This is a genomic window from Geodermatophilus sp. SYSU D00758, assembly GCF_054049955.1.
In genome coordinates this window covers 1-112,606 of sequence record NZ_JBJGYK010000010.1, presented here as the reverse complement: position 1 = coordinate 112,606, position 112,606 = coordinate 1, and the positions used below count along the sequence as shown (strand labels likewise).

Annotated in this window: 108 protein-coding genes, 1 pseudogene and 1 riboswitch (1 of these 110 cut by a window edge); of the genes and pseudogenes, 65 read left to right on the top strand and 44 right to left on the bottom strand. The window is 75.7% G+C overall.

Annotated features, from left to right (window positions below; translation table 11 throughout):
- Positions 1-2,106 carry the 5' portion of a transketolase gene (gene tkt, locus ACI8AC_RS09670; RefSeq protein WP_456897521.1) on the bottom strand. It extends 108 nt beyond the left edge of the window, so 2,106 of the gene's 2,214 nt are visible here — the first part of the coding sequence; its start codon is at positions 2,104-2,106; its stop codon lies beyond the left edge, outside the window.
- Positions 2,107-2,463: 357 nt separating this feature from the next.
- On the opposite strand from tkt, the gene ACI8AC_RS09665 reads away from it, so the two are divergent.
- On the top strand, positions 2,464-3,384 hold the full coding sequence (locus ACI8AC_RS09665) for a heme o synthase (RefSeq protein ID WP_456897519.1): 921 nt from the start codon (positions 2,464-2,466) through the stop codon (positions 3,382-3,384).
- 336 nt (positions 3,385-3,720) lie between these two features.
- Here ACI8AC_RS09665 and ACI8AC_RS09660 read toward each other — a convergent pair whose 3' ends face one another.
- Entirely contained in the window at positions 3,721-4,632 is a 912-nt protein-coding gene (locus tag ACI8AC_RS09660) for a COX15/CtaA family protein (protein ID WP_456897517.1), read from the bottom strand.
- A 209-nt stretch (positions 4,633-4,841) separates the two neighbouring features.
- Between ACI8AC_RS09660 and ACI8AC_RS09655 the strand changes: the two genes are divergently transcribed.
- The 9 genes from ACI8AC_RS09655 to ACI8AC_RS09615 all read left to right on the top strand — a co-directional run bounded on the left by ACI8AC_RS09655 (position 4,842) and on the right by ACI8AC_RS09615 (position 14,474).
- Positions 4,842-7,370: an ATP-dependent Clp protease ATP-binding subunit gene (locus ACI8AC_RS09655; protein WP_456897515.1), complete on the top strand. Its 2,529-nt coding sequence runs from the start codon at positions 4,842-4,844 to the stop codon at positions 7,368-7,370.
- A 153-nt stretch (positions 7,371-7,523) separates the two neighbouring features.
- Positions 7,524-8,366 carry a helix-turn-helix transcriptional regulator gene (locus ACI8AC_RS09650; RefSeq protein WP_456897513.1) on the top strand — a complete coding sequence of 281 codons (843 nt, stop codon included), beginning with the start codon at positions 7,524-7,526 and terminating at the stop codon, positions 8,364-8,366.
- Complete coding sequence (gene sufB / locus ACI8AC_RS09645; protein ID WP_456897511.1) at positions 8,363-9,805, top strand: Fe-S cluster assembly protein SufB; 1,443 nt, start codon at positions 8,363-8,365, stop codon at positions 9,803-9,805. The genes ACI8AC_RS09650 and sufB overlap by 4 nt, the downstream gene beginning before the upstream one ends.
- A complete protein-coding gene (gene sufD, locus ACI8AC_RS09640) occupies positions 9,805-11,124 on the top strand; it encodes a Fe-S cluster assembly protein SufD (protein WP_456897509.1) in 1,320 nt (439 codons plus the stop codon). The genes sufB and sufD overlap by 1 nt, the downstream gene beginning before the upstream one ends.
- 3 nt (positions 11,125-11,127) lie before the next feature.
- Positions 11,128-11,472, top strand: coding sequence for a non-heme iron oxygenase ferredoxin subunit (locus ACI8AC_RS09635; RefSeq protein ID WP_456897507.1), 345 nt, complete (start codon positions 11,128-11,130; stop codon positions 11,470-11,472).
- A gap of 14 nt (positions 11,473-11,486) precedes the next feature.
- Positions 11,487-12,290: a Fe-S cluster assembly ATPase SufC gene (sufC, locus tag ACI8AC_RS09630; RefSeq protein WP_456897505.1), complete on the top strand. Its 804-nt coding sequence runs from the start codon at positions 11,487-11,489 to the stop codon at positions 12,288-12,290.
- Positions 12,287-13,618: a cysteine desulfurase gene (locus ACI8AC_RS09625; protein WP_456897503.1), complete on the top strand. Its 1,332-nt coding sequence runs from the start codon at positions 12,287-12,289 to the stop codon at positions 13,616-13,618. Before sufC ends, ACI8AC_RS09625 begins: the two co-directional genes overlap by 4 nt.
- Positions 13,618-14,088 carry a Fe-S cluster assembly sulfur transfer protein SufU gene (gene sufU, locus ACI8AC_RS09620; RefSeq protein WP_456897502.1) on the top strand — a complete coding sequence of 157 codons (471 nt, stop codon included), beginning with the start codon at positions 13,618-13,620 and terminating at the stop codon, positions 14,086-14,088. Before ACI8AC_RS09625 ends, sufU begins: the two co-directional genes overlap by 1 nt.
- Positions 14,085-14,474 (top strand): metal-sulfur cluster assembly factor, encoded by a 390-nt coding sequence (locus ACI8AC_RS09615; RefSeq protein WP_456897500.1) that lies wholly within the window; start codon positions 14,085-14,087, stop codon positions 14,472-14,474. Before sufU ends, ACI8AC_RS09615 begins: the two co-directional genes overlap by 4 nt.
- 137 nt (positions 14,475-14,611) lie before the next feature.
- On the opposite strand, the gene ACI8AC_RS09610 is transcribed toward ACI8AC_RS09615, so the two are convergent.
- On the bottom strand, positions 14,612-16,402 hold the full coding sequence (locus ACI8AC_RS09610) for an SCO7613 C-terminal domain-containing membrane protein (protein WP_456897498.1): 1,791 nt from the start codon (positions 16,400-16,402) through the stop codon (positions 14,612-14,614).
- Between the two features lie 191 nt (positions 16,403-16,593).
- Between ACI8AC_RS09610 and ACI8AC_RS09605 the strand changes: the two genes are divergently transcribed.
- Positions 16,594-17,787 carry a site-2 protease family protein gene (locus ACI8AC_RS09605; RefSeq protein ID WP_456897496.1) on the top strand — a complete coding sequence of 398 codons (1,194 nt, stop codon included), beginning with the start codon at positions 16,594-16,596 and terminating at the stop codon, positions 17,785-17,787.
- A gap of 19 nt (positions 17,788-17,806) precedes the next feature.
- Here the strand turns inward: ACI8AC_RS09605 and ACI8AC_RS09600 are convergent, their stop codons facing one another.
- Together ACI8AC_RS09600 and ACI8AC_RS09595 are read right to left on the bottom strand one after the other, a co-directional pair.
- Positions 17,807-18,361, bottom strand: coding sequence for an SCO7613 C-terminal domain-containing membrane protein (locus ACI8AC_RS09600; protein WP_456897494.1), 555 nt, complete (start codon positions 18,359-18,361; stop codon positions 17,807-17,809).
- Complete coding sequence (locus tag ACI8AC_RS09595; RefSeq protein ID WP_456897492.1) at positions 18,307-20,100, bottom strand: SCO7613 C-terminal domain-containing membrane protein; 1,794 nt, start codon at positions 20,098-20,100, stop codon at positions 18,307-18,309. The genes ACI8AC_RS09600 and ACI8AC_RS09595 overlap by 55 nt, the downstream gene beginning before the upstream one ends.
- 145 nt (positions 20,101-20,245) lie before the next feature.
- On the opposite strand from ACI8AC_RS09595, the gene ACI8AC_RS09590 reads away from it, so the two are divergent.
- The 7 genes from ACI8AC_RS09590 (at position 20,246) to ACI8AC_RS09560 (ending at position 26,806) form a co-directional block, all read left to right on the top strand.
- A complete protein-coding gene (locus ACI8AC_RS09590) occupies positions 20,246-21,847 on the top strand; it encodes an ABC-F family ATP-binding cassette domain-containing protein (protein WP_456897490.1) in 1,602 nt (533 codons plus the stop codon).
- Positions 21,848-22,109: 262 nt separating this feature from the next.
- On the top strand, positions 22,110-22,292 hold the full coding sequence (locus ACI8AC_RS09585; protein ID WP_456897488.1) for a hypothetical protein: 183 nt from the start codon (positions 22,110-22,112) through the stop codon (positions 22,290-22,292).
- A 164-nt stretch (positions 22,293-22,456) separates the two neighbouring features.
- Positions 22,457-22,684 (top strand): helix-turn-helix domain-containing protein, encoded by a 228-nt coding sequence (locus ACI8AC_RS09580; RefSeq protein ID WP_456897486.1) that lies wholly within the window; start codon positions 22,457-22,459, stop codon positions 22,682-22,684.
- A complete protein-coding gene (locus ACI8AC_RS09575) occupies positions 22,681-23,454 on the top strand; it encodes an enoyl-CoA hydratase/isomerase family protein (protein WP_456897484.1) in 774 nt (257 codons plus the stop codon). Before ACI8AC_RS09580 ends, ACI8AC_RS09575 begins: the two co-directional genes overlap by 4 nt.
- A gap of 81 nt (positions 23,455-23,535) precedes the next feature.
- The gene (locus ACI8AC_RS09570; protein ID WP_456897482.1) at positions 23,536-25,428 is read left to right on the top strand and encodes an ABC transporter ATP-binding protein; all 1,893 of its coding nucleotides are present in this window, start codon (positions 23,536-23,538) and stop codon (positions 25,426-25,428) included.
- 43 nt (positions 25,429-25,471) lie between these two features.
- Positions 25,472-25,936, top strand: coding sequence for an SgcJ/EcaC family oxidoreductase (locus ACI8AC_RS09565; RefSeq protein WP_456897480.1), 465 nt, complete (start codon positions 25,472-25,474; stop codon positions 25,934-25,936).
- A gap of 18 nt (positions 25,937-25,954) precedes the next feature.
- Positions 25,955-26,806, top strand: a complete 852-nt coding sequence (locus ACI8AC_RS09560) for a sulfurtransferase (RefSeq protein WP_456897478.1) — start codon at positions 25,955-25,957, stop codon at positions 26,804-26,806.
- Here ACI8AC_RS09560 and ACI8AC_RS09555 read toward each other — a convergent pair.
- Complete coding sequence (locus ACI8AC_RS09555; protein ID WP_456897476.1) at positions 26,790-27,104, bottom strand: DMT family transporter; 315 nt, start codon at positions 27,102-27,104, stop codon at positions 26,790-26,792. The two genes, ACI8AC_RS09560 and ACI8AC_RS09555, sit on opposite strands and share 17 nt — an antisense overlap.
- 11 nt (positions 27,105-27,115) lie before the next feature.
- Positions 27,116-27,180: riboswitch (guanidine-III (ykkC-III) riboswitch) on the bottom strand.
- A 216-nt stretch (positions 27,181-27,396) separates the two neighbouring features.
- Positions 27,397-28,386, bottom strand: a complete 990-nt coding sequence (locus ACI8AC_RS09550; RefSeq protein WP_456897474.1) for a hypothetical protein — start codon at positions 28,384-28,386, stop codon at positions 27,397-27,399.
- A gap of 101 nt (positions 28,387-28,487) precedes the next feature.
- Between ACI8AC_RS09550 and ACI8AC_RS09545 the strand changes: the two genes are divergently transcribed.
- The gene (locus ACI8AC_RS09545) at positions 28,488-29,090 is read left to right on the top strand and encodes a TetR/AcrR family transcriptional regulator (protein WP_456897472.1); all 603 of its coding nucleotides are present in this window, start codon (positions 28,488-28,490) and stop codon (positions 29,088-29,090) included.
- Between the two features lie 602 nt (positions 29,091-29,692).
- Here ACI8AC_RS09545 and ACI8AC_RS09540 read toward each other — a convergent pair.
- Positions 29,693-31,135 carry a purine-cytosine permease family protein gene (locus ACI8AC_RS09540; RefSeq protein WP_456897470.1) on the bottom strand — a complete coding sequence of 481 codons (1,443 nt, stop codon included), beginning with the start codon at positions 31,133-31,135 and terminating at the stop codon, positions 29,693-29,695.
- A gap of 78 nt (positions 31,136-31,213) precedes the next feature.
- Positions 31,214-32,008 (bottom strand): helix-turn-helix domain-containing protein, encoded by a 795-nt coding sequence (locus ACI8AC_RS09535; protein WP_456897468.1) that lies wholly within the window; start codon positions 32,006-32,008, stop codon positions 31,214-31,216.
- Positions 32,009-32,139: 131 nt separating this feature from the next.
- On the opposite strand from ACI8AC_RS09535, the gene ACI8AC_RS09530 reads away from it, so the two are divergent.
- The gene (locus ACI8AC_RS09530) at positions 32,140-33,033 is read left to right on the top strand and encodes an MBL fold metallo-hydrolase (protein ID WP_456897466.1); all 894 of its coding nucleotides are present in this window, start codon (positions 32,140-32,142) and stop codon (positions 33,031-33,033) included.
- A gap of 6 nt (positions 33,034-33,039) precedes the next feature.
- Here the strand turns inward: ACI8AC_RS09530 and ACI8AC_RS09525 are convergent, their stop codons facing one another.
- Genes ACI8AC_RS09525 through ACI8AC_RS09515 form a run of 3 tightly spaced genes read right to left on the bottom strand, consistent with a single transcriptional unit; the run spans position 33,040 to position 37,471 of the window.
- On the bottom strand, positions 33,040-33,843 hold the full coding sequence (locus tag ACI8AC_RS09525) for a sirohydrochlorin chelatase (protein ID WP_456897464.1): 804 nt from the start codon (positions 33,841-33,843) through the stop codon (positions 33,040-33,042).
- Entirely contained in the window at positions 33,840-34,595 is a 756-nt protein-coding gene (locus ACI8AC_RS09520) for an SDR family oxidoreductase (protein WP_456897462.1), read from the bottom strand. Before ACI8AC_RS09520 ends, ACI8AC_RS09525 begins: the two co-directional genes overlap by 4 nt.
- A 5-nt stretch (positions 34,596-34,600) precedes the next feature.
- Positions 34,601-37,471 (bottom strand): aconitate hydratase, encoded by a 2,871-nt coding sequence (locus tag ACI8AC_RS09515; protein ID WP_456897461.1) that lies wholly within the window; start codon positions 37,469-37,471, stop codon positions 34,601-34,603.
- A 137-nt stretch (positions 37,472-37,608) separates the two neighbouring features.
- Between ACI8AC_RS09515 and ACI8AC_RS09510 the strand changes: the two genes are divergently transcribed.
- The 8 genes from ACI8AC_RS09510 to ACI8AC_RS09475 all read left to right on the top strand — a co-directional run bounded on the left by ACI8AC_RS09510 (position 37,609) and on the right by ACI8AC_RS09475 (position 46,088).
- Entirely contained in the window at positions 37,609-38,358 is a 750-nt protein-coding gene (locus ACI8AC_RS09510) for an SIR2 family NAD-dependent protein deacylase (protein ID WP_456897459.1), read from the top strand.
- Complete coding sequence (locus ACI8AC_RS09505; protein WP_456897457.1) at positions 38,355-38,681, top strand: hypothetical protein; 327 nt, start codon at positions 38,355-38,357, stop codon at positions 38,679-38,681. The genes ACI8AC_RS09510 and ACI8AC_RS09505 overlap by 4 nt, the downstream gene beginning before the upstream one ends.
- Positions 38,678-39,103 (top strand): DUF1772 domain-containing protein, encoded by a 426-nt coding sequence (locus ACI8AC_RS09500; RefSeq protein ID WP_456897455.1) that lies wholly within the window; start codon positions 38,678-38,680, stop codon positions 39,101-39,103. The genes ACI8AC_RS09505 and ACI8AC_RS09500 overlap by 4 nt, the downstream gene beginning before the upstream one ends.
- A 63-nt stretch (positions 39,104-39,166) precedes the next feature.
- Positions 39,167-40,702, top strand: a complete 1,536-nt coding sequence (locus ACI8AC_RS09495; RefSeq protein ID WP_456897453.1) for an AMP-binding protein — start codon at positions 39,167-39,169, stop codon at positions 40,700-40,702.
- Positions 40,703-41,019: 317 nt separating this feature from the next.
- On the top strand, positions 41,020-42,486 hold the full coding sequence (locus ACI8AC_RS09490; protein WP_456897451.1) for a C40 family peptidase: 1,467 nt from the start codon (positions 41,020-41,022) through the stop codon (positions 42,484-42,486).
- Between the two features lie 290 nt (positions 42,487-42,776).
- On the top strand, positions 42,777-44,063 hold the full coding sequence (locus ACI8AC_RS09485) for an AAA family ATPase (protein WP_456897449.1): 1,287 nt from the start codon (positions 42,777-42,779) through the stop codon (positions 44,061-44,063).
- Positions 44,060-45,070: a DUF58 domain-containing protein gene (locus ACI8AC_RS09480; protein ID WP_456897447.1), complete on the top strand. Its 1,011-nt coding sequence runs from the start codon at positions 44,060-44,062 to the stop codon at positions 45,068-45,070. Before ACI8AC_RS09485 ends, ACI8AC_RS09480 begins: the two co-directional genes overlap by 4 nt.
- Before the next feature lie 61 nt (positions 45,071-45,131).
- The gene (locus ACI8AC_RS09475; RefSeq protein WP_456897446.1) at positions 45,132-46,088 is read left to right on the top strand and encodes a VWA domain-containing protein; all 957 of its coding nucleotides are present in this window, start codon (positions 45,132-45,134) and stop codon (positions 46,086-46,088) included.
- Positions 46,089-46,092: 4 nt separating this feature from the next.
- On the opposite strand, the gene ACI8AC_RS09470 is transcribed toward ACI8AC_RS09475, so the two are convergent.
- The 3 genes from ACI8AC_RS09470 to ACI8AC_RS09460 all read right to left on the bottom strand — a co-directional run bounded on the left by ACI8AC_RS09470 (position 46,093) and on the right by ACI8AC_RS09460 (position 49,363).
- Complete coding sequence (locus ACI8AC_RS09470) at positions 46,093-47,574, bottom strand: glycosyltransferase family 2 protein (RefSeq protein ID WP_456897444.1); 1,482 nt, start codon at positions 47,572-47,574, stop codon at positions 46,093-46,095.
- Positions 47,571-48,209, bottom strand: a complete 639-nt coding sequence (locus ACI8AC_RS09465) for a hypothetical protein (RefSeq protein ID WP_456897442.1) — start codon at positions 48,207-48,209, stop codon at positions 47,571-47,573. Before ACI8AC_RS09465 ends, ACI8AC_RS09470 begins: the two co-directional genes overlap by 4 nt.
- Before the next feature lie 182 nt (positions 48,210-48,391).
- Entirely contained in the window at positions 48,392-49,363 is a 972-nt protein-coding gene (locus ACI8AC_RS09460; protein ID WP_456897440.1) for a quinone oxidoreductase family protein, read from the bottom strand.
- Positions 49,364-49,390: 27 nt separating this feature from the next.
- On the opposite strand from ACI8AC_RS09460, the gene ACI8AC_RS09455 reads away from it, so the two are divergent.
- A complete protein-coding gene (locus ACI8AC_RS09455) occupies positions 49,391-50,596 on the top strand; it encodes a DpnI domain-containing protein (RefSeq protein ID WP_456897573.1) in 1,206 nt (401 codons plus the stop codon).
- Between the two features lie 380 nt (positions 50,597-50,976).
- Here ACI8AC_RS09455 and ACI8AC_RS09450 read toward each other — a convergent pair whose 3' ends face one another.
- Complete coding sequence (locus ACI8AC_RS09450; RefSeq protein WP_456897439.1) at positions 50,977-51,132, bottom strand: Zn-dependent oxidoreductase; 156 nt, start codon at positions 51,130-51,132, stop codon at positions 50,977-50,979.
- Positions 51,133-51,245: 113 nt separating this feature from the next.
- On the opposite strand from ACI8AC_RS09450, the gene ACI8AC_RS09445 reads away from it, so the two are divergent.
- Positions 51,246-51,764 (top strand): hemerythrin domain-containing protein, encoded by a 519-nt coding sequence (locus ACI8AC_RS09445; protein ID WP_456897437.1) that lies wholly within the window; start codon positions 51,246-51,248, stop codon positions 51,762-51,764.
- Between the two features lie 346 nt (positions 51,765-52,110).
- On the opposite strand, the gene ACI8AC_RS09440 is transcribed toward ACI8AC_RS09445, so the two are convergent.
- Positions 52,111-52,977: an alpha/beta fold hydrolase gene (locus ACI8AC_RS09440; protein ID WP_456897435.1), complete on the bottom strand. Its 867-nt coding sequence runs from the start codon at positions 52,975-52,977 to the stop codon at positions 52,111-52,113.
- 136 nt (positions 52,978-53,113) lie between these two features.
- Between ACI8AC_RS09440 and ACI8AC_RS09435 the strand changes: the two genes are divergently transcribed.
- Positions 53,114-54,361: a DUF4032 domain-containing protein gene (locus ACI8AC_RS09435; RefSeq protein ID WP_456897433.1), complete on the top strand. Its 1,248-nt coding sequence runs from the start codon at positions 53,114-53,116 to the stop codon at positions 54,359-54,361.
- 27 nt (positions 54,362-54,388) lie between these two features.
- Here ACI8AC_RS09435 and ACI8AC_RS09430 read toward each other — a convergent pair whose 3' ends face one another.
- Together ACI8AC_RS09430 and ACI8AC_RS09425 are read right to left on the bottom strand one after the other, a co-directional pair.
- Complete coding sequence (locus ACI8AC_RS09430; RefSeq protein ID WP_456897431.1) at positions 54,389-54,691, bottom strand: hypothetical protein; 303 nt, start codon at positions 54,689-54,691, stop codon at positions 54,389-54,391.
- 19 nt (positions 54,692-54,710) lie between these two features.
- A complete protein-coding gene (locus ACI8AC_RS09425) occupies positions 54,711-55,493 on the bottom strand; it encodes a thioesterase family protein (protein ID WP_456897429.1) in 783 nt (260 codons plus the stop codon).
- A 135-nt stretch (positions 55,494-55,628) separates the two neighbouring features.
- On the opposite strand from ACI8AC_RS09425, the gene fabG (ACI8AC_RS09420) reads away from it, so the two are divergent.
- From fabG (ACI8AC_RS09420) to ACI8AC_RS09410, 3 genes are read left to right on the top strand one after another with little or no spacing between them, the layout of a single operon-like run.
- Positions 55,629-56,345 (top strand): 3-oxoacyl-ACP reductase FabG, encoded by a 717-nt coding sequence (gene fabG / locus ACI8AC_RS09420; protein ID WP_456897427.1) that lies wholly within the window; start codon positions 55,629-55,631, stop codon positions 56,343-56,345.
- Positions 56,345-57,121 carry an enoyl-ACP reductase FabI gene (gene fabI, locus ACI8AC_RS09415; protein ID WP_456897425.1) on the top strand — a complete coding sequence of 259 codons (777 nt, stop codon included), beginning with the start codon at positions 56,345-56,347 and terminating at the stop codon, positions 57,119-57,121. The genes fabG (ACI8AC_RS09420) and fabI overlap by 1 nt, the downstream gene beginning before the upstream one ends.
- 53 nt (positions 57,122-57,174) lie before the next feature.
- Positions 57,175-58,296 (top strand): ferrochelatase, encoded by a 1,122-nt coding sequence (locus tag ACI8AC_RS09410; protein ID WP_456897423.1) that lies wholly within the window; start codon positions 57,175-57,177, stop codon positions 58,294-58,296.
- An 11-nt stretch (positions 58,297-58,307) separates the two neighbouring features.
- Here ACI8AC_RS09410 and ACI8AC_RS09405 read toward each other — a convergent pair whose 3' ends face one another.
- On the bottom strand, positions 58,308-58,928 hold the full coding sequence (locus ACI8AC_RS09405; RefSeq protein WP_456897421.1) for a PadR family transcriptional regulator: 621 nt from the start codon (positions 58,926-58,928) through the stop codon (positions 58,308-58,310).
- A 60-nt stretch (positions 58,929-58,988) separates the two neighbouring features.
- Here ACI8AC_RS09405 and ACI8AC_RS09400 point away from each other — a divergent pair, with 60 nt between their 5' ends.
- A complete protein-coding gene (locus tag ACI8AC_RS09400; RefSeq protein ID WP_456897419.1) occupies positions 58,989-59,852 on the top strand; it encodes a class I SAM-dependent methyltransferase in 864 nt (287 codons plus the stop codon).
- A gap of 61 nt (positions 59,853-59,913) precedes the next feature.
- Here ACI8AC_RS09400 and ACI8AC_RS09395 read toward each other — a convergent pair whose 3' ends face one another.
- Positions 59,914-60,648 (bottom strand): hypothetical protein, encoded by a 735-nt coding sequence (locus ACI8AC_RS09395; protein ID WP_456897417.1) that lies wholly within the window; start codon positions 60,646-60,648, stop codon positions 59,914-59,916.
- Between the two features lie 109 nt (positions 60,649-60,757).
- Between ACI8AC_RS09395 and ACI8AC_RS09390 the strand changes: the two genes are divergently transcribed.
- Both ACI8AC_RS09390 and ACI8AC_RS09385 read left to right on the top strand, forming a co-directional pair.
- On the top strand, positions 60,758-61,201 hold the full coding sequence (locus ACI8AC_RS09390; RefSeq protein ID WP_456897415.1) for an NfeD family protein: 444 nt from the start codon (positions 60,758-60,760) through the stop codon (positions 61,199-61,201).
- Positions 61,202-61,250: 49 nt separating this feature from the next.
- A complete protein-coding gene (locus ACI8AC_RS09385) occupies positions 61,251-62,489 on the top strand; it encodes an SPFH domain-containing protein (protein ID WP_456897413.1) in 1,239 nt (412 codons plus the stop codon).
- Between the two features lie 142 nt (positions 62,490-62,631).
- On the opposite strand, the gene ACI8AC_RS09380 is transcribed toward ACI8AC_RS09385, so the two are convergent.
- Together ACI8AC_RS09380 and ACI8AC_RS09375 are read right to left on the bottom strand one after the other, a co-directional pair.
- A complete protein-coding gene (locus tag ACI8AC_RS09380; protein ID WP_456897411.1) occupies positions 62,632-63,621 on the bottom strand; it encodes an RNA polymerase sigma factor SigF in 990 nt (329 codons plus the stop codon).
- On the bottom strand, positions 63,618-64,115 hold the full coding sequence (locus ACI8AC_RS09375; protein WP_456897409.1) for an ATP-binding protein: 498 nt from the start codon (positions 64,113-64,115) through the stop codon (positions 63,618-63,620). The genes ACI8AC_RS09380 and ACI8AC_RS09375 overlap by 4 nt, the downstream gene beginning before the upstream one ends.
- A gap of 211 nt (positions 64,116-64,326) precedes the next feature.
- Here ACI8AC_RS09375 and ACI8AC_RS09370 point away from each other — a divergent pair, with 211 nt between their 5' ends.
- Positions 64,327-66,153, top strand: coding sequence for a SpoIIE family protein phosphatase (locus ACI8AC_RS09370; protein ID WP_456897407.1), 1,827 nt, complete (start codon positions 64,327-64,329; stop codon positions 66,151-66,153).
- Between the two features lie 59 nt (positions 66,154-66,212).
- Positions 66,213-67,217 carry a DNA topoisomerase IB gene (locus tag ACI8AC_RS09365; RefSeq protein ID WP_456897405.1) on the top strand — a complete coding sequence of 335 codons (1,005 nt, stop codon included), beginning with the start codon at positions 66,213-66,215 and terminating at the stop codon, positions 67,215-67,217.
- A gap of 102 nt (positions 67,218-67,319) precedes the next feature.
- Here the strand turns inward: ACI8AC_RS09365 and ACI8AC_RS09360 are convergent, their stop codons facing one another.
- Positions 67,320-67,718 (bottom strand): STAS domain-containing protein, encoded by a 399-nt coding sequence (locus tag ACI8AC_RS09360; RefSeq protein ID WP_456897403.1) that lies wholly within the window; start codon positions 67,716-67,718, stop codon positions 67,320-67,322.
- Positions 67,719-68,023: 305 nt separating this feature from the next.
- Complete coding sequence (locus ACI8AC_RS09355; RefSeq protein ID WP_456897401.1) at positions 68,024-68,437, bottom strand: hypothetical protein; 414 nt, start codon at positions 68,435-68,437, stop codon at positions 68,024-68,026.
- Between the two features lie 142 nt (positions 68,438-68,579).
- Between ACI8AC_RS09355 and ACI8AC_RS09350 the strand changes: the two genes are divergently transcribed.
- The 5 genes from ACI8AC_RS09350 (at position 68,580) to purU (ending at position 73,641) form a co-directional block, all read left to right on the top strand.
- Positions 68,580-69,146 carry a DUF1360 domain-containing protein gene (locus tag ACI8AC_RS09350; protein WP_456897399.1) on the top strand — a complete coding sequence of 189 codons (567 nt, stop codon included), beginning with the start codon at positions 68,580-68,582 and terminating at the stop codon, positions 69,144-69,146.
- A 123-nt stretch (positions 69,147-69,269) separates the two neighbouring features.
- On the top strand, positions 69,270-70,322 hold the full coding sequence (gene ku / locus ACI8AC_RS09345) for a non-homologous end joining protein Ku (protein WP_456897397.1): 1,053 nt from the start codon (positions 69,270-69,272) through the stop codon (positions 70,320-70,322).
- 1 nt (position 70,323) lies between these two features.
- A complete protein-coding gene (ligD, locus tag ACI8AC_RS09340; protein WP_456897395.1) occupies positions 70,324-71,364 on the top strand; it encodes a non-homologous end-joining DNA ligase in 1,041 nt (346 codons plus the stop codon).
- A 19-nt stretch (positions 71,365-71,383) separates the two neighbouring features.
- Positions 71,384-72,304: a non-homologous end-joining DNA ligase gene (gene ligD, locus ACI8AC_RS09335; protein ID WP_456897393.1), complete on the top strand. Its 921-nt coding sequence runs from the start codon at positions 71,384-71,386 to the stop codon at positions 72,302-72,304.
- A gap of 440 nt (positions 72,305-72,744) precedes the next feature.
- On the top strand, positions 72,745-73,641 hold the full coding sequence (gene purU, locus ACI8AC_RS09330) for a formyltetrahydrofolate deformylase (protein ID WP_456897391.1): 897 nt from the start codon (positions 72,745-72,747) through the stop codon (positions 73,639-73,641).
- A 95-nt stretch (positions 73,642-73,736) separates the two neighbouring features.
- Here the strand turns inward: purU and ACI8AC_RS09325 are convergent, their stop codons facing one another.
- Positions 73,737-73,886: a hypothetical protein gene (locus ACI8AC_RS09325; protein WP_456897389.1), complete on the bottom strand. Its 150-nt coding sequence runs from the start codon at positions 73,884-73,886 to the stop codon at positions 73,737-73,739.
- On the opposite strand from ACI8AC_RS09325, the gene ACI8AC_RS09320 reads away from it, so the two are divergent.
- Positions 73,885-75,552: a catalase gene (locus tag ACI8AC_RS09320; RefSeq protein ID WP_456897387.1), complete on the top strand. Its 1,668-nt coding sequence runs from the start codon at positions 73,885-73,887 to the stop codon at positions 75,550-75,552. The two genes, ACI8AC_RS09325 and ACI8AC_RS09320, sit on opposite strands and share 2 nt — an antisense overlap.
- 82 nt (positions 75,553-75,634) lie before the next feature.
- Here ACI8AC_RS09320 and ACI8AC_RS09315 read toward each other — a convergent pair whose 3' ends face one another.
- Positions 75,635-76,582 (bottom strand): proteasome assembly chaperone family protein, encoded by a 948-nt coding sequence (locus ACI8AC_RS09315; protein WP_456897386.1) that lies wholly within the window; start codon positions 76,580-76,582, stop codon positions 75,635-75,637.
- Between the two features lie 67 nt (positions 76,583-76,649).
- Positions 76,650-77,963, bottom strand: a complete 1,314-nt coding sequence (locus ACI8AC_RS09310) for an AI-2E family transporter (RefSeq protein ID WP_456897384.1) — start codon at positions 77,961-77,963, stop codon at positions 76,650-76,652.
- A 91-nt stretch (positions 77,964-78,054) separates the two neighbouring features.
- Here ACI8AC_RS09310 and ACI8AC_RS09305 point away from each other — a divergent pair, with 91 nt between their 5' ends.
- The 8 genes from ACI8AC_RS09305 (at position 78,055) to fabG (ACI8AC_RS09270) (ending at position 83,544) form a co-directional block, all read left to right on the top strand.
- Positions 78,055-78,522: a PPOX class F420-dependent oxidoreductase gene (locus ACI8AC_RS09305; RefSeq protein ID WP_456897382.1), complete on the top strand. Its 468-nt coding sequence runs from the start codon at positions 78,055-78,057 to the stop codon at positions 78,520-78,522.
- A 66-nt stretch (positions 78,523-78,588) separates the two neighbouring features.
- Entirely contained in the window at positions 78,589-79,074 is a 486-nt protein-coding gene (locus ACI8AC_RS09300) for a hypothetical protein (RefSeq protein ID WP_456897380.1), read from the top strand.
- 80 nt (positions 79,075-79,154) lie between these two features.
- Positions 79,155-79,694: a hypothetical protein gene (locus ACI8AC_RS09295; protein WP_456897378.1), complete on the top strand. Its 540-nt coding sequence runs from the start codon at positions 79,155-79,157 to the stop codon at positions 79,692-79,694.
- Between the two features lie 37 nt (positions 79,695-79,731).
- Positions 79,732-80,496: a dienelactone hydrolase family protein gene (locus tag ACI8AC_RS09290; RefSeq protein ID WP_456897376.1), complete on the top strand. Its 765-nt coding sequence runs from the start codon at positions 79,732-79,734 to the stop codon at positions 80,494-80,496.
- A 98-nt stretch (positions 80,497-80,594) separates the two neighbouring features.
- Positions 80,595-81,890 (top strand): AI-2E family transporter, encoded by a 1,296-nt coding sequence (locus ACI8AC_RS09285; RefSeq protein ID WP_456897374.1) that lies wholly within the window; start codon positions 80,595-80,597, stop codon positions 81,888-81,890.
- An 88-nt stretch (positions 81,891-81,978) separates the two neighbouring features.
- A complete protein-coding gene (locus tag ACI8AC_RS09280; RefSeq protein WP_117379486.1) occupies positions 81,979-82,242 on the top strand; it encodes a hypothetical protein in 264 nt (87 codons plus the stop codon).
- A 26-nt stretch (positions 82,243-82,268) separates the two neighbouring features.
- Complete coding sequence (locus ACI8AC_RS09275) at positions 82,269-82,712, top strand: AAA family ATPase (protein WP_456897372.1); 444 nt, start codon at positions 82,269-82,271, stop codon at positions 82,710-82,712.
- Between the two features lie 67 nt (positions 82,713-82,779).
- On the top strand, positions 82,780-83,544 hold the full coding sequence (gene fabG, locus ACI8AC_RS09270) for a 3-oxoacyl-ACP reductase FabG (RefSeq protein WP_456897370.1): 765 nt from the start codon (positions 82,780-82,782) through the stop codon (positions 83,542-83,544).
- 182 nt (positions 83,545-83,726) lie between these two features.
- On the opposite strand, the gene ACI8AC_RS09265 is transcribed toward fabG (ACI8AC_RS09270), so the two are convergent.
- Genes ACI8AC_RS09265 through serS form a run of 3 tightly spaced genes read right to left on the bottom strand, consistent with a single transcriptional unit; the run spans position 83,727 to position 86,747 of the window.
- Positions 83,727-84,530: an HAD family hydrolase gene (locus ACI8AC_RS09265; RefSeq protein ID WP_456897368.1), complete on the bottom strand. Its 804-nt coding sequence runs from the start codon at positions 84,528-84,530 to the stop codon at positions 83,727-83,729.
- On the bottom strand, positions 84,523-85,452 hold the full coding sequence (locus ACI8AC_RS09260) for an HAD family hydrolase (RefSeq protein WP_456897366.1): 930 nt from the start codon (positions 85,450-85,452) through the stop codon (positions 84,523-84,525). Before ACI8AC_RS09260 ends, ACI8AC_RS09265 begins: the two co-directional genes overlap by 8 nt.
- A complete protein-coding gene (gene serS, locus ACI8AC_RS09255) occupies positions 85,449-86,747 on the bottom strand; it encodes a serine--tRNA ligase (RefSeq protein WP_456897364.1) in 1,299 nt (432 codons plus the stop codon). The genes ACI8AC_RS09260 and serS overlap by 4 nt, the downstream gene beginning before the upstream one ends.
- Before the next feature lie 179 nt (positions 86,748-86,926).
- Here serS and ACI8AC_RS09250 point away from each other — a divergent pair, with 179 nt between their 5' ends.
- The 5 genes from ACI8AC_RS09250 (at position 86,927) to ACI8AC_RS09230 (ending at position 90,248) form a co-directional block, all read left to right on the top strand.
- Entirely contained in the window at positions 86,927-87,637 is a 711-nt protein-coding gene (locus ACI8AC_RS09250; protein WP_456897362.1) for a hypothetical protein, read from the top strand.
- 82 nt (positions 87,638-87,719) lie between these two features.
- Entirely contained in the window at positions 87,720-88,010 is a 291-nt protein-coding gene (locus ACI8AC_RS09245; RefSeq protein WP_456897360.1) for a hypothetical protein, read from the top strand.
- Between the two features lie 67 nt (positions 88,011-88,077).
- A complete protein-coding gene (locus ACI8AC_RS09240; protein WP_456897358.1) occupies positions 88,078-89,511 on the top strand; it encodes a GuaB1 family IMP dehydrogenase-related protein in 1,434 nt (477 codons plus the stop codon).
- A 34-nt stretch (positions 89,512-89,545) separates the two neighbouring features.
- Entirely contained in the window at positions 89,546-89,893 is a 348-nt protein-coding gene (locus ACI8AC_RS09235) for a metallopeptidase family protein (RefSeq protein WP_456897356.1), read from the top strand.
- Positions 89,894-89,918: 25 nt separating this feature from the next.
- Positions 89,919-90,248 (top strand): GroES family chaperonin, encoded by a 330-nt coding sequence (locus ACI8AC_RS09230; protein ID WP_456897355.1) that lies wholly within the window; start codon positions 89,919-89,921, stop codon positions 90,246-90,248.
- 176 nt (positions 90,249-90,424) lie between these two features.
- Here ACI8AC_RS09230 and ACI8AC_RS09225 read toward each other — a convergent pair whose 3' ends face one another.
- Entirely contained in the window at positions 90,425-90,898 is a 474-nt protein-coding gene (locus ACI8AC_RS09225) for a MarR family winged helix-turn-helix transcriptional regulator (protein WP_456897353.1), read from the bottom strand.
- Positions 90,899-90,962: 64 nt separating this feature from the next.
- Between ACI8AC_RS09225 and ACI8AC_RS09220 the strand changes: the two genes are divergently transcribed.
- A complete protein-coding gene (locus ACI8AC_RS09220) occupies positions 90,963-93,098 on the top strand; it encodes an MMPL family transporter (RefSeq protein WP_456897351.1) in 2,136 nt (711 codons plus the stop codon).
- A 182-nt stretch (positions 93,099-93,280) separates the two neighbouring features.
- On the opposite strand, the gene pheA is transcribed toward ACI8AC_RS09220, so the two are convergent.
- Positions 93,281-94,219: a prephenate dehydratase gene (gene pheA, locus ACI8AC_RS09215; protein WP_456897572.1), complete on the bottom strand. Its 939-nt coding sequence runs from the start codon at positions 94,217-94,219 to the stop codon at positions 93,281-93,283.
- A 118-nt stretch (positions 94,220-94,337) separates the two neighbouring features.
- On the opposite strand from pheA, the gene ACI8AC_RS09210 reads away from it, so the two are divergent.
- The 3 genes from ACI8AC_RS09210 to larC all read left to right on the top strand — a co-directional run bounded on the left by ACI8AC_RS09210 (position 94,338) and on the right by larC (position 100,048).
- Positions 94,338-95,990, top strand: coding sequence for a diguanylate cyclase (locus ACI8AC_RS09210; protein WP_456897349.1), 1,653 nt, complete (start codon positions 94,338-94,340; stop codon positions 95,988-95,990).
- A 107-nt stretch (positions 95,991-96,097) separates the two neighbouring features.
- Positions 96,098-98,803, top strand: a complete 2,706-nt coding sequence (locus ACI8AC_RS09205) for a diguanylate cyclase domain-containing protein (protein WP_456897347.1) — start codon at positions 96,098-96,100, stop codon at positions 98,801-98,803.
- A gap of 72 nt (positions 98,804-98,875) precedes the next feature.
- Positions 98,876-100,048 (top strand): nickel pincer cofactor biosynthesis protein LarC, encoded by a 1,173-nt coding sequence (larC, locus tag ACI8AC_RS09200; RefSeq protein WP_456897345.1) that lies wholly within the window; start codon positions 98,876-98,878, stop codon positions 100,046-100,048.
- Here the strand turns inward: larC and ACI8AC_RS09195 are convergent.
- Positions 100,041-101,117, bottom strand: a complete 1,077-nt coding sequence (locus tag ACI8AC_RS09195; RefSeq protein WP_456897343.1) for an MFS transporter — start codon at positions 101,115-101,117, stop codon at positions 100,041-100,043. The genes larC and ACI8AC_RS09195 overlap by 8 nt on opposite strands.
- 354 nt (positions 101,118-101,471) lie before the next feature.
- On the opposite strand from ACI8AC_RS09195, the gene ACI8AC_RS09190 reads away from it, so the two are divergent.
- A complete protein-coding gene (locus ACI8AC_RS09190; RefSeq protein WP_456897341.1) occupies positions 101,472-102,071 on the top strand; it encodes a TMEM165/GDT1 family protein in 600 nt (199 codons plus the stop codon).
- Between the two features lie 138 nt (positions 102,072-102,209).
- Positions 102,210-103,655, top strand: coding sequence for a diguanylate cyclase domain-containing protein (locus ACI8AC_RS09185; RefSeq protein ID WP_456897339.1), 1,446 nt, complete (start codon positions 102,210-102,212; stop codon positions 103,653-103,655).
- A gap of 524 nt (positions 103,656-104,179) precedes the next feature.
- Here ACI8AC_RS09185 and ACI8AC_RS09180 read toward each other — a convergent pair.
- The 9 genes and pseudogenes from ACI8AC_RS09180 to ACI8AC_RS09140 form a co-directional block, all read right to left on the bottom strand.
- Entirely contained in the window at positions 104,180-105,091 is a 912-nt protein-coding gene (locus ACI8AC_RS09180) for an SGNH/GDSL hydrolase family protein (protein ID WP_456897338.1), read from the bottom strand.
- Complete coding sequence (locus ACI8AC_RS09175) at positions 105,088-106,209, bottom strand: glycosyltransferase (RefSeq protein WP_456897336.1); 1,122 nt, start codon at positions 106,207-106,209, stop codon at positions 105,088-105,090. Before ACI8AC_RS09175 ends, ACI8AC_RS09180 begins: the two co-directional genes overlap by 4 nt.
- Positions 106,206-107,333: a glycosyltransferase family 4 protein gene (locus ACI8AC_RS09170; protein ID WP_456897335.1), complete on the bottom strand. Its 1,128-nt coding sequence runs from the start codon at positions 107,331-107,333 to the stop codon at positions 106,206-106,208. Before ACI8AC_RS09170 ends, ACI8AC_RS09175 begins: the two co-directional genes overlap by 4 nt.
- A gap of 98 nt (positions 107,334-107,431) precedes the next feature.
- Positions 107,432-108,349: a haloalkane dehalogenase gene (locus ACI8AC_RS09165; RefSeq protein ID WP_456897333.1), complete on the bottom strand. Its 918-nt coding sequence runs from the start codon at positions 108,347-108,349 to the stop codon at positions 107,432-107,434.
- A gap of 11 nt (positions 108,350-108,360) precedes the next feature.
- Positions 108,361-109,269, bottom strand: coding sequence for a mycothiol transferase (locus ACI8AC_RS09160; RefSeq protein ID WP_456897331.1), 909 nt, complete (start codon positions 109,267-109,269; stop codon positions 108,361-108,363).
- A 68-nt stretch (positions 109,270-109,337) separates the two neighbouring features.
- Positions 109,338-109,568 (bottom strand): annotated as a pseudogene (locus ACI8AC_RS09155) (glycine betaine ABC transporter substrate-binding protein); the annotation flags it as partial.
- Between the two features lie 268 nt (positions 109,569-109,836).
- A complete protein-coding gene (locus ACI8AC_RS09150) occupies positions 109,837-110,526 on the bottom strand; it encodes an ABC transporter permease (RefSeq protein ID WP_456897329.1) in 690 nt (229 codons plus the stop codon).
- A 136-nt stretch (positions 110,527-110,662) separates the two neighbouring features.
- Positions 110,663-111,001 (bottom strand): hypothetical protein, encoded by a 339-nt coding sequence (locus tag ACI8AC_RS09145; RefSeq protein WP_456897327.1) that lies wholly within the window; start codon positions 110,999-111,001, stop codon positions 110,663-110,665.
- Complete coding sequence (locus tag ACI8AC_RS09140) at positions 110,979-111,218, bottom strand: hypothetical protein (protein ID WP_456897325.1); 240 nt, start codon at positions 111,216-111,218, stop codon at positions 110,979-110,981. The genes ACI8AC_RS09145 and ACI8AC_RS09140 overlap by 23 nt, the downstream gene beginning before the upstream one ends.
- A gap of 297 nt (positions 111,219-111,515) precedes the next feature.
- Between ACI8AC_RS09140 and ACI8AC_RS09135 the strand changes: the two genes are divergently transcribed.
- The gene (locus ACI8AC_RS09135) at positions 111,516-112,271 is read left to right on the top strand and encodes a MerR family transcriptional regulator (protein ID WP_456897323.1); all 756 of its coding nucleotides are present in this window, start codon (positions 111,516-111,518) and stop codon (positions 112,269-112,271) included.
- Between the two features lie 107 nt (positions 112,272-112,378).
- On the opposite strand, the gene ACI8AC_RS09130 is transcribed toward ACI8AC_RS09135, so the two are convergent.
- Positions 112,379-112,510: a hypothetical protein gene (locus ACI8AC_RS09130; RefSeq protein WP_456897321.1), complete on the bottom strand. Its 132-nt coding sequence runs from the start codon at positions 112,508-112,510 to the stop codon at positions 112,379-112,381.
- Positions 112,511-112,606 lie beyond the last annotated feature (96 nt).

Genomic DNA, 112,606 nt, shown 5'->3' with positions numbered 1-112,606 from the left:
GACCGCCTCGTCGGTCAGGCCGAACTGCTCGTAGAGCACGCTGTAGGCGGCGCTGGCCCCGTAGTGGGTGAGGCCGACGATCCGGCCGGCGTCGCCGACGAACTCCCGCCAGCCCATGGGCACGCCGGCCTCGACGCTCACCCTGGCGCGCACCGAGGGCGGCAGCACCGCGTCCTTGTAGGACTGGTCCTGGTCGGCGAACCACTCGACGCAGGGCACCGACACCACGCGGGTGGGGACGCCGTCGGCCTCCAGCCGCTCGCGGGCGGCGACGGCGATCTGCACCTCCGAGCCGGTGCCGAGCAGGATGACCTGCGGCTCCCCGCCCGTGGCGTCGGCGAGCACGTAGGCGCCCCGCGCCACGCCGTCGGCCGACGCCATCGCGCTGCGGTCGAACACCGGCAGGTTCTGCCGGGAGAGCAGCAGCCCGGCCGGGCGGTCGTTGTTCTGCAGGATGGTCCGCCAGGCGACGGCGACCTCGTTGGCGTCCGCCGGGCGGACGACGTCCAGGCCGGGGATGGCCCGCAGGGCGGCGAGGTGCTCGATCGGCTGGTGGGTCGGGCCGTCCTCCCCGAGGCCGATCGAGTCGTGCGTCCACACGTAGGTGACCGGCAGCTGCATGAGCGCGGCCAGCCGCACCGCCCCCCGCATGTAGTCGGAGAAGGTGAGGAACGTGCCGCCGTAGACCCGGGTGCCGCCGTGCAGCGCGATCCCGTTCATGATCGCGCCCATGGCGTGCTCGCGGACGCCGAAGTGGAGGGTGCGGCCGTAGGGCCCGCCGGACCACATCTTGGTCTGCCGGTCGGCCGGCAGGAACGACGGCTCCCCCTCGACGGCGGTGTTGTTGCTCTCCGCCAGGTCCGCCGAGCCGCCCCACAGCTCCGGCAGTGCCGGGTACAGGGCGCCCAGCACCTTGCCGGAGGCCTTGCGGGTGGCCACGCCCTTCTCGTCGGCGTCGAAGGTGGGCAGCGCGTCGGCGAAGCCCTCGGGCAGCCGTCGCTCGCGCATCCGGGCCAGCAGCGCGGCGCGCTCCGGCTGCGCCTTCTCCCAGGCGTCGAACCGCTGCTGCCAGGCGGCGTGCTCCTCGCGGCCGCGGTCGACCACCGACCGGGCGTGGGCGAGCACCTCGTCGTCGACCTCGAAGGTCCGCTCGGGGTCGAAGCCGAGGACCTCCTTGGTGGCCCGGACCTCGTCGTCCCCGAGCGCGGAGCCGTGCGCCGCGCCGGTGTTCTGCTTGTTGGGCGCGGGCCAGGCGATGATCGTCCGCAGCACGATGATCGACGGCCGCCCGGTCTCGGCCTTGGCCGCGGCGAAGGCGGCGTCCACCGCGGCGAGGTCCTCGCCGTCGTCGACGTGCTGGACGTGCCAGCCGTAGGCCTCGTAGCGCTTGCCGACGTCCTCGGTGAAGGCGACGTTGGTGTCGTCCTCGATGGAGATCCGGTTGTCGTCGTAGACGAGCACGAGGTTGCCCAGCCGCTGGGTGCCGGCGAGCGAGGAGGCCTCGCCGCTGACGCCCTCCTCCATGTCGCCGTCGGAGGCGAAGCACCAGATGGTGTGGTCGAAGAGGCTCTCGCCCTCGGGGGCGTCCGGGTCGAGCAGCCCGCGCTCGCGGCGGGCGGCCATGGCCATGCCGACGGCGTTGCCCACGCCCTGGCCCAGGGGGCCGGTGGTGGTCTCCACGCCGGGGGTGTGGTTGACCTCGGGGTGACCGGGGGTCTTCGAGCCCCAGGTGCGCAGGGCCTGCAGGTCCTCGACCTCCAGGCCGTAGCCGGAGAGGTACAGCTGCACGTACAGCGTCAGGCTGGAGTGCCCCATGGACAGCACGAAGCGGTCCCGGGCGACCCAGTTCGGGTCGGCGGGGTCGTGGCGCAGCCACTTGTGGAAGAGCAGGTAGGCCGTCGGCGCCATGCTCATCGCCGTCCCGGGGTGGCCGTTGCCCACCTTCTGCACGGCGTCCATGGCCAGGACGCGGGCGGTGTCGATCACCCGGCGGTCGAGCTCCCCGAAGCCCTCGGGGAGGGTCGGCTGCGGCTGCGCCGGGCTGCCGGTGGGGCTGTCGGTCGCGGCCTCGGCCGGAGCCTCGGACTCGGTGCTTCTCGTTGCCATCTGGCGGTAGCTCCCTCGGGGTCGGCCGGTGCGGGACCACCCGGGGCCGGTGGAGCGGTGCGCGGGCCCCGGGCGGGCGGCGGTGCGCGGTTCCAGCGACCCGGGGTGGGGACGCGGAGCGGCGCCCCGACCTCGGGGCGCCGGGCGCACCGTCGCCATCGACGTCGCCCCTACCCGCTGCACCCGCAGCACCAACGTGACGAGACCCTAGTCATCCCGGCCATCGCCGGGGACCGCCCCGGGCTACAGTTGGCCCGTTCTCCTGTCCCCGCTCGGAAGGGACCCCGTGCTGTCCAGGTGCCCGGTGGTGCCCTGCCCGCGCGTCCGGTCGACCCCGGTGCCGCCCGAGGCCGTCCGGTGACGGCTCTCTCGGAGCGCCCGGCCGTCCAGGCCCGCCGGCTGTCGTCCACGGTCCGCGCCTACGTGGCGCTGACCAAGCCCCGGATCATCGAGCTGCTGCTGGTGACCACCGTCCCGGCCATGCTGCTCGCCGCCGGTGGCTGGCCGTCGTGGCGGCTGCTGCTGGCGACCCTCGCCGGCGGGACCCTCGCCGCCGCCGCGGCCAACGTCTTCAACTGCTGGTACGACCGCGACATCGACCGGCTCATGCACCGGACGGAGCGGCGCCCGCTGCCCATGGGGGAGGTCGGACCCCGGGCGGCGCTGGTCTTCGGGCTGGTCCTGACCGTGGTGTCGGTCGCGCTGCTCGCGGCGACCACGACCCCGCTGGCCGCGGTGCTCGCCCTCGGCGCGATCGTCTACTACGCGGTCGTCTACACGATGGTGCTCAAGCGGCACACCCGGCACTCGACGCTGTTCGGCGGGGTCCCCGGCGCGGCCCCGGTGCTCATCGGGTGGGCCGCGGTGACCGGGTCGCTGGCCTGGCCGGCGGTGGTCTTCTTCGGCGTCGTCTTCTGCTGGCAGCTGCCGCACTTCTGGGCGCTGGCCATGCGGTTCCGCGCCGACTACGCGCGCGCCGACGTCCCGATGCTCCCGGTGGTGGCGACCCCGCTGTCGGTGGGCCGGCAGACCGTCGTCTGGACGTGGCTGACCGTCGCGGTGTCGCTGCTGCTGTGGCCGGTGGCCTCGGGCTACGGCATCGGGTGGGTGTACACCGCCGCGGCTGCGGGGCTGGGCGGCTGGTTCGTCGTCGAGGCGCACCGGCTGCTGGCCCGCATCCGCGCGGGCGCCGAGACCCGGCCGATGCAGCTGTTCCACATCTCGATCACCTACATGGCCCTGCTGTCGATCGCGATCATCGTCGACGTCCTGGTCTGAGGTCGCGCGCGCGGGTGCGCGCACGCCCGGTTCCCGCCCCCGGGAACCGGGCGTTCACAGCGGTTGTCGGGCAGCTCGTCGGGTGAGGTGGCCGGCGTGGGCGAACCGGCCCGCGGCGTCGGCAGCGGTGACTGCGTGCAGAGCGGCGGCGATCGCGGCGTCCAGGGCCGCGCGGGTGCGCGCGGCCGCCGCCCTGACCAGCGTCTCGCTCCCGCTCGAGGCCTCCTCGATCGGAACACCAGCCGGCAGCCGGCGGTTCCGGCCAGCCGGCGGCTCCGGTCGGGCGGGTGGGCGCCGACCGTTCGGTCAGCGCACCCGACCGGCGGGTGGGACGGGTCAGCGGGAGGCGGCGGGCACCTGCGTCGCGGCGGTCACGGGGACGTCGGAGGCCGGGCCGCGGACCGACCAGACCAGCCGCGCCGTGAAGGCGGTGACCAGCACCGCGCCCAGCATGTGCAGCAGCACCAGCACGACCGGCAGCCCGGTGAAGTACTGCACGTACCCGACGACGCCCTGCAGCAGCTGGACGACGATCAGGTCGCGCGCGGCCCGCCGCACCCGTCCGGGGGAGTCGGTCGCGTGCAGCGCCACCAGCAGCGCGACGGTCAGGCCGAGCAGCAGGAAGACCGAGTCGGCGTGCAGCTGGCTGACCAGCTCGGGGTCGAAGCCGGTGCGCCCGGCCCCGGGGTCGCCGCTGTGCGGCCCGCTGCCGGTCACCACGGTGCCCAGCACCAGGACGGCGGCGGTCGCGGCCGCGATGCCGGTGACCAGGAGGGCGAACGGACGGCGGACCAGCAGGGAGCCGACCCCGGGTTCCCGGGACCGCAGCCACAGCACCGTCGTCAGCGCGACGAGCACCGAGGAGAGCAGGAAGTGCGCCGCCACCGTCCACGGGTTCAGGCCGGTGAGGACGGTGACCCCGCCGAGCAGCGCCTGGGCCGGGATGCCCAGGAAGGCCAGCACCGCCAGGGTCCGGAGGTCGCGCCGGGAGGAGCGGAACACGGCGAGGACGGTGGCGATGGCGACCGCCGCGAGGACGAAGGTCAGCAGCCGGTTGCCGAACTCGATGACGCCGTGGCCGGCCAGCTCGGGCGTCGCGACGAAGCTGTCGTCGGTGCACCGCGGCCAGGTCGGGCAGCCGAGACCCGACCCGGTCAGCCGGACGGCCCCGCCGGTGACGACGATGGCGCTGTTGGCCACCAGGTTGGCCAGGGCGATGCGGGAGACGACGGCAGGGGAGACCGGCACGTCCCGATGCTAGCCGCGCGCAGCGGCGCGGCCGGTTCGCTCAGGGCGGATCACAGCGGGGAAGCAGCCCGGCCCGCTCCGCGCTGGACCGGGTACGGGCGGCCGAGGCGCCGCTCCCGGTGACGGTGCGCCGTCCCGGGTACGGGCACCCCAGCGGTAGCCCTCCGGGAACCCCACCGACCGACCCGACTCCCCTCTGGACGTGAGGTATGACCAACCCCTTCTTCCCGGGCCCCTACGGGAGCCCGTTCGACGACTTCTTCGGCCGCTACCTCGGCGGCGAGCAGCGCTCGCCGCGGCAGCGCGTCGACATCACCCAGTTCCTGAGCCAGCAGGCGCGGGAGCTGGTCAACGCCGCGGCCCACCACGCGGTCGAGGGCGGCAGCGCCGACCTCGACACCGAGCACCTGGTGTGGGCCATGACTGGCGACGAGTCCACCCGCGCGTTCCTGGCCCGCAGCGGGGTCGACCCCGACCACCTGCGCGCCGAGCTCGAGGGGCTGACGCGGCGGGGCGAGGCGCGCGACGGCGCGCCGTCCCTGACGCCGGCGGCCAAGCGCGCGCTGCTCGACGCCCACCGGGTGTCCCGCGCCCTGGGCTCCACCTACATCGGCCCGGAGCACCTGCTGTTCGCCCTCGCGGTCAACCCGGACTCGCCCGGTGGCCGGGTGCTGCGGGAGCGGGGCGTCACCCCCGAGGCCCTGCAGGAGGCGGCCACCGGCGGCACCCCCGGTGGCGGGCACCCCGGCGGCCCCGGCCAGGCCCGGTCGAGCACCCCGACGCTCGACGAGTACGGCCGCGACCTGACCGAGATGGCCCGCAACGGCCAGATCGACCCGGTCATCGGCCGCCAGGAGGAGATCGAGCAGACCGTCGAGGTCCTCTCCCGCCGCCGGAAGAACAACCCGGTGCTCATCGGCGAGGCCGGCGTCGGCAAGACCGCGATCGTCGAGGGCATCGCCGCGCAGATCGTCGACGGCGACGTCCCGGAGACGCTGCGCGGCCGGCGGCTGGTCGAGCTCGACCTCACCGGGCTGGTGGCGGGCACCCGCTACCGCGGTGACTTCGAGGAACGGCTCAAGAAGGTCATGGACGAGATCCGCGAGCACTCCGACGAGGTCATCGTCTTCGTCGACGAGCTGCACACCGTCGTCGGCGCAGGGGCCTCCGAGGGATCCGGCGGCGCCGGCAACATGCTCAAGCCCGCCCTGGCCCGCGGCGAGCTGCACATCATCGGCGCCACGACGCTGGACGAGTACCGCCGCAACATCGAGAAGGACGCGGCCCTGGAGCGCCGCTTCCAGCCGATCCTGGTGACCGAGCCGGGCGTCGAGGACACCGTGCAGATCCTCTGCGGCCTGCGCGACCGCTACGAGGCCCACCACGAGGTGCGCTTCACCGACGACGCCGTCCGGGCCGCGGTCGAGCTGTCCGACCGCTACATCCCCGACCGGCACCTGCCGGACAAGGCGATCGACCTCATCGACCAGGCCGGGGCCCGGGTGCGCCGCCGGGTCAAGACCCCGCCGACGGACCTGCGCGGGCTCGAGCAGGAGGTCGACCGGCTGCAGCGGGAGAAGGACCAGGCGGTCGCCGCCGAGCAGTACGAGCGCGCCTCCGAGCTGCGCGACCAGCTGGCCGAGGCCCAGCGCCGGCTGGAGGAGTCCCGCAGCGGCGGTGGCCGGCCGGGTGTGCCGGAGGTCGGCGTCGAGGACATCGCCGAGGTGGTCTCCCGCAGCACGGGCATCCCGGTCAGCCAGCTCACGCAGGAGGAGATGCAGCGGCTGCTCGGGCTCGAGGAGCACCTGCACCGGCGGGTCGTCGGCCAGGACGACGCCGTCCGCGTGGTGGCCGAGGCCGTCCGCCGGTCCCGCGTGGGGCTGGGCGACCCCGACCGGCCGATCGGCAGCTTCCTGTTCCTGGGCCCGACGGGCGTCGGCAAGACCGAGCTGGCGCGGACGCTCGCCGAGGCGCTGTTCGGCGACGAGGACCGGATGGTCCGGCTGGACATGAGCGAGTTCCAGGAGCGGCACACGGTCAGCCGGCTGGTGGGCTCCCCGCCCGGCTACGTGGGCTACGAGGACGCCGGTCAGCTGACCGAGGCGGTGCGCCGCCGTCCGTACTCGGTGGTGCTGCTCGACGAGATCGAGAAGGCGCACCACGACGTCTTCAACACCCTGCTGCAGGTGCTCGACGACGGCCGGCTCACCGACTCCCAGGGCCGCACGGTCGACTTCAAGAACACCGTGCTGATCATGACCAGCAACCTGGGCTCCGAGCTCATCCAGGGCCGCAGCACCCCGCTGGGCTTCGGCTCCGGTGACGCGGCGGCCGCGGACGCCGGGCTGCGGGACCGGCTGATGCGGCGGCTGCGCGAGCAGTTCCGCCCGGAGTTCCTCAACCGGATCGACGAGGTCGTGGTCTTCCAGCAGCTGGAGACCGAGCAGCTGGCGCAGATCACCCGGCTGCTGCTCGACGAGACCCACCGGCGGCTGGCGGCCCAGGACATCGAGGTCGTCTTCACCGACGAGGCGGTCACCTGGATCGCCGAGCACGGCTTCGAGCCGCAGTTCGGCGCCCGGCCGCTGCGCCGGGCCATCCAGCGGGAGGTCGACAACCCGCTGGCGCGGCTGCTGCTCGACGGTCGGCTCGCGGCCGGCCGCCGGGTCGTCGTCGGGGTCCGCGACGGCGTCCTGGACCCGGCCGTCGACGAGAACGCACCCGCCGGCGTGGGGTGAGGTCTCTCACACCGCGCGGGCCGGGACCTGCGGGGCGCCATCGCCGCAGGTCCCGGGCCCGCCGGGACTTAGGTCCCCCTTGCTTGCGAGCCGCCGGAAATAGGTAAGACTCGTGTTGTGGAAAGCGGTCGGGTCGTCGCGGACGGGGGCGTCGTGCCCCCCGCCCGCGCTGCCGCGACGGCGGAGGACGGGCGCACCCGCCACCGGGTGACCGCGCTGCTGCTCGAGCACGGCCCGCAGACCGCCAGCGAGCTGGCCGGCCGGCTGGGCGTGTCGCCCACCGCCGTCCGCCGGCACCTGGACGCGCTGGTGGCCACCGGCCGCGTCGAGGAGCGGCACGCGCCGGGCACGCCCCGGGGCCGGGGTCGCCCGGCCCGGCTGTTCCACCTCACCGACGCCGGCCGTTCGGCCTTCCCGCACGCCTACGACGACCTGGCGCTGACGGCGCTGCGGTACGTCGCGGCGCACGGCGGGCCCGACGCGGTGCGCACGGTGGCCGAGCAGCAGCTCTCCGGTCTGGAGCAGCGGTGCTCGGCGGCGGTGGAGCGGGCCGACGACGCGCCGGTGGACCGGGCCCAGGTGCTCGCCGCGGCGCTCACCGCCGAGGGCTACGCCGCCTCGGCCTCGGCCATCTCCGGCGGCGGGCAGCTGTGCCAGCACCACTGCCCGGTCGCGCACGTCGCCGCGGAGTTCCCGCAGCTGTGCGAGGCCGAGACCGCGGTCATCGGCCGGCTGGTCGGCACGCACGTGCAACGGCTGGCCACGATCGCCCACGGTGACGGCGTCTGCACGACGCACATCCCGGGCCCCGTCCGCCGCTCCGGCTCCCCGCCGGGCGCCGCGGGCGGCCGGGACCACATCGGCGCGGGGAACAGACCGGGCCCCGCGCGCCCTGTACCTGGTGAGCGGTCGGCGCGGCGCAGCCCGCCCCGCACCGGCGCCGACCACCCCAGCAGCAACCCCCCTGCGAACGACCGGGAGAGGACGTCCGTATGACCAGCACCCAGCAGCCGGTGACCAGCACGCCGCTGACGCAGGACGAGCAGATCGAGGCGCTCGGCCGCTACCAGTACGGCTGGGCTGACGCCGACGTCGCCGGGGCCTCGGCCCGGCGGGGCCTGGACGAGGACGTCGTCCGGGACATCTCCCGCCGCAAGGACGAGCCCGGGTGGATGCTCGAGCGCCGGCTCAAGGCGCTCAAGCTGTTCGGCCGCAAGCCGATGCCCGACTGGGGCTCGGACCTGTCCGGCATCGACTTCCAGAACATCAAGTACTTCGTGCGCTCCACCGAGCAGCAGGCCGCCTCGTGGGACGAGCTGCCCGAGGACATCAAGAACACCTACGACAAGCTGGGCATCCCCGAGGCCGAGAAGCAGCGGCTGATCGCCGGCGTGGCCGCCCAGTACGAGTCCGAGGTCGTCTACCACAAGATCCGCGAGGACCTCGAGGAGCAGGGCGTCGTCTTCCTCGACACCGACACCGCCCTCAAGGAGCACGAGGACCTCTTCAAGGAGTACTTCGGCTCGGTCATCCCCTCCGGGGACAACAAGTTCGCCGCGCTGAACACCGCGGTCTGGTCCGGCGGCTCGTTCATCTACGTGCCGAAGGGCGTGCACGTCGAGATCCCGCTGCAGGCCTACTTCCGGATCAACACCGAGAACATGGGCCAGTTCGAGCGGACGCTGATCATCGTCGACGAGGGCGCCTACGTGCACTACGTCGAGGGCTGCACCGCGCCGATCTACAAGTCGGACTCGCTGCACTCCGCGGTCGTCGAGATCATCGTCAAGAAGAACGCCCGCTGCCGGTACACGACCATCCAGAACTGGTCGAACAACGTCTACAACCTGGTGACCAAGCGGGCGATCGCCCACGAGGGCGCCACCATGGAGTGGGTCGACGGCAACCTCGGCTCCAAGGTCACCATGAAGTACCCGGCGGTCTGGATGACCGGCGAGCACGCCAAGGGCGAGGTGCTCTCCATCGCCTTCGCCGGCGAGGGCCAGCACCAGGACGCCGGCGCCAAGATGGTGCACGCCGCGCCCAACACCTCCTCGACCATCGTGTCGAAGTCGGTGGCCCGCGGCGGCGGCCGGACCTCCTACCGCGGCCTGGTCCAGATCGACGAGGGCGCCTCCGGCTCCAAGTCGACGGTGAAGTGCGACGCCCTGCTGGTCGACACCATCAGCCGGTCGGACACCTACCCCTACGTCGACGTCCGCGAGGACGACGTCGCGATGGGCCACGAGGCGACGGTCTCGCGGGTCAGCGAGGACCAGCTCTTCTACCTGATGAGCCGGGGCCTGTCCGAGGACGAGGCGATGGCGATGGTCGTGCGCGGCTTCGTCGAGCCGATCGCCCGGGAGCTGCCCATGGAGTACGCCCTCGAGCTCAACCGCCTGATCGAGCTGCAGATGGAAGGTGCCGTCGGCTGATGCCGCCCACTGACAACACCGGCAACACGACCGGACTCACCACCGAGTCGGCCACCCTCGCCGGCGAGCTGTTCGCCGAGGGCGTCGGCGCCCAGGCCGGGCCGCCGACGACCCCGGCGGCCGGCACCGGCACCGCCGGGCAGGCGCCGGCCGGCGCCCACTCGCACGGCGGGCCGGCACCGACCGGCTCGCCGGCCGAGCGGTTCACCTCGACCGACCCAGAGGCGTTCGGCGAGGTCACCGGCCGCGAGGAGGACTGGCGCTTCACCCCCATGCGCCGGGTCCGCCCGCTGCTGCAGGGCGCCCCGTCGGACGCCCACCTCGAGTGGTCGACCGACCTGCCCGAGGGCGTCGAGCTCACCAGCGTCGAGGCCGACGACCCGCTGCTCAAGGGCCTGCCCGAGCCGGTCGACCGGCTGGCCGCGCTCACCCGGCAGCGCAGCGGCGGCGCCGCCGTCGTCCGCGTGCCCGCCGAGGCCCGGCCGGACCGACCGGTCACCCTGGGGCTGTCGGGCACCGGCTCGGACGAGGTGGTCTGGGGCCAGCTCGTCGTCGAGGTGGGCGCGTTCGCGCAGGTCACCGTCGTCCTCGACCACGCCGGCCTGGCCCGCTACTCCGGCGGTGTGGCCGTGCTCGTCGGCGACGGTGCGCAGGTCACCGTCGTCTCGGTGCAGGAGTGGGCGCCCGGCTCGGTGCACGGCGGCCAGTTCGACACCGTCGTCGGCCGGGACGCGACCGCGAAGCAGGTCGTGGTCACCCTCGGCGGCGACCTGGTCCGCCTGGTGAGCAACGTCCAGTACGCCGGCCCCGGCGGGACGGCGGAGCTCTACGGCGTGTACTTCGCCGACGAGACCCAGCACCAGGAGCACCGGCTGTGGGTCGACCACGCCGTGCCCAACTGCTCCAGCAACGTGCTCTACAAGGGCGCCCTGCAGGGGGAGAAGGCGCACACCGTGTGGGTCGGCGACGTCCGGATCCGCCCGGCGGCCACCGGCACCGACACCTACGAGCTCAACCGCAACCTGGTGCTCACCGACGGCGCCCGCGCCGACTCGGTGCCCAACCTCGAGATCGAGACCGGCGAGATCGTCGGTGCCGGCCACGCCAGCGCCACCGGCCGGTTCGACGACGAGCAGCTGTTCTACCTCTGCTCGCGGGGCATCGACGCCGAGACCGCCCGCCGCCTGGTCGTGCGCGGATTCTTCGCCGACGTCGTGCAGCACATCGGGGTCCCCGAGCTGCAGGACCGCCTCATGGGCTCGATCGAGCAGCGCCTCGGCGCCCTCCCGGGCCTCGACGAGCAGCCCGTGGAGGTCTGAGGGATGGCCTTCGAGCGGGTCTGCGCGCTGTCCGACGTCCCCGAGGACGGCGCGCTGCGCGTGGAGCTCGTCGAGACCGACGTCGCGATCGTCCGGTTCGAGGGCGAGGTCTTCGCCGTGGAGGACCTCTGCTCGCACGCGGAGGTCCCGCTGTCCGACGGCGACGTCGAGGAGTTCGACGGCGCCCCCACCATCGAGTGCGCGCTGCACGGGTCGTGCTTCGACCTGCGCACCGGTGAGCCCACCAACCTGCCGGCGACCGAGCCGGTGCCCGTCTACCCGGTGCGGGTGGAGGGCGACGACGTCCTGGTGGACGTGGCCGCCCCCCTCGCCGCGACCGGCACCTGAGGAGCGAGAGACAAGTGTCCGTGCTGGAGATCCGCGACCTGCACGTCAGCGTGGGGGAGGGGGACGACGCCAAGGAGATCCTCCGCGGCGTCGACCTGACCGTCCGTTCGGGTGAGACCCACGCGATCATGGGCCCCAACGGGTCGGGCAAGTCGACCCTGGCCTACTCGATCGCCGGCCACCCCAAGTACACGATCACCGGGGGCAGCGTGACCCTCGACGGCGAGGACGTCCTCGCCATGAGCGTCGACGAGCGGGCCCGCGCGGGCCTGTTCCTGGCGATGCAGTACCCGGTCGAGGTCCCGGGTGTCTCGGTGTCGAACTTCCTGCGCACCGCGGCCACCGCGGTCCAGGGCGAGGCGCCGAAGCTGCGCACCTGGGTCAAGGACGTCAAGACCGAGATGAGCGCCCTGGAGATGGACCAGGCGTTCGCCGAGCGGAACGTCAACGAGGGCTTCTCCGGTGGTGAGAAGAAGCGCCACGAGATCCTGCAGATGCGGCTGCTCAAGCCGCGCATCGCCGTCCTCGACGAGACCGACTCCGGCCTCGACGTCGACGCGCTGCGGGTCGTCTCCGAGGGCGTCAACCGGACCCGCGAGGAGGGTGACGTCGGCGTCCTGCTGATCACCCACTACACGCGGATCCTCCGCTACATCAAGCCGGACTTCGTGCACGTCTTCGTCGCCGGCCGGATCGCCGAGGAGGGCGGCCCGGAGCTGGCGGAGAAGCTGGAGAACGAGGGCTACGCCGCCTACGTCAAGGACTCCGCCGAGCAGGCGAGCGCGGAGAAGGCGGCTCTGGAGGCCGTGCAGCGATGACCCAGACCGTCTCGCGTCCCGCTGCCGGGGCGCCCCTGCCGCCCCTGCCGCTGGACGTCGAGGCGATCCGGGCGGACTTCCCGATCCTGTCGCGCACCGTCCGCGACGGGAAGCGGCTGGTCTACCTCGACTCGGGGGCCACCTCGCAGAAGCCCCGCAGCGTGCTCGACGCCGAGCGGGACTTCTACGAGACCTGCAACGCCGCCCCGCACCGCGGCGCGCACCAGCTCGCCGAGGAGGCCACCGGCCGGTACGAGGCCGCGCGGGCCGCGATCGCCGCGTTCATCGGGGCGCCGGCCGAGGAGGTCGTCTTCACCCGCAACAGCACCGAGGCGATCAACCTGGTCGCCTACGCGCTGTCCAACGCGGCCACCGCCAAGGAGCCGGAGTTCCGGCGGTACGCCGTCGGCCAGGGCGACGAGATCGTCGTGACCGAGATGGAGCACCACGCCAACCTGGTGCCCTGGCAGCAGCTGTGCGAGCGGACCGGCGCCACGCTGCGCTGGCTGGGGCTGACCGACGACGGCCGGCTCGACCTCTCCGACCTCGGCACCGTGGTCAACGAGCGGACGAAGCTGGTCGCGGTCACCCAGCAGTCGAACATCCTCGGCACCATCAACCCGCTCGAGCCGATCGTGGCGCGGGCGCGGGAGGTCGGTGCCCTGGTCCTGGTCGACGGGGCGCAGTCGGTGCCGCACCAGCCGGTCGACGTGGCCGCCCTGGGCGCGGACTTCCTGGTGTTCTCCGGGCACAAGATGCTCGGGCCCACCGGTGTCGGCGTGCTGTGGGGCCGCTACGAGGTGCTCGACGCGCTGCCGCCGTTCCTCACCGGCGGGTCGATGATCGAGGTCGTGCGGATGGAGGGCAGCACCTTCATGCCCCCGCCGCAGCGCTTCGAGGCCGGCGTCCCGATGACCGCCCAGGTGATCGGGCTGGCCGCCGCCGTCGAGTACCTGCAGCGGCTCGGCATGGACAAGGTGCAGGCCCACGAGGAGGCGCTGACCGCCTACGCCCTCGAGCGGCTGGCCGCGATCCCCGGCGTCACCGTCATCGGCCCGCCCGACACCGTGGCCCGCGGTGGCGCGGTCTCCTTCACCGTCGAGGGCATCCACCCCCACGACGTCGGCCAGGTCCTCGACGACCTCGGCGTCGAGGTGCGGGTCGGGCACCACTGCGCCTGGCCGGTCGTGCGCCGGTACCGGGTGCCGGCCACCACCCGGGCGACGTTCTACGTGCACACGGGGTACGACGACGTCGACGCGCTGGTGGACGCCGTCCGGAAGGCGCAGGAGTTCTTCGGCGTTGCCCCGTCGGAGGTGCGTGCCTGATGCAGCTGGAGTCGATGTACCAGGAGATCATCCTGGACCACTACCGCAACCCGCACGGCCGCGGGCTGCGCGAGCCGTTCGAGGCCGAGGTGCACCACGTCAACCCGACCTGCGGGGACGAGGTGACCCTGCGGGTCCACCTGGACGGCGACACCCTCGCCGACGTCTCCTACGAGGGGATGGGCTGCTCGATCAGCCAGGCGTCGGTGTCGGCCATGTACGACCTGATCATCGGCAAGAGCGTCCCCGAGGCGCTCGAGACCGGTGAGCACTTCATGACCCTGATGCAGAGCAAGGGCGACGCCGCGGTGGCCGAGAAGCTCGAGGACGAGCTCGAGGACGCCGTCGCCTTCGCCGGGGTCTCCAAGTACCCGGCCCGGATCAAGTGCGCCCTGATGAGCTGGATGGCCCTCAAGGACGCCAGCGCCCGGGCCCTGTCGGCCGCCGACACGGAAGGACGGACCGCATGAGCGAGACGACCGAGAACGCCACCCCCGCCACCGACGCCCCCGCGGAGCTGCCGGCCTACAAGTCGGCCCTCCTCGAGGACGTGGAGGAGGCCATGCGCGACGTCGTCGACCCCGAGCTCGGCGTGAACGTGGTCGACCTCGGGCTGGTGTACGGCATCGACGTCGACGAGTCGAACGTCGCGGTCATCGACATGACGCTCACCAGCGCGGCATGCCCGCTGACCGACGTCATCGAGGACCAGGCGCGCCAGGCCCTCACCGGCGGCCCCGGCCCCGGCCTGGTCGACGACATCCGGATCAACTGGGTCTGGATGCCGCCGTGGGGCCCTGACAAGATCACCGACGACGGCCGCGAGCAGCTGCGCGCCCTCGGCTTCCGCGTGTAGGAGAAGGACCCCTCTGCCTCGCAGGCCCGGCGCGGGCCCCTGCGGAGGGTCGCTCCGGCACCACCGGCGATCATGGCGCCGTGACCAGGTCCCGCCCCGGGGCGGTGGTCACGGCGCCGTGATCGTCTCCGGGGTGGTCAACGCAGATCGGCCAGGCGGCGGGCCCAGCCGTCGACGGGACGGCGCTCCCGCCCGGCCCCGAGCGCCAGGAGCGCCACCCCGACGACCAGGGCGCCCGCCACGGGCAGCGGCAGCTCCACCACGGCGACACCGGCCGCCACCGCCAGGGCGGTGCCCGCAGCGGTGACCAGCAGCGCCCGCACCCGGAGCCGCGCCCCGAGCCACATGCCGGCGGCCGCCACCGTCACCAGCAGCACGGACCGGGTGCTCCCCGGCGCGACGACCGCCCACACCGCCGACGGCACGGCGGCCACCAGCAGCCCCGGCCCCCACGTCGGCCAGGACGGCCCGCCGGCCAGCCGCGGCCCCTGGGCGAGCAGCAGCCCGGCAGCGAGCGGCAGCGTCCAGGCCTCGAGCACCGTCCCGCCGGCGAGGGGGACGACGACCCAGGTCGCCACCACGAGCTGCGCGGACCCGACCCGCCAGGCCGGCGGCGCCGCCGGCAGCTGGTCGCTCGGCCCGCTCCACCACACGTACGCCGCCCACCCGCAGGTGAGCAGCCCCTGGGCGAACAGCTGCCCGGCCAGGGGACCGCGGTCCCCGGCCGCGACGAGCAGGACCACTGCCGCCGCCGCGCACAGCGCCCCGCTGACCAGCGTCGGGCGGCGGCTGTCCGGCCGGATGGTGACGCCCGCCCCGAGCGTGGCCGCGTAGAGCGCGCCGAGGACCACCGCCGCCCCCGCCGGCGCCAGCCACCCGGCCGGGATCGCGACGAGCGCGGCCGCCCCCACGCACCCCACCGCGGTCGGGACGGCGGAGGCGCGCTCGTCGCTGCGCACCCCGGCCACCAGCCCGCTCGGCACCGCCGTCAGCAGCAGGAGCAGCGTCAGCTCCGCCCACCGCGCTCCGGCGGCGAGCTGGACCACGCCGAGCAGCACCAGCGTGCCGCCCGCGCCCAGGGCGAGCGGCAGCAACAGCCCGGCCCACCAGCCGGTGAGCAGCGCCGCGGCGGCCGAGGCCAGCAGCACCCCCACGTACCCGGTGAGCATCACCGCGTCCGGGCCCAGCCAGGACATCACGCCGAACAGCGCCGCGCCGGGGAGGACCCCGGCCAGCGCGGGGGCCAGCCGCGGCGGGCCCAGCAGCCGGTCGACGTCCGGCTCCAGCCGGGCCGGCAGCAGGGCGAGGGCTGCCACGGTGGTCAGCGCGGCCGCGGCCCAGCGGTCCGACGCGGGGCCGTCCCACGCGGTCGCGATGCCACCGGTCACCGCGGCCACCCACCACGGCGCGCTCGTGACGAGCGCGACCCGGGCGAGGAGCCGCCGCCCGGCCAGGCAGGTGCCCAGGCCGGCCAGCACCACCACGACCGCGGCGGCGGTGCGATCCGGGCCCGCGTCGAGCCCGTCGAGGGCCCGCAGGACGGTCAGCTGCAGGGTCGCCCACGCGGCCAGCGGCCAGGCCACCGGCCGCCGGAGCGGTCCGGCGAGGAGCAGGAACACGGCGGTGAGCACCGCGGGAGGGGCGACCGGCCCCTCGAGCAGGCTGCCGCCGGGGTCGGTGGCGAGCACCGCCAGGCAGACGGCGGCGGCTGCCAGCACCTCCTCGGTGCCGCGCAGGCGGGCGCTCGAGCCCCAGGCCGACACCCCGGCCGCCGCGGCCGCGAGCGCCACCAGCAGCACCCGGGCCGAGCTCCCGGTCAGCGCCGTGGCCGCCCCGCCCCCGCTGACCACGAGCACCGCACCGACGACGAGGAGCAGCTGCGGCGGCCGGGCGCGGTAGGGCAGGGGCGGCGGTGGGGCTGCACCCACGACGGCTCCCTCCCGCTCCGAGCGACCGGTCCACCGTAGAGCCGCCCCCCGCGGCCCGCCGGGCGTCGTCGGTCCCCGGCGGCCGCCCGGGCCGGCCGCCCCTCCGGCGTCCTCGGTGGCCCGCCGGGCCGCTGCGGTGGGACCCCCGGTGCCCGGGTACCGGGGGAGACGTCCCACCCGAGAGGAGCCCCGTGAGCGAGACCTTCAGCCTCGGCCGGATCGCCGGCATCCGGATCGGCGTCAACGCCAGCGTGCTGGTGATCGTGCTGATCATCGCCGGCGGCCTGGCGTTCGGCCGCTTCCCGCTGGTCCTCCCGGGCCGCGGGGCGGTGGCCTACGTGCTGGCCGGGCTGGCCGCCGCGGCGGCGTTCCTGGCCTCGCTGCTGGCCCACGAGATGGCCCACGCCCTGGTGGCCCGCCGCAACGGCGTCGAGGTCGAGGGCATCACGCTGTGGCTGCTCGGCGGGGTGGCCCGGCTGCGCGGGAGCTCGCCGTCGCCGGGGGCGGAGTTCCGCATCGCGGGCGTCGGGCCCCTGACCAGCCTGGTCCTCGGCGTCGTCCTCGGGGTCGCCGCCGTGCTCACCCGCGCGGCCGGCGCCGACGGGCTGCCGGTGGTGGTGCTGGAGTACCTGGCCGGCATCAACGTGCTGCTGGCGCTGTTCAACCTGGTCCCGGCGGCGCCGCTGGACGGCGGGCGGCTGCTGCGCGCCCTCCTGTGGTGGCGCCGGGGCGACGCCTGGTCCTCGGCGGTGACGGCCGCCCGGGCCGGCCGGGTGCTCGGGTTCGCGCTGATCGCCCTGGGCTTCCTCCAGGTCGTCACCGGGCGTGGCCTGGGCGGGTTCTGGCTGGCCCTCGTCGGGCTCTTCGTCGTCAACGCGGCCGGCGCCGAGGAGCAGCACGCGCAGGTGTCCGGCCGGCTGGGGGGCCTGCAGGTGGGCCGGGTGATGAGCAGCCCGGTGCTGGTCGCGGACCCCGACCAGCCGGTCGAGCGGTTCCTGCACGAGGTCGCGCTGGTGCACCGGTTCAGCACCTACCCGCTCGTGGACCGCGCGGGTGCGCTCGCCGGGCTGGTGACCCTCAACCGTCTGCGCGGGGTGCCGGCCGCGGCCCGGGCCACCACCCGGCTCGGGGACGTCGCCTGCCCGGTCGCCGAGATCCCGGTCGCCCGCCCCGGGGAGCCGCTGCTCGAGCTGCTGGGCCGGATGGAGGGCTGCAGCGACGGGCGCGCCGTCGTGCTCGACGACGGCGGCCGCGTGGTGGGGGTGGTGTCCCCGAGCGACGTGACCCGGCTCCTGCAGCTGGCCGACCTGGCCGCCTTCGACCGCTACCCGTCCGCCGGCGGTGGGGCCGACGTGGTCCGCCGGCCCCACCCGGACCGGGGGTGAGCACCCGGGCCGACGCGCGTCAGCGCATCTGCGCCACCCACGCCACCGCCTCGCGCGCCTGCTGCCGGCGTCGCTCGTAGGTGGCCCCGACGACGAGCAGCAGCAGGCCGACGACCGCGAGGATCACCCACCGCGGCACGAGCGGCGCGTACGGGCCGAGCCGGCCCAGCACCACCCAGGCCAGGGCGCCGGCCCCGACGAGGAAGGGCGCCTGCCGGTGGGTCAGGGTGCCGGCGACCGTCAGCGCCCCGGCGGCGGCGACCACGAGGACCAGGCGGACGGCCGAGGGGTCGGCCACCACGAGCAGCGCCGAGGGGACCAGCGCCGCCGCGACGGCGGGCCCCTCCGCGGCCCACGACCGGGCGCCGGAGCGGATGCCCGGCCGCGCGATGGCCAGCAGGCCGGCGGCCGCGGGGAGCGTGTACGCCTCGGGGGTGCCGACGCCGGCCCCGGCCAGGGCCACCCAGGCGGCCAGGACGAGGTCGGCGACCGCGGCCACCGCGGCGAGGCGGCGGCCGGTCACCACGGCGTAGCAGGCCGCCGCCCCGCCGGCCAGCGCGAGCTGCAGCCCCACCTGCCCCCAGGCGCCCGCGGAGGCGCTGGTGAGCCCGGCGGCGGCGCCCAGGGCCGCGCCGGGCGCGGCCGCGGCCAGCGCCTCGCGCGGGGCGGGCGGCGGCCGGGGGCGCGCCCCCCCGCCCCCCCCCCCCCCCCCCCGCCCCCGCCCCCCCCCCCCCCCCCCCCCCCCCCCCCCCCCCCCCCGCCCCCGCCCCCCCCCGGGCTGCCCCCCGCGAGCCCGGCGACGGCCACCAGCGCCACCAGCAGCCCCGCCTGCGGCGGGTCGAGCAGCCCGGCCGCCGGCGTGAGCAGCGCGGCCAGCGCGGGGGCGGCCAGCGCCGCGGCGGTGGCCGGTCGGCGCGACCCGGGCAGCAGCCGGGCCGCCAGCCCGGCCGGGGCCGTGCAGAGGAGGAGCACCAGCGCCAGGCCGCCCGACGCGCCGGTGCCCAGGAGCGCCAGCGACCCGACGGCGGCGAGCACCCCGCCGCCGGCCACGAGCCCGGCCCGGGCCACCGGCAGGGCGGCCGCGGGCACGGCCACGGCGAGCAGCCCGGCGCCCAGTGCTCCGGCCGCCGTCGTGCCGGCGACCCCGAGCTGGCCCAGCGAGCCGGTCAGCGCGAAGGCCGCGACCGACGCCCCTCCGGCGGCGACCGTCAGGACCGGCGGCAGGGCGGCGGCCAGCCGCGGCTCCCGGCCGGCGAGCAGGGCGAGGACCCCGGCGGCGGCGAGCAGGCCGGTGGCCGTCCACGAGTCGGCGGGACGGCCCTCCCAGGCGAGCACGACCCCGCCCAGCGCGGCCAGACCGGCCCAGACCGCCGTCAGCACGGCCGCCACCCGCGCGACCGCCCGGCGGACGGCCAGGCCCGCCACGAGGTCGAGCAGCGCCAGCCCCAGGGCGGCACCCACTCCCGCCGGCCCCGCGAGCGCGCCCACGGGGACGAGGAGCAGCGGGACCGGCTGCAGGGCCAGCAGCGCCACCAGGGGCCAGGTGACCGTCGTCCGGGTGAGCCGGCCCAGCGCCAGCGCGGCCCCGGCGACCACACCGCAGGCGACGGCGGCCCAGGCCCGCGGTGGTACGGCGTCCAGGCCGAGCAGGCCCAGGGCGTGCGCGGAGGCGAGGTCGACGGCGAGCAGCGCCGCACCGGCCGCGGCCAGCGCCTCCTCGGTGGCGCGCAGCCCGCGCCGGGCCGTCCACGCCGACACCCCGCAGGCCGCGCCGGCGGCGGTGACCATCACGGTCGCCTGGAAGGCGATCCCCAGCCGGGTCCAGGCGACCGCGACGAAGGCGATCGCCGCGGCGACGACCAGCAGGGCGCCGAGCCCGAGCAGCACCTGCTGGGGGCTCACCCGGCGCGTCGGGGGGAGCGGCCCGGGAACCGGTGCGGGCGCGGGCACCGGCACCGGCGGGACGGCGGCGATCGGCGGCCCGGTCACCGGCCCGGGCGGGAACCCGGACGGGGGCGCCGGTGGCCGGGGTGCCGGCGCGTACGCCGGGCCGGGGGCGGCGGCGGACGCGGGGGTGCCCGCGGGCGCGGCTGCGTACGCCGGACCGCCCGAGGGTGCGGGCGCGGCGGCGCGCAGGGTGCGCAGCAGGCGCTCCCGGTCGCGGGCCAGCTCGTCGATGGTCGCGCCGATGCGGGCGACGACGAGCGCGGCCTCACCGGCGGCGGGCAGGCCGCAGGAGGGGCACGGCACCGGCCCCGGGCCGGGGGCGGGGCGGCCGCAGACGGGACAGGGGAGGGCCCAGGGCGCGGTCACGCCGGGAGTGTGGACCGGTGCCGGTCACGGGGGGAGGGGGTGCCACCCCATGTGTGGAGGACCGGACCGGCTGTGGACGGTGTGCCGCGCACGTCACCCCGGTGTGCGGTCGGTCCCCGGCCCGGGACCGCCTACCCTGGGATCAGTGATCACGACCACCGGTCTCGAGCTGCGCGCCGGCGCCCGCGTCCTCATCAGCGAGGCCGACCTGCGCGTCCAGCCGGGCGACCGCATCGGCCTGGTCGGGCGCAACGGCGCCGGGAAGACCACCACGCTCACCACGCTCGCCGGTGAGCGGCTGCCGCACGCCGGCAAGGTCGAGGTGAGCGGCGAGGTCGGCTACCTCCCGCAGGACCCGCGCAGCGGGGACCTCGACATCTCCGCCAGCGATCGCGTGCTCTCCGGCCGCGGGCTCGACGTCCTGCGCGCGCAGATGACCAAGGCGCAGGTCGCCATGGCCGAGCCGGCCGACGACGCCGAGCGCGACCGCGCGGTGCGCCGCTACGGGCGGCTGGAGGACCAGTTCGCCGCTCTCGGCGGCTACGCCGCCGAGAGCGAGGCGGCCCGCATCTGCACCGCCCTGGGCCTGCCCGACCGCGTGCTCGCCCAGCCGCTGCGCACCCTCTCCGGCGGTCAGCGGCGGCGCGTCGAGCTCGCCCGCATCCTCTTCTCCGACGCCGACACGCTGCTCCTCGACGAGCCGACCAACCACCTCGACGCCGACTCGATCACCTGGCTCAAGGGCTTCCTGGCGTCGCACCGGAGCGGGCTGGTCGTCATCAGCCACGACGTCGAGCTGCTGGACGCGGTCGTCAACAAGGTGTGGCACCTCGACGCCAACCGGGCGGCCGTCGACGTCTACAACCTGGGCTGGAAGCCCTACCTCGCCCAGCGGGAGACCGACGAGCGCCGACGCCGGCAGGAGCGGGCGAACACCGAGCGCAAGATCGACGCCCTCTCCGCGCAGGCCGACAAGATGCGGGCCAAGGCGACCAAGGCGCGGGCCGCCAAGAGCATGGACAAGCGGGTGGAGCGGCTGGCCGCCGGGCTCGAGGACGTCCGCGTGGCCGACCGCGTGGCCCGGCTGCGGTTCCCGACGCCGACCCCCTGCGGGCGGACGCCGCTCACCGCGGAGGGCCTGTCGAAGAACTACGGCTCGCTGGAGGTCTTCACCGACGTCGACCTGGCCGTCGACCGGGGCACGCGGGTCGTCGTCCTCGGCCTCAACGGCGCCGGGAAGACGACGCTGCTGCGGCTGCTGGCCGGCACCGAGGCCCCCGACACCGGCGAGGTCAGGCCCGGGCACGGTCTGCGCATCGGCTACTACGCCCAGGAGCACGAGACCCTCGACCACGACCGCACCCTGCTGGAGAACATGCGCTCGGCGGCGCCGCAGAGCACCGACACCGAGCTGCGCCGCATCCTCGGCGCGTTCCTGTTCTCCGGCGACGCGGTCGACCAGCGGGCCGGCACCCTGTCGGGCGGGGAGAAGACCAGGCTGGCGATGGCCACGCTCGTCGTCTCCGGCGCCAACGTGCTGCTGCTCGACGAGCCGACCAACAACCTCGACCCGGCCAGCCGCGAGCAGGTGCTCGACGCGCTGCGCACCTACGCCGGTGCGATCGTGCTGGTCACCCACGACCAGGGCGCCGTGCGGGCCCTGGACCCCGACAAGGTGATCCTCCTGCCCGACGGCACCGAGGACGCCTGGAGCGAGGACCTCGTCGACCTGGTGGAGCTGGCGTAGGCCCGGCTGCGGGGCCACCATGCGTCCGGCGCGGACGAGGGCGGCCGCGTGCGGAGGTGCGGCATGGCGAGCTGGGACGACGTGCGGGCCATCGCGCTGGACCTGCCGGGCGCCGTCGAGGAGGACAACGGGCGCACGCGGTCCTGGCGGGTCGGCGCCCGGGCCTTCGCGTGGGAGCGCCTGCTGCGCCGCGGGGAGCGGGAGCGGCTCGGCGACCGCGCCGCAGGGCCCGGCGCTGGGGCTGCGCACGGCCGACCCGGGCGTGGTCGACGCCCTCGTCGCAGCGCGCCCCGGGGTCTACTTCACCGTCGCGGGGTACGGCCTGCACCCGATGGTGCTCGCGCACGTCGAGCGGGCCTCCGTCGAGGACCTCGGGGAGGCGCTCACCGAGGCCTGGTGGTGCCGCGCCCCGCGCCGGCTGCGCGAGGAGCTGCGCGGCCGGTGACGGCCCCCGCTCCCCGGGTCTCCCGCGGTCGCCCCTTCGCCTGGCCGAGGTCGCCCGGCTGGGTGATCATGGCCTGGGACGCCCCGGGCCAGTCGGGCCCGGTGCCAAGGGAACGAGCAGCCGACGCGGGACACCGTGGTCCGCGGCTGCCACGGAGGGGAGTCATGGCCGACTCGAACACTGCCGACCTGGGCAAGGGCAAGCGGATCACCGGGGGCGACCGCACGTCGCTGGCCGACGAGCTGCGCAAGCGGTACGACGAGGGGGAGAGCATCCGCTCCCTGGCCACCTCGACCAACCGCTCCTACGGCTTCGTGCACCGCCTGCTGTCGGAGTCCGGGGCCACCCTCCGCAGCCGCGGGGGCGCCAACCGGAACAGCAAGAAGGCATGACGGGAGCGGACGACGGCCGGGTGCGGACGGCGCGGGACGGCGCCGTCCTCACCGTCACCCTCGACCGGCCCGACCGGCACAACGCCCAGACGCCGGCGACCTGGCGGGCGCTGACCGCGGTCGGGGACTCCCTGGACGACGACGTCCGCGTGGTCGTCGTCCGCGGCGCCGGCCCGTCCTTCTCGGCCGGGCTGGACCGCAGCCTCTTCAGCACCGACCCCTCGACACCGGGCGGCCTGGGCGAGCTGGCCGCCCTCCCGGCCGAGGAGACGCAGGAGCGGATCCGCGGGTACCAGTCGGCGTTCCGCTGGCTGCGCGCACCCGGCATCGTCTCGGTGGCGGCGGTGCAGGGGCACGCCATCGGCGCCGGCGCGCAGCTGGCGCTGGCCTGCGACCTGCGCGTGATGGCCGGGGACGCCGCCCTGCGGCTGCCGGAGGCCACCCTCGGCCTGGTGCCCGACCTCACCGGCACGAGCACCCTCGTCGAGCTGGTCGGCTACGCGCGCGCCCTGGAGCTGTGCGTGACCGGCCGGGCGGTCGGCGGGGAGGAGGCCCTGCGGATCGGGCTGGCCACCCGCCTCGTGCCGGCCGACGGGCTGGACGCCGCCGTCGCCGAGCTCGTCGCCGCTCTCACCGCACCGCCGGTGGGCGCGGCCCGGGAGACGGTGGCGCTGGTGCGGTCCGCGGTCCGCAACGACCCGGCGGCCCAGGACGCCGCCGAGCGGGCCGCGCAGACCCGCCGGCTGCGGGACCTCGCCGGCAGCCGCTGAGACCGTCGGGGGGCCCCGCCACACTGCCGGAACAGGTCGGGCACCGGCGCTGTTGGCGGTCGGCAGGAAGGAGGTCGTGCCATGAGCTCTCCCATGACCTCCATGGCGGCGATGCGGTCGTTCCGCCGCGACCCGTCGGTCACCGCCCGGGAACTGCCGAAGGGCACGGTGCGGCGGGTGCTCGGCGTGGCCCGCCCCTACCGGCGGGAGCTCGTCTGGTTCCTGCTGCTCGTGGTGGGGTCGTCGGTCATCGGCGTCATCACCCCGCTGCTGGCCGGCCGGATCGTGAACCTGATCGCCGGCCTCGACGGCACGGCGGGGGATGTCGTCCGCATCGCGCTGGTCATCGCCGGCCTGGCGGTGCTCGACGCCGCCATCTCGCTGGCCACCCGGTGGTTCTCGGCCCGGATCGGCGAGGGCGTCATCTACGACCTGCGCAGCCGCGTGTTCGAGCACGTGCAGCGGATGCCGGTCGCGTTCTTCACCCGGACGCAGACCGGGGCGCTCGTCAGCCGGCTGAACAACGACGTCATCGGCGCGCAGCAGGCCTTCACCTCGACGCTGTCCGGGGTGCTGTCCAACGCCATCGGCCTGGTGCTCACCGCGGCGGTCATGTTCACCCTGTCCTGGCAGATCACCGCGCTGTCGCTGGTGCTGGTGCCGCTGTTCGTCGTCCCCGCCCGGCGGATCGGCCGGCGGCTGCAGGAGATCACCCGGGAGTCCTACGGGCTCAACGCCTCGATGAACGCCACGATGACCGAGCGGTTCAACGTGGCCGGCGCCCTGCTGGTCAAGCTGTTCGGCCGCCCGGCGGTGGAGGCCGACGGGTTCCGCGGCCGGGCCGCCCGCGTCCGCGACATCGGCGTGCTCTCGGCCATGTACGGCCGCACGTTCTTCACCGCGCTGACGCTCGTGGCGGCCCTGGCCACCGCGCTGGTCTACGGCCTGGGCGGCTGGCTGGCGTTCACCGGGTCGCTGAGCCCGGGGGACGTCGTCGCCCTGGCGCTGCTGCTGTCCCGGCTGTACGGGCCCCTGACGGCGCTGGCCAACGTCCGGGTCGACGTCATGAGCGCCATGGTGAGCTTCGACCGGGTCTTCGAGGTGCTCGACCTCGAGCCGATGATCCGCGAGGCGTCCGACGCCGTGCCCGTGCCGGCCGGCGACCGCTCGATCGCCTTCGAGCACGTGTCGTTCAGCTACCCGTCGGCCGCCGACGTCTCGCTGCCGTCCCTGGAGGACGTCTCGCTGCCCGAGCACGGCGGCCCGACCGCGGTGCTGCACGACGTCTCGTTCCGCGTCGAGCCCGGTCAGCTCGTGGCGCTGGTCGGCCACTCCGGGGCGGGCAAGTCGACGATCGCCAACCTGGTGCCGCGGCTCTACGACGCGACCAGCGGCACCGTGCGGGTCGGCGGGGTCGACGTCCGGCGGGCGACGGCGGACTCGCTGCGCGACGCCATCGGCGTGGTCAGCCAGGACGCGCACCTGTTCCACGACACCATCCGCGCCAACCTGCTCTACGCCCGGCCCGAGGCCTCCGACGACGACCTCTGGGCGGCCCTGTCGGGGGCGCGCATCGCCGCGCTGGTGCGTGCCCTGCCCGACGGGTTGGACACGGTCGTCGGCGACCGCGGGCACCGCCTCTCCGGCGGGGAGAAGCAGCGGCTGGCCATCGCCCGCGTGCTGCTCAAGGCGCCGGGCATCGTGATCCTCGACGAGGCGACCGCGCACCTGGACAGCGAGTCGGAGGTCGCCGTCCAGCACGCGCTCGACACCGCCCTCACCGGCCGCACGTCGCTGGTCATCGCCCACCGGCTGTCGACGATCCGCAGCGCCGACCAGATCCTCGTCGTCGAGGACGGTCGCATCGTGGAGTCGGGCACTCACGAGCAGTTGCTGGCGCTCCAGGGTCGCTACGCCGACCTGTACCGCACCCAGTTCGCCGTCGGCGAGGGGCGCACGGTCGGTGCGGCGTGACGACTAGCGTCACAGGCGTCCCAGCAGTCGACAAGGAGACAGCGTGACGTCAGCGCACCCCCACGACGCACAGATCCGTGCGCTCTACGCCTCGTTCCTCGACGGGTGGAACCGGCGCAGCGGTGCGGCCGTGGCCGCCGGGTTCGCCGACGACGGGGACATCGTCGGCTTCGACGGCACCCACCACCGCGGCCGGCTGGCCATCGCCGCCGACCTCCGGCAGGTCTTCGCCAGCCACCCGACCCAGACCTACGTCGGCATCGTCCGGTCGGTCCGCCCCATCGCCCCGGGCGTCGCGGTCCTCATGGCCCACGCCGGGATGATCCCGCCGGGCGGCAACGACCTCGACGAGCGGCTGCACGTGGTGCACACGCTGGTCGCCGTGGACGAGGGCAACGGCCGCTGGCGCATCTCGCTGCTGCAGGCCACGCCGGCCCGCTTCCTCCAGCACCCGGAGGCGCGCGAGGCCCTCACCCAGGAGCTGCGCGGGCTGCTCGCGCCCTCGTGAGCGCCCGGTGAGCGTCCCGTGAGCCTCCTGGTCGGCGTCGACGCGCTCCTGGCCGCCGCTCGGCGCCCGGTCCTCCTCGACGTCCGCTGGGCGCTCGGCGACGGCCGCGGGCGGGAGCGCTACCGCGAGGGGCACCTGCCCGGCGCCGTCTTCGTCGACCTCGACACGGAGCTGGCCGACCCGCCGTCGCCGGAGGCGGGCCGGCACCCGCTGCCGTCGCTGCCGCGGCTGCAGTCCGCCGCCCGCCGGTGGGGGGTCCGGTCCGGTGACGCCGTGGTGGCCTACGACGACAGCGGCGGGCTGGCGGCAGCGCGGGCCTGGTGGCTGCTGCGCTGGGGCGGCCTCACCGACGTCCGGCTGCTCGACGGCGGCCTGGCGGCCTGGGTGCGCGCCGGCGGGGAGCTGGAGACGGGGGACGTCGTCCCGGCGCCGGGGGACGTCGTCCTGGCCGGCGGCGGCATGCCCGTGGTGACCGCCGAGGAGGCCGCGGCCCTGCCCGCGTCCGGAGGGCTGCTGCTCGACGTGCGGGCCGCCGAGCGCTACCGCGGCGAGGTCGAGCCGGTGGACCCACGGGCCGGGCACGTCCCCGGCGCGGTCAGCGCCCCGGCTCCCGGGGCGCTGACCGGCGACGGGACGTTCCGGCCGGCGGCCGACCTGGCCGCCCGCTTCGCCGCCCTGGGCGCCACCCCCGGCCGCCCGGTCGCCGCCTACTGCGGGTCCGGCGTCAACGCCGCGCACGCCGTCGCGGCGCTGGAGCTGGCCGGGGTGCCGGCCGCGCTGTGGCCGGGCTCCTGGTCGCAGTGGTCGGCCGACCCCGCCCGGCCGGTCGCCACCGGGCCGGACCCCGGGGGCGTCAGCCCAGCGCCTTGAGCCCGGCGACGCAGCCGATGATGCCGGCGAGCAGCAGCAGCCGGACGGCGGAGACGGGCTCCTCCCCGGTGACCATCGCGACGGCCACCGTGAGCACGGCGCCGATGCCCACCCACACCGCGTAGGACGTGCCGACCGGCAGTTCCCGCATGGCGTATGCCAGGCCCACCATGCTGGCCACCACGGCGACGCCGAAGACGACGGTGGGCCCGAGCCGGGTGAAGCCCTCGGACCGGCCGAGGGCGGTCGCCCAGACCGCCTCCAGGACACCGGACAGGATCAGCACGAACCAGGACACGACGACCTCCGTGGCCGCCGTCTTGTCGCTGTCCGGGTACGGCGCCGCTCGTCCGGGGGCCGGTCGGGCCCGCACCCATGCTCCCAGACCGGGGAGCATGGCTGATCCGTCCCGGCTCGGTCGGAGTCCGCGCCGAAGCGGGAGGGGGCACGGGTGGTGCAGCGGCGAGCGGCACGGCGGCCGGCTCGTCGTGGACCTGGGGCAGCACCAGAGCGGTGACGGCCTCTCGGGGGGTCCCCGCGGGGCCCGAGAGGCCGTCACCGGTCGGCTCCGGGGGCGGCGGAGCCGCGGGTCAGGCGGCGGCCGGCTGCGGCTGCGTGCGGTGCCGGTGACGGGCGGTGCGGGTCGCGCCCGAGGCGCAGAGGAGCAGGCCGGCCACCGCCCACGTGCCGAGCACCAGCAGCGGCCCGCCGGCCCCGGCCCCGTCGAACCAGGAGACCGACCGGAGCAGCGAGCCCGTCGCCCCGGGCGGCAGCAGCTGGCCGAGCGTCCCCCAGCCCCCGGGCAGCAGCTCCGGCGCCGAGGACAGGCCGGACAGCGGGTTGCCGAGCAGGACGACCGTCGCCGCGCCGAGACCGAACGCCGGCATGCCGCCGACGGCGCGCAGGCCGGTGAGGGCCAGCCCGGTCGCGGCGATGCCGAGCCCGGCGGCGCCGGCGAGCGCCCACCAGCTGCCCTCCAGGACGCCCAGCCAGGTGGCGAGCACCGTGGCGGCGGCCATCCCGCCGAGGACGGCGGCGGCCAGCACCACCGCCACCCGCCGGCGCACCGGGCCGACGAGCAGCCCGGCGAGGGCCGCGGTCGCGATGCCGCCGATGGCCAGCGGCAGCGCGCCGGCGGCCAGCCCCGCGCCGCGGGGATCGCTCGCGGGCGCCGGGACGACGTCCTCGACGGGCACCCGCGTGCCGGTGGCCGCACCGAGCCCGGCGGCCACCTGGCCGAGCGCCTGGGCGACCGCGGGCGAGGCCGCCGAGGCCACGAGCACCCGCGGCGGGCCGGCCGGGTCGAGGACCACGGCGCCGTACACCGCCCGGTCCCCGATGGCCGCGCGGGCCGCGGACTCGTCCGGGACCGGTTCGAGCGCGAAGGCCCCGGGCTGCTGCCCGTCGAGGGCGTCGCCGAGCTGCGCGGTGGCCGCCGGTGGCCCGGCGACCGCGACGGGAACGTCCCGCGGCGCCGACCGGACGGCCGGCCAGGCGAAGGCCGTCAGCAGGAGGGCCACCAGGGCGGCGAGCAGGACGGGGAGGGCGGGGGTGAGGCGGGCGTTCCGGTCGCTGTGCACGGCTGCTCCTCGGTAAAACGAACGACCGTTCTAGGTAGGTGACCAGCGTGGCGCAGGGAGTCGCTCTCGTCAAGAACGGTCGTTCGTTTTACGGTGGTGCCGTGCCCCGGGTCCCCGACGAACACCTCACCGCCCGCCGCGACCAGATCCTCGACGCGGCCATCACCCGTTTCGCCGCCAACGGCTTCCAGGCCACCGGCATGGCCGAGATCATCGCCGAGTCCGGGCTCTCGGCGGGGGCGGTCTACCGCTACTTCGCCGGCAAGGACGACCTGATCCGGGCCATCGTCGACCGCATCCTCGGCCGGGCGGTCACCGGCTTCGAGGGCTGGCTGGCCGGCCGGGAGGACCCGGACCCGGCCGAGGCCGTGGCCGCGGCGGTGGAGCTGGTCGCGGGCATCGCCGAGCGGGGGCCGGTGGACGTCAGCCGGGTCGCCGTCCAGGCCTGGGCGGAGGCACTGCGCAACCCGTCGGTGCACGACGTCGCGCGCGGCGCCTACGGCACCATCCGCGGGTACTTCCGGGAGGTCGCCGTCCGGGCGCAGGCGGCCGGGCGGCTGCCGGCCGACGCCGACGCCGACCAGCTCTCAGCGGCGATGTTCTCGCTGGTGGTCGGCTTCCTGCTGCAGCGGCTGCTGCTCGGCGACGTGCCGGCGCCCGACTACGGGGCGGCGGTGCGGGCGCTGCTGACGGCCGCGTCGTAGCGGTCGAGCAGGACGGCGGCCACCCGCTGGTCGGGCAGGAGCGGAGCGGTCACCGCGTCGGCGCCCAGAGACCCGCTGGCACTGGCCGCCCTCGTGTTGCGCCGTCCACCGGCTCGGTGGAACTCCACCAGCCAGGCCCCTGTCGGTCAGGGCCGGTGCTCATCCCGTTTCGACCGCACCGGGCCGGCCGGGCCCTGGGGTCTGGTGTCCCCGGCGACGTTGTGATGTGCGCGAGTCATGCCGATGACGGCCACCGCGGCCTCGGGCCCGCAGCCGTGCTCGGCGGTGTGCCCTTCGTGGAGACGGCCTGCGCGTCGCCCCGCGCCGACGGCCTGGGGGTCGTCGGGTCCGCCTCCGCTCCGATCCCGGAGGGCTGTGGTCGGTCCGGGTGCCTGCACGAAGCTCCGGGTGCCCGCGGCACGAGGATCTCCGGTCCTACCCGGTTGTCGCGTCGACCGTGAGGACGCCGACCCCGACCGTCTCGGCCATGAGGCAGCAGTCCGCCGACGTGGGGTGCAGGCGCCGGCGCGGGACCGGGCTGGCCGGTATGAGGGCACAGGATGAGGTCGTGACCCTGCACCTCCCGCCGGGGCTCATCGCCGTCACCTCGTCGAGGCGGGCGTCGGGGCCGGCGCGCGGCCGCGCGCACCCGTCGGCGTCACCAGGCCGCGAGCACGGGCGTGCAGGTAGTAGCCGAGGCCGGCCACCAGCAGCCCGGCCGGAATCGAGAGGTCCCCACCGTCGACCCACCGGGTGAGAGAGCCTGTCCAGATGGAGCTCGTGGCGAACAGGGCTGAGGCGAGGGCGCCGATCAGGAACCAGGCGATGGCCGGGATGTTCCAGCCGCCGCGGTACCAGTACGGACCGCCCGAGGTCCGTTGCAGCCCGTCGACGTCGTATCGGCTGCGGCGCAGCGTCATGTCGGCGAGGAACACGCCGCACCACGCCGAGCTCCAGACGATCATGAGCGTCAGGAAGGCGATGAGAAACTCGGAGAAGTCCCTGAAGAAGACGACATAGCAGGTGACGGCCAGTGCGAGCGAGATGTTGAGCATCGTCGCGCGGGTCCGCGTGGTGGACACGCCGACCGCGAGCAGGCTCATGCCCGACGAGTAGGTGTTGAGGAAGTTGTTGGTGATGGTCCCGCCAACGACGACGCCGAGGTAGACCACGAGCAGAACCTCCGGGACGATTCCCTGCAGGCCCGCGATGGGGTCGGTCATGTCGGTGACCGACGCGGCCACGACGCCGACGGCGCCGATGAGCGTGGCCGGGATGAAGGAGCCCAGCGCCGTGACCAGCGTGATGGTCCGTGCGGGGGTGCCGGCCGGCAGGTAGCGCGAATAGTCGGCGCCGGTGTTGACGTAGGACATGGGGGCGGCGGCGACGACCGCGAAGGCGATGAGCCAGGTGCCGAGAGTGGCCTCGCCTCCGGCGTTCGCACCGCTGCGGATGGCCTCGCCCACCACGAGGACGCCCAGCACCGCCGTGCCGATGCCCAGCGCGAAGGACAGCACCGTGTTCACCACGAGGATCGTGGCGTGGCCAAGGACGGTGATCGCCACGGTGACTCCCGTGACGAGCACGAGGGCGAGCACCTTGACGGCCGTGCCGGAACCGAGGCCGGCGAGGTCGGCGAGGGTGACCAGCGACAGCGTGCCGATGACCATGTTCACCGTCGTCCAGCCGATCGTGGTCAGCCAGCTCATCACCGACGGCAGCCGGTTCCCGACGATGCCGAACGGACCGCGCGACACGGTCAACATCGCGGTGCCGGCACGCGGCCCGGCGATCGAGGTCAGCCCGACCAGCACGTAGAGCAGGTTGCCGAGGACGACGACACCCAGGCTCTGCCATAGCGGCAGGCCCAGTGAACCGACGATCGCGCCGATGACGATGTACGTGAAGATGACGTTGGCGCCGAACCAGGTGAAGAAGATCTCCCGAGGGGTGGCGTTCCGGCTGGTCTCGGGGATGTGATCGATGCCGTGCTGTTCGACCGCGAACGCGCGGTTGTCGCCCACCGGGTGATCGGACGTCGCCATGTCGGGCTCCTTCGTCGCTGGAGCACACGCGCTGCTGCGCGGTTGGCGGCGAAAGCTACAACCCGACTGTGACCTTCGTCAACGCTCCCAGGTTCGGCCGCGTGCCCGAGGAACTTCTTCGACCCATAGGCAACGCGCTGCCGACCGTCCCGGATTGCTCCAGGCGTAGGCCGTCGCGGCCTCGACGAGGAGGGCGTCGCCGGCCGACAAGGTGATCGGCTCGGCCGTGCCCTCGACCTCGAGCCGGAGCGACCCGTCGAGGACGAACACGAAGGTCTCGCCGGGGCGCGTCACCCGACCCCCGCTGGACTGCCCGCCCGGCACGTGCAGCAGCGCGGGCTCCATGGCCCGACCCGGGGTGACCAGCTCTTCCCACGTCACTCCACCGGCCAGCACCGTCCGCGGACGTTCGTCCGGGTGCAGTACGGCGGTGGCTGCCGGCTGAGGGCTGAACTCGCCCATGGGGATCCCGAAGACGTCGGCCATAGCGGCCAGGACGTGCACGCTGACGCCCGACTGCCCGCGCTCCACGGTCGACAGGAACGACCGGGAGACCCCGATGCGGGCGGCCGCCTCGCTCTGGCTCAGTCCGGCCTTGAGGCGCGCGGCCCGGATCCGGGCGCCGGTGCGGGCCAGTTCGACCGCGTCGTCCGGGGGCGTCGCGGCGGCGGCCGTGTGCCCCGAGCGCCGGCGGGCGGCGGCCAGCCTCCGAGCCTCGCTCCGAGCCGTCTCGTCGAAGCGGCGCTGCCCCCCGGCTGTCCGCCCGGCGACGAGGTGGCCGCGGCGCTCCCACTCGCGGATCGTCTGTGCGCTGACGCCCGCGGCCTCCGCCAGGTCGCCGACGGTGTACGCGCCTGAGGCTCCTGTCGTCACCGCCTGCCCCGTCTCCCACTCGCCTGGCCCATCGATCCCTACCGTCCGACTGTACGAAAGCGTAGGTTATCGAACCGTCGCCGTCCGGACCCATGGGCGTGCGTCCGACACCCAGGAGGGAGGCGCCCGCGATGGCGTCCTGGCACGAGGCTCGGGAGATCAGCCGAGGGGTGTGGAGCATCGCCGAACCCTCCCACGTGAACATGTGGCTCATCGAGGGGCGAGACCGTGCTGTCCTCCTGGACACCGGACTGGGGATCGCGCGCGTCCGCCCGGTCGTCGAGGAGCTCACGACCAAGCCGGTCTCCGTCGTCAACACCCACTACCACTTCGACCATGTCGGCGGGAACCACGAGTTCGACGACACCGCCATCCACGAGGCGGGCGCTGCGCTCCTGGTGGAGCCCGTACCCCGCGAGATTCTCGACCAGTACCTCGTCTACGCGCTGGAGCTGGTCCGGGCCGCCGAGCACGTCCGCGAGGCCGACAGCCGCTACTTCCACCTGCTCGACGCCGACAGCCTGCCCCGGCCGCTGCCCGACGGATTCGACCCCGCCGCCTGGACGATCGCCCCTCCGACGCCGTCCCGGACGCTGACCGAGGGGGACGTCGTGGATCTCGGCGGGCGTGGTCTGCGCGTGCTGCACACCCCCGGGCATTCCGGTGACAGCATCTGCCTGCTCGACGACGCGTCGGGGATCCTGTTCGGCGGCGACACGATCAACACGGGGCCCCTCTACGCGCAGTTCCACGACTCCGAGGTGGAGACCTTCGCCAAGTCCGCTGCGCGACTGGCCGAGCTCAAGGACGAGGTCACCATGGTGGCCGTCAACCACTTCGGCCGGACGACGGCTGCTCCCTACCTGCTGCAGGAGATCAGCGACGGCTTCGACCGGGTGCTGTCCGGCCAGACGCCGTTCCGGCAGGCGCGCGACTGCATCGGGGAGAGCGTCACCGAGGCCGTCTTCGACCGGTTCTCCATCCTGCTGGCCCCTGCGGTGGCACAGCGCCTCAACCACGCATGAGACGGATCACATCGCCGCGTCGTAGCGGTCGAGCAGGACGGCGGCCACCCGCTCGTCGGGCAGCAGGGGAGCGGTCACCGCGTCGGCGCCCGCGCCGCCCAGCTTGTCGTGGAAGTGGCCGGGGGCCAGCAGGTACGCCGCGACGACGACCCGCTCGGCGCCGGCCCGCCGGGCCGCGGCGACCGCCTCGGGCACCGGCGGCCGCGCGGCCGACCCGTAGCCGGTGGTGACCGGCCCGGCCCACGTGCGCTGGAGCAGGTCGGCGGTGTCCTCGACATCGGCCACCGACCGGGGGTCGCTGGACCCGGCGGCGGCCAGGACGACGGCGGTGAGCGGGTCCCGCGGGTCGGCCCCGGCCTGCTCCAGGCGGTCGTGCAGCACCTCGGCCAGCCGCGGGTCCGGCCCCAGCGCGCGGGCGGCCACGGCGCCGGCGACCCCGTCCACGGCGCGGGCGATGTCCACGTGCACGTGGTACCCGCCGGACAGCAGCACGGGGACGACGACCGCCGACCGGCCGGCACCGGACAGCCCGGCCACGACGTCGGCGACCGTCGGCGGCTGGACGTCGACGAAGGCCGCGGTCGTCTGCAGGCCGGGGCGCAGCGCACGGGCGGCCAGGGCCAGCTCGGCGACCAGCCGCCGGCCGGTGGGGTTGCGGGTGCCGTGCGCGCAGGCGACCAGGACCGGCCCATGGCCCTCTCGCAGGGGCCCGCCGCGAGCCTCGGTCGGCCCCTTCGCAGGGTCCCGTCGTGAGCTTGCGAGTGACGGGGGGCGAGGGGGTCCTTCTCGGGGGGCGAGAGGGTCGTTCATGGGGTGCGCAGGACGCCGCCGTCGACGGCCACCGTGGTGCCGGTGACGTAGGAGGCGGCGGGGGAGAGCAGGAAGGCGGCGACCCGGCCGAACTCCTCGGGGGTGCCGACCCGGCGCAGCGGGATGCCGGCCTCGGTGCGGGCGCGCATGGCCGCGGGGTCCCCGGAGGCGGCCTCGATGTCGGTGATCCGGTCGGTGGCGATGGTGCCGGGCATCAGCCCGACCACCCGGATGCCCCGCGGGCCGAGCTCGTCGGCGAGGGCCTTGGCGGTCATGGCGAGGCCGGGGCGCAGCCCGTTGGAGATGGCCAGGTGGCCGATGGGCTGGCGCACCGAGGTCGACAGCACGAACCCGACGGCGGCGCCGTCCCCGAGGTGCGGGACCAGCGCGCGGACCAGCCGCAGGGGCCCGAGCAGCACGCTGTCGACGGCGTCGCGCCAGTGCTCCTCGGCGGTGTCGAGCACACCCCCCGGGTGCGGGCCGCCGACGCTGAGCAGCGCGCCGTCGACCCGGCCCAGCCGTTCCCGGGCGGCGGCGACGAGCGCCTCCGCCGCCCCGGGGTCGGCGAGGTCGGCGGCCAGCCCCGAGGCGCGCTCGCCGAGGTCGGCGACCGCGGCGTCCACCGAGCCCTGCGCCCGGGAGCTGACCAGCACCCGGGCGCCGTCGGCGACCAGGGCCCGGGCGGTCGCGAAACCCAGCCCCCGGCTCGCGCCGGTGAGCAGGTAGCCGCGACCGCCCAGGCCCAGGTCCACGCCGGTCAGCCCTGCTGGCGCAGCGAGCGCAGGACGTACTGCATGATCCCGCCGTTGCGGTAGTAGCTCGCCTCGCCGGGGGTGTCGATGCGGACCGTGGCGTCGAACTCCACGGCCTCGCCGCTCGACGGCTGGGCCTTCACCTTGACGGTGCGCGGCGTCTCGCCGTCGTCGAGCGCCGTGATCCCGGTGATGGTGAACTCCTCGTCGCCGGTCAGGCCCAGCGACTCCCGGTCCTGGCCGGCCGGGAACTGCAGCGGCAGCACGCCCATGCCGATGAGGTTGGAGCGGTGGATCCGCTCGTAGCTCTCGGCGATGACCGCCTTGACGCCCAGCAGCGCCGTCCCCTTGGCCGCCCAGTCGCGCGACGAGCCCGAGCCGTACTCCTTGCCGGCCAGGACGACCAGCGGGATGCCGGCCTCGGCGTAGGCGACCGACGCGTCGTAGATCGTCGTCGTCTCGCCGGTCAGGTGGTTCTTGGTGACGCCGCCCTCGGTGCCGGGCACCAGTTGGTTGCGCAGCCGGATGTTGGCGAAGGTGCCGCGGATCATCACCTCGTGGTTCCCGCGCCGGGAGCCGTAGGAGTTGAAGTCGCGGCGCTCGACGCCGTGCTCCTGCAGGTACTTCCCGGCCGGGCTGTCGGCCTTGATCGAGCCGGCCGGCGAGATGTGGTCGGTGGTCACCGAGTCACCGAGCACCGCCAGCGTGCGCGCCCCGGTGATGTCCTGCACCGGCGCCGGCTCCGCCGGCATGCCCTCGAAGTACGGGGGCCGGCGGACGTAGGTGCTCTGCTCGTCCCAGTCGAAGGTGTCGCCGGTCGGGGTGGGCAGCGCCTGCCACTGCTCGGTGCCGGCGAAGACGTCCTCGTAGCTGCGGCCGAACATCTCCGCCGACACCGTCTGGTCGATGACCCGCTGGACCTCCTGCGGGGAGGGCCAGATGTCGCGCAGGAACACGTCGTTGCCGTCGGTGTCCTTGCCCAGCGGGTCGTTGTTCAGGTCGACGTCCATCGACCCGGCGATCGCGTAGGCGATGACCAGCGGCGGGCTGGCCAGGTAGTTCATCTTGACGTCGGGGTTGATCCGGCCCTCGAAGTTGCGGTTGCCCGACAGCACCGAGACCACCGCGAGGTCGGCCTCGTTGACCGCCTGGCTGACCGGCTCGGGCAGCGGGCCCGAGTTGCCGATGCAGGTGGTGCAGCCGTAGCCGACCAGGTAGAAGCCCAGCTTCTCGAGGTACGGGGTGAGCTCGGCCTTCTCGTAGTAGTCCATGACGACCGCGGACCCGGGGGCCAGCGTCGTCTTCACCCACGGCTTGCTGGTCAGGCCGCGCTCGACGGCGTTCTTGGCCAGCAGCGCCGCGCCGATCATCACCTGCGGGTTGGAGGTGTTCGTGCAGGAGGTGATCGCGGCGATCACCACGTGCCCGTGGTCGACGAAGGTCTCCGTGCCGTCCTCCATGACCACCTTGGTGGGCTTGGTCGGGCGGTCGGGAAGCTGCTCACCGGGCAGGTAGGGGTGCGGCCGGCCGTCCTCGCCGTTGCCGTGGGCGAACGGGCTCACCGGGTCCGAGGCCGGGAAGGACTCCGCGGAGGCCTCGTCGGCCTCCGAGACGACCCCGTAGGGCCGCTCGTTGGCGGGGACGCCGGGCTTGCGGTCCTCGCCGCCGGTCTCGTCGTCGGAGACGTAGTCGACGAGGGCGGCCCGGAACGAGGCCTTGGCGTCGGTGATCGCCACCCGGTCCTGCGGCCGCTTCGGCCCGGCGATGCTCGGCACGACCGTGGACAGGTCCAGCTCGAGGTACTCGGAGAAGGCCGGCTCGCGGGACGGGTCGTGCCAGAGGCCCTGCTCCTTGGCGTAGGCCTCGACCAGCGCCACCTGCTCGGCCGAGCGCCCGGTGAGCTGGAGGTAGCTGATCGTCTCCTGGTCGATGGGGAACATCGCCGCGGTGGAGCCGAACTCCGGGCTCATGTTGCCGATCGTGGCGCGGTTGGCCAGCGGGACGGCGGAGACGCCGGCGCCGTAGAACTCGACGAACTTCCCGACCACGCCGTGCCGGCGCAGCATCTCGGTGATGGTGAGCACCAGGTCGGTGGCGGTCGCGCCGTCGGGCAGCTCGCCGGTGAGCTTGAAGCCCACGACCCGGGGGATGAGCATGGAGACCGGCTGGCCGAGCATCGCCGCCTCGGCCTCGATGCCGCCGACGCCCCAGCCGAGCACGCCGAGGCCGTTGACCATCGTGGTGTGCGAGTCGGTGCCCACGCAGGTGTCGGGGTAGGCGACGACGCGGTCGCCCTCCGGCCGCGGGAAGACCACGCGGGCCAGGTGCTCGATGTTGACCTGGTGGACGATGCCGGTGCCGGGCGGGACGACCTTGAAGTCGGTGAAGGCGCCCTGGCCCCAGCGCAGGAACTGGTAGCGCTCGCCGTTGCGCTGGTACTCGATCTCGACGTTGCGCTCGAAGGACTCCGGGGTGCCGAAGACGTCGGCGATGACGGAGTGGTCGATGACCAGCTCGGCCGGCGCCAGGGGGTTGATCTTCTGCGGGTCGCCGCCGATCTCGGCCATGGCCTCGCGCATGGTGGCCAGGTCGACGATGCACGGGACGCCGGTGAAGTCCTGCATGACCACGCGGGCCGGGGTGAACTGGATCTCCTGGTCCGGCTCGGCCGACGGGTCCCAGTTCGCCAGGGCGCGGATGTGGCCGGCGGTGATGTCGGCGCCGTCCTCGGTGCGGAGCAGGTTCTCCAGGAGGACCTTCAGGCTGAAGGGCAGCTTCTCGGAGCCCTCGACCGCATCGAGCCGGTAGATGTCGTAGTCGGTGCCGTCGACGGTGAGCGTCGACCGCGCCCCGAAGCTGTCCTTGCTGGCTGCCACTGCTCTGCGCCTACCCCTCGCTGGTCCGTCGCGCTGATTGCCACTCCCGATCATCCCAGCCGGGGCGGGTGACCCGCAGGTGAGGCGACCCTTGCCTGCCCCGGCGGGGTGGCCGGGCGGCCCCTACCGTGGGCGGCATGACCGTGCCCGACCCGCTGCCCGGCTGGCTGACCGCGGCCGGGCGGGTCACCGTCCTCACCGGTGCGGGCATCTCCACCGACAGCGGGATCCCCGACTTCCGGGGCCCCCAGGGCGTGTGGACCCGCGACCCCGAGGCCGAGAAGCTCTCCACCCTGCGCTACTACGTGACCGAGCCCGGCGTGCGGCGCCGGGCCTGGCAGGAGCGCCGCCGGCACGCCGCGTGGACGGCCGAGCCCAACGCCGGCCACGCGGCGCTGGTCGACCTCGAGCGGCAGGGCCGGCTGCGCGCGCTGCTCACCCAGAACATCGACGGCCTGCACCAGCGCGCCGGTTCCGACCCCGGGCGGGTGCTCGAGCTGCACGGCACCGTGCACGAGGTCGAGTGCCTGGGCTGCGCCGACCGGACGACGATGGCGCAGGCGCTGACCCGCGTCGACGCCGGCGAGGCCGACCCGCCGTGCCTGCGGTGCGGCGGCATCCTCAAGTCCGCCACGATCAGCTTCGGCCAGGCCCTGGACACCGCCGTCCTGGAGGCCGCCGCGACCGCCGCGGCCGACTGCGACGTCTTCCTCGCCGTCGGCACCTCGCTCACCGTGCACCCCGCCGCCGGCCTCACCGACGTGGCCGCGCACAGCGGCGCCCGGGTGGTCGTGGTCAACGCCGAGCCCACGCCCTACGACGCGATCGCCGACCTGGTCGTGCGCGAGCCGATCAGCACGGCGCTGCCCCGCCTGCTGGGCCGGTGACCCCGGCCGGGTCCCCGCGCGAGGAGCTGCTCGCCCGCTACCGCGCGCTGGTGCTCGACGAGCTGCCCCGCCGGGCCCGGGCCGGGCGCTGGGTGGTCACCGCCGACCACTGCTTCGGCCGGATCGTGCTCGACCACGCCGTGGGCGGCCGCTGGTACGACGTCCTGGACCGGCGCCGGTCCCCGGCCTTCGCGCAGCTGGACGACGCCCGGCTGGCCGCCGCCGTCGCGCCGGCCGAGCGCATCGCCGCCGAGGGCGACCCGCTGCTGCGCGCGCTGGACGCACGGAGCCTGGCCTGGCGCGCGAAGCCGGCGAAGGCGTGACGCTGCTCGCCGTCCACCTGGCGCTGACCGCGGCCTACGCCGGGTTCCAGTGGACGGTCCGGGCGCTGGTGTACCCGCAGTTCGACCGGGTCCCGGCCGGCGCGTTCGCCGCCTACGAGCGCCGGCACCAGCAGCGGGTCACCCGCGTGGTGGGCCCGCTGTTCGCCGCGCAGGGCGTCACCACCCTGTGGTTGCTGGTCGCCCGCCCGGCGGGGACCCCGCTGGCCCCGGTGCTGGTGGGCGCCGGCTGCCTCGCCGTCGTCCTGGCCGTGACCGCGCTGCTCGCCGTCCCGCTGCACCGGCGGCTGGACGCCGGCTGGGACGCCGCGGCGCACCGCCGGCTGCTCGCCGTGGACACCGTGCGCGCGGTCGCGGCCACCGCCGGTACGGCAGCCGCCCTCTGGCTGGTGGTCTCCGGCTAGCGTGACGGCGACCACGTCGAGCGGCTGCCCGGCCCGGGGCAGCCCTGGCCACCGGGAGCCGGCATGCGCGTGCCCCTGACCACCCGCGACTTCCTCGACCGCGCCGAGCTCGTCTACGGCGACCGGATCGGCATCGTCGACGAGCCGGACCAGCCGGCCCCGCCGACCGGGGAGCTCACCTACCGCGAGATCGCCCGCCGCGGCCGCGCGCTGCAGGCCGGTCTCGACGCCCTCGGCGTGGGGGAGGGGGAACGCGTCGCCGTCGTCAGCCACAACGCCGGGCGGCTGCTGGAGTGCCTGCTCGCGCTCCCGTCGTCCGGCCGGATCGTGGTGCCGGTCAACTTCCGGCTCTCGCCGGACGAGGTGAGCTACATCGTCGGCCACAGCGGTGCCCGGGTCCTGCTCGTCGACCCCGAGCTGGAGGCATCCCTCAAGGGCGTGGAGGCCGAGCACCGGTTCAGCACCGGCGAGGAGTACGAGCAGCTCCTGCGCTTCGACACCGAGCCGGTGCCGTGGTCGGAGCCGGACGAGGACGCCACCGCCACGATCAACTACACCAGCGGCACCACGGCCCGCCCCAAGGGCGTGCAGATGACCCACCGCAACGAGTGGGTCAACGCCGTCACCTTCGGCATGCACATGCAGGTCGGCGACCGCGACGTCTACATGCACACCCTGCCGATGTTCCACTGCAACGGCTGGGGGCTGCCCTACTCGATGACCGGGGTCGGCGCCCGGCACGTGGTGCTGCGCAAGGTCGACGGCGCGGAGATCCTGCGCCGGGTCGAGCGGCACGGGGTCACGGTCATGGCCGGGGCGCCCGCGGTCTGGAACGCCGTCCTCGACGCGGCGGCCGCGTGGGACGGCGAGATCCCCGGCCGCGACCGGGTGCGGATCATCGTCGCCGGTGCGCCGCCGCCGTCGAAGACCATCGCCCGCGTCGAGGCCGAGCTGGGCTGGGAGTTCAACCAGATCTACGGCCTCACCGAGACCGCGCCGCTGCTCACCATCAACCGGCCGCAGGCCGAGTACGACGACCTGGACCCCGAGGAGCGCGCCCGGCTGCTGTCCCGGGCCGGTGTCCCGGCGCTGGGCACCCGGCTGCGCACCAGCGAGTCCGGGGAGGTGCTGGCCCGCGGCAACACCGTCCTGGCCGGCTACTGGCAGAACCCCGACGCCTCGGGCGAGGCGCTCGAGGGCGGCTGGTTCCACACCGGGGACGGCGGCTCGATCGACGAGGGCGGTTACCTCACCATCTCCGACCGCAAGAAGGACGTGATCATCACCGGCGGGGAGAACGTCTCCTCGATCGAGGTCGAGGACGCCGTCTTCAGCCACCCGGCGGTGGCCGAGGTGGCCGTCATCGGCATCCCCGACGACAAGTGGGGCGAGATGGTCACCGCCCTCGTGGTCGTCGCCGAGGGGCAGTCGGTGACGGCCGAGGAGATCATCGCGCACTGCCGGGGCCGGATCGCCGGGTACAAGATCCCCAAGCGGGTCGAGTTCCGCGACGCCCTGGCCCGCACGGCCACCGGGAAGATCCAGAAGTTCAAGCTGCGGGAGGCCTTCTGGTCGGCCTCCGACCGCCAGGTCCACTGAAACAGGTCCGCTGAAGCAGGTCCGCTGAAACGGGTCCGCTGAAACGGGTCCGCTGGAAGAGGGCCTCCCTGCCCCCACGGTGGAAGGACCCCGTCCTCCCCACCCCCCCCCCGCAGGCTCGGGGCGGGACCCGGGACGGGGCCGCGGCGGGCCCCTGCAGGGAGGCCGCCTCCTCACCCCTCGGGGGGAGTGGCCTCTCCACCCGGTCCCCCGATCGGTCGATCCCCCTCCCGAGGCGCGCCGTGAGGCGCGCGCGGTGTCGCGGCACGGCGGCGTCCTCCCGGGCGCCGCCGTCTGCCGGGGGAGGGGTGGGATCGGTGGACAGCGGGACGCACGGCCGGGTGCCGGGGTGGGTGCTGCGCGGCGTCGGGACGGCGCTGGCCGCGCTGGTCGTCGTCGGCGCGGTGCCCGGGACGGCGGCGGCCGCACCCGGCGACGCCGAGATCGCCGACGCCCAGGCCGAGCGGGACGCCGCCGCGGCGCAGGTCGGTGCCGTCGGCGCCCGGCTGGCCGCGGCCGAGGACGCCGCCGCGCGGGCGCACCAGGCCGCGCAGATCGCGCTGCAGGACTACGAGGAGCGGCTGGGCACCGCCGAGGAGGCGCAGGCCGCCGCCGACCGGGCCGCCGCGCTGGCCCGGCAGGCGACCGCGGAGGTCGAGGCCGGGCGGGTCGAGGTCGCCTCGTTCGCGCGCGACAGCTACATGCAGGGCAGCACGGCCCCCGGGCTGTCGGCGCTGATGAGCGCCCAGGGTCCCGGCGAGCTGCTCGAGCGGGCATCGCTGCTGGAGGCCGCCGGCACCCACCGGGTCGACGTCGTCGACCGGCTCACCGTCCTCGAGCAGCAGGCCGCCGCGGCCTCCGGCACCGCCACCGCGGCCGCCGCCGAGGCCGAGACCCTGCGCGCGGAGGCGGCCACCGCGCTGTCCGCCGCGCAGGCGCAGGAGCGGTCGGCCCGTACCCAGGCCGCCCAGCTGGCCGAGCAGCGCACCGTCTGGGAGGCCGAGCTGGCCGAGGCCCAGGAGACCCTCTACGGGCTGGAGGGGGCGCGGGCGGCGGCCGAGGCCGCGGCCGCGGCGGCGGCCGCCGCCGCCGCTCGCCCGCCGGCGCCGGCCCCCGCGCCCGCCCCCTCGTCGGGCGGGTCGCCGTCCGCGGGCGCCCCGGCCCCGTCCTCCGGGGGGTCGGCGTCCGCCGGGTCCCCGCCGGGCGGCTCGTCGTCCTCGGGTCCGTCGTCCTCGGGTCCGTCGTCCTCGGGTCCGTCGTCCTCGGGTCCGTCGTCCTCGGGTCCGTCGTCCTCGGGCTCGTCGTCCTCGGGCTCGTCGTCCTCCGGCGGCTCCGCGTCAGGCGGGACCACGGCCGGCGCGCCGTCCGGGTCCGCCGTGGACACCGCGATCGCGGCGGCGCGGTCGCAGCGCGGCCTGCCCTACAGCTGGGGCGGCGGCGGCAGCACCGGCCCGTCGTACGGCATCCCCCCGGACACCCGGATCTACGGCTTCGACTGCTCGGGGCTGACCCAGTACGCCTACGCGCAGGCCGGCATCGCCATCGGCGGCACCAGCCGCGAGCAGTGGTACCGCTTCCGCGACCGGCAGGTGGCCGCCCGCGACCTGCGCCCGGGGGACCTGGTGTTCTGGGGCAGCGGGTCGGGCTACACCTCGATCTACCACGTGGCGCTCTACCTGGGGAACGGGCAGGTGATCCACGCGCCGCAGAGCGGGGACGTCGTCCGCGTCGGCTCGATGTGGTACGGGGCGGACTTCTTCGGCGCGGTGCGCCCGACCGGCTGAACCGGGAAGATGGGGCGTCGGGCAGCCACGGGGGGAGCTGCCCGACGCAGCGCAGAGGCTAGCAGCCGGACCTGTGAGCGGGGGCCGCTGTCCACACGCGAGGCGAGCGGACTGAACCGTCGCGCGTGCCCCGACCCTACGTGCTGGCAGGGGAGCCCTCCGTGCACCGCGCGGCCCGGCGTGCGCTCCCGGCTGCCGCCCAGCAACGTGTAGGACACTGGCCGGGGGACGCCGAGGCGCCCCGTCGCCGGCTCCCCGCGGGGCCGCGGCCCGACCGACCAGGGAGCCCCGTGAGCAGCGCTGCCAGCACCCCCCTCGAGAAGGCCGGGTCCCCGGCCGGCCAGCCCGTGCCGCCGTCGGCCGACGCGGCGCGCCTGGAGCGGGTGCTCTTCGAGATCAAGCGCGTCATCGTGGGCCAGGACCGGCTGGTGGAGCGGATGCTGGTGTCGCTGCTGGCCCGCGGGCACGTGCTGCTCGAGGGCGTCCCGGGCGTGGCCAAGACGCTGGCGGTGGAGACCCTCGCCCGGGTCGTGGGCGGGCGCTTCGCCCGGCTGCAGTTCACCCCGGACCTCGTCCCCGCCGACATCATCGGCACCCGCATCTACAAGGCCGGGCAGGACGCGTTCGACACCGAGCTGGGCCCGGTGTTCGCCAACTTCGTCCTCACCGACGAGATCAACCGCGCCCCGGCCAAGGTGCAGTCGGCGCTGCTGGAGGTCATGGCCGAGCGGCAGGTCTCGATCGGCGGGGTCACCCACCGCCTGCCCGACCCGTTCCTCGTGCTGGCCACGCAGAACCCGATCGAGTCCGAGGGCGTCTACCCGCTGCCCGAGGCCCAGCGCGACCGGTTCCTCATGAAGGTGCTCGTCGACTACCCGAGCCCGGAGGAGGAGCGGGAGATCATCTACCGGATGGGGTCCACCCCGCCGGTGCCCGAGACCGTGCTGGACCCCGAGGACCTGGTCCGCATGCAGTGGACGGCGTCCCAGGTGTTCGTGCACCACGCCCTCGTCGACTACGTCGTCCGGCTGGTGGTGGCCACCCGCGCCCCGCGCGAGCACGGCATGGACGACGTCGCCGCCTGGGTCTCCTACGGCGCCAGCCCGCGCGCCTCGCTGGGGCTCATCGCGGCCAGCCGGGCGCTGGCCCTGGTGCGCGGCCGCGACTACGTGCTGCCGCAGGACGTCCTCGACGTGACCACCGACGTGCTGCGCCACCGGCTGGTGCTCTCCTACGACGCGCTGGCCGACGGCGTGCCGGCCGACCACGTGGTCAAGCGCATCCTGCAGACGGTGCCGCTGCCGCAGGTGGCCCCCCGCCAGCGCGCCGCGGGCGGGGGACCGTCGGTCCAGGGCGGTCCTGCGGTGCCGCCCTACGGCGGCGCGCAGCCGGCGTTCGGCCCGTACGGCCCGACCGGCCCGTCGTACGGCCCGCCGCAGGGGGGTCCGCACCCCGGCGGGCCGCAGTTCGGCGCCCCCCAGCCCGGCCCGGGGCCGCAGCCCGGTGGCGCCTCCGCCGCGGGAGGGGTCCAGCAGCCCGGCGCCAACGGCTACGACCGCGGGTCCGCGCCCGCGTGATCCCCCGCCGCGCCACCGGTGCCGCACCCGGGGAGGCCGGCCGGCCGGCTCCCACACCGGGCTCGGGCATCGACCCGGGGGCCGGGGACGGCGCCCCGCCGTCGTTCACGGAGGGCCCGGCCGACGTCCTGCTGCAGCGGCTCGAGCTCACCGTCCGCCGGCGGCTCGACGGCCTGCTGCAGGGGGACCACCTCGGGCTGGTGCCGGGATCGGGCACCGAGGGGGGCGACTCGCGCACCTACCACCCCGGCGACGACGTGCGCCGGATGGACTGGCCGGTGACCGCGCGGACCCAGGTGCCGCACGTCCGGGAGACCATCGCCGACCGCGAGCTGGAGACCTGGGCGGTCGTGGACCTCTCCGCGAGCCTGGACTTCGGCACCGCGCTGTGCCAGAAGCGCGACCTCGCCATCGCCGGGCTGGCCGCGGTCAGCCACCTCACCGTCCGCGGCGGCAACCGGCTGGGCGCGGTGGTCACCACCGGCGAGCGGGTGGACCGCTACCCGGCCGCGGCGGGGCGGCTGGCCGCCGACCGGCTGCTGCGCGCCGTCGTGGGCACGCCGCGCGCCGAGCGGGGCCGGCGCGGGGATCTCGCCGCGGCCATCGAGAGCCTGCGCCGCCCGCCCCGGCGACGGGGGCTGGTGGTCGTCGTCTCCGACTTCCTCGGCGACAGCGACTGGGAGCGGCCGCTGCGCGGGCTCGCGGCCCGGCACGAGCTGCTGGCCATCGAGGTGGTGGACCCGCGGGAGCTGGAGCTGCCCGACGTCGGCCTGCTCACCGTCGTCGACCCGGAGAGCGGCCGGACCCTCGAGGTGCCCACCGGCGACGCGGAGTTCCGGGCCCGCTTCGCCGCCGGGGCCGCGGCCCAGCGGCAGGCGATCGCCGCGGCGCTGCGGCGGGCCGGCGCCGGGCACCTGCAGCTGCGCACCGACCGGGACTGGCTGATGGACGTCGTCCGCTTCGTGGCGGACCGGCGACGGGCCGGGTCGGGAGGCGCGTCGCGATGACGTCCCCGACCCCCACCACCTGCAGGAACCGCCGGCGCGCCGGCAGCGGAGGAACCCCCCGATGACCTTCCAGGCACCGCTGTGGCTGCTCGGCCTGCCGGTCGTGGCCGCGCTGGTCGCGTTCTACGTGGTCCTGCAGCTGCGCCGGCGCGCCTACGCGGCGCGGTTCACCAACGTCGACCTGCTCAGCTCGCTGGTGCCCCGGCGCCCGGGGTGGCGCCGGCACCTGGCGTTCGGGCTGGTCGCCCTCGCGCTGGCGGCGCTGGTCGTCTCCCTGGCCGTGCCGAGCACCGAGGTCCGGGTGCCCCGGGAGCGGGCCACGGTGATCATGGCCGTCGACGTGTCGCTGTCCATGCAGGCGACCGACGTCGAACCCAGCCGGTTCGAGGCCATGCAGACCGCGGCGAAGGAGTTCGTCGACGTCCTGCCGGCCCGGATCAACCTGGGCCTGGTCTCCTTCGCCGGGACGGCCACCACCGTGGTGACCCCGACGACCGACCGCGGCCAGGTGCGCAGCGCCATCGACAACCTGGAGCTGGCCGAGTCCACCGCCATCGGCGAGGCGGTGTTCACCTCGCTGACCGCCATCGCGAACTACCAGGCCGCGCTCAACGCCAGCGACGAGGAGGTGCCGCCGGCCCGCATCGTGCTGCTGTCCGACGGCTACAACACCGTGGGTCGCGACGACACCCAGGCCATCGACGCCGCCGCCGACGCGGGGGTCCCGGTCTCGACCATCGCCTTCGGCACCGACTACGGCACGCTGGACATCGACGGGGAGCGGGTGCCCGTGCCGGTCGACCGCGACACCCTCGAGCGGATCGCGGAGGAGACCGGGGGGAGCTACAGCGAGGCGGCCAGCGCCGCGGAGCTCGAGGCGGTCTACGAGGACCTCGGCAGCCAGATCGGCTACACCGTCGAGCCCCGCGACGTCAGCTACTGGTTCGTCCGCGGCGGGGTCCTGCTCGCCCTGCTCGGCGTCGTGCTCAGCCTGGTCTGGACCAACCGCCTGCTCTAGCCGCCTACACGGTGAAGCCGCGCTGGCGGCGCACCAGCTTCTTCACCATGAACAGGGTCTGCAGCACGGTGATGAGGTAGAGCACCGGCCAGCCGATGGACAGGATCGCCGACTGGATGGCGACGCTCTGCTGGCCCCAGGCGATGATGAGGACGACGAACGTCGCCACCGCGCACACCGCCGGCATCACGTAGGCCGACCCGCGGCCCCGCTCGGCCGCCGCCTGCGCCGCCCAGTTGTCCTTCTCCACCCGCGCGAAGAACTGCACCCACGCGGTGACGAAGTGCCCCATCCGGATCCACATGTACAGCTCGGCCGGGGCGATCAGCAGCGCGTAGAAGATGTCCGACGCGCTCTTGTCGTGCATGGAGGCGGCGATGCGCAGGTTGAGCAGCGTGGCCACCGCCGGCGGGATGAGCCACACCGGGTTGAAGACGAAGGCGTCGATGGACAGCGCCGCGGCCAGCAGCAGCAGGAACGCCATGCGGGTGGTGATGTTGAAGAACATCGAGACGTTCTCGTACCAGCGCAGCCGCAGGTTGGGGTGCAGCGGCTGGCCCTTGGTGTCGCCGCGCTGACCGGGCCACAGCAGGTCGATGCCGCCGAAGTTCCACTTCACCTGCTGGCCGTGCAGCGCCCGCAGGGTCTCCATCGGGCCGACGAAGGCCCGCGCCCGGGCGCTGATCTTCGTGCTGAACCCGGCGTCCTTGATCTGCAGGGAGAGCTTGGAGTCCTCCACCTCCGAGTCGCGCACCCACGGGGCGGACTGGTGGTTGCGGTACATCACCGTCTCCAGCGCGCGGACGCTGAAGATGCTGCACTGCCCGCCCAGCACGGCCATGTTCCGGCCGCGGACCAGGTTGTCCATGTTGAACCCGGCGAACTGGGCCCGCTGGCCGGCGACGAGGAACTTCGCCATGGCGCCGTGCACCCGGGACTTGTCGAAGGTGTAGATGGCCGACAGCCCGCCGATGCGCGGGTCGGTGACCATCTCCTTCTCCAGCCACTCGACGCAGCGCCGGTCGAGGGTGGTGTCGCCGTCGACGCCGAGGACGTAGTCGTAGCCGCGGCTGACGTAGTAGCCGAAGTTGAGCGCGCCGACCTTCTTGTCGGGGTTCTCGCCGATGTCGTGGACGTGGACGACGGTGGTGAACAGCTCGCCCTTCACCACCCGCTGGTGCTCGCCCTCGAACCGCCGGGCGATCTCCGGGGTGTCGTCGTCGGTGTTGTTGATGATGACGTGGATGGCGTCGGGCAGCCGGGTCTGGCCCAGCAGGGAGGTGAGGACGTCGGCGATCGTCGACTCCTCGTTGTACGCCGGGATGATGCAGCTGATGGTGGCGTGCCGGCGCGCCTCGTCGGTGGCCGGCCCGCCGAACTCGGCCGGCACGAGCGAGCTGATGTCGGGGACCTGGCCGGTCCCCCGGGCGAGCAGCTGGACGCGGTCGGTCGCCCGACGCATGCCGTGCAGGACGACCTGGCTCACGGGGTCTCCTCCTGGAGGAAGGGCAGCACGATGCTGTCGAGGACTGTCTGGCGGAAGTAGCGCTCGGACCCGGGCTCGGTCTCGACGAGCAGGTCGAACTGGACGGAGAGGGTCACCTGGTCGGCGTCGGCCGCCGACGGGGTGAGGACGACCGCGGTGCCGTAGCTGTAGGGCGGCTGGAGGGCGAACTCGCCGCGGTCCTCGGCCACGACGGTGCGCGTGCTGCCGTCGTCGGCGGTCGCGGCGAACCGGGTGACCAGCACCTCGAGGTCGTCGTCCCCGCCCTCGAGGTGGGCCGAGAGCTGCAGGCTCTTGGTGTCGGCGGCCCGCCACTCCACGGCCGGATCCGCGGTCCACCAGTCGACGACCAGCGTGCGGTCGCCGGCCGGCACGGTGTGCGTGGTGGCGCCGGTGTCGAGCTCGCCGGTGGGCCGGGTGGGGGCGGGGTCGGCCACGGCGACCGCCGCCGCGGCGGCCGGGCGCGCGGGCGCGGCCGTGGCCGCCGCCGTGTCGCCCCGGAGGTCGGGGCTCATGCTGACGTCGGGCAGGGTGCAGCCCGACAGGAGGACGCCGGCGGCGGCGAGCAGCGCCGCGCCGGCGGGTCGCCGGGCACGCCGGCGGACGGGTGTGGTCACGAGGTCTCTCCCTGGGTGCGGCCGAGGCCGCGGCCGACAGACACCCGCAGGGAGGGTGGGCGGCATCGGCCCCCTCAGCTGCGGCCATGTCCGACCGTAGGGAGTCCGCTACCGAAGGTCAGCCCCTTCTCACCCGTCCGGGGCGGGGTACCGCCCGGGCAGGCGGGCGGCACCCCGGAGGGTCACCGAGCGGGGTCGAGGGCGAGCTTGCCGGTGGTGCGCCGGGCCAGCAGGTCCTGGTGGGCCTCCCGGACGGCCGACAGCGGGTAGCGACCGCCGGCGACCGGGCGCAGCGCCCCCTCGGCCACCATGGGCAGCAGCTCGCCCATGGCCTCGTCGAGCATCGCCGGGCGGCTGAAGCAGTGCGCGAGCCAGAACCCGATCACCGCACGGCTGGTGCCCATGAGGGACGGCGCCTGCACCGGCTTGGGCGGCCGGCGGCCGGCCATCCCGTAGGCGACCAGCCGGCCGAAGGGCGCCAGCGCGGAGAGCGAGCCGTCGAAGACGTTGCCGCCGGTCATCTCCAGCACGACGTCGACCCGCGCACCCCCGTTGGCCTCGCGCAGGGCCGCGGTGAAGGCCTTCGGGTCGTCCTCGGCCAGGGCCGGGTCGACGGTGGCGTCGGCGCCGAGCTCCTCGGCCAGCGCCCGCTTCTCCGGGCTGGAGGCGGTGGCGATGACCCGCCCGGCGCCCCACCGCGCGGCCAGCTGGACGGCCAGCGACCCCACCCCGCCGGCGCCGGCGATCACCACCACCGACTCGCCGGGGGCCAGGTGGGCGCTGGTGCGCAGCAGGTGCCAGGCGGTCGACCCCTGCAGGACGACGGCGAGGGCCTGCTCGTCGGTGACGCCGCCGGGCACCGGCCAGGTCAACCGCGCGTTCGCGGCCACCTTCTCGGCGTAGCCGCCGCCCTCGACCAGGCCCACGACGCGCTCGCCGCCGCCGGCCGGGGTGCCGACGAACTCCGCGCCCGGCACCAGCGGCAGCTGCTGCGGCGCCAGGTAGCTGTCCTCGGTCTGGTGCGTGTCGGCGTAGTTCACGCCCGCCGAGGAGACGTCGTAGAGCTGCTGGCCGTCGCCGGGGACGGGGTCGGGGAGGTCGACGATCTCGAGGACCTCGGGGCCGCCGAAGCGGGTGATCTGCACAGCACGCATGTCTCGCAGGCTAGGGCGTTGTGCGAAGTGGGCCGCTGGGCGGTCAGCGTTCCAGCCCCGAGGCGCTCAGCCCCTGGGTGCGCCGCTTCCGATTGCTCAAGGGTGCCTGGGAGAGGTCCTGCACCTGCGTGCTGCGCAGCTGGAACCCCAGCGCCCGCCGCTCGAGCGCGGGGCCAGATCATCGTCGGCCGGCGCTCACCCGTGTGCCCGCAGCTGGGTCAGCTCGGCGGCCAGCTGCTCGTCGGTGCGGCCGCCCCCGGAAACCAATCCGGTTTCAGTACCGGCCGGTCAGGGTGGTTGCAGAGCAGCACCACGGGGCGGGCGGAACCCGCCTCCGGGCCGGTGGGACACCGCTGGTTCGCCGCTGAGGGTGAACTGCTCCTGAGTCGGAGGAGTTCGTCCTTGACCCGGAAGTCGCGCAGTGCACGTACGGGGTCCCTGAGAGGTGACCTGCTCCTCCCGACTCCGCGGCAGTGGAAGGCGGCCAACAGGCGCGTGGGGGACAGCGCGGAGAGGTGGTTCGTCGAGCAGGTGCCGTGCCCTGACTGCGGGGCGCCCATGGTCTTCGTCGACCGCAAGTGCACGGACTTCGAATGCTCCGACCCGTCCTGCTCGAGCACGGTCGAGCTGAAGGTGAAGCAGCGGGGTGCGAAGGTCTGGCGTCGACCGGGCTCTGTGCGGGCCGGCGCGCACCACAGCGCGGAGGAGGCGTTCGGTGCCGCCCGGCCCCCTCACCTGGCGCTGCTGACCTACGACAGTGACTCGTCGGGAACCCCTGTCCGCGTCGTCGACCTCCGGTTCGTCGCGGGGAACCTACTGACCCCGGAGATGCTGAGCTCCAACAAGGAGCTGAAGCGGCCCGGAAAGCCTTACCGGCTGACCTCCATCCGAACCGGTCTGCTCCCCGAGGCGGTCTTCGTGCCGATGGTCGCGGCGGGACAGTGGCGTTCGGCCGCCCTCTTCGCACAGGAGTGGTCGAGGTGGCGCGCGGTGCGCCGGGTGAGGACTCTGAACGTCTGGTTCCTCGACGTCCTGCGGTGCATCGAGGACATCTGCGGTCCCCGCGTCGGCTTCGAGCTCAGGGACTTCCAGGACCACTACGACCACCTGCGTCATCGCCACCCCGAGAACGAGAACTGTGTGCCGGCGGGGGTCCGTCGCACCCTGCAGAGACTGAGGGATGCCGGGGTCATCGAGTTCGTCGCGCCGGGGCTCTACCGCCGCCTCGTCTGATGCCCTGTCCCGGAGGTCAGCGGCCATCCGCTTGTCCGGCCGGGCGGTCGAGGCCCCCGGTGCAGGGCGCGTCGGCAGGGCACGTCGGGAAGGGTGTCGGCGGGCGCCCAGTGCGGCCGGCGGCCTTCCAAGGAAGGCCGCCGGCGTGGTTGGCCGAGCGGATGAGTGGGTGACCGGGTCCCGGACTCGACGTGAGGACCTCGGGCGTGCAGCAGCACCAGCGGCGGCCCGGTGCTGGACCGAGTGAACCCGAGCACCGGACATATTCCCTCCGGGGGCTGCGACGAGCGGCCGGAACGGGGCGTCGCGGTCGTCAGCAGGACGACGGAGCGCCCGGTGGCTGGCGCTCCTGAGTGACTACGACCGCGGTCGAGGTGACATCAGTGTGCGGACAGCCGGTGGTGCGTGGCGGCGTAGTTCACGCCCGCCGAGGAGACGTCGTGGAGCTGCTGGCCGTCGCCGGGGACGGGGTCGGGGAGGTCGACGATCTCGAGGACCCCGGGGCCGCCGAAGCGGGTGATCTGCACGGCTCGCATGCGGCTGAGGCCATGGCGTGGGCCCGGCCGACCGTGAACGGCGGCGTCCACCCCTGCGAGCGCCCGGCCTGCTCCGCCGGTCTACCGCCCCTCGGCACGGGTAGGTGTCCGGCATGTCCGACTTCGAGATCACCACCCTCGTCCTGGCCGAGCACGAGATCTTCCGGCGGGAGTTCTCGGCGCTCGAGGACCTGTCCGGCCAGGAGCTGGCCGCCGCTTGGGAGGCCCTGCACGCCAAGCTCGAGGTCCACGCCGTCGCCGAGGAGCAGCTGTTCTACCCGCTGCTCGCCCAGGAGGCGGACGGCGAGCAGGAGACGGCGGAGGGCGTGCAGGACCACAACGAGATCCGGCACGCCGCGGCCGCCGTCGGGGAGCACGAGGTCGGCAGCGAGGCGTGGTGGGAGGCGGTGCGCAACGCGCGCCAGGTCAACGCCGACCACATGGCCGAGGAGGAGACGGACTTCTTCCCCCCGTTCAAGGAGGCCGTCGACGACCAGCAGCGCGAGGCCCTCGGGATGCGCTGGCTGGCCTTCCACGACGAGCACGAGGAGGCCGAGGGGCTGTCCGGCGAGGACGCAGAGGTGGCCGAGGTGGTCGCGACCGAGGTACCGGAGGGCGATCCGTCCGTCTGAGCACGCCGGTCTTCCGCCAGGCGGCAGGCCGTCCGGCCGGACCCTGGTCGCGGATCCGGCGACCGCTGGCCGGTGCGGATCTCGCGTCCCAGTGGCCGACCACCTGGGCGGCGGTCCCCGAGTTGCAGCCCAAGCTGCGCTACGGCCGGCCCGGCTACGCGCGCGGTGGTCCGGTTCTGGTGCTCTTCCGCAACGACGACGGGTTGCTCTCCTTCGGCCTGACCGAGGAGGCGGGCTTCTCGCGGACCGACCCGCTCGTCGGGTCCGCCTGGTTCGTCAACGCCCCTCGGTGCCGACGCCGAGCGCCGGATCGCCTCGGCCGTGCGGGCCGCCACCGGCGGACCCGTCACAGCGGCCGCAGGAAGGCCACGAGCCGCTCGGCCAGGTCGTCGGGTGCTTCCTCGGCCATGTGGTGGCCGCTCTCGACGGGTGCCCCGCGGACGTCGTCCGCCCACGCCTGCCAGACGGCCGGGACGTCGCCGTAGAGCCGCTCCATGTCGTCCCGGGTCGACCACAGGATGAGGACGGGGCAGGCGATGCGCCGGCCGGCCCGCCGGTCGGCGTCGTCCGCGGCGCGGTCGACACCGAGGCCGGCCCGGTAGTCCTCGAGCATGGCGACGACCGTCGCCGGGTCGTGGATCGCCCGCCGGTAGTCGTCGTGGTTCCCCGCCCCCATGCGCTCGCGGTCGCCCCCGTACCAGGCGTCGGGATCGCGCAGGATGGCCTGCTCGGGCTTGTCCGGCTGGGCGAAGAAGAACCAGTGCCACCAGGCCGCGGCGAAGCCGGCGTCGGCCCGGGCGAGCGCCTCCCCGATGGGCACGCCGTCGAGCACCGCCAGGCCGGTGACCGCGGCGGGGTGGTCCAGGGTGAGCCGGGTGGCGACGTAGCTGCCGCGGTCGTGCCCGACCACGGCGAAGCGCTCGTGACCGAGCCGGCGCATCAGGTCGAGGACGTCGCCGGCCATGGCCCGCTTGGAGTACGGGCTGTGGTCGGGGGTGGTCGGGGGCTTGGACGACCGGCCGTAGCCGCGCAGGTCGGGGCAGACGACAGTGGCGCCCGCCGCGGCCAGCAGGGGGGCCACGCGGTGCCAGGTGGTGTGCGTCCGCGGGTGCCCGTGGAGGAGGACCACCGCCGGCCCGGTGCCGCCGTGCCGGACCCGGAGCACCACGCCGGTGGCCACCTCGCGGTGCTCCTCCACGAACCCCTCGAACACGGGTCGATCCTCGCGGGTCGCCGGCCGGTCGGCACCGGGACGCGGGGGTGGGTGCGGCCGGATCCCGGGGTAAGGAGGTCGGCGGGGCCGGTGACACGGCACGCCGGCCGGTCGACCCGAGGACCGGAGGTCCGGGATGCGCTTCCTGTTCACCCCGCCCGCGGAGGCGGCGACCGATCTGCTGACCCTGCCCTGGGCCGACCCGCTCGAGCGGTGGGACGACGAGCGGGTCCTCGAGATCCCGCAGACCGGGCGCACCCGTCACGTCGTCCGGTTCGTGGCCGCCGGTGACGGCCTGTTCGCGCTCAAGGAGCTGCCGGAGCCCGAGGCGCGGCGCGAGTACCGGGTGCTGCGGCGGCTGCACGAGCTGGGCGTGCCGGCGGTGGGGGTGCTCGGCGTGGTGGTCGACCGGCCGGCCGGCCGGGAGGCGGTCCTGGTCAGCCGCTTCCTCGACCACTCGATGTCCTTCCTCTCCCTGTTCGCCAACCCGCGCGGGGTGCACCTGACCCGCCGGGTGATGGACGCCCAGGTGGAGCTGCTGGTCCGGCTGCACCTGTCGGGGGTGGTGTGGGGGGACTGCTCGCTGTCGAACACCCTGTTCCGCTCGGACGCCGGCACGCTGGCCGCCTACCTCGTCGACGCCGAGACCGGGGAGGTGCACGAGCGGCTCTCCCAGGAGCAGCGCGACCACGACCTGGAGGTCGCCTACGGGCGGGTGACCGGCGAGCTCACCGACCTCCGGACGCGGGGTGCCCTCGCCGCGGACGTCGACCCGGCCCTGGCCGCCGCCGACCTGGTCGCGCGCTACGAGCAGCTGTGGGCCGAGCTCACCGGTGAGGAGGTGCTGCCGCGTGACCAGCAGCGCCTGCGCATCGAGGCCAGGATCCGCAGGCTGCAGGAGCTGGGGTTCGAGGTCGGGGAGGTGGAGGTGGTCGAGGACCCGGCCGGCGTCAGCCGGCTGCGGCTGACCACCCGGGTGGTCGAGCCGGGGAACAACCGCCGGCAGCTGTTCACCGCGACCGGCCTCGACGTGCAGGAGAACCAGGCCCGTCGGCTGCTCGCCGACATCGCCTGCCACCGCAGCCGGCTGGAGCGGGAGGAGCGGTGCCACGTGCCCGATGCCGTGGCCGCGCTCCGCTGGCGGGCCGAGGTCTACGAGCCGGCGCTGGCCGAGGTGCCCCCGTCCCTGCGCAGCGGGCTGGACGACGCCGAGGTGTTCCACGAGATGCTGGAGCACCGCTGGCGGCTGTCCGCGGCCGCGGGCCGGGACGTCGGCACGGTGGCCGCGGCCCGGGACTACGTCGACAGCGTGCTGGCGCCGGGGACCGGCGACCTGGTCGCGGCGGCGCTGCTGCGGACCGCCCGCCCGCGGACCGCGCCCTGACCGACGCCGCCGCACCGGGCGCCCGGCCTACCCCGGGGAGGGCGCGCCCGACCGACCCAGCAGCCGCTCGACGACCGGGGAGCGGCGCACCACCACCGGCCGTCCGGCCCGGTCGGCGGCGTCGAGGTGGTCGAGCAGGAGGTCCAGCGCCGGGGCCGACAGCGCGGTGACCGACCCGGTGTCGATGGCCGCGACCCGGGCGGGCTCGCGGCCGTACCGGACGACGAAGTCGTCGACGGCGGCCGCGTCGACCGCGCCGGCCAGGCACAGCACGCCCCCGCCGGAGGTGTTGAGGAGGCGGACGACGCCGCGGGCGGACGGTGGGGGCACGGCTCCCAGTGTGCCGCCGTCAGCGGGCGCGGACGAGGAGGGGCTGGACGACGGAACCCACCGTCCCCCGCGGGTCGGCGAGCGTGCCGGTGCACAGCCCGATGCCGTCCTCGGCGAGCTCCGTGCGGCAGGACAGGTGCACCCACTCGCCGACCGGCTCGCGCAGGACCGTCGTGGTCATCCCCGGCGGGATGGACAGCCAGGTGTCGATCGGCAGTTCCGCGGAGACGCCGTTGGCGGCGTCGGCGGCGACCAGCACCCGCGCCAGCGGGGTGAGGGGCTCGCCGGCCACGAGCGGGACGCGCACGCGGGTCCACACGTCGGCGGGGCCGGGTCGGTGCGGGGAGCCGGCCGTGTAGCGCCACTCCAGCGCCTGCCCGTAGCCCCAGTCGGAGGGGTGGGGCAGCACGGCGGCGGAGGCTCCCCCGGGGACCGGCGGCGGGGCCGGCGACGGCGTGGTCACCGGGGGCCGCGGCCCGGTGGCGATGGTCCACACGCGGGCGGTGGCCACCGCCCGCCCGTCGACCACCATGCGCGCCTCGCTCAGCGCGATCTGCCGGCCGGGGCGCAGCGGCGACACCTCGACGGTCAGCTCGCGGCGGGGGATCGGGCCGAGGAAGTCGACGGTCACCCGGGTGACCCGCTGACCGGGCGCGGCGGCCCGCGCCAGGCAGTGCACCAGCAGGGCCGACGGCGGACCGCCGTGCTGGGCGGCGGCGTCCCACGGGCTCTCGGTCGCCCGGGTGGGGGTGAACCGGCCCTCGCCGGCCGGCAGGTAGAAGGCCTCGGCGATCTCGGCCACGGGTCCTCCGCTCCGCGGCGGCCGGTGCCGCCGTCCCGGCGGCCATCATGGCCTGCCCGCCCGCGACCGGTGTGATCCGGCACCAGCGGCTAGGTTCGTCAGCGACCACACGACGGTCGGCGAGGGAGTGGCGCGGTGGGTTCGAGCGGCGGCAGATCGGTGCTGGTGACCGGCGGGAACCGGGGGATCGGGCTGGCCATCGCCCGGGCGTTCGCCGAGCAGGGCGACTCGGTGGCGGTGACCCACCGCGGCAGCGGCGCCCCGGAGGGGCTGTTCGGCGTGCAGTGCGACGTCACCGACGCCGCGGCGGTCGACCGCGCCTTCACCGAGGTCGAGGAGCGGCAGGGCCCGGTCCAGGTCCTCGTCAGCAACGCCGGCATCACCCGCGACGGGCTGCTGATGCGCATGAAGGAGGAGGACTTCACCGACGTCCTCGACGCCAACCTCACCGCGGCCTACCGGGTGAGCAAGCGGGCCGCGGCCAGGATGGTGCGCGCTCGCTCCGGGCGGATCGTGTTCGTCTCCTCCGTCGTGGGGCTGCTCGGCTCGGCCGGGCAGACCAACTACGCAGCCAGCAAGGCCGGGCTGGTCGGCCTGGCCCGTTCCATCGCCCGGGAGCTGGGCAGCCGCGGCATCACCGCCAACGTGGTGGCGCCCGGCTTCGTGGCGACCGACATGACCGCGGCGCTGCCGGAGCAGCGGCAGCTGGAGATCCTCGGGCAGGTCCCGCTGGGCAGGTACGCCTCGGCGGAGGAGATCGCCGGCGTCGTGCGCTTCCTCGCGAGCGACGCGGCCGGCTACATCACCGGGGCGGTCGTCCCGGTCGACGGCGGACTGGGAATGGGGCACTGATGAGCGGCGGCATCCTCGAGGGCAAGAAGGTCCTGGTCACCGGCGTCCTCACCGAGGCGTCGATCGCGTACGCGACCGCGCGCATCGCCCAGGAGCAGGGCGCCACCGTCGTCCTGTCCAACTTCGGCCGGGCCCTGTCGCTGTGCCAGCGGATCGCCAAGCGGCTGCCGCGGGAGGCCCCGGTGGTCGAGCTCGACGTGACGGACGCCGAGCACCTGTCGACCCTGGCCGACCGGCTGCGCCAGCACGTCGGCGACACCCTCGACGGCGTCGTCCACTCGATCGGCTTCGCCCCGCAGGAGGCGATGGGGGAGGGGTTCCCCGAGGTCGCCTGGGAGCACGCGGCGACGGCGTTCCAGGTGTCGTCGTGGTCCTACGCCTCGCTCGCCCAGGCCTGCCGGCCGCTGCTGGCCAACCCGTCCTCGGTCGTCGGGCTCACCTTCGACGCCTCCGTCGCCTGGCCGGTCTACGGCTGGATGGGCGCGGCCAAGGCGGCGCTGGAGTCGGTCAGCCGCTACGTGGCGCGCGAGCTCGGCCCCGAGGGCGTGCGGTCGAACATCGTCGCCGCCGGCCCGCTGCGCAGCATGGCGATGAAGTCGATCCCCGGCAGCAAGCAGTTCGAGGACGCCTGGCAGGGCCGCGCGCCGCTGGGCTGGTCGGTCACCGACACCGAACCCGCGGGCAAGGCGGTGGTCGCCCTGCTCTCGGACTGGTTCCCGGCCACCACCGGCGAGATCGTGCACGTGGACGGGGGCTTCCACGCGGTGGGTGTGTGACGCGCCACCACCCCCGACCGCATCCACCCGCGCGATCCCGCAGAAGGACAGACGTGCCCAAGGCGACCGGTGTCGATCTCCACCCCGGCCAGCGACCCGACGAGGAGCCCTCGCTCGCGGCCCGCAACAACGGCGGCGTCCCGCCGTCGACCGAACCGGCACCCCCCGGCCGGAGGGACGCGCTGCTGCTGCTCTCCTTCGGCGGGCCCGAGGGCCACGACGACGTCATGCCGTTCCTCGAGAACGTCACCGCCGGCCGCGGCGTCCCCCGGGAGCGGCTGCTCGACGTGGCCGAGCACTACCACCACTTCGGCGGCGTCAGCCCGATCAACGACCAGAACAAGGCCCTCATCGCCGCGATCGAGGCCGACCTCGCCGCCGCCGGGATCGACCTGCCGGTCTACTGGGGCAACCGGAACTGGGACCCCTACGTCGAGGACACCTGGCGGCGGATGGCCGACGACGGCATCGAGCACGTGTACGTGCTGGCCACGTCCGCCTACGCCTCCTACTCGGGCTGCCGGCAGTACCACGAGGACGTGGCCCGGGCCCGCGCGGTCACCGACGGCGGGCCGACCGCCGAGAAGCTGCCGCACTACTTCGACGCGGACGGCTTCGTGCGCGCCAACGCCGACGCCCTCGCCGCCGCCCTGGCCTCGCTGCCGGCGGACGCGCGGGACACCGCCCGGCTGGTCGCCACGGCGCACAGCATCCCCATCGCGATGGCCGCCGTCGCCGGGCCGGAGGGCCACGCCTACGAGGCCGAGCTCCTGGCCGCCGCCCGCGCGGTCGTGGACGCCGTCGCGCCGGGCCGGGAGTTCGACCTGGTGTGGCAGAGCCGCAGCGGGCCGCCGTCGGTGCCGTGGCTCGAGCCGGACGTCAACGACCACCTGCGGGCGCTGGCCGAGAACGGCGAGAAGGCGGTGGTGCTCTTCCCGGTCGGGTTCGTCAGCGACCACCTCGAGGTGATCTGGGACCTCGACAACGAGGCCCGCGAGACCGCCGAGGAGCTGGGCCTGGCCCTCGTCCGGGCGGCGACCGCCGGCACCCACCCGGCCTTCGTGCGCTCGCTGGTCGAGCTGCTCCGGGAGCGCCGGGCCGGCGGCCCGCCCCGGCTGGGCACCAACTGCCCGGCCGCCTGCTGCCACGTGGCGCGGCCCACCCGCCCGTCCTGACCGAGGCCGGGTCACCACTCCGCCCGGCGGACGATGTCGGCGAAGGCAGCCGGGTCCGGCACGGCGTGCGCCGGTTCGTCGGGCCACTGCTCGACGACGGCGGTGGCCCAGTCGGCCCACCGCGCGACGAGGGCGTAGAAGTCGGTCAGGAATGCGCCGGCCAGCATGGTCTGCGCCGCCCGCGTCTGGAAGGGGCCCTCGCCGGCGAGGTAGGCGCGCGCGGCCCGGAGGTTGTCCTCGTTGCGCTCGGCGGCCCAGCGCCGGGCGGCGGCGATGTTCTCCAGCGCGTCGCGCCGGGTGCCGTGCTCGGCGAACCACACCTTCAGCAGCTGCTCGAACTCCAGGACCGGCCCGTCCCCGGGCACCGCCAGCCATGCGGCCAGCGCGGCCCGACCCTCCGGGGTGATCTCGTACACCGTGCGCGGTCGCCGGCCGACGCGCTCCGTCCGGGCCGCGGCGAGGCCCCGCTCGACCAGCTTCTTCGGCTCCTCGTAGAGCTTGCTCTGCGCTCGCGGCCAGATGCGCCCGAGCGACCGGTCCATCTGCCGGGTCAGCTCGTAGGTGCTCCACGGCTGGACGGCGAGCAGCCCCAGGATGGCGTACGACGTCGTGGTCAGAGCAGGCCTTGACATGTCGTCCCCTTGGGAGTAAGCCGGTGTGATCCCAAAGGGACTGTAGAAGGACGGTGTCCCGTGGACATCACCTCCGCCATCCGGGTCGACCCGTCGAACGCCGAGCAGTTCCGCGCGTGGAACGGCGGCGAGGGGACCTTCTGGGCCGAGCACGCCGACCGACTGGACCGCGCCGTCGCGCGCTACGACGAGCGGCTCCTCACCGCCGCCGTCCGGGGCGGCGCCGACGTCGTCCTCGACATCGGCTGCGGCACCGGGCGGATCACCCGCGAGGCCGCCCGCCGGGCGCCCGCGGGCTCGGCCCTCGGTGTCGACCTCTCCGGCCCCATGCTCGAGATCGCCCGGCGCTCCGCCCAGGAGGAGGGTCTGACCACGGTGCGGTTCGAGCAGGCCGACGCGCAGGTCCACCCCTTCCCGGCGGCGGCGTTCGACGTCGCCCTCAGCCGTACGGGTGCCACGTTCTTCGCCGACCCGGTCGCGGCCTTCGGCAACATCGGCCGGGCCGTGGCTCCCGGCGGGCGGCTGGCCCTGCTCGTGTGGCAGGCGCCGGCGGCCAACGAGTGGTTCGCGGAGATCACCGCGGCCTTCGCCGCCGGCCGGCCGCTCCCGGTGCCACCGCCGGGCGCCCCGGGCCCGTTCGCCTTCGCCGCGCCGGATCGTGCCCGTGCGGTCCTGACGGCGGCCGGGTTCACCGACGTGGAGCTCGAGCCGGCTGCCGAACCGATGTGGTTCGGCAGCGACCCGGACGACGCCACAGCCTTCGTCCGCGGCGTCGCGGGCTGGATGCTGGAGGGACTCGACGCGGCCGGGCGGGCACGGGCCGTCGAGGTCCTGCACCGGTCCGCGGCGGCCCACGTCACCGCGGCCGGCGTCGAGTTCGGGTCGGCCACCTGGCTGGTCACCGCGCGCCGACCGGCGCCGTGATCCTCCTCCGGGTGTCCACCGCGGCCGGGCGCCGGCCCCGGCTGCCCGAGGGCGGGTGAGGTCACCGCGGCACGGCGTTGTAGGCCGCGGTCACCGCCTCGCGGACGGCGTCGGCCAGGGGGCGCAGCGCCTCGTCCCGGGCCGCGGCCTGCCGGTGGGTGACCGCACCACCGGGCGCGTCGGCCAGCGCGAGGTCCAGCACGGCGCCCAGCCGCCGGGCCCTGGCCAGCAGCGAGCGGGCCAGGGGATCGGCGTCCTGCGGTAGCTGGTCGCCGCCGATCGAGCCCATCCCGGCCAGCAGCGCCGGCACCTCGGGGTGCCACCGGGCCAGGTCCAGGGATGCGAGGGTCCGCGTCGCGTCGCCGACCGCCAGGTCCAGCGCGCCGGACGCCGCCCGGAGCGTCCCCTCGACCGGGGGCGGCGCGGGCGGTGCGCCGTCCAGCGGCAGCACCGTCCACTGCAGCACCTCCGGCCCGACCGCCTCCGGGACGACGGCCAGCCGGGTGCCGACCGCCGCCTGACCGGCCGCCAGGGCCAGCTCGGCCAGGCCGGGGACCCGCGGCAGCCCGCGGACGTCGCCGGGCACGGGCAGCACGAGGCGGAACCGGTGCTCGCCGAGCCCGCGCAGGGCGGTCAGGGCCGCGCCCAGGGGCACCGCGCCGGTGCTGCCGGGCAGGCCGGTCACCCGGTGCGCGGTGTCGGCGCCGACGGCGTCGAGCGCCTGGTCGTAGGAGGTGCGGCCGGCGAGCCAGGCGGTCGCCCAGGCCGCGAACCGGCCGGCGGGGAAGTCGTGCACCCGGTCGAGGCTAGGCGGGGCCGCCCGGCCCCGTGCCGCCGTGCCCCCGTGTGGTGACGCCACCGGCCGGATCGATCACCGGCGCGCCCCGGGATGGGAGAGTGGGGGCGTGGACGCCTGGCTGCTGTGGCTGATCGCCTCCGGCCTGTTCGCCGCGGGGGAGATGGCGAGCGGGGACTTCGTCCTGCTGATGTTCGCCGGGGGAGCCGCGGGCGGGCTGGCCGTCGCCCTGCTGGGCGGCCCCGTCGTCCTGCAGCTGGTCGGGTTCATCGTGGTCTCGGCGCTGCTGCTGGTGCTGGTCCGGCCGGTGGCCAAGCGGCACCTGGTCGAGCGCACCCCCGAGCAGCTCGACGGCGTGGCCGCGCTGATCGGCCGCACGGCGCAGGTGACGCAGGCCGTCGACGACCGCGGCGGGCGGATCCGGCTGGGCGCCGACGAGTGGACGGCGCGCACCCAGTTCGGCGGCGAGAACTTCCCCGTCGGGGCGACCGTGCGCATCCTCCAGGTCGACGGCGCGACCGCGGTCGTCGGCGACGCGCTCGAGCTCCGCTGAACCGCCGGCGCCGACCCGCCGGCCCGACTCCTCCGACGAAGGGAACCCCGTGGAGCCCGCACTCATCGCCCTCATCGTGGTGGCGCTGCTGCTGGTCGTGATCGTGGCCAAGAGCGTCACGATCGTGCCGCAGGCGCAGGCCAAGGTGGTCGAGCGGCTGGGCCGGTACAGCCGCACGCTGTCACCCGGGCTGTCCATCCTGGTGCCGTTCATCGACCGGGTGCGGGCCACGATCGACCTGCGCGAGCAGGTGGTGTCCTTCCCGCCCCAGCCGGTGATCACCGCCGACAACCTGCAGGTCGGCATCGACACCGTCGTCTACTTCCAGGTCACCGACCCTCGGCTGGCCACGTACGGCATCGCCAACTACATCACCGGCATGGAGCAGCTCACCACCACGACGCTGCGCAACGTCGTCGGCGGGCTGAACCTCGAGGGAGCCCTCACCGGCCGCGACGGCATCAACAGCCAGCTGCGCGAGGTGCTCGACGGGACCACCGGGCCGTGGGGCCTGCGCGTGGCCCGCGTGGAGATCAAGGCCATCGACCCGCCGCACTCCATCCAGGACTCGATGGAGAAGCAGATGCGGGCCGACCGCGACAAGCGGGCCATGATCCTGCAGGCGGAGGGCGCCCGGCAGTCGGCGATCACCACCGCCGAGGGCGAGAAGGCCTCGGCGATCCTCTCCGCCGAGGGCCGCAAGCAGTCGGCGATCCTCGAGGCCGAGGCCGACCGGCAGAGCCGCATCCTGCGGGCCGAGGGCGAGCGGGCGGCGCTGTTCCTGCAGGCCCAGGGACAGGCGAAGTCGATCGAGACGGTGTTCCAGGCCATCCACGACGGCAAGCCCGACCAGGGGCTGCTGGCCTACCAGTACCTGCAGACGCTGCCGCAGATCGCCCAGGGCGACGCGAACAAGATGTGGATCGTGCCCAGCGAGTTCAGCAAGGCCCTCGAGGGCCTGGCGAAGCTCGGCGGGGCCGACGGCGACGGCGGCTCGTGGATGGACGTCGACCCCTCGTCGAACGGCGCCGCGCGCCCGACCGCGGAGATGGACACCAGCGGCTGGTTCGAGTCGTCGCTGCCCCGTGCGGCCGACCAGCCCGAGGCCCGGATCGAGCTGTCGAGCATCGCCGACAGCGCACCCGCCGTCCCGACGCCGCCGTCCCTGTCGGAGGTCACCGAGGACGTCCGGGAGAGCGGGCCGGCCGCCGACCCCGTCGTCCGTGAGCGGTTCGCCGCCCCCGACGTGCCCACCGAGGGCCCGCCCCAGGACGCCAGCGGCCGCTGAGCCCCGCCGACGTGCACGACGATCATGGGGTTCTTGCCCCGCGCCGCGCCGTCCGCGGCGTGTCCGCCGGCCAGAACCCCATGATCGACACGGCGACGGCGGGTCCTGGCCGCGGTCGGGGGCCGGGAGGCCGACCGGTCACTCAGTCCTTGAGCAGGCCCTCGCGCAGCTTGGCCAGGGTCTGCGAGAGCAGCCGGGACACGTGCATCTGCGAGATGCCGATGTCCGCGGCGATCTGCGACTGGGTCATGTTCCCGAAGAACCGCAGGATGAGGATGCGCCGCTCGCGGGCGGGGATGGTGGCCAGCAGCGGCTGCAGGGACTCCCGGTACTCCACGCCCTCCAGCGCGGCGTCCTCCTCCCCGAGGGTGGCCGCCAGCGTGGGGGAGTCGTCCTCGCCGGAGAGCCGCTCGTCGAGCGAGCTGCTGCGGTAGGCGTTGGCCACCGCCAGGCCCTCCAGCACGTCCTCGCGCGGGATCCCGAGGTGCTCGGCCAGCTCGGACGGCGTGGGGGCGCGGCCGTTCTTCTGCGCCAGCTCGCCGACCGCCGCGTTGAGCGACAGGTGCAGCTCCTGCAGCCGGCGGGGGACCCGGACCGACCAGCCCTGGTCCCGGAAGTGCCGCTTGATCTCACCGGTGATGGTCGGGACGGCGAAGGAGAGAAACTCCACCCCGCGCGTCGGGTCGAACCGGTCGATGGCGGCGATGAGGCCGAGGGTGCCGACCTGGAGGAGGTCGTCGAACGGCTCGCCGCGGTTGCTGAAGCGGCGCGCGAAGTGCCGCACGAGCGGCAGGTGCTCCTCGACCAGCTGCTCGCGCACCCGCTCGCGGCGCGGGTCGTCCTTGTCGAGGGTGGCCAGCTCGGCGAACAGCGGCGCGGTCCGCTCGGCGCGGCGGCGGTTGTCCGAGACCGGTGCCGGGTCGGCCCCGGACTCCTCGGCGCCCGACTCCGCGCCGGGCTCCTCGGCACGCGGCTCCTCGGCCGCGGCCGGCTCGGACCGGGGGTCGGGGACGACGGGTCCGTCCTCGGCCGCCACCGCTTCCTGCGTCCCCCGCGGGTCGGTCGGGGACTGGTCGTCGCGCAGGGTGTCCTCCTCCACGGAGCGGTGGTCCCGGGCGGTCGCCCGGGTCACCGCGCGACCGTGACGTCGTGGCCGGGGCTGCCGGCCGCACGGTCGGGGTGCTGGCCCGGCAGGTACTTGTCCAGGGAGATGAGCGCGACCGGGCCCTCGCTCCCGTCCCCGCCCGGGACCGTGGCCTGGGTGGCGCGGCTGCCGTCGACGTTGTCCACCAGCGTCTGCAGCACCGTCCAGCCGAAGCCGTCCTTGGGCACCTCGGTGCCCTCGGCGGTCGGCACCCAGGCCTCGATGTGCAGCCCCGAGCGGCTGGACTCGAAGACGACGGTCAGCCGCGCGTCGCCGTCGACGAGCGCGGCCAGGGTGGCGCAGGCCTCGTCGACGGCCAGCCGGAGGTCCTCCACCGCGTCGAGGTCGTAGTCCATGCGGATGGCGAGGTCACCGGCCATGGCCCGTACCGCGGGCAGCTGGGACGCGGTGGTGGGCACCCGGAGCTCCAGCCGTTCGGCGCGCCGCCCGTCGTGCGTGAGGGCACCCCTCGAGTCCACCATCCGTCGTCCGCTCCTCGTGCTCGTCCTCGTGGCCGCGCCGGTCCTCCGGTCGCGTGCTCCCGTGCCCATCCTGCCCCACCGCCGCTACCGGCCGGTGGCGTCGGCGCCGCCAGCGGCGCACCGAGGAGGTGGGATACCCGCGCTGCGGGCGGCGAAACGGGCCGAACCGCCCGGTTGCCGGGCCCGGGGCCCTGTTGTTCCCTGTTCGCAGATGAACGCCAGCCACGACGACGGGCCGCCCGGGCCCCGTCCCGACGCGGACGAGGGCCCCCACGCGTTGGTCGCGGCTCTCGAGTCCGCGCCCGCTGCCGTCTTCGTCCTGAGCGGCCCCGGCCTCGAGCCGGTGTGGGCCAACGCCCGGGCCCGCGAGCGCGGCCCCATCGGCGACGCGCTGCCCTCCGTCGACGGCCGACCGGTGGCCGAGCTGGCCCAGGCCGTGCTGCGGACCGGCCACCCCGAGACCGTGGCCGGGGCGGTGGGCGGCGGGACCGGGACCGCGGTCCTCCAGCCGGTCCGGGTGGCCGGCTCCCCGGGCGTCCTGGTGCTGCTCGAGGACGACGACCCGGGCGGGGCGCCGCCGGACCTCGTCGACCAGGTCCAGCTGTCCCTGCTGCCGCCCTCCCTCCCGCTGCTGCCGGACCTGCGGCTCTCCGGCAGCTACCACCGCGCCTCGTCGGTGCGGGCGGCCGGCGGCGACTGGTACGACGCCGTGCCGCTCGGGTCCGGGCGGGTCGGGGTGGTCGTGGGGGACGCGGTCGGCTCCGGCGTCCCGGCGGTGGGGGCGATGAGCCGGCTGCGGGGCGCCATGCGCTCGGCGGCGCTGCGCGACCCGACCCCCGCGGCGGTGATCGGCGCCCTCGACGCCTTCGCCGCGCAGATGGAGGACGTCGAGGGGGCCTCGGTCTTCTACGGGCTGCTCGAGGCCGGCACCGGGCGGCTGGTGTACGCCGCCGCCGGGCACCCGACGCCGCTGGTCGTGCACGCCGACGGCCGCAGCGTCCCGCTGCCGCTGGTGGCCCGACCCCCGCTGGGCAGCGTGCCCGGTGTCCCCACGGTCGTCTCCACCGCCGTGCTCGAGCCCGGCGCGACGCTGGTGCTCTACTCCGACGGCGCGCTGGCCACCGCGGGCCCGCACCCGGCCGACAGCATGGCCCGGCTGGCCGAGGCCGCACGCGAGGTGGTCGGCCGGGCCGGCGCGCTCCAGGGGGACGGGCCGGCGGGCCTGGCCGCCGCCGTGGCCGAGGAGCTGCTGTCCTCGGAGCAGCCCGACGACGTCGCCGTCCTCGTGGCCCACCGGCCGGCCGACCGGCTGCGGCCGTTCACGCTGGAGCTGACCGCGGTGCCCGCCTCGCTGCCGCGGGTGCGGCGGCACCTGAGCGCGTGGCTGGCCGGGCTGGGCATGGGGGAGCAGGACCGGGTCGGGGTCATGGTCGCCGTCGGGGAGGCCTGCGCCAACGCCGTCGAGCACGCCTACCGCGGCACCGAGCCCGGCCGGATGCTGGTCACCGCGGCCGTCGACGTCGACGGGCTGCTGACCGTGACGGTCCGGGACGAGGGCCGGTGGAAGCCCCCGGACCGCGACCCGGGGGACAGGGGCCGGGGCCTGCTCATCATGCGGCAGCTGGTCGACGGGGTGGTCCTGCAGGGGGAGCACGGCACCACGGTCACGCTCAACATGCGGCTGCGGCACGGGCCCGAGCAGCCCGAGGAGCGCCACGGCGGACCGGCCGGGGCCGAGGTGGTCGTCGACCGCTCCGCCAACCGCCCGGTGGTGCGGGTCACCGGCGAGGTCGACGTGGTCAGCGCCGAGCAGCTGCGGATCCGGCTGCTGGAGGCCAGCCACGGCGGCACCGGTGAGGTCGAGCTGGACCTGGCCGGGGTCACGCTCTTCAGCAGCGGGGCCGTGCGCGTCGTCCTCGCCATGGCGCGGATCGCCTCCGGCGAGGGCTGGCGCCTGGTCGTGCACGCCCCCGAGGGCGGGGTCACCCGCCACGTGCTCCTCATCAGCGGCCTCGGCGGGCTGGTCGAGCTGCGCTGAAAGGGGTGGGCGCGCCGCCGCCCCGTTTGACCGGGGCCCGCGCTGCGCATCCACCGCCCGTGAGACTGCGGCGCAGCGACGTGCACGGCCCCGGGTGGCGCCGCCGGAAGGCCGGGCGCGGGTTCGCCTACTACGACGAGACCGGTGCGCTCATCAAGGACGACCGGCTCGACCGGCTGCGGGCCCTGGCGATCCCACCGGCCTGGCGCGACGTGTGGATCTGCCCCTGGCCCAACGGGCACATCCAGGCGACCGGGCTGGACGCCGCGGGCCGCCGCCAGTACCGCTACCACGACGCCTGGCGGGCCAAGCGGGACGCCGAGAAGCACGAGCGGGTGCTGGAGATCGCCCACCAGCTGCCCGACGTCCGCGACTCCATCGCGGCGGCGCTGCGCACCCGGGGGCTGAACCGGGACCGCGTGCTCGCCTGCGCCCTGCGGCTGCTGGACCTCGGCACCTTCCGCATCGGCAGCGAGGAGTACGCCGAGGAGAACGGCACCTACGGGTTGGCCACCCTGCGGCGGGAGCACGTCACCGTCCGCGGGGAGAAGACGTTCTTCCGCTACACGGCCAAGGGGGGCATCGAGCGGGAGGTGGAGATCGTCGACCGGCCCACGGCCACCGTCGTCCGGCACCTGCTCGAGCGGCCGGACGACACCGGTGAGGAGCTCCTGGCCTACGAGACCCCGGACGGGTGGCGCGACGTCACCAGCGACGAGATCAACGCCTACCTCAAGGAGGTCAGCGGCGCCGAGATCACCGCCAAGGACTTCCGCACGTGGAACGCCACGGTGCTGATGGCGGCGCGGCTGGCCGAGGCGCCGCCCCAGCGGAGCCGGACCGCGCGCAAGCGCACGGTCGCCGCCGCCTACCGGGAGGTGGCCGAGCAACTGGGGAACACGCCCGCGGTCTGCAAGGCCAGCTACGTCGACCCGCGCGTGGTCGACCGGTACGAGAACGGCGAGACGGTCGCCGACGCGCTGACCGAGGCAGCGGGGGCGGACGACGACCGGGAGGCGCAGCGGGTCGTCGAGGCGGCGGTCTGCGCCCTGCTCAGCGCCTGACGCGCGACGCGACCGAGCGCCTGACGCGCGACGCGACGAGGCCCCGCCGGAGCGGGGCCTCGTCGCGCGGCTCGGCCCGGGCCGGTGGGCCCGGGCGGGCGGTCAGCGGGCGCTGCCGTCCACGATGGTGAACAGGTCGATCAGGCCGGTGACCTCCAGCGGGCGGGTGACCGCCCGGGTGGTCGCGACCAGGCGCAGGTCGACGTCCCGGGAACGGGCCGACTTCTGCGTCTCCACCAGGACGGCGAGACCCGCGGAGCCCAGGAACTGCACCCCGGAGAGGTCGATCACCAGGGCCTTCGGCTGCTGCTCGAGCTGGGTGTCGAGCGAGGACCGCAGCACGGGCGCGGTGAACGTGTCCACCTCACCGACGACCGTCACCGTGACCTCGCCGTCCTCGCTCGTGGCGGTCGACAGCGTGATCACGTCGTCGAAGGGCGCGTCGGTGCCCTCGGCCGGCACGTCGGACTGCCCCTCGGCTGGCAGGTCGGATGTGGTCACGGACTGAGCTCCTCTCAACGGCGGCGCCCCGCGGCGCCACCGCTCGGCCAATCTACCGCCGGGGCGGACGCGGGGCGTGGTGGCCCCCGTACGCGCACGTTGCCGGTCGTCTGCGCGCCGGACCAGTTCCGGCACGCGGGCGGCTGCCTGCTCAACCGCTGCCCCAAAGTAGACACAGCCCAGGCCACGCGCCAACCCACGGCGACGGTCGTCGTCGCCGTGTCACGCCGTCGTGTCACCCGGTTCCCCGCCGGCCGGCCCGGGAGGAGCGCCGGACCGGCCCCCGGAGCCCGGGGAGCGCCGCCTCAGCCGTCCGTCGTGTGGACGGCGGCCTCCTCGGCGCTCTGCCCGCCCACCGGCAGGTCGCCGGTGGCCTCGACGTCGTCGGCGGTCCGGTTGGTCCCCGAGTCCGACTCCGGCGTGGTCGAGGTGTCCTGCTCCAGCTGCAGCGAGGCCCGCTCGGGGTCCTCGGCGGCCCGGACCCCGGGCTGCACGTCGGGCACCTCCCGGTCGAGGCGGCCGGTCAGCGACTCGCCCTCGGACTGCTCGAACGCCGTGGTCCCGAAGTCCACGCTGGCGCCGGCGTCGTCCCGGGGGACGGGGGCGAACTCGGGGTCCTCGTTCCACCGCTGGGTGGGCGAGTCGTCCTGCGAGACCTCGGGGACGCCCTCGTCCTCGGGGAACACGTCGCGGGCGGTCTGGCCCTCGGGCTGCGTCATGCGGTGCCTCCTCGTCAGGCGGTGCTCGTGCTGCATGCGGCCGCACCGGGCCGCCGACTGCACGTGCGCCTACCCGGCCCACCCCGGGCCATGCGTGGCGTCGGCCGCATGCCGCCACGGTGGGACGGGTAGTGCGCAACCCATGGCGATCGCAGACGACGTCCAACGCATCGGTGCGCCGGTGCGCCGGTGGGCCCGCGCCCAGCAGCACGCCTACAGCCACGGGGAGGACCGCCCGCTCGGCGGCTTCCTGGGCGCGATGAGCGTGTACACGACCGTGGTGGCGGCGGCCGCGGCGGCGGTGCGGGCCTCCGGCCGGCCGCTCCCGGACCGGATCCCCCTCGGCGACGCCGTGCTGCTCACCATCGGGACCTTCCGGCTGGCCCGGCGGATCGCGAAGGACCCGGTGACCAGCCCGCTGCGCGCACCGTTCGCCAGCTTCGACGGGGCCTCCGGGGAGGCGGAGCTGGCCGAGGGCGTCCGCGCGGAGCACGGCTGGAAGCACGCCGTGGGGGAGCTGGTCACCTGCCCGTTCTGCCTCGCGCAGTGGGTCGGGACCGGCTTCGTGCTCAGCTACGTCGCCGCGCCCCGCGCCACCCGGCTGGCCGCGCTCACCATGACCGCGGTCGCGGGGTCCGACGTCCTGCAGTTCGCCTACGACGCGGTGCAGAACGCCGGCACCGGGGGCGACGGGCAGGGCGGCGACTGACCCGTCGGGAGGACGGCGGGCCGCTCGGGCTGCCGCGGCCCGCCACCCGCGCCTATCCTGTGATCTTGGCCGCCCGGTCTTCCCCGCCGTGGCGAGGACGGTGCACCTGGCGAGGAGAGCGGCATGCGGTCGATCTGGCGTGGGGCGGTGTCGTTCGGCCTGGTCAGCATCGGCGTGAAGCTGTACTCCGCCACCGAGGACAAGGACATCCGCTTCAACCAGGTGCACGCCACCGACGGTGGGCGGATCAAGTACAAGCGGGTCTGCTCGATCGACGGCGAGGAGGTCGAGTACCGCGACATCGCCAAGGGCTACGAGCTGCCCGACGGGCAGCTGGTCATCCTGACCGACGAGGACTTCGACGAGCTGCCGCTGGCCACCCGGCGGGAGATCGAGGTCCTGCAGTTCGTCGACCAGGAGGAGATCGACCCCATCCACTTCGAGAAGACCTACTACCTGGAACCCGACGGCCCGGCGACGCGCCCCTACGTGCTGCTGCGCGACGCCCTCGAGAACGCCGGCCGGGTGGCCATCACGAAGATCGCGCTGCGCCAGCGGGAGTCGCTGGCGGCGCTGCGGGTCCGCGAGGGCGTGCTGGTGCTGCACACGATGCGCTGGCCCGACGAGATCCGCCGTCCCGACTTCGCCTTCCTGGACGAGGACGTCGCGCCCCGGCCGCAGGAGCTGCAGATGGCCGAGGCGCTCATCGGGTCGATGACCGGGGACTTCGACCCGACCGAGTTCACCGACGACTACCGCGTGGCGATGACCGCCCTGCTGGAGGCCAAGCAGACCGGCGGGGACGTGCAGCCCCTGCCCGAGACCGCCGACTCCGGTGCCGCGGTCGTCGACCTCATGAGCGCCCTGCGGCGCAGCGTCGAGGCGGCCCGCGGCGGCGCCGCCGAGGAGCCGCCGGCCACGCGGACGCCCGCCAAGAAGGCCACCGCGCCCCGGAAGGCGACCGCCTCCCGGCGGGGTGCGGCGTCCTCCTCCGGGGACGGCGAGGCCCCCGCGCGCCGCACCGCGCGGAAGGCCACCGCGGAGAAGCCCGCTGCCGAGAAGGCCACCGCGCGGAAGGCGACGGCGAAGAAGGCCACCGCGCGGAAGGCGACGGCGAAGAAGCCCACCGCCGGCACCGACGAGCAGCCGGCCAAGCGGGCCCGCCGCAGCGCCTGAGGTGCCCGCCCGAGCCCATCGCGGGAACCCGCTCACCGGGCACCGCGCGGAGCGCGACCCGGCGCGCACCGCCGGGCCGGTCCCCCCGGCGGCGCCGACGCCGATGCTGGCCACCGCCGGTGAGCTGCCGCCCGCCGCGGAGGACCCGCGCTGGGGTTACGAGTTCAAGTGGGACGGCGTGCGGGCCGTCGCCGTCGTCACCGGCGGGGAGCTGGCGCTGTGGGCGCGCAGCGGCACGGAGATCACCGTCCGCTACCCGGAGCTGGCCCGGCTCCCGGCGACCCTGACCGGCCGCGAGGCGGTGCTCGACGGGGAGGTCGTCGCGCTCGACCCCGCCGGCCGGCCGGACTTCGGCGTCCTGCAGGGGCGCATGCACCGCACCGGCCCCGAGGTCGCCCGGATGGCCGCGGCGGCGCCGGTCACCTACCTGGTGTTCGACCTGCTCGCCCTCGACGGGGACGACCTCGCCGACCTGCCCTACGCGGAACGGCGGGCACGGCTCGACGGGCTGGCCCCGACCGGGGAGCGCTGGGTGACCACGCCCTGGTTCCGCGGTGGCGGGGCCTCCGTGCTCGCGGCCAGCCGGGAGAACGGGCTGGAGGGGGTCGTCGCCAAACGGCTGGACTCGCCGTACCGGGCGGGCGTGCGCGGCCCCGACTGGCGGAAGGTCAAGAACCTCCGCACGCAGGCCGTGGTGGTCGGCGGCTGGCGACCGGGGCAGGGGCGCCGGGCCGGGGGAGTGGGGTCGCTGCTGGTCGGCGTCCACGACGACGCGGGGCGCTTCGTCTACGCCGGGCACGTGGGCACCGGCTTCACCGCGCAGGCGCTGCGCGACATCGGAGGCCTGGTCACGCCGCGGCGGACGTCGCCGTTCGCCGACGCCCTGCCGCGGGAGGTGACCCGGGACGCCCGCTGGGTGGAGCCGGAGCTGGTCGGGGAGGTGGCCTTCGCCGTCTGGACCGCCGACGGCCGGATGCGCCACCCGTCCTGGCGGGGGCTGCGGGACGACGTGGCCCCCGAGGACGTGGTCGAGGAGTGGTGAACCGGGTACCGGTGGTCACGTGAGCCGGCAGCTGGTGCGGGTGGAGGGGCGGCAGCTGCACGTCTCCAACCTGGAGAAGGTGCTCTTCCCCGAGGTCTCGTTCACCAAGGCGCAGGTCATCGACTACTACGTGCGCATCGCCCCCGTCCTGCTGCCGCACCTGTCGGGCCGCCCGGTGACGTTCACCCGCTGGCCGGACGGCGTCGAGGGGCAGGCCTTCTTCGAGAAGAACAGCGCCCGGCACGCGCCGGACTGGGTGCGCCGAGTGCGGGTCCCCAGCCCGGGCTCCTCCCGTGGTCGCGAGACCCTCGACATGGTGATCCTGGAGACGGTCGCCGACCTGGCCTGGGCGGCCAACCTCGCCGCGCTCGAGCTGCACGTACCGCAGTGGCAGGTGGGCAGCCGGCTGCAGCCCGCGCTGCCCGACCTGCTCGTCCTCGACCTCGACCCCGGGCCGGACGCCGGGCTCCGCGAGTGCTGCGAGGTCGCCGACCGGCTGCGCGCGCGCCTGCTGGACGACGGGCTCGACCCCGTGGTGAAGACCTCCGGGTCGAAGGGGATGCAGGTCTACGCGCCGATCCGGGTGACCGACCGGGAGCACCCGAGCCGGTACGCCAAGGCGCTCGCCCAGGAGCTCTCCGCGCAGACCCCCGACCGGGTGGTGTGGCGCATGGAGAAGGTGCTGCGCCCGGGGAAGGTGCTCGTCGACTGGAGCCAGAACAACCCGGCGAAGACGACGGTGGCCCCGTACTCCATGCGGGCCCGGCCCGACGCGACGGTCTCCACGCCGATCGGCTGGGACGAGGTGGAGGCGGTCCTCGACGGCGCCGACCCGGGGCAGCTGCGGTTCCGGACCGAGGAGGTGCTGGCGCGGGTCGAGGAGTACGGCGACCTGTTCGACGTCGCCGGGGCCCGGCGCGCCGTCCTGCCGCCGGCCTGACCGTCCGCGGCCTGCCGGGCGCGCAGCCCTGCCGTGAGCCCCGCCCGCCCCGGGCTGGGCGCCCCCGGACCCAGCCCCGGTTACCGGCCCACCGCCGCGCTGGCCCGGTTCCTGCACGCCCGCGACCGCCGCTGCCGCTTTCCCGGCTGCCGCCGCCCGGTGCCCCGCGGCGGCGAGCTCGATGACCGCATCCGCTGTCCCGACAGGCCCCACCGCCGCGGCCGACCTGGCCGGCTTCTGCACCGGCCACCACCGCGGCAAGCACCAGGCCCCCGGGGTGGACCCACACCCTCACCCCCGACGCCGCGCTCACCGTCACCACCCCCACCGGCCTGACCGCCACCACCGACCCACCCCCGTACCGAGAGCGGGCGCGAGAGGAGCGGGCGCGGGGAGACGCCCCGCGTGCCGCCCCGGGTCGTCTGCCATCCTCGCTTCCCGTGTCCGCTCCGTTCCCGCCGAGTCCCGGTCCCTCCGACGTGCGGCTGACCGACGTGGGACGACTCGTCGTCCGGTGTCCCGATCGGCCGGGCATCGTCGCCGTCCTGTCCCGGCTGCTCGCCGACGTCGGTGCGAACATCACCGACTCGCAGCAGCACTCCTCGGACCCGGTGGGCGGCACGTTCACGCTCCGGCTGGAGTTCGTCCTCGCCGACCTGGCCGCGCGCCGGCACCAGCTCGAGGGAGCGCTGGACCTGCTGGCCCGGCAGTGGCAGATGACCTGGCGGCTCACCGAGGCGGCGCACCGGCCCCGCCTGGCCGTGTTCGTCAGCCGGACCGACCACGTGCTCCAAGAGCTGCTGTACCGGGTCCGTGCCGGGGACCTGCGCGCGGAGATCGCCTGCGTCGTCTCCAACCACCCGGACCTCGAGCCGGTCGCCCGCGGTGCCGGCGTGCCGTTCCACCACGTCCCGGTCACGCCCGGCAGCAAGGCGGAGGCCGAGCAGCGGGCCCTGGAGCTCGTGGGGGACGTCGACCTGGTCGTGCTCGCCCGCTACATGCAGATCGTGTCGGCGGACTTCTGCGCGCGCTTCCCCGAGCGGCTGATCAACATCCACCACAGCTTCCTGCCGGCCTTCGTCGGCGCGAACCCCTACCAGGCGGCGCACGACCGCGGGGTCAAGCTCATCGGCGCGACCGCGCACTACGTCACCCCGGAGCTCGACGCCGGGCCGATCATCGAGCAGGAGGTCGCCCGCGTCGACCACCGCGCCACGGTCGAGGACATGCGCCGTATCGGCCGGTACGTCGAGCGCCAGGTGCTGGCCCAGGCGGTCACCTGGCACGTCGAGGACCGGGTCATCGTCGAGGGCGACCGGACGATCGTCTTCGCCTGACCGGCGTGCGGTCCCCGCGCGGGGCCGCAGCGGCGGGTGCTGCAGGGGCGGGTGGTGCGGCCCCGTGCGGCGGTCCTCGGGGCGCCGGCCCGGCGTCACCGGACGGGCACCGCCGACACCGGGGCGTGCGCCCAGCTCCGGCCGTCGAGGAGACCGAAGTCGTCTTCCAGGGTCCGTGCCGGGATCGGCGGGTAGGGCCGCAGGTGGACGCAGCGCGCACCACCGTCGACGAGGAGTTCCCGCATGACCGATGTCGCATCCCAGGGCCCTGCGGCCGGCGAGGCAGACCGTCCGGTCCTGACCAACCGCCAGGGCCACCCGGTCTACGACAACCAGAACCAGCGGACCGTCGGCGCCCGAGGCCCGGCCACCCTGGAGAACTACCAGTTCCTCGAGAAGATCAGCCACTTCGACCGGGAGCGCATCCCGGAGCGCGTGGTGCACGCCCGCGGTTTCGTGGCCTACGGCGAGTTCGAGGCCACCGGCCGGTGGGGTGACGAGCCGATCGAGCGCTACACCCGCGCCAAGCTGTTCGACACCCCCGGCAAGAAGACCGACGTCGCGATCCGGTTCTCCACCGTCATCGGTGGCCGCGACTCCTCGGAGGCGGCCCGCGACCCGCGCGGCTTCGCGGTGAAGTTCTACACCGAGGACGGCAACTGGGACCTCGTCGGGAACGACCTGGCGGTCTTCTTCATCCGCGACGCCATCAAGTTCCCGGACGTCATCCACTCCCTGAAGCCGGACCCCGTCACCTTCCGGCAGGAACCGGCGCGGATCTTCGACTTCATGTCGCAGACCCCCGAGGCCATGCACATGCTGGTCAACCTGTTCAGCCCGCGTGGCATCCCGTCGGACTACCGGCACATGCAGGGCTTCGGGGTGAACACCTACAAGTGGGTGGACGCCCGGGGCGGGACCAAGCTGGTCAAGTACCACTGGCTTCCGCAGCAGGGGGTCGCGAGCCTCACCGAGGCCGACGCCGCCGCCATCCAGGCGGGCGACCTGGGGCACGCCTCGAAGGACCTCTACGAGGCCATCGAGCGGGGCGACCACCCGAAGTGGGACCTCTACGTCCAGATGATGGACGACCACGAGCACCCCGAGCTGGACTTCGACCCGCTGGACGACACCAAGGTGTGGCCGGAGAACGAGTTCGAGCCGAAGCTGGTCGGCACGATGACGCTGAACCGCAACGTCAGCGACCACCACGACGAGAACGAGCAGAGCGCCTTCGGCACCGGCGTCCTGGTCGACGGGCTGGACTTCTCGGACGACAAGATGCTGATCGGCCGGACGTTCTCCTACTCCGACACCCAGCGCTACCGGGTGGGCCCGAACTACCTGCAGCTACCGGTCAACTCGGCCAAGAACGCCCGGGTCGCCACCAACCAGCGCGGTGGCTCGATGTCCTACGGCGTGGACCTCGGCGAGGGCCAGAACCCGCACGTGAACTACGAGCCCTCGATCACCGGCGGGCTCCGGGAGGCCGAGTACCCGAGCCACGACGAGCAGGGCCCGGAGATCGTCGGGCGGCTCACCCGCAAGCGCATCCCCCGGACCGACGACTACACCCAGGCCGGGCAGCGCTACCAGCTCATGGAGCAGTGGGAGAAGGACGACCTGGTGCAGAACCTGGTCGGCAACATCGGCGAGGCGGTCCGCGAGGTCCAGGAGCGCATGGTCTGGCACTTCTTCATGTGCGACGACGAGCTGGGCCGGCGGGTCGGCGACGGGCTCGGCATCACCGCGGACGACGTCCGCCACCTCGAGCCGCTGCAGACCCAGACCCTGTCCGAGGACGAGTCGCAGCGCGCGGCCAACCTCGGCAAGAACGGTCCGCGCGACGTCACCGGCCTGCGGATGACGCACTGCGTGCCGAACGAGCGGGTCGTCGTCGCGCAGGGTTGACCGGGCACGGCAGCGGCGGGCCGCGACCGGGATCCCGGCCGCGGCCCGCCGTCGTCCCGTCCGGCCGGCCCGGCGGCCGAGCTCAGTCGCCGCGGCGGTCCTGCTCGGCCAGGAAGCGCTCGAACTCCGCGCCGATCTCCTCTCCGCTGGGGACCTCGCCGAGGTCGCTGAGCAGGTCGCTGCCCTCGCGCGCGGCGGCGAACTGGTCGTACTGCTCCTCCAGCGCGGCCACCACGGACGTGTTCTCCGGGGAGCGGGCGATCTGCTCGTCGACCTCGGTGCGGTGGGCCTCGGCGGCCTCCCGCAGCGTCTCGGTCGGCAGCATCAGCCCGGTGAGCCGGCCCAGGTGCTCGAGCAGCGTCAGCGAGGCGGCGGGGAAGGTCGCCTGCGCCAGGTAGTGCGGGACGTGCGCCGCGACGCCGAGGGCGTCGACCCCGGCCTCGCCCAGGCGCAGCTCCAGGAGCGCCGCCACGCTGCCCGGGATGCGCACCTCCCCCCAGTAGACCGGGTAGGACTCGATGAGCGCGCGACGCGTGGCGTGCGCGGTGACGGTCACGGGACGGGTGTGGGGCACCGGCATCGGGATGGCCTGGAGCGCCACCACGCGGGTCACGCCCAGCCGCTGCACCGCCGCGGCCACCGCGGCGGCGAAGGCCTCCCAGGCGAAGTCGGGCTCCGCGCCGTGCAGCAGCAGGAAGGTCTCGCCGGCGTCGTCCTCCACCGCGTGGAGCAGGATCTCCGGGGCGGTGTAGGACTCGTAGTGGTCGCCGTTGAAGGTCATCCGCGGCCGGTGGGCGCGGTAGTCGACCAGGGTGTCGGCGTCGAAGCGGGCGATCACCCGCGACGGCAGCGAGGCCAGCAGGTGCGAACCGGCCAGCGCACTGGCGTGGGCGGCGTCGAACTCGCCGGCGAGGTCGTGGACGAGCACGAGCCCGCGCCGCTCACCGGGGGAGCCGACGGCCGCCTCCCGGGCCAGCAGCGGCCCGGCCTCGGGCAGGAACTCCACGAGGTCCTCCGGGTGGTGGCGCACGGGTCCTCCTCCGTCGTGTCCTGCACGGACAAGCTGCCGGGCGGGCGCGGCATTCCCGCGCCCGGGGTCACGACCGCTCCGGGTGGCCGCCGTCCTCCACCTGGTCGTGCACCACGCGGGCGTGCTCCTCGTCGCCGGTGACCCGCGGCCGGTCGCCCTCGTCGGTGACCTCGGGGGAGCGGCCGTCGAGCTCGTCCCGCACGTACCGGTAGACGACCGCGATGAGCGCCGCCACGGGCACGCCGAGGAAGGCGCCGATGATCCCGGCCAGGCTGGCCCCCGCGGTCACCGCGAGGATCACCACCGCGGGGTGCAGGTTGAACCCGCGCCCCTGGATGATCGGCTGCAGGACGTTGCCCTCGATCTGCTGCACGAGGATGACGATCCCGAGCACGATGAGCGCGGTCGTCCAGCCGTTGCTGACCAGCGCGATCAGCACGGCGAACCCGCCGGCGACGAAGGCACCGATGATCGGGATGAAGGCACCGAAGAACGTCAGCACCGCCAGCGGCAGCACCAGCGGGACGCCGAGGATCCACAGCCCCAGCCCGATGAAGAAGGCGTCGACGAAGCCGACCAGCGCCTGCTGCTTGATGAACTCCGACAGCGTCGACCAGGTCTTGTACGACAGCGCGGCCACGTGCGGGGCGGCCTTGGGGCCGGTCTGCGCCGACAGCCACGGCGTCCAGCGCGGGCCGTCCTTGATGAAGAAGAACGCCAGCACCAGGGCGAGCACCAGGTTGATGAGCCCGTTGCCGATCGCCGAGGCACCGGTGACCGCGGCACCGGCGATGCTCTGCGCGTTGGCCTGGACCGAGTTGATGGCCTGGTCGACGTACTGGCCGATCTCGTCCTGCCCGAGGTTGAAGGGCGGACCCTGCAGCCACTCCTGGACGTCCTCCAGCGCGGCGGTGGCCGCGTCGGCGAGCTCCTGGCCCTGGTCGATCACCGACGGGGCGATCCAGGCGACCAGCCCGCCGATGGCGGCCAGGAAGCCCAGCAGGACGACGACCGCCGCCAGCGCCGGCGGCCAGTGGTGCTTGCGCAGGAAGCGGGCCGGCGGCCAGAGGACCGTCGCGAACAGCAGGCCGAGCACGATCGGCAGCAGGATGACCCACAGCTGCCCGGCCACCCAGCCGAGCACGACGACCGCGGCCACGATGAGCAGGAGCTGGGCGCTGAACACCGCCAGCGTGCGGACGGCGGCGCGCAGCCGGGGCCCGCGGCCCTCCGCGGGGGCCGGCGTGCGGGCCGCGGCACGGCGCGGGTCGCGCGCCTCGTCCCGCAGCGCCGCCTCCGGCGCCGCCTCGTCCCCGGGGGGGCCGTCGTGGCGGTCGTCGGGGACGTCGGCCCGGGCCGAACGGCCGGAGCGGAGCCTCATGCGATCGATCACGACACGAGCATGTACCCGCGACCGGGGCCGGAAACGATCTCCTGGGCGCGTCGTGGCGTCGGGCCATAGCGTCGGGGCCATGCCGAAGACCGCCACCGCCGACCGGGTCGACCGGGCCGCCCTCGAGGACTTCCTGCGCCCCCGCCACCGGGCGCTGCTGGTCACCCGCCGCTCCGACGGCTCCCCGCAGCTGTCCCCGGTGACCTGCGGCCTGGACGAGCAGGGGCGGGTCGTCGTGTCGACCTACCCGTCGCGTGCCAAGGTGGTCAACGCCCGCCGCGACCCCGCGGTCTCCCTGTGCGTGCTCTCCGACGACTGGGACGGCCCGTGGGTGCAGGTCGACGGCCGGGCGGAGGTCCTGGACCTGCCCGAGGCCCTCGAGCCGCTGGTCGACTACTTCCGCGCCATCAGCGGCGAGCACCCCGACTGGGACGAGTACCGCGCGGCCATGACCCGGCAGGGCAAGTCGCTGCTGCGCGTGACCGTCGAGCGGTGGGGGCCGGTGGCCACCGGCGGCTTCCCGCCCGAGGTGGCCGCCCGCACGTGACCCGCGGACGGCGGCGCTCCGGCCCGGCTCCCCGGGCGTGGGCGCGCGGGGTGCCAGGCTCTCCCCGTGCCGTTCGTGGTCGTCGTGCTGGGCACCGTCGACGGGCCGGACCCCGCTGTCCCGCCCGTCCTCGACGGGTCCGAGGCGGTGGTCGACGTGGTCCTGCGGCTCGTCCGCCGCCCGGGGTCGACCGTGGGGGTCGGGGCGGGCCCCGCCGGCGCGGGACCGGGCGCGGCGGCGCCGGCCGCCCGGCGTGCGCTGGAGGCCGCCCGCAGGCGGCCGGCCCGGCTGGCGGTCCGCGGTGCCGAGCCGGCCGAGGCCGCCGACGCGCAGGCCGTCCTCACCGCCCTGGCGGGGCTGGTGCAGCGACGCAGCGCCCAGGCGTGGGAGGCGATCGAGCTGGTGCGCGCCGGCCGGACGCAGGCGAGGGCGGCCGCCGCCCTCGGCATCTCCCGCCAGGCGGTCGGCCAGCGGCTGCTGGTCGCCCAGTGGGAGGTCGAGCGCGACCTGCGGTGCACCGCCGCGCGGCTGCTCGACCGGGCGGCGGGCTGAGACCGGGCCCGGCCGGTCGCGCGCGGTGATCGCAGGGCGGCGAGAATGGGGGGTGATGTCCCCGCTCTCCGGAGGTGGCCGTGCCCGAGACCAGCACGGGTCTGCGCAACGCCGACCTGCTGACCGTCTACCTCAACGACCACCTGGCGGCCAGCGTCGGTGGCATCGAGCTGGTGGGCCGGATGATCGGCGTCCACCGGGGCAGCGCGTACGAGGCCCCGCTGGAGCAGCTGCGCCGTGAGCTGTACGAGGAGAACGAGGAGCTCGAGCGGGTCATCTCCGCCCTCGGGCTGCCGGTGCAGCACATCAAGAAGGTGCTGCTCTGGGCGGCTGAGAAGGTGAGCAGGGTCAAGCCCAACGGGCGCTGGGTGACCCGCTCGCCGCTGTCGGACCTGGTCGAGTTCGAGTTCCTCGCCTCGGCGGTGCGGGCCAAGCGCAGCGGCTTCGAGTCGCTGCGCGAGGTGGCCGCCGTCGACGACCGGATCGACGCCCGCGTCGTCGACGGCCTCATCGAGCAGGCCAACCGCCAGCACGCGTGGGTGACCGAGGTGCGGCGCGAGGTGGCCGCCCGCATCTTCGGCGGCGACCCCGACGCCCCGGACGCCGCGGCCGACCGCTGACGCGCGGCCCGCGGGGCGCGCCGGTAGAACCGGTCCCATGTGCCACGACCCCGGCAGCCGCCCACCGGCACCGCCCCGCTCCGGCCCGGTCGGCGAGCGCGGCCTGCTCACGCTGACCGCCGCCGACGGCACCGAGGTCGCCGCCGCCCTGGCCGCCCCTTACGGGGAGCCCGCGGTCGGCGTGGTCGTGCTCCCCGACGTCCGCGGCCTGCACCCCTACTACGTCGCCCTCGCCGAGCGGTTCGCCGAGGCCGGGCTGCCGGCCGTCGCGGTCGACTGGTTCGGCCGCACCGCGGGCGTGCCGGAGGCCGGGACCCGCGACCAGGGCTTCGACTGGCAGGAGCACGTGCCCCGGGTGACCGCCGAGGGCGTCGACGCCGACGTCACCGCTGCGGTCTCCTACCTGCGCGGGCGCACCCGGCCCGACCTGCCCGTCGTGGTCGTCGGGTTCTGCTTGGGCGGCAGCCACGCCTGGCGGCTCGCCGGCGGGGACGTCGACCTCGCCGCCTGCATCGGCCTCTACGGCCGGCCGGCCCTGGTCGGGGACGTCGTCGCCACCCGGCCCACGCTCCTGGTCGTGGCCGGCGCCGACGCCGCCACCCCGGTCGAGGAGCAGCTCGAGCTCGCCGGCCGGCTGCGGGCCGGCGGCGCCGAGGTGGAGGCCGCGGTGTACGACGGCGCCCCGCACTCCTTCTTCGACCGGGCCCACGGCGACTGGGCCGAGGCCTGCGCGGACGTGTGGCGCCGGGTGCTGGCCCTCGCCGACCGGGTGGCCGGTGCCGCCCGGGGCCCGGGCGCGTGACCGGGACGACCGCGCCGCCGGACCGCACGGGGCGCTGAACCGCTGCCCGCGGGGGGTGTCAGGCTGTCCGGGGACACGGGGCCCGGGGGAGGTCGGAGATGGTGGTGCAGCAGGGACGGCCGGGCGGGTCCGGGCAGCCGGCGCCGGCCGGTGGCGGGGAGCCCGGTGACGCCGCCCTCCCCGCCGCAGTCCCCGCTGCACCGGCCGCGGAGCCGCAGGCGGACGCCCCGGCGCCCGGTACCCGACCCCAGGCCCCCGAGGGCCCCCTCCCGCGCTGGCTGCTGCTCCTCGTCGGCGCGGCGACGGCCACGATCGCGATCGCCGGCGTCCGGTCGATCTCCTGGCTGGTCGGCCCGGTGCTGCTGGCCCTCGTCGTGGTGATCGCCCTCATGCCCGTGCAGCGCGCCCTCGAGCGGCTGGGCTGGCCGCGGTGGGCCAGCGCCACGGTCCTGCTCGTGCTGGTGTGGGCGGTGCTCCTGGCCTTCGTGGCGCTCCTCGTGGTGTCCATCGCGCAGTTCGCCGCGCTGCTGCCGGACTACGCCGGGCAGGCCGAGGTGCTGCTGGCCGAGGTGGTCACCGACCTCAACGACCGGGGGATCGTCTCCGGGCAGCTCTCCGACCTGGTCGCCGACTTCGACTACGGGCAGCTGGTCGGCGTCGCCACCGGGCTGCTCACCCGGGTCACCGACGCGGCGACCACGCTGGTGCTGCTGCTGTCGGCCCTGGTGTTCCTGGCCATCGAGTCCGGCGGCTGGGGACGGCGGCTGGCGGTGGTGGCATCGGAGCGCCCGCACCTGCCGATCGCCCTGGGGCTGTTCAGCCGGGGCACCCGCAGCTACCTGCTGGTGAGCACGGTCTTCGGCGCCATCGTCGCCGTGTTCGACGCGATCGCCCTGGCCGTCATCGGCATCCCGCTGCCCGTCGTGTGGGGGCTGCTGGCGTTCATCACCAACTACGTGCCCAACATCGGGTTCGTGCTCGGCCTGGTGCCGCCGGCCATCCTCGGGCTGCTCTCCGGCGGGTGGACCGAGTTCTGGGTCGTCGTCGCGGTCTACGCGCTGCTCAACTTCGTCGTCCAGACGCTCGTCCAGCCCCGGTTCGTGGGGGACTCCGTCGGGCTGTCCATGACGGTCACCTTCGTCGCGCTGCTGTTCTGGGGCTGGGTGCTCGGGGCGCTCGGGGCGCTGCTGGCCATCCCGCTGACCCTGCTCGTCAAGGCCCTGCTCGTCGACGTCGACCCCCGGGGCCACTGGCTCGACGCGCTGCTCCGGGAGGAGCCCCGGGCACCGCGGACCAGCCGGGCCCGGCAACGCGCCGACCGCCGCCGCGCGGCGCTGGCCTCGGTGCGCGCGCTGCACGTCCCGCGGCCGCACCGGCGCCACCCCGAGGACTGAACGCGCAGGTCAGCACGGAATGTCGGACCCCCGGAGGACGTTGTCACCACGTCGGGCAGGCGCCCGGCAGGATCCCCCGGAGGTGGAGATGAAGGGCGATCGCGTCGAGGTCGTGATCGACGCCGGCGGCAGCACCCGGACCTACGAGATCGAGGCCACCCGGGCCGGCCGCCGGGTGGACGTCACCCACGGCCGCGGGCTGGTGGAGGTCACCGAGACCACCCGCGGCGGCACGCCGGTCCGCTCGGCCCGGTTCATGGCCGGCCGGGTCCTGGCGCTGGTGGAGCACCCCGCGCCGCGGCCCGGAGCGGACGACGACACGGAGGTGACCCCGCTGCGGAGGTCGGCGTAGCCGCCGCGGCCCAGGAGCTGGTCGTCATGGCCGGGCTCCAGGGCAGCGGGAAGTCGACCTGGGTGCGCGAGCGGCTCGCCGCGACGCACGCGGTCGTGAGCAAGGACCACTGGCCCAACGCCCGGCGGCGGGAGGCCCGCCAGCAGCGGGTGGTCGCCGAGCTGCTCGCCGCCGGCCGCAGCGTGGTCGTCGACAACACGAACCCGACCCCGGCCGAGCGGGCGCCGCTCGTGGCGGCGGCCCGTGCCGCGGGCGCCGCCGTGCGGGCGGTGTGGTTGGCCACGCCGCCGGCGACCTGCGCCGCCCGCAACGACGCCCGCACCGGCCGCGCGCGGGTGCCGCCGGCGGGTCTGTGGGGCACCGCGCGGCGGTTCGTGCCGCCCTCGACCGCGGAGGGGTTCGACCGGGTCGACGTCGTCGCGCCGGGCCTCCCGGAGGCCGGCGAGGAGGGCCGGGCTACCGGCCGGTAGGTGCCCCGGGGGCCCGCCGTACCGTGTCGGGGACGCCGGACGGCGCAACCGACGAGAGAGGGACCCCATGACCGAGGCAACCAGCACCCGCGTGGCCATCGTCACCGGAGCCGCCCGCGGCATCGGCGCGGCGACCGCCGTGCGACTGGCCCAGGACGGCTTCGCCGTCGGCGTGCTCGACCTGGAGGAGTCGGCCGGCAAGGAGACCGTGTCGGCGATCGAGTCCGCCGGCGGGCGCGCCCTGGCCGTCGGTGCCGACGTCAGCGACGCCGAGCAGGTCGAGGCGGCGGTCGACCGCGTCGCCGCCGAGCTCGGCGCGCCGACCGTGCTGGTCAACAACGCGGGCGTCACCCGCGACAACATGCTGTTCAAGATGACCGAGGTCGACTGGGACGTGGTCATGAACGTGCACCTGCGGGGTGCCTTCCTCATGACCCGCGCGGTGCAGAAGCACATGATCGAGGCCAAGTGGGGCCGGATCGTCAACCTCTCCAGCGTCTCGGCCCTGGGCAACCGCGGCCAGGCGAACTACTCGACCGCCAAGGCCGGGCTGCAGGGCTTCACCAAGACCCTCGCCATCGAGCTGGGCAAGTTCGGCGTCACCGCCAACGCCATCGCCCCGGGCTTCATCCAGACCGAGATGACCAAGGCGACCGCCGAGCGGATGGGCATCCCGTTCGAGGACTTCATCAAGGGCGCCGCCGCGCAGATCCCGGTGCAGCGGGTGGGCCAGCCCGAGGACATCGCCCACCTGGTCTCGTTCCTGGTGAGCGAGGGCGCCGGGTTCGTCTCCGGCCAGGTCGTCTACGCCGCGGGCGGCCCGCGCGCCTGAGGACGGACCGGTCCGCGGGGCCCGGCCGGGAGCACCCGGCCGGGCCCCCCGTGCGTCCGCGGCCCGTCAACGGGGTCCGGGCTCACCGTTGCCGGTCCTGGCTCACCACCGGTGGTGAGCCAGGACCGGCAACGACCAGGTCACCTGATCATCGAGGCGGGGCCCGGCGGGGCGAGGCGGGGTCAGAGGGAGGCGAGGAAGGCCGCGACGCCGTCGTCCTCGTTGGTGCCGGTGACGTCGGTGGCCGCGGCCAGCAGGTCGGGGTGGGCGTGCGCCATGGCCACCGCCCGCCCGCCGCCCTCCCGCACCCAGTCGAAGGCGGCGATGTCGTTGGGCATGTCCCCGAAGACGACGACGTCCTCCGGGCCCACGCCGTGCTGCGCGGCGACCTTGGCCAGTCCGGTGGCCTTGGTGACCCCGCGGGCGGAGATCTCGGCCAGGGCGTCCGTCGAGGAGTTGGTCACCGTCGCCCGGTCGCCGACCACGGCCTCGACCAGGGCCACGAACTCGTCGCGCCCCAGCGACTCGTGGCGGGCCAGCAGCTTTGCCACCGGCGCGGCCACCATCTCCTCCAGCGTCGCCACCGCCACCCCGGGGGCGTCGACGTCCCAGCGCGGCTGGTAGACCGGCTCGTGCCGGAACTCCAGGCCGTACTCGACGGCGAACCAGGTGTCCGGCTGCCGGCGGCGGAGCTCGGCGGTGACCTCCCGGAGGACGTCGGGCCCGAGGGGGTCCTCGTCGAGGACCTCGAACCCCGCCAGGTCCAGCAGGACGGCGCCGTTGCAGCACACCGCGGTGCCGTGCCCCAGCACCTCCCGGATGCGGGTCATCCACCGCGGCGGGCGGCCGGTGGCCAGGACGACCGGCACCCCCTCGGCGCGCCAGCGCTCGAGCTCGGCGACGGTGACCTCGCTGACCGTGTCGTCCCAGCGCAGGAGCGTGCCGTCCATGTCGCTGGCGATGAGCCGTGGCCTCCAGTCAGACACCGGGCCGCCTCCCGTCGAGCAGCAGGGCCTCCAGGTAGCGGGCCACGCCGTCGGCGTCGTGGCCGCCGGTGACCTCCGGTGTGGCGGCCCGGACGGCGGGGTGCGCGTTGGCCACCGCGACCGAGCGGCCGCCGGCGTCCCGGACCGCCTCGATCATCGGCAGGTCGTTGGGCATGTCCCCGAACACCAGCACGTCGCCGAAGCCGACCCCGTAGCGCTCCAGGGCGATGGCCAGGCCGGAGGCCTTGGTGACGCCGACCGGGAGGACCTCGATGAACCCGAGGCCGGCGTGGGTCAGCTCGGCGTCGGCCGGGTCGACGACCTCCCGGGCGCGGGTGAGCAGCTCGTCCTGGCCGATCGAGGGCGAGCGCAGGAAGACCTTGAGCACGGCGCCCTGCGGCAGCACCTGGTGCCGGGGCAGCAGGTGGGCCGGCTCGGGGTAGGGCCAGTTGAAACCGTGCTGGACCCGCAGCGCGGTGTGCACCTCGGCCTGCTCGGCGGCGTCCTCCACGGCGACCACCAGCTCCCCGGCGACCGCCTCGATGCGCGCGATCACCGCCATGGCCTCGTCCCGGGGCAGCCCGACGGTGCGCAGCACCTCGTCGCGCTCGAGGTCCACGACGAACCCGCCCTGGGCGAGGACGGCGATGCCCCGCCCGTCGAGCGCGGCCCGCACGCTGTCGAGCAGCCGAGGCCCGCGACCGGTCACGCCGACCACCGGGACGCCGGCGTCCCAGCAGGCGTCCAGGGCCGCCCGGGTGCGCGGGCTGACCAGGCCGTCGGAGCCGAGCAGGGTGCCGTCGAGGTCGCTGGCCACCAGCTTCGGCCGCCAGCTCCCCAGGTCGCCGAGCTCCACCACCCGGTCGGCGTCCGGGGAGGGGACGTGCCCGGACAGGACGGCCCGGGGCGCGGTGTCGCTCATGCCGCCGGGGGCACGGGAGCGGCCAGCGCCATGCCGGGGCTCAGCACCTCGGCGCCGCCGAGCCAGGGGCGCAGCGCCGCGGGGACGTGCACCGAGCCGTCCGCCCGCTGGTGCACCTCGAGCAGGCAGGCGATGGTGCGGGCGATGGCGCAGAGGGTGCCGTTGAGGGTGGCGGCGGTCTGGTTGCGCCCGTCGGCGTCCTTGTAGCGGATGTTCAGCCGCCGGGCCTGGAAGGTGGTGCAGTCCGAGGTGCTGGTCAGCTCGCGGTAGGCGCCCTGCGACGGGAACCAGGCCTCGATGTCGTACTTGCGCGCCGCGCTGGTGCCCAGGTCACCGGCGGCGATGTCGACCACCCGGTAGGGCAGCTCGAGGGCCTGGAGGAACTCCTCCTCCCAGGCCAGCAGCCGCAGGTGCTCGGCGGCGGCCTCCTCGGGGCGGCAGAAGCTGAACATCTCGACCTTGTCGAACCAGTGCACCCGGATGATGCCGCGGGTGTCCTTGCCGTAGGAGCCGGCCTCGCGGCGGAAGCAGGACGACCAGCCGGCGTAGCGGCGCGGCCCGGCGGACAGGTCGAGCACCTCGCCGGCGTGCATCCCGGCCAGCGCCACCTCCGAGGTCCCCACCAGGTACAGGTCGTCCCGCTCGATCCGGTAGACCTCCTCGTCGTGCTCGCCCAGGAAGCCGGTGCCCTCCATGGCCTCGGGCTTGACCAGGGCCGGCGCGACGACGGGGGTGAAGCCGGCCGCGACCGCGCGGGTGATCGCCAGCTGGGCCAGCGCGAACTCCAGCAGCGCGCCGGGCCCGGTGAGGAAGTAGAACCGGGCGCCGGAGACCTTGGCCCCGCGCTCGGTGTCGATGGCCCCGAGCGCCTCGCCGATCTGCAGGTGGTCGCGGACCTCGAAGTCGTACCCCGGCACCTCGCCCACGGTGCGCAGGGTGACCGCGTCGTCCTCCCCGCCGGGCGGGACGCCGTCGTGGACGAGGTTGGGCAGCCGCAGGTGCGCCGCGCGCAGGGCCGCGTCGGCGGCGCGCAGGGCCTCCTCGGCCTCCTTGACCTCGGCGGCCAGCGCACGGGCCCGCTCGAGCACCGCGGGCCGCTCCTCCGGGCCGGCCTTCTTCACCGCCTGGGACGCCGCCTTCTGCTGCGCGCGCAGCTCGTCGGCGTGCCGGACGGCGTCGCGGCGCGCGGCGTCGGCGGCGAGCAGCTCGTCGACCCGGGCCTCGTCGGCCCCGCGGGCACGCTGGCTGGCCATCACGAGGTCGGGGTGCTCACGCACGAGCCGCAGGTCGATCACCCCCCGATCGTAGGTGGGCGACGCCCGGTCACCGCCCCGGCCGCCCCGACCCCCTCCCGGGGCGGGAGCCGGCGGTCCGGCCCGCGCCGCGGGCCGGGATCGCGGGACCCGGCCGGGGGCGCGCATCCGCGGGGCCGGGGGCGGGGGAAGGGTGGGCAGGACGCCGACAGGAGGCCGCCGTGACGCCGACCGGTTCCCGAGGACGCTGGCTGCTCCTCGCCACCGCGGTGGCGCAGGCGGCCGCCCCGCCGTTCGCCGGCTTCGACCAGGGCTCGGGCGCCGACCCGGTGGTGGTCCCGCCCGGCCCGTTCTTCGCGATCTGGGGGCCCGTCGTGCTGGGCTGCCTGGCGGCGGCCGTGTGGGGGCTGCCGCTGCGCCGGGCCACCGCCGACCCCTGGCGCCGGGTGCACGTGCCGCTCTCCCTGGCGCAGGCCGGCTTCGTGCTGTGGCTGGTGGCGGCCGCGTGGGCGCCGGTGCTCACCCTGCCGGTCTTCGCCGGCATGCTCGCGCTCCTGGTCGTCGCCCTCCGCGCGGTCATGACCGCGCCGGCCGACCGCGTCACCCGGGTGCTGCTCGGCGGCAGCCTCGGTCTCTACGCCGGCTGGGCCAGCGCCGCGGTGTGGGTGAACGCCGCGACCCTGCTGCCGGAGCGGGCCGTCTCGGTCCCGCTGCTGGCCGCCCTTTTGGCCGGGGCCGCGGGGACCGCGGCCGCGCTGTCCCGCCTGCTGCGCGGGCAGGTCGCCTTCGTGGCAGCCGCGTCGTGGGCCCTCGTCGGCGCGCTGGTCTCCTCCGCGGCGGCCGGGGCGGCGGCGCCGGCCCTGGTGGCCGCCGGCGGGCTGGCCGTCGTGGTCGGCAGCGCGGTGCTCCCGGCCCGCCGTCCGCGGGCCTGAGGGCCGGCGCGTCTCATCCCCGCGGGACGACGCGGGCACGGGAGGGCGCGGGGACGCTGTCGGGACGACGAGAGGAGTCGCCGTGAGCCAGCAGCAGCCCGTGGGCCGGCAGCCGGGCACGGGGGACCGGAGCGCCGGTCCCCGGATCAGCGGGGGGGTGGTCGCCGGGTCGGTCGGCGCCGCGGCACTGCTGGCCTTCGTGCTTCAGAACCGCGAGGACGTGACGACGACGTGGCTGTTCTGGAGCTTCACCTGGCCGCTGTGGCTGTACACCGTCGTCGTGGCGGTGCTCGGCTCCCTGGTCTGGATCGGCGCAGGGGTGCTGCGCCGGCGTCGCCGCCGCGTCGCGCGCCGCGACGCCCGTGCCGGCTGATCCACCCCGGCGGCGACGACCGCCCCGGATCCGCCTGCCTCCCGGGGTCCTGCGGGACAATGGCGCCATGCGCTTCCTCGGCGGCACCCGCCCGGCGACCGACCTGACCTACGCCGACGTCTTCATGGTGCCCAACCACTCCACGGTGGGCTCCCGGCTGGAGGTCGACCTGACCACGCCGGACCGGGTGGGCACGACCATCCCGGTCGTCGTGGCCAACATGACCGCGATCTCCGGACGTCGGATGGCCGAGACCATCGCCCGCCGGGGCGGCCTCGCCGTCCTCCCGCAGGACATCCCGGTGGACGTCGTCGGGGAGGTCGTCTCCTGGGTGCACGCGCGGCACCCGGTCTACGACACCCCGATCACCCTCTCCCCCACCTCCACCGTGGCCGAGGCGCTGGCGCTGCTCACCAAGCGTGCGCACGGGATCGTGGTCGTCGTCGACGACGGCGTCCCCGTCGGCGTGGTCACCGACGGCCAGTGCCAGGACGTCGACCGGTTCACCCAGCTGCGCGAGGTCATGACCCCCGACCCGCTGACCGTGCCCGCGGGGACCGACCTGCCGAAGATCTTCGACGTGCTCTCCGGCGAGCGGATCAGCGCGGCGCCGGTGGTCGAGGGCGACCGGCTGGTCGGCGTCATCACCCGCAAGGGCGCGCTGCGCTCGGCGCTCTACACCCCGGCGGTCAACGCGGCCGGGCAGCTGCTCACCAGCGCCGCGGTCGGCATCAACGGCGACGTGGCCGGCAAGGCCGGCGCGCTGCTGGCCGCCGGCGTCGACGTGCTCGTGGTCGACACCGCGCACGGGCACCAGGAGAAGGCGGTCGAGGCGGTGCGCGCGGCCCGGTCGGTGGCCGGCTCCGCACCGGTCGTGGCGGGCAACGTGGTCACCGCCGAGGGCACCCGCGACCTGATCGAGGCCGGGGCGGACGTCGTCAAGGTCGGCGTCGGGCCGGGCGCCATGTGCACCACCCGGATGATGACCGGCGTCGGCCGGCCGCAGTTCTCGGCGGTCGAGGAGTGCGCCGCCGCCGCGCGGGCGCTCGGCAAGCACGTGTGGGCCGACGGCGGGGTGCGGCACCCGCGCGACATCGCCCTCGCGCTGGCCGCCGGTGCGGCGAACGTCATGGTCGGCTCCTGGTTCGCCGGCACCTACGAGTCGGCCGGCGACATCCACGACGACGGCTCCGGCCGGCTGTACAAGGAGTCGTTCGGCATGGCCTCGGCGCGCGCGGTCAAGGCGCGGACGGCGGCGCAGAGCGGCTTCGACCGGGCGCGCGCCGGGCTGTTCGAGGAGGGCATCTCCTCCTCCCGCATGTACCTGGACCCGGCCCGGCCGGGGGTGGAGGACCTCGTCGACCAGGTCGTCGCCGGGGTGCGCTCCTCGTTCACCTACGCCGGGGCCCGCTCGGTCGACGAGTTCCACGAGCGCGCGGTGGTCGGGGTGCAGAGCGCGGCCGGGTACGAGGAGGGCCGGCCGCAGCCCACGTCCTGGTGACGCCTGCCGACGCGGTCCCGGTGGGCCGACGCCGGTGAGGCCGCTGCCGCGGGAGGTCTTCGAGGACCTCGTCGCCGACGCGCTCGACGAGGTCCCGCCCGAGCTCATGGCGCTGCTGGACAACGTCGTCGTCCTGGTCGAGGACCGCAACGACGAGGACCCCGAGCTGCTCGGCCTCTACGAGGGGTACGCGCTGACCGAGCGCGGCTGGCAGTACGGCGGCGCGCTGCCCGACCGGATCATGGTCTACCGCGACCCGATCTGCGCGATGTGCTCGACCGCGGAGGAGGTGCGCGAGGAGGTGACGATCACCGTCGTCCACGAGATCGCGCACCACTTCGGGATCGACGACGAGCGGCTGCACGAGCTCGGCTGGGGCTGACGCCGCTCGCGTACCGTGCTGCACCGTGGCTGAGGTCAGGGGCTCGGGGCTGCCCATCAAGATGCTGCACGACCGCATCCTGGTGTCGCTGCGCCGGGAGGACGGCGAGCGGCGCAGCAGCGGCGGCATCCTCATCCCGGCGACCGCGCAGGTGGCCAAGCGGCTGGTGTGGGGCGAGGCCCGCGGGGTCGGCTCCAGCGTCCGGCAGGTGAAGGTCGGCGACCAGGTGCTGTTCTCCCCGGAGGACCAGCACGAGGTCGAGGTGCACGGCGAGGAGCTGGTGATCCTGCGGGAGCGGGACGTGCACGCGGTCGCAGCCGAGCGGATCGAGGAGAGCACCGGCCTCTACCTCTGACGCGTGCCGCCCGCACGGGAGCGGGTGCGCGGGAGCGGGCGAGGCAGAGGAAGCTCTTCCCGCGTCAGGGCGCCCGATGCGCGGGCATAGCTTCCTATCCTGCGGCCGGCGGCGGGGTCGGCGGCCGGCGGCGGGGTCGGCGGACGGCGGCTGACGGCCGGTGCGCGGACGGCGGGTCAGCCGGCGGGCGGCTCGGCCGGTGCGCGCCGGGCGTGCCGCGCGATCACCCCGGTCATCTCCTCGAGGAAGCGCCGGACGGCGGCCAGTTCCGCGTCGTCGTAGCCGGCCAGCGCCGCCACGAGGTCGCGCTGCAGCCCCCCGAAGAACTCCGCGCCGGCGTCCATGGCGGTGTCGGAGATCTCCAGGGCGACCCGGCGCCGGTCCTCCGGGTCGCGCACCCGGCGCACGTGCCCGACCCGCTCCAGCCGGTCGACCAGCGCCGTCACCGACGCCGAGCTCAGCTCGACCGCCGACCCCAGCGCGCCGGCGGTCAGCGCCTGCCCCTGGCGGGCGGCGTCCATGATCGCCACCAGCGCCCGCACGTCGGTGCGGCCGAGGCCGTGCAGCTCGGCGAAGCGCGCCCCGACCGCGTCCAGCTCCACGTTCAGCCGCCGGAGCAGCAGCGGGATCTCCGCCCGCGGATCGTCCACCGCCCCGCACCTCCTCCGTGGTTGCGCGTCCGACGTCCCACACCCTACTGTCTCGACCGTCGAGATGATCGCCTATCGAGGGAACATTCCCATGTCCCGGCTGCGCTGGCTGCTCCCCGCCCTCGTCCTGCTCGTCTGGCTCGGCGCGGCCGCGCCCCTGGGGTCGCTCAGCGGCCGGTTGACCGGCGTCCAGGAGAACGACACCGCCGCCTTCCTGCCCGACAGCGCGGAGTCGACCCGCGTGGCGGAGCTCCAGCAGGAGTTCTCCCCCACCCAGGCGATCCCCGCCCTCCTGCTCTGGGAGGGGAACGAGCCGCTGGACCCCGCGACGCTGGAGCAGATCGGCACCCGGGCCCAGGAGGCCGCGGCGGTCGCCGAGGAGGCCGGCGCGCTGGCCGGCCAGGTCTCCCCGCCGATCCCCTCCGCGGACGGCGAGGCGGTGCAGGTGGTCCTGCCGCTGACCCCGGAGCTCGGTGACGAGATCGTCCCCGTGGTCGAGGACCTGCGCGCCACCATCCCCGTCGAGGGCACCGACACCTACGTCACCGGGCCCGGCGGCATCTTCGCCGACTTCGCCAACGGCTTCGCCGGCATCGACGGCCTGCTGCTGCTCGCCGCGTTCGGTGTCGTCCTGCTCATCCTGCTGGTGGTCTACCGCAGCCCGATCCTGCCGTTCCTGGTCATCGGCACCGCGGGCCTGGCGCTGACCGCGGCCAACGCGGTCGCCTACCTGCTGGCCGACGCCGACGTCATCACCGTCAACGGCCAGAGCCAGGGCATCGCCGCGATCCTGGTCGTGGGGGCGGCCACCGACTACGGGTTGCTGCTGGTGGCCCGGTTCCGGGAGGAGCTGCACCAGGAGCGGTCGAGGTTCGCGGCCATGCGCACGGCGCTGCGCCGCTCGTGGGAGCCGATCGCCGCCTCGGGGGCGACCGTCGTGCTCGGCGTGCTGTGCCTGCTCTTCTCCGACCTGGCCTCCAACCGCGGGCTGGGGCCGATCTCGGCGGTGAGCGTCACCTTCTCGGTGATCGCCGCCCTGACCTTCCTGCCCGCCGCCCTGGTCCTGCTCGGCCGGGCCGCGTTCTGGCCGTTCCGGCCCCGCTACGGCGACCGCGGCCGGGAGGGACGCCTGTGGCGGCGGGTCGCGGACCTCGTCGGGCGCCGGCCGCGGCGGGTGCTGGCGATCAGCACGCTGGCCCTGCTCGCCGCGGCCCTGTTCGCCCCGACCTTCGACGCGGACGGCATCACCTTCAGCGACGCCATCCGGGGCGAGTCCGACGGCGTGGCCGGGCAGGAGGCGCTGGCGCGGCACTTCGACGCCGGCGTGGCCAGCCCCACCGTCGTCATCACCCCGGAGGACGACTGGCCCGCCGTCGCGGACGCGGCCGCCTCGGTCGACGGCGTCGCCGAGGTCACCCCGTTCACCGGGGTGCAGGGGCCGGCGCAGCCGGGCGCGGGACCGGTGGTCGTGGACGGGCTGGTCCGGCTCGACGTCACCCTGGACGTCGCCCCCGACAGCACCGAGGCGATCACCGTCGTCCAGGAGCTGCGCACGGCGCTGGACGGCGCCGACCCCGAGGCCCTCGTCGGCGGGGACACCGCCAGCAACCTCGACGCCCGGGAGACCGCCGCCCGCGACCTGCGGGTGATCGTGCCCAGCGTCCTGGTCGTGATCACCGTCGTCCTCGCGCTGCTGCTGCGCGCGCTGGTGGCCCCGCTGCTGCTGATCAGCACCGTCGTCCTCAGCGTCGGCGCGACCGTGGGCGTCGCGGCGCTGCTGTTCGAGAACGTGTTCGGCTTCCCCGGCAGCGACCCCGGCATCCTGCTGATCGGCTTCGTGTTCCTCGTGGCCCTGGGGATCGACTACAACATCTTCCTCATGACCCGGGCCCGGGAGGAGTCGGTGCGGCACGGCACGAGGGACGGCGTCCTGCGGGCGCTGGCCGTCACCGGTGGCGTCATCACCTCCGCGGGCCTGGTGCTCGCCGCCACCTTCGGCGCGCTGTCGGTGCTGCCGCTGCTGTTCCTGGTGCAGCTGGCCTTCCTCGTCGGCTTCGGCGTGCTGCTCGACACCTTCGTCGTCCGCTCGCTGGTGGTCCCGTCGGCGGTGCACCTGCTCGGCGACCGGACCTGGTGGCCGAGCCGGCTGTCCCGCCGCCGCCCCGAGCCCGAGCGGGAGCGGGAGCTCACCCCGGCCTGAGCGTCCCCCTGCTCCCGCCCCAGCCGTCTCCGCTGCCAGCGCCCCGCTCCCCCCGGCCGTGATCTCGGAGTCGTGGCCCCACGACACGCGGTGGGCGGCGTGTCCCGGGGCAGGATGTCCATGATCACCGCGGGGGGAGAGGCGGGAGGGCCGCGGCAGGACGGGGCGGGCGGGAGGCGGCCTCAGGCGCGGCCGGAGCGGAGCGCGGCGAGCCAGGCCGCGGCCTCGCCGAAGGCGGCGTCGCTGGCCACCTCCTCCACCGGCCGGTTGACCCGGTCGTCGGCGCGGGGGTAGGAGCCGAGGAACCGGACGTCCTCGCACACCCGGTGCAGGGCCGCCAGCGCCTCCCCCACCCGGGCGTCGGCGACGTGCCCCTCGCAGTCCAGGGAGAAGGAGTAGACCCACAGCCGCTCGCGCGTGGGCCGGGACTCGATGCGGGTCAGGCTGATGCCGCGCACGGCGAACTCGTGCAGGACGTCGAGCAGCGCGCCGGTGCGGTCGGCGACGACGGCGACGAGGGAGGTCTTGTCGTTGCCGGTCGGCTCCGGCAGCGGCCCGGGCGGCGCGACGAGCACGAAGCGGGTCACCGCCCCGGGGTGGTCGGCGACGTCCTCGGCGAGGGCGGCCAGGCCGTAGCGGGCGGCGGCGATCGGGGCGCAGACCGCCGCGTCGACCGCCCCCTCGGCCACCTGCCGCGCCGCTGCCGCGGTCGAGGTCGCCGGCAGGGGGACGACGCCGGGGAGCAGCTCGCCCAGGCTGCGCGCCGTCTGCGCGAGGGCGTGCGGGTGGCTGGCCACGCTCCCGACGTCGGCGAGCCGGGTGCCCGCGCGGGCGGCGAGCACGAACGACACCCGCAGGACCACCTCGCGGGTGATCCACAGCGGCGCGCCGTCGGCCAGGCCGTCCATCGTGGCGGGCACCGAGCCCTCGATCGAGTTCTCCAGCGGCACGAGGGCGGCGTCGGCCGCGCCCCCGCGCACGGCGGCCAGCGCGGCCGGCACATCGGCGGCCGGCGTCCGGACCCCCTCGGACGGCGGGACGAGGGTGCCGAGCGCCGCCTCGGCGAAGGTACCCTCGGGGCCGAGGTAGGCGAACCGCGTCGGGGGCCGCGCAGACGGCATCGCAGGCACCCGACGAGGGTAGTGCGGTCGGGTGGGGCGCAGGTCCCACCCGGGGGGAACCGCGGCGCACCCGGCAGTCCCGGCCGCACCGGGTGGTCCACCGTCGTGGGAGGGATGCGTGACCCCCGGCTCCGAGCCACTCACCGAGAGTGATCTGGAGGTCGCGCTGCGGCGCCTGCTCCGGGCCGGGGAGCACGGGGACCCGGCCGCCTTCCTCGCCGAGCACGACCGCGTCGCCACCGCGCTCGCCGCGCGCACCGACGAGGCCTGGAGCGCCTGGCGGCACGTCCTGGACGCCCGCCGCGGCCTCCTGCTCGCCGACCCCGAGGCCACCGCTGCCGCGCTCACCGCGGCGCACGAGGCGCTCGACCTCTGCCTGCCGACCGGACGCACCGCGCTGACCCTGGCGTACCTGGCCCACGTCGAGGCGACCGCCGACCGCCTGGACGCCGCCATGCTCCTGGCGATCGACGCCAGCCTGCTGACCGAGCACCAGCCGGGCGAGCCGACGCGGGACCTGCACGAGGCGCACCGCTGGCTGGCGCTGACCCTGGCCGCCCTCGACCTCGAGGAGCTGGCCGTCACCCAGGCGCTCACCGGGTCCCGGGTGGCGCAGGCGCTGCCGGACGAGGAGGACCGGTGGCGCTTGCTGCAGCTGTGCGCCCAGCAGCAGGCCGAGCTCTCCCAGACGCTGCACCGGCGCGGCGAGACCGACCGCTCCCGGGACCTCGCCACCGCCGCGGTCGCCTGCGCCGAGGGCGCCCGGGCGCTGGAGGTGGAGCCGGACCCGGCCGACGGCGACCTGCTCGACGTCGTCCAGGCGTGGGCGATCGCCGGCCGGGGCGACGTGGCCGAGGCCCTCGGCCCGATGCGGCGGGCCCACCGCCGCATCGGCGGGGACGGCGGGGTCTGGCTGCGCGGGTACGCCGACCTGGCGCTCGCCCGCGTGCTGACCCGGCTGGACCAGGCGGAGGCCGGGGGCGGGCACGCCGCCGAGGCCACCGACCTGCTGGTCGACGCCGCCGGGGCCTTCGCGGCCAGCGGCGACCGCCGCCGCTACCGCCAGTGCCTGCTCGAGCTCGGCCAGGGCACCGCGGCCCTGGGCCGGCCGGCCGAGGCGCTGCACTGGCTGGAGGCCTACCGCGCCGACAGCGGCCGCGCGCACGCCCGCGGCCGCGAGCTGTGGGCGGAGATGTTCGTCCGGCGCAGCCGGCTGCGGGAGGCCGAGCGGCAGACGGCGGTCCTGCGCCGGCACGCGCTCGAGGACCCGCTCACCGGCCTGGGCAACCGGCGCAGCGCCGAACGCCGGCTGCGCGGCCTGCGCCTGGGCGAGGAGCCGCTGTCCCTCGCCGTCGTCGACATCGACCGCTTCAAGGCGGTCAACGACGACACCTCGCACAGCCACGGCGACGCGGTGCTGCGCCGGGTGGCCGACCTGCTGCGGGAGCACAGCCGCACCGAGGACGAGGTCTACCGCTGGGCCGGGGACGAGTTCCTCGTCGTCCTGCCCACGGCGACCGAGAGCCAGGCCCTGGTGGCCGTGGAGCGGCTGCGCGCCGCGGTGGCCGACGCCGACTGGGGGCACCTGCAGCTGCCCGAGCCGGTGACGGTCAGCATCGGCGTGGCCACCGCGCCGGCGTCCGACGGCCGGCCGGCCGGCTGGCGCTCGCTGTTCGACGCGGCCGACCTGCACCTGTTCTCCGCCAAGCGCGGCGGCCGCAACCGGGTGCGCGCCCCCGGTGGGCGCACCGACCCGGAGGGGGCGGCGTGAGCGCGTCGTGGGACGCCAGTGACGGGACGGGCGGGCGAGCCCCCGCGGGTCGGCGTGGCCCCCGGTCGGTGCTCGACAGCGTCGGTACCGGCGTGCACAGTGCGCTGGTGCCACCGGGAGCCCTGCACCACCGGGTGACCGCTGCCCTGGCGAACTGGCAGCTCGACGACGCCGAGCGGCTGCTGGCCGCCGTCGGGAGCGACCCCTCGCCCTACGTGGCGCCCGCTCCCCGCGACGGCTCGGCCGACGGTGCCGTGGACCGCGCCCCGGACGGCAGCGCCCCGGACGACACCGCCCCGGACGACAGCGCCCCGGACGACAGCGCCGCGGCCGACACCGCCCCGGACGACCCCGCTGCCGCAACCGCCGACCTCGGCCGGGCCTGGGCTGACACGCTGCGCGCCGAGCTGCTCGTGCGCCGGCTGCGGGTGGCCGGGTTCACCCTCGTCGGCGACCCGGTGGAGCCCCCGCACGGCACCGGCTCGCCCCCGGCGCTGGACCTGCACGCCGGCGTGGCCGGGCTGCTCGGCGACGAGCAGGACGACGACCCGCGCGCGACCTCGGCGTCCCGGGCCGCGCTGGCGATCGCGCTGGTCCGCTCGGCACGGGCGGCCTTCGACGCCGCGGAGGACGACCTGGAGCGCGCCGCCGGCCTGGCCCGGCACGCCCGCATCGAGCTCCTCTCCCGGCGCATCGACGCGGCGATGGACGAGGCGGTGGAGGCGGCCAGCCTGCTCGACGCCGCCCTGCCGGCCTCCGAGCTGCTCACCGAGACGCTGTGCACCCTGGCCGGCGTGCTCGCCGACCTCGAGCTGATGCCGCTGGCCCTGGACTACCAGCGCCGGGCGCACGAGACGGCCGCCGTCGGCGGGGACGTGCTGGTCGCGCGCACCGCCACCCGGCTCGGCGAGCTGTGCGCGGAGCTCGGCGAGGCGCTGCTCGACGACGGCGACGCCGAGTCGGCCCACCGGCACTTCACCGAGGCCCGGCAGCTGGCCGAGCGGGCGCTGGAGCTGCTGCCCCCGGAGGCCGCCGACGCGGTCCTGGCCGCCCAGGTGGTGCACGGCGGCGCGTTGGTCGGCCTGGGCGAGCACGCCGCGGCGGCCGGGCCGCTGCGCGCCGCCGTCCGGGCGACCACGGCCAGCGGCGACCGTGCCCTGCTCGCCGCCGCGCTGCTGGCGCTGGGCCGCGCGCTGCGCCGGCAGGGCGACGGCACCGGCGCCGACCAGCAGCTGGCCCGCGCCCTGGCGCTGGCCACCGAGCACGGCCTGGCCCGGGTGCGCCGGGCGGCCCTCCGCGAGCTGTGCACCCTGCACGCCGAGCGGGACGACGCCGGCCGCGCCCTGCCCTACCTGCAGGCCTACCTCGCCGACGAGCTGGAGCGGGTCGACGAGCGGCGCACCCGCTGGGTCGAGCTGTTCGGCCGCCGCAAGAGCCTCCTGGAGACCGAGCGGGCCGCCGGGCAGCTGCGCCGCCAGGCCTACGAGGACCCGCTCACCCACCTGCCGAACCGGCGGTACGCCGAGGCCCGGCTGGACAGCCTGCTGTCGGCCGGGACCACGCCGGCGCTCGCGGTCGTCGACGTCGACCACTTCAAGGCCATCAACGACGCCGCCGGGCACCCCGGCGGGGACACCGTCCTGCGCACGGTCGGGGAGCTGCTGGTGGCCGGGGTGCGCGACACCGACGAGGTGTGCCGGTGGGCCGGCGACGAGTTCGTCGTCCTGCTGCCCGACACCACCGCGGAGCAGGCCGAACGGGCGCTGGAGCGGGCCCGCCGGGCGGTGGCCGGGCACGACTGGGCCGCCCTCGGCGTGGACCTCCCGGTCACCATCAGCGTCGGCATCGCCTCGGCCACCCGCGGTGACGACCGGCGCACCCTGTTCGCCGCCGCCGACGGCGTGCTCTACGACGCCAAGCGCGGTGGCCGGGACCGCGTCGTCCGCCTGTCGGCGGTGACCCAGACCCGCACGGCGGCCGCCGGCCCCTCGCCGGCGTCGGCCGCGGAGCCCGCCGTGCCGCCCGCCCCGGCCGGTGACGCCGACGGCTTCGCGCCGCTGCTGCTCGACCCACCGCTGGGCCTCGGCGGGCCCGGCGACCCGGTCCTGGGCCCGGTCCCGCCGCCGCCGGCACCGCAGGCCCCGGCAGCTCAGGCCCCGGTCCCCCAGCCGCCGGCCGCGCCGGAGGACCTCGCCGAGCCCGACGTCGTGTGGGCGACCGGGCGCAGCACCGAGCAGGTGCTGGCGCTGGTGCGCCGGGCCCGGCAGCAGCACCCGGACCGGCCGGCGGTGGTGGTCCGCGCGGCGGCGGAGACCCTGGTCGCCCTGGCCGGCGAGCACGACGGCTGCACGACCGTCGACGCCGCGGCGATGGCGGCCGCGGTCGGGCCGCTGCCGGAGGCGGTCGGGCGGATCGGCGTGCTGTGCGGCAGCGCCGCGGACGCCCCGGTCGCGGCCGAGGCGGCGTTCGCGGCGCGGATCACCGGCACCGAGGTGGTGCGGGTGGACGACGTCGGCGGCAGCCGGGTCCGGCCGCTGCTCACCGACCGCGCGCTGCTGCACGACACCGACTGCCTGGTCGTCGTGGCCGGCCTGGACGCCTCCCTCGCCGGGCTGGTCGGCGCGATGACCGACGTGCCGATCGTCGCCGTCCCCACCTCGACGGGGCAGCCGGGCACGCTGGGCGCCTTCGGGGCGCTGCTGACCATGCTGAACTCCGCGTCGCCCGGCGTGGTGGTCAGCACCATCGACAACGGCCACGCCGCGGGGGTCTTCGCCGCCCGGATCGCGCGCCGGGCGCACCGGGTCCGGTGAGCGCCGCGCCCCGATCAGCGGCGGGCCACCCGGCAACGATCAGCTGACCTGATCATCGGAGAGGACGACGGTGTGATCGCCTGGCTGGACCTGGCGGCCGGCTGCAGCGGGGACCTGCTGCTCGGCGCCCTCGTCGACGCGGGGGTGCCGCTCGAGGTCCCGGCCGCCGCGGTGGCCGCGCTTCCGGTCGAGCGGGTCCGGCTGGTCACCGAGCAGGTCTCCCGGCACGGCCTCGGCGCGACCCGCGTGCACGTGCACGCCCCGGCCTCGACCGAGCACCGGACCTGGGCCGACGTCCGCGGGCTGCTGGAGGAGGCCGCGCTGGAGCCCGGGGTCCGCGACGGCGCGCTGGCGGTCTTCGAGCGGCTGGCGCGGGCCGAGGCCCGGGTGCACCGCACCGATCCCGAGGCGGTGCACTTCCACGAGGTCGGGGCGCTCGACGCGCTGGCCGACGTGGTCGGTGTGGTCGCCGGGTTCGCGCACCTGGCGCCGGCCCGGGTCACCGCCTCGCCGGTGGCGCTGGGCAGCGGCTCGGCCCGCAGCGCGCACGGGGTGGTGCCGGTGCCGGCGCCCGCCGTCCTGGAGCTGCTGGCCGGGGTCCCGGTGCACGCCGGTCCGGTGCCGGCCGAGGCCTGCACGCCGACCGGTGCGGCGCTGCTGGCCCACCTCGTCGACGAGTGGACCACCCTCCCGGCGCTGCGGGTGCAGCGGGTGGGCACCGGGGCCGGGGCCCGCGATCCGGAGCAGCTGCCCAACGTCGTCCGCCTGGTGCTGGGCGAGCCGGCGGCACCGGCCCCCGCCCGGCCGGTGGTCCTCGAGGCCAACGTCGACGACCTCGACCCGCGGCTGTGGCCCGGCGTCCTCGACGCGCTGCTCGCCGCCGGGGCCTCGGACGCCTGGCTGACCCCGGTGCTCATGAAGAAGGGCCGCCCGGCGCACACCCTGTCGGCGCTGTGCGCCCCGGACGCGGTCGCCGCGGTGCAGGCCGCCGTCTTCGCCACCACCTCGACCATCGGGCTGCGCCTGGTGCCGGTGGACAAGGTGGCGCTGGAGCGGGCGGGCACGTCGGTGGCGGTGCTCGGCGGCCGGGTGGGCGTGAAGCTCGCGGTCGCCGGCGGGCGGCTGGTCAACGTCAGCGTCGAGTTCGAGGACGTCGCCGCCCTCGCCCGGGAGCGGGGGCTGCCGGTCAAGGAGGTGCTGCGGGCGGCCACGGCCGCGTCGGAGCAGGCCTACCCGGTCAGCTGACGGGTGCGCGGCGGCGCACGCCCGCGGCCACCACCGGGACGACGGCGAGCACGACCAGCGCCACGCCGCCGATCCCGCCCAGCGCCCACGCGGCGAACACCGGCAGCGAGGCCAGCTCCACCCCGAGCCCGGCCACCGAGGTGACCGTCGCGCGGTGCCGCCCGGGCACCCGGTCCTGCAGCCGCGCCTCCCCCACCACGAGCACCGCGATGTACACGCCGTACCCGACGGCGACCCCGAGCAGCGTGACCGGGTGCGCCCAGAGCGCGGCGGCGCCGAGGAGCAGCCCGGCGGTGGCCAGCAGCACGGGCAGGGCCCGGTCGGGCAGCTCGGCGGCCCGGCCGGCCAGCGCGCCGCCCAGCGCCCCGGCCAGGGAGGCGGCGAGCACGGCGTAGGGGACGGCGACGGTGGGGACGCCCCCGTCGGCGGCCAGCAGCGGGAAGTACTCCTCGACCGCGTCCAGGCCGCCGAGCAGGGCGACGGCCAGCACCACCAGCCGCAGCCCCGGCCGGCGCAGCGTCTCCCGCAGCCCCCCGGCGAGGTCCTCGGCGTCCTCGTCGTCCGCGACGTGCCGGGCCTCGGGGAAGCGGGTGGCCAGTGCGGCGGCGGCGAGGCAGACCGCGACGCTGGCCCAGCCGACCGCCTCGTAGCCGCCCGCGGCGACCAGCACGCTGGCCAGGACGGCGGTGGGGACCTGGACCAGCAGCTCGGCCGCGGTGACCCACCCGGCGACCCGGGCGTAGGACGGCGCCGCCCCGACCGCGGCCAGGCCGTCGTAGACCAGCGCCTCGCTCGCCCCGGAGACCATCGCCCCGGCCACGCCCCAGACGGCGAAGCCGACCGCGAAGCCCCAGAGCCCGGGGGCCGCCGTCCACAGCACGAACCCGGCCGCCTGCAGCAGCCCGGCCGTGACGACGACGCCGCGGCGGGACCACCGGTCGGCCAGCACCCCGGCGGGGACCTCGGCCAGCAACCCGGTCACCGACCAGAGCGCGAACAACGCCGACACCTGGGCCTCGGACAACCCGGTGTCGAGGAAGAGCAGCGCGTACAGGGGGTAGTACGGCACCAGCTCCGACAGCGCCGCCCAGCAGACCGCGAGCCGGGCCAGCGGCCGGGCGGCGGGGGGCAGCGCGGGGGCGGTCGCGCGTCAACGGAACGGCATGCGCGGACCGTAGCGCGCCTCACCCCGGGGGGCACCCGGTTTTCCCGGCCGCTGCGGCTAGGGTGGGCGGCCGAGAAGGGGAGTAGCCCCCCCGTCCGCTGGTCGACACGCTGGCGCCCGCCCCGGCGGTCGCCCGGTCAGCGGGCCCGCGCACCGCGTGGGTGGGCGAGACCTTCGACCCGAGCAGACCCGTCGCGGCTGCCGGTCGGAGGCTGCCCGCACCCGCCCGGCCGTGCCGCCGAGCGGAGGAGGACCCCCGTGCTGTCCCTGACCGTCGTGGCGACCGCGTTCGCCCTCGTCCTGCCGGTCGAGCTGCCGGACAAGACGCTGTTCGCCAGCCTGGTGCTGGCCACCCGGTTCGCCCCGCTGCCGGTGTTCGTCGGCGTCGGCACCGCCTTCGGCCTGCAGGTCGCCATCGCGGTCACCGCCGGCAGCCTGCTCTCGCTGCTCCCGGAGGCGCTGGTCAGCGGGGTGGTCGCGGTGCTCTTCCTCGTCGGCGCCGTCCTGCTGTGGCGCGCGGCCGGCAGCGGGCCCGAGGAGGCCGGGGAGGCCGCCGACGCCCGGGAGCGGACGTCGTTCCTGCGCGCGGCCGCGATCTCCTTCGGCGTCCTCTTCGCCGCGGAGTGGGGCGACCTCTCCCAGCTGGCGACGGCCGGACTGGCCGCCCGGCTCGAGGCCCCCGTCTCGGTGTTCCTCGGCGCGTGGGCGGCGCTGCTGGTCGTCTCGGGCCTGGCGGTGTTCCTGGGGTCCAGGCTGGCCGACCGGCTGCCGGTGGCGCTCATCCGCCGGGTGGCCGCGGTGCTGTTCCTGGTCTTCGCCGTGGTGGCCGCGGTGGAGACGGTCTCCGCCCTGACCTGACCGGGGTCGGCCGGACGGGGGCGGCACCCCGCGGGTCACCTCATGGGGGGAGCGCCGCTCAACCGGCGTCGGGGCCCGGCCGTTGGGAGGGGGCACGCGGGCGGCAGGCCGCCGCCCGGGGACCGGGGGAAGGACACCATGACAGCGCTGCTGGAGCCTCCGCGCAGCAGGACCGACGACGTCCTGGCCGACCTGGACCTGCTGGGCGCCCCCGCCGACCCCGAGCTGGCCGCGCTCGTCCGCGTCGCCGCGGCCCTCACCGGGACGGCGCACGCCACGGTCAACCTCCTCGACCCGCGGACCCAGCACAGCCTGTCCCCCGACGGCGTGTTCGACGGCCGCGTGCCGCGCGGGGACTCGTTGTGCGCCGTCATCACCGGGTGGGCGCCGCGGGTCTACGCCTTCGCCGACCTCACCGCCGAGCCGGGGTTCGCCGGCAACCCCTTCGTCGACGGCCGTCGCGGCCGGGTGCGCGCCTACGCGAGCGCGCCGCTGGTCGTCGGCGGGACGACGGTCGGCACGCTCTGCGTCCACGACGAGCGGCCGCACGAGTTCACCCTGGCCGAGTGCGACCGGCTCGCCGACCTGGCCGTCCTCACCGTCCGCCTGCTCACCCGGCGCCGGGAGGAGCGGCAGACCGCGGAGCTGGCCGCTGCCCGCGCCGCCGCCGACGACGAGCTGGCCCGATCGGAGGCCTTCAACCGGGCGCTGCTCGAGGCGCTGCCGGTCGGGGTGGTGGCCGCCGACGCCGACGGCCGGGTCCGGCTGTTCAACCGGGTCAGCCGGGAGTGGCACGGCACGGACGCGCGGCCCGACGTCCCGCCGGGCGAGCTGCCCGCCACCTTCTCCATGACCGAGGCCGACGGCAGCCCCATGGCCCCGGAGCGGGTGCCGCTCACCCGCGTGTTCAGCGAGGGCGTGGTGCGCGAGGCCACCATGCGGATCGCCGCCCCCGACCGGCCGACCCGTCTGGTCACGGCGTCGGGCACCCAGGTGCGCGACGACGCCGGCCGGCTGATCGGGGCGGTGGTCACGATGGCCGACGTGACCGCGCAACGGGCGCTGGAGACCGCGCTGCGCACGGCCGCGCTGCACGACGCGCTGACCGGGCTGGCCAACCGGCGGCTGATGGTCGACCGGCTCGAGCAGCTGCTGCGGGCCACCCGCCGCACCGGAGCCCCCTTGGCGGTGCTGTACTGCGACCTCGACGGGTTCAAGCCGGTCAACGACGTGCACGGCCACGCCGTCGGCGACGAGGTGCTGGTGCAGGCCGCCCGGCGGCTGGCCGCGTCGGTGCGCCCGGACGACACGGTGGCCCGCATCGGCGGTGACGAGTTCGTGGTGCTCTGCCCCGGGGTGGCCGCCGAGGCGGCCGGCCGGGCCCTCGGCGACCGCATCGCCGGCGCCTTCGCCGGCCCGTTCACCTGCGCCGACGGCAGCACCCACCGGGTGGGCATGAGCGTCGGCGTGGCGCTGTGCACCGCGGAGGACACCCCCGAGACCGCGCTGTCCGCGGCCGATGCCGCTATGTACCGGGTCAAGGAGGCCCGCCACCTCGCCCGGGCGGCCTCAGCCGGCAGGTGACAGCAGCGCCAGCCGGTCGACCAGGTCCCGCAGACCGGGCGCCGAGATCGGGCCGGCCGGCGTCCGGGGCGGCCGAGCGGCCGGCCGCCGCGCAGGCGGCCACCGCGGCGACGAGGACGGCGAAGGCCGCGCCACCGGCCGGGCGGCGCGGCCCGGACATCGCGCGGTAGCGCGCGGGCGCGGCCAGCCCGGCCTCGGCGCAGGCCCGGCAGCCGGCGGGCAGCCGGTCCACCGGGTCCGGCAGCCCGGCGACCGCGGCCCGGATCCGCGCGCAGCTCGGCGAAACCCTCCAGCACCGCGTCGACCAGCGCGTCGAGGTCGGTGAGGTGCCCGTGCACGGCCGGCGCGGTCACCCCGGCCGTGCGGGCCACCGCGCGCAGGCTCAGCGCCTCGGGGGCGCCGCCGCGCTCGAGCAGGTCCGCGGCCGCGGCGAGGAGGTCGGCGCGCAACCGGCCCGGCGTCCGAGGCGGCACGGAGAGCAGTTGCAACCGTCGAGCGCTCCGCCACCGTTGCCCTGCAGGCGCTCAGCGTCCGGCGAGGAGGACCCCGTGCCCGCCGTCCCCGACCTGCCCTGGACCGCACGGGAGCCCGGGCCCGGCCCCGGCGGCGTCGCCGAGACCCGCCGGCGCGGGCGCACGGCCCCGTTCGGCACCGCGACGCGGCCCGGGGAGCCCGGCCGGGTCCCGCAGCCGACCTGACCCGCACGGCCCGCCCCCCGGCTCGGTGAGGGCGGCGGCCACCCCGCGGAGGTTGCCGGCCAGCCACGGCAGCCCGTGCCGGGCGGCCCACCGCAGCTCGCGCACCGGGCCCGGGGCCCGGGCCGGGAGCGGACCGGCCGGGGGGACGTCGACCCGGTGGCCCGCCCCGGCCAGCAGGAGGGCCGCGGCCCGGGCGATCCGGCCGTGCAGCTCCGCGGTGGGGTGCAGCCGGTCCACGTCCCAGGCCCGGCGCACCGCGACGCCTGGCACCGCCGCCAGGTCCAGCACCAGCACGCCGGGCCGCCGGGCGCACCGGTCGACGGCGGCGTTGACCACCGCCACCCGCCGGAGGACCGCCGAGCGCACCGCCGCGGGCAGCGGGAGCGACCGCGTGGGGTCGTGCAGCCGGCCGAGGACCACGGTGGCGCCCGCGCCGGTGAGGTCGGCCACGACCGCGGCGAGGTCGGCCTCGACGGCGGCCGGGTCGAGCCCGCCGCGGGAGACGTCGTTGAGACCGGCCAGGACCGTGGCCACCTGCGGGTGGGCGGCGAGCGCCGGCGCGAGCTGGCCGGCCCGCACGTCGCGCAGCCGGGCCCCGGGCACGGCCGCGCAGGTGAGCTCGGCACCGGGCAGCGCCGCGGCCAGCCGCACCGGCCAGGTCAGCGCCCGGGGGACCCGCAGCCCCACGCCCTCCCCGCAGCTGGTGCTGTCCCCGAGCGCCACCACCCGGGGCGTCACGCCGGGACCCCGGCGCCCCGGGCCAGGCCGTGCACCCCGAGGAAGCCGGCCACCGTGGCCGACCACGGCAGCTCCTCGGCCCGTGCCCGGGCGCGGGCGCGCCGGACCCGCTCGTCCCCGGCGAGCAGCTCCTCCACCGCGTCGGCGAGCCCGGCGGGGCTGCCCGCGGCGGGCAGGCCGGCGGCACCCAGCACGGAGGGGAGGGCGGAGTCGCGGTGGGCGACGACCGGCGTGCCGCAGGCCGCGGCCTCCAGGGCGGCCAGCCCGAAGGTCTCCACCGGGCCGGGGGCGAGCACCGCGTCGGCGGCGCCGAGGACCCCGGCCAGGACCGCCCGGTCGGGGACGTGGCCGAGGAAGGTCACCGGCAGCCCGGCCGCCCGGCGGGTCAGGGACCGGCGCAGCGGCCCGTCCCCGGCGACGACCAGGCGGACCCGCCGGCCCCGCCGGGTCAGCTCGGCGACGGCGCCGACCGCCAGCTCCGGCCGCTTCTCCCGGGAGAGGCGGCTGGCCAGCACGAGCAGCACCTCGGCGTCCCCGGCCAGCCCGGGGCGGGCCGCGCGGTCGGGGCGGAAGGCCCCCGCGTCGACCCCGAGCGGCACCCGCTGCACGGGGACGCCGAGCCGGGCGAACTCCGCGGCCGCCCAGCCGGTGGTGCACACGACGGTGTCGAACCCGGCGGCCAGGCGGGCGTTGGCGGTGTCGGCCAGCCGGTCGGCGGCGGGCCCGCGCAGCACGGGCAGCACGGTGGCCAGCCAGCGGTCCAGCCGCTCGTGGCTGACCACCAGAGACGGCACGCCCGCCGCGGCCGCCCAGCACCCCAGGCCGCGCAGGGTCGTCCGGTCGTGCACCTCCAGCCGGTCGGGGCGCAGCGCGGCGAGCGCCCGCCGGACCCGGGCGGGTGAGGGGTGAACGCGGTAGCCGGTGCCCGGGACGGGGCGCCCGGGCAGCTCGACGCGCCGTCCCCACGGCGTCCGGGTGACCCGTTCGCGGGTCCCGGGCAGCACCTGCACCACCTCGTGGCCCGCGGCGGCGTAGCCGGTCGCCAGCGCGCGCAGCGCGGTGCGCAGCCCGCCGGAGGTCGGGGTGACGAAGTTGGCCACCTGCACGACGCGGCTCATGCCGTCGCCGCCAGGGGCGCGCGTCCCGCGGGGCGGCCGAGCGCGTCGGCGTAGTGCCCGAGCAGCTCCACCCCGCGGGCCTCCCAGGTGCGGTCGCGCACCGCACGGCGGGCCGCGGCGCCGAGGCGGGCCCGGTAGGCCGGGTCGTCGAGGAGGCTGCCCACGCGGGCGCGCAGGTCGGCGGCGTCCCCCGGCGCGAAGAGGAGCCCGGTGCCGGGGGTGACGACGTCGAGCAGGCCGCCGGCGGCCGGCGCGACGACGGGGACGCCGCTGGCCAGCGCCTCCTGCGCGGCCTGGCAGAAGGTCTCCGCCGACCCGGTGTGCACGAAGACGTCGAGGGAGGCGACCGCCCGGCCGAGCTCCGCGCCGTGCAGCATGCCGAGGAAGGCCGCCCCCGGCAGCTGCCGCTCGAGCGCGGCCCGCTGGGGGCCGTCCCCCACCAGGACCAGCCGGGTGCCGGGCAGCGCGGCCGCCCCGGCGAGCAGGTGCAGCTCCTTCTCCCGGGCCAGCCGGCCGACGTAGCCGACCAGCAGCTCGCCGCGGGGGGCCAGCCGGGCGCGCAGGGCGTCGTCCCGGTGCTGCGGGGAGAACCGGGCGGTGTCCACCCCGCGCGCCCAGCGGCGCACGCGCGGCACGCCGTGCGCCTCGAGCTCGCGGACCGCGGCCCGGCTGGGCGCCAGGGTGCAGGCGGCGCTGCCGTAGATCCGGCGCAGCGGGCCCCAGACGACGCGGTCGGCGCCGGGCACGCCGTAGCGGGTGGTGAAGCCGGCCAGGTCGGTCTGGTGGACGGCGACCACCGGGATGCCGAGGCGGCCCGCGGTCCACGCGGCCTGGGCGCCCAGGGCGGCGGGGCTGGCCAGGTGGACGACGTCCGGGGCGAACGCGCGCAGCGTGCGGGCCAGGCCGGGCCAGGGGCTGCCGAGCCGGAAGGCGGGGTAGCCCGGCAGCGGCACCGACGGGGTGCGGACGACCCGCGCGCCGGCGTGCACCCCCGGCCCCGGCCCGGGGGCCACGACGAGGACGCAGGCCCCGTGGCGGTGCAGCTGCTCGCAGACCCGCAGCACGCTGTTGGTGACCCCGTTGACCTGGGGCAGGAAGGACTCGGTGACCACGGCGACCCGCATGGTCGCCAGGGTCGGGGCTGCGGGCCGGGGGCCGGCGACGGCGGAGGGGAGGCCCGGTGAACCCTGGCCGAACGCTGCCCCGCCCGGTCGGGGTCAGGTCACGGCAGGGCGGCCAGCCAGTCGGCGACGGCGCGGCCGATCTCGTGCGGGGAGTCCTCGGGCACGAAGTGGCTGCCGGGGACGGTGACCTCGGTGAGGGCCCGCCACGACCGGACGAACGCCCGCTGCCGGCCGACCAGGATCGAGCCCGGCTCGGCGTTCAGGAACAGCTTCGGGACGTCGCTGTGCTTGAGCCACTGCCCGTAGCGGGAGACGCGGTCGCGGACGAGCGGGGGCACGTTCTCCAGCGGGATCTGCCGCGGCCACTCCAGGGTGGGCCAGCGGGACGCGCGGTCGGGGAAGGGCCGCCGGTAGCGGTCGTGCGCCTCCGGGGTGAGGCCGCGGGCCACCGACGCGGGCAGGATGCGCTCGACGAAGACGTTGTTGTCCAGCACCGCGGCCTCGCCGTCCTCGCCACGCATCGTGCGGAAGATCCGCCGCGCGTCGGCCGGCCAGTCGGCCCAGGTCAGCGGGGTCACGATCGCCTCGGTGAAGGCGATGCCGCGGACGCGGTCGGGGTGCCGGTACGCCCAGTCGAAGCCGAGCGCCGAGCCCCAGTCGTGCAGCACCAGGGTCACCCGCCCGTCGGCGCCCACGGCGTCGAGGAAGTGCTCGACGAACGAGGCGTGGCAGGCGAAGGAGTAGGTGCCCGGCCCCGGGTCGGGCAGCTTGTCCGACTCGCCCATGCCGATGAGGTCGGGGGCCAGGCAGCGGCCGAGGTGCTGCAGGTGCGGGATGACGTTGCGCCACAGGTAGGACGACGTCGGGTTGCCGTGCAGCAGGACGATGGTCTCCCCGCCCGCCCCCGCCTCCCCCACGTCGACGTAGGCCATCTCGAGGGTGCCGTCCCCGCGGCGGTCCACCCGGGTGCGCTGACGGGGGAAGGGGTCCTCGGGCGAGACGACGTCGGCTGCCATGCGGGAGATCCTCACCCATCCCGGCCCGGTGCACCCGCCGGGCCGGCCGCCTCCCGAGCGGCGGCCTCGACGCGGTCGCGGAAGGCCGACCACTGGCCGGCGGTGCGCTCGGGCAGGTTCGTGGTGGCCGGGCTCATGCCCACCGAGCCGTCGAGCAGCTCGCGCAGGACGTCGGCGTGCCCGGCGTGCCGGGCCACCTCGACCGCGAGGTGCACCAGCACGGTGTGCAGGGTCGGGTGCCGGCGCTCCGGCGGCCACCACGGCACCTCCCCGACCGCGTCGAGCGGCAGCGCCGCCACGGTGGCGTCGGCGTGCGCGGCCGAGAACCGGTACAGCTCGACGACGTCGTCCCGGCGCTCGTCGGGGCGGGCCCACATGTCGTCGTCGTCCTCCCCGCCGTCCCAGGGGTAGGGGCGGCCGGCGGACCGGCCGAAGACGTCGCCGAGGTAGCCCAGCTGGACGTAGGCGACGTGCTTGACCAGGCCGAGCAGGTTGGTGCCCGTCGGGGTCAGGGGGCGCCGGACGTCGTACTCCCCCAGCCCGTCGAGCTTGGCCACCAGGTCCTCCCGGCGCAGGACCAGGTACCGCTGCAGGGTCGCCTTCTCGTCCACGGTGGCCACCCTGCCGCAGCCCGGGCGCCGGGGCCCCGCTCGGCCCCGGGAGACCAGCCCCTCGGAGACCATCCAGTCCAGCGCCACCTCGGCGGGGTCCTCGCCGCCGACGTCGACCCGGCCGTTGAGCTCGATCATCACCTCGTCGGTGAGCAGCGGGGTGATCTCGGCGAAGACGTCGGCGATCCCCGGGTGCTCCTGGAGCGTCTCGGTGAGCACGATCGGTGCGATGTTGTAGGCCGGGAAGTAGCCGCGGTCGTCCAGCACGGTGAGGTCCAGCGAGGCGATCCGGCCGTCGGTCGTGAACACCTCGCCGAAGTGGCGAACTCCGACTCCACGCAGAAGGTCCGCTCCTCGACCGGCAGCCCGGCGATGTCGGAGAGCGTGGCCACCCCGCCGAGGTCGTCGACGGCCTCGCTGCGCACGGCGAAGGCGTAGGTGTTGTCGGCCTCGGCGGGCGGCAGCCAGGTGATCCCGTTCTCCGCGTCGGCGTCCCGGACCGCGGCCCACTGCTCCTGCTGGTCGGGGATGCCCTCCTCCATGGCGAGGTAGTTGATCCACCCGGTCCCGGTGTGCTCCCACTGCACGTCGGTCTCGCCGCTGAGCATCGCCGCCCGGGCGGGGCCGCGCCGGGGATGCCGCTGAGGTCGGTGACGTCGAAGCCGGCGACCTGCAGCGCGATCACCGCGATCTCGCCCAGGATCAGCTGCTCGGTGAAGTTCTTGGCCCCGACGGTGATCGGCGCCCCGTCGACCACGGGTTCGATGGCGCCCGCGCCGGCGTCCGGGACGAAGGTGCCGGCGCTCTGCAGCCCGCAGCCGGCCAGCAGCACCCCGGCGATCGCCAGCACGGCGGCCGCCCGGCGCGGCGTGCGCATCACAGCCCCTTCGGCCGGGCGACGTGCTCGACGACCCGGCCCACCCAGTCGACGGCGAGGGCGAGCAGGGCGACGAGCACCGCACCGCTGATCAGCAGGGAGTCCAGCGACAGGGTGATCCCGGTGTTGATGAGCACGCCGAGCCCGCCGCCGGAGATGAAGGTGGCCAGGGTCGCGGTGCCGACCAGCAGGACCAGGGCGGTGCGGACCCCGGCGAGGATCACCGGGACGGCCAGGGGGAGCTCGACGCGGAGGAGGACGGCGCGGCCGCTCATGCCCATGCCCCGGCCGGCCTCCACCAGGCGTGCGTCCACCCCCTGGATCCCGACCATCGTGTTCCGCAGCACCGGCAGCGCCGAGTACACGACCAGCGCGACGACCGCCGTCCAGTAGCCGAAGCCGAGCCCGATCGCCAGCAGCACGAACAGCCCGATCGCGGGTGCGGCCTGGCCGACGTTGGCCACGCCGATGACCACCGGGGTGAACCGGCGGAGCGCCGGACGGGCCAGCGCGATGCCGAGCGGTATCGCGATCGCGAGGACGATCGCCGCGGAGACGACGGTCAGCGACAGGTGGCGCAGCGTGCTGTCCCAGAGGGTGGCGACGCCGAGCTGGCGCGCCTCGGTCTCGCTGAGGGTGGCGTTCGCCCGCCACACCACGAACGCCAGGACGCCGAGGACGACGAGCACCGGCTGGACGACCAGGGCCCGCCAGCCGCCCGGGGAGGGGTCGCGGCCCGGGGCCGACCGCGCGTCGCGGGGCCGGCCTGGTCCGGGGTGTTCCCGGCCGCACCGGGCCGGACCTGCGGCTCGGGTGTCGTGGCGGTCATCCGGCGGTCTCCCGCCGGGTGCGCTGGATCGCTTCCATGATCGTCTCGATCGAGACGATGCCGGCCGGTCCGTCGCGCCGGCCGAGGACCGCCGCACCTCCCTGGCTGGCGGCGAGCATGGTGTCGAGCGCGTCGTCGAGCGTCGACTGGAGGCCGACCACCGGCAGCCGCTCGTCGACCGTGCCGGGGATCCCGGTCATCCGGCTCACCTCGGCCGGCGTCGGCCAGCTGATCGGGCGGCCCCGCCGGTCCAGGACGACCACGAACTCGTCACCGGCGGCGCGGGCGCGGGCCACGGCGTCGGCGGGGTCGTCACCGACCGACGCCGTCGTCACCTGCCGCAGCTCGAGGCTGTGGACCCGGGTGAGCGTGAGCTGCTTGAGCGTCGCCCCCGGCACCCACGAAGTCCGCGACGTACTCCTCGGCCGGCTCGGCCAGGATGGCCTCCGGGGTGTCGTACTGCACGATGCGGGCCCCGACGTCGAAGACCACGATCCGGTCGCCGAGCTTCACCGCCTCGTCGAAGTCGTGGGTGACGAAGAACTCCCACATCGGCGCGTCCCGGCCCGGCGTGCCCGCGATCGGGCACCGCCCGCCGGTCGCGGGGCTCGCCGCCACGACCGGGGTGACGCCCGACGCCGCTCCCGGCGCCGGCTCCGCCGGAGTGGGACGTTGTCACACGGTGCGGACCCCGTCGACCCGGAGGACGCCGCGAAGCCGTGACGGTCAGGGGTCGTCGCGGTCCGTCACCGACCTGCACCTCAGGGCGAGCGGGCGGATCCCCGGCCTCCGCTTGACCCTGACGCGACGTCAGGCCGTTCAGTGGTCCCCGTCAGGGAGGAGGACACCGTGAACGTGGGCGAGGTCGCGGCGCTGGCCGGTGTGACGGTCCGGACGCTGCACCACTACGACCGCATCGGGCTGCTCTCGCCGTCCGGCCGGACGTCCGCGGGCTACCGGCGGTACGCGCCGGCGGACCTCGAGCGGCTGCACCAGGTGCTGGTCTACCGCGAGCTCGGGTTCCCCCTCGAGGAGGTCGCGACCCTGCTCGACGACCCCGCCGCCGACCCGGCCGAGCACCTGCGCCGTCAGCACCGGCTGCTGCTCGACCGGCTGGAGCGGACGCGGGCGATGGTCGCGGCCGTCGAGAAGGAGATGGAGGCGAGGCAGATGGGGATCGCACTGACCCCCGAGGAGCGCTTCGAGGTCTTCGGCGAGCACGACCCGGCGCGGTACGAGGCCGAGGCGGAGGAGCGCTGGGGCGACACCGAGGCGTGGGCGCAGTCCCGGCGGCGCACCCGCGGCTACACCAAGGAGGACTGGGTCCGGATCAAGGCCGAGGGCGAGGACGTCGAGCGGCGCTTCGCCGAGGCGATGCGGGCCGGCGTCCCGGCCGACTCGGCGCCGGCGATGGACGTCGCGGAGGAGCACCGGCAGCAGATCAGCCGGAACTTCTACGACTGCCCGCCGGAGATGCACGCGGGCCTGGGCCGGATGTACGTCGAGGACGAGCGGTTCACCGCCCACTACGAGCGGATCGCCCCGGGTCTGGCGCGGTACGTGAGCACCGCCGTCCAGGCCAACGCCGCCCGCCAGGGCGGCTGAGGAAGGGCCCCCTCCCGGTCGTCGAGACCGCGCGATCTCGGCACCGGACGGCCCCGTCCGGAGGCTCGCCGCGAGCCTGCGAGCGGTGAGGGGGACGGGGCCCTCCTTCAGCCGCGGGGAGCGGTCACCGCGTCGGCGAAGCGGGTGAGCAGGTCGGCGAGGACGGCGACGTCCCGGCCGGTCCAGCCGTCGAGCAGCGCGGCCAGGCGCCCGGTGCGGAAGTCCCGGGAGGCGCTCACCAGCCGGTCCCCGGGGGGGGGGGGGGGCCTGGCCGCGCCCCCCCGGGGGGGGGGGGGGGGGGGGGGGGCGCGCCCCCCCCCCCCCCCCCCCCCCCC

Bases quoted from the DNA above. Each gene is read 5' to 3' on its own strand.
- ACI8AC_RS09350 (WP_456897399.1), top strand. From the start codon at position 68,580: ATGGCGATCGCAGACGACGTCCAACGCATCGGTGCGCCGGTGCGCCGG.
- ACI8AC_RS09450 (WP_456897439.1), bottom strand. From the start codon at position 51,132: ATGCGAGCCGTGCAGATCACCCGCTTCGGCGGCCCCGGGGTCCTCGAG.
- ACI8AC_RS09170 (WP_456897335.1), bottom strand. From the start codon at position 107,333: ATGCGGGTCGCCGTGGTCACCGAGTCCTTCCTGCCCCAGGTCAACGGG.
- ACI8AC_RS09405 (WP_456897421.1), bottom strand. From the start codon at position 58,928: ATGTCAAGGCCTGCTCTGACCACGACGTCGTACGCCATCCTGGGGCTG.
- ACI8AC_RS09220 (WP_456897351.1), top strand. From the start codon at position 90,963: ATGATCGCCTATCGAGGGAACATTCCCATGTCCCGGCTGCGCTGGCTG.
- ACI8AC_RS09435 (WP_456897433.1), top strand. From the start codon at position 53,114: ATGCGCTTCCTGTTCACCCCGCCCGCGGAGGCGGCGACCGATCTGCTG.
- ACI8AC_RS09540 (WP_456897470.1), bottom strand. From the start codon at position 31,135: ATGGCGACGTCCGATCACCCGGTGGGCGACAACCGCGCGTTCGCGGTC.
- ACI8AC_RS09475 (WP_456897446.1), top strand. From the start codon at position 45,132: ATGACCTTCCAGGCACCGCTGTGGCTGCTCGGCCTGCCGGTCGTGGCC.
- ACI8AC_RS09310 (WP_456897384.1), bottom strand. From the start codon at position 77,963: ATGAGGCTCCGCTCCGGCCGTTCGGCCCGGGCCGACGTCCCCGACGAC.
- ACI8AC_RS09530 (WP_456897466.1), top strand. From the start codon at position 32,140: ATGGCGTCCTGGCACGAGGCTCGGGAGATCAGCCGAGGGGTGTGGAGC.
- ACI8AC_RS09580 (WP_456897486.1), top strand. From the start codon at position 22,457: ATGGCCGACTCGAACACTGCCGACCTGGGCAAGGGCAAGCGGATCACC.
- ACI8AC_RS09370 (WP_456897407.1), top strand. From the start codon at position 64,327: ATGAACGCCAGCCACGACGACGGGCCGCCCGGGCCCCGTCCCGACGCG.
- ACI8AC_RS09575 (WP_456897484.1), top strand. From the start codon at position 22,681: ATGACGGGAGCGGACGACGGCCGGGTGCGGACGGCGCGGGACGGCGCC.
- ACI8AC_RS09495 (WP_456897453.1), top strand. From the start codon at position 39,167: ATGCGCGTGCCCCTGACCACCCGCGACTTCCTCGACCGCGCCGAGCTC.
- ACI8AC_RS09260 (WP_456897366.1), bottom strand. From the start codon at position 85,452: ATGAGCGACACCGCGCCCCGGGCCGTCCTGTCCGGGCACGTCCCCTCC.
- fabI (WP_456897425.1), top strand. From the start codon at position 56,345: ATGAGCGGCGGCATCCTCGAGGGCAAGAAGGTCCTGGTCACCGGCGTC.
- ACI8AC_RS09285 (WP_456897374.1), top strand. From the start codon at position 80,595: ATGGTGGTGCAGCAGGGACGGCCGGGCGGGTCCGGGCAGCCGGCGCCG.
- ACI8AC_RS09240 (WP_456897358.1), top strand. From the start codon at position 88,078: ATGCGCTTCCTCGGCGGCACCCGCCCGGCGACCGACCTGACCTACGCC.
- ACI8AC_RS09275 (WP_456897372.1), top strand. From the start codon at position 82,269: ATGGCCGGGCTCCAGGGCAGCGGGAAGTCGACCTGGGTGCGCGAGCGG.
- ACI8AC_RS09280 (WP_117379486.1), top strand. From the start codon at position 81,979: ATGAAGGGCGATCGCGTCGAGGTCGTGATCGACGCCGGCGGCAGCACC.
- sufU (WP_456897502.1), top strand. From the start codon at position 13,618: ATGCAGCTGGAGTCGATGTACCAGGAGATCATCCTGGACCACTACCGC.
- sufB (WP_456897511.1), top strand. From the start codon at position 8,363: ATGACCAGCACCCAGCAGCCGGTGACCAGCACGCCGCTGACGCAGGAC.
- ACI8AC_RS09175 (WP_456897336.1), bottom strand. From the start codon at position 106,209: ATGAGCCGCGTCGTGCAGGTGGCCAACTTCGTCACCCCGACCTCCGGC.
- pheA (WP_456897572.1), bottom strand. From the start codon at position 94,219: ATGCCGTCTGCGCGGCCCCCGACGCGGTTCGCCTACCTCGGCCCCGAG.
- ACI8AC_RS09510 (WP_456897459.1), top strand. From the start codon at position 37,609: ATGACCGTGCCCGACCCGCTGCCCGGCTGGCTGACCGCGGCCGGGCGG.
- ACI8AC_RS09625 (WP_456897503.1), top strand. From the start codon at position 12,287: ATGACCCAGACCGTCTCGCGTCCCGCTGCCGGGGCGCCCCTGCCGCCC.
- ACI8AC_RS09355 (WP_456897401.1), bottom strand. From the start codon at position 68,437: ATGACGCAGCCCGAGGGCCAGACCGCCCGCGACGTGTTCCCCGAGGAC.
- ACI8AC_RS09185 (WP_456897339.1), top strand. From the start codon at position 102,210: ATGACAGCGCTGCTGGAGCCTCCGCGCAGCAGGACCGACGACGTCCTG.
- ACI8AC_RS09165 (WP_456897333.1), bottom strand. From the start codon at position 108,349: ATGGCAGCCGACGTCGTCTCGCCCGAGGACCCCTTCCCCCGTCAGCGC.
- ACI8AC_RS09655 (WP_456897515.1), top strand. From the start codon at position 4,842: ATGACCAACCCCTTCTTCCCGGGCCCCTACGGGAGCCCGTTCGACGAC.
- ACI8AC_RS09525 (WP_456897464.1), bottom strand. From the start codon at position 33,843: ATGAACGACCCTCTCGCCCCCCGAGAAGGACCCCCTCGCCCCCCGTCA.
- ku (WP_456897397.1), top strand. From the start codon at position 69,270: ATGCGGTCGATCTGGCGTGGGGCGGTGTCGTTCGGCCTGGTCAGCATC.
- ACI8AC_RS09375 (WP_456897409.1), bottom strand. From the start codon at position 64,115: ATGGTGGACTCGAGGGGTGCCCTCACGCACGACGGGCGGCGCGCCGAA.
- ACI8AC_RS09570 (WP_456897482.1), top strand. From the start codon at position 23,536: ATGAGCTCTCCCATGACCTCCATGGCGGCGATGCGGTCGTTCCGCCGC.
- sufD (WP_456897509.1), top strand. From the start codon at position 9,805: ATGCCGCCCACTGACAACACCGGCAACACGACCGGACTCACCACCGAG.
- ACI8AC_RS09290 (WP_456897376.1), top strand. From the start codon at position 79,732: ATGTGCCACGACCCCGGCAGCCGCCCACCGGCACCGCCCCGCTCCGGC.
- ACI8AC_RS09325 (WP_456897389.1), bottom strand. From the start codon at position 73,886: ATGCGGGAACTCCTCGTCGACGGTGGTGCGCGCTGCGTCCACCTGCGG.
- ACI8AC_RS09460 (WP_456897440.1), bottom strand. From the start codon at position 49,363: ATGCGTGCTGTGCAGATCACCCGCTTCGGCGGCCCCGAGGTCCTCGAG.
- ACI8AC_RS09445 (WP_456897437.1), top strand. From the start codon at position 51,246: ATGTCCGACTTCGAGATCACCACCCTCGTCCTGGCCGAGCACGAGATC.
- fabG (WP_456897370.1), top strand. From the start codon at position 82,780: ATGACCGAGGCAACCAGCACCCGCGTGGCCATCGTCACCGGAGCCGCC.
- ACI8AC_RS09635 (WP_456897507.1), top strand. From the start codon at position 11,128: ATGGCCTTCGAGCGGGTCTGCGCGCTGTCCGACGTCCCCGAGGACGGC.
- ACI8AC_RS09305 (WP_456897382.1), top strand. From the start codon at position 78,055: ATGCCGAAGACCGCCACCGCCGACCGGGTCGACCGGGCCGCCCTCGAG.
- ACI8AC_RS09140 (WP_456897325.1), bottom strand. From the start codon at position 111,218: ATGTGGGAGTTCTTCGTCACCCACGACTTCGACGAGGCGGTGAAGCTC.
- ACI8AC_RS09320 (WP_456897387.1), top strand. From the start codon at position 73,885: ATGACCGATGTCGCATCCCAGGGCCCTGCGGCCGGCGAGGCAGACCGT.
- ACI8AC_RS09615 (WP_456897500.1), top strand. From the start codon at position 14,085: ATGAGCGAGACGACCGAGAACGCCACCCCCGCCACCGACGCCCCCGCG.